The sequence below is a fragment of the Grimontia sp. SpTr1 genome, from assembly GCF_947387585.1.
GTDB classification, from domain to species: domain Bacteria; phylum Pseudomonadota; class Gammaproteobacteria; order Enterobacterales; family Vibrionaceae; genus Enterovibrio; species Enterovibrio indicus.
The window spans coordinates 1-115,343 of record NZ_CANDOD010000010.1 but is presented as its reverse complement, the minus strand read 5'-3'; the positions used below and the strand labels follow the sequence as shown (position 1 = coordinate 115,343).

Genomic DNA, 115,343 nt, shown 5'->3' with positions numbered 1-115,343 from the left:
GTGATTACCACCAGCGGGTTTACCATTCCAATCAGTCGTCGCTACCTGAAAACGCTGAAGGAAGTCATCGGACTTTCCGCAAGCTGAACCCCAACGCCTGCATTCACGCAGGCGTTTTCCTTCAGACAGTCACAGATTCGTTTCACTTGCTCGCATCCCGCTCAGCTAGCTTCTTAAAAACAAACAGAAAGCATGGAATAGAGCGGATTGAACTCGCTATCAAAGACACTTACCTCTCTCACTGTAGAAACCAAAGGCCGGGTTTATACCTTGCTAGGCGTGATGATCCTGAGTTTTGACAGTTTGTTGGTGAGGCTCATCGACAGTGATGAGTGGACACTGATTTTCTGGCGAGGATTGCTGCCTGCGACCATCTTCTTTCTCGCTCAATGGAAGATGGATAAGGCTGTGCTGGAAAAGCATTTCTATCGCCCAGCGATCAGCACAGTTCTGACTGCCGCGCTGTTCAGTGCTTCTACGATTTGCTTTGTGTTTTCTCTTGATCATACTGAAGTCACCAGCACCTTGGTGATCATTAATACCGCCCCACTCATCACCGCAGTTCTGGCTTTTATTTTCCTCAAAGAACGGCTAGATACCTCAACAGTGATAGCGATTTTGGTGGCAGTAGGCGGGATATGGCTAGTGTTTGGCTACTCACCTTCGTCCTCCGCACTGATGGGAGATGCGTTGGCATTAGTTACCGCTATCTCTATGTCTGTCTATCTCATCATGCTGCGAAAAACCAAAGCAGCTTACGCCACGGTATTTCTTATCTATTCGGGTTTGTTTACTGCGATGATTGCAATGTTGGCGGGGGCTAAGCCGTTTTCCTTCGATAGCCAGCAGGACATTTTTATGCTGTTGCTGGGCGGTGTCGTGCTACCAGGTTCCTTTCTTCTCATCAATGTTGGCCCCAAATACCTGCCTGCTGCTGAGGCGAGTTTAATTCTGCTTCTGGAAGTCTTGTTCGGGCCACTTTTGGTCTGGCTGATTTTAGGTGAAGCCCCAACACCAGCGGTGGCATTGGGCGCAGGCATTATTGTCGCAACATTGGCAGTTCACACCTTATGGGGCCAGCGAAGGCAAAGTCGTTAGCTTTCTTTGTCTTCGACCAGACCATCACCGGAGCGCAGCAGCATACCCAACAACTGTTCGTTGCTGATTGGTTCGCCCGACAACACACTGGCAAGGATTTCACTGCCAAACAACTGTGGTGACAGCAGCACATCAGCGTTCACCCGTTTTACTTTCTTCATGTTTTTGGCGTCATTCACCGCGGTGACTACTTTGATATCAGGTGAAATCGCCTTTACCGAAAGCACGATAAATGCGTTGGTGGCGTCATCTTCCGTTAAGGCCAACACGGCGCGACAATGCTCAACACCCGCTTCCAGCAGCACATCACTGTCGGTGCTGTCACCAGAGATAATATCGAGCTTGGTTCCGACTCTTTGTTCAATCTGGGCAAACTTGTCTTCATCTTCAATCGTCACCATGGTCACGGGTAATTCACGCTTGTGAAGTTGCCAAATGGTGCTGGATGCCAGCACTGAAGTGCCACACACAATAAAGTGATTTTTCCTGTTCATTGGCTTTTGTACTCCTTTCACAAGCTTGTTCAAACCGCCCCGAATAATCGGGCCAAATACGGTAGTCAAAGAGGTGGCGAATACGGTAATTCCCGCGATGATGACAGAAATGGTGAACAGCCTCGCCGCCTCAGTTTGAGGGATAATGTCGCCATAACCGACGGTGGTCATAGTCACCATGGAAAAGTAAAACGCCGTCATCAAATCATGGATAGCGGGATGGAAGCCTTCACCGAAATAGAGCGCACCGTAAGTGGAATAAAACAGCAAGACGGCAAAGCTTATAAAGGCTGCAATACCACCCGCTGTGGCACTTGAGTGGTTGAAGTCTTTGCTCAGCAAAATCAACAGTAATACGGCGCTGGCGCTCCAATACAAATGCGCGCCAAGATGCGGGAAAAAATGCCAGGTAAAGGTGAACACAATCATCAACAGAATGAGACTCACCGCCCAGGCAATCCGCGCTCTGAACAACAAACCAAAGGCGTTCAGCATCAAGAAGATACCGAGGAGTAACCAAGGCCCATTGACCGCATGTGTCCAGTTAATGTCGGTAAAGCTTTTGATGTGGAACAGCGCCACCAAATCGAGGTTTTGCCCCCACACAGACTGGAATATCAGAAAGCCATTGATAAATACCAATGCGGCGACTAGAGAGTGACGAACACGACGCCAGAAATCGAGAGCTTTTTGAAGAAGATGAATGTGCAATCTGGTCACCTGAGAGACTAATCCGAAGGGAGTATAGTTCTCAGCCCACTTGCACTATGTTTTGTTGCCAAGACAGTGGGATGCAAAAGAAAACCCGCGCTGGGCGGGTTTTCAAGACTGACTTTGATTCAATCTGCGCGGTTCATTTGGGCAAGGATTTCCTCAGCCGCCCGCTTTGGCGATTCCGCACGGCAAATCGCTGACACCAGCGCAACACCCGCAAGCCTTGTCGCCATCACCTCATTAAGGTTAGAGGTGTTAATGCCACCAATCGCAACAATCGGATAGCCGCTTTGCTCAACGGCTTTTCGTAGCCCTTCAACACCCCACTCTTTCTTGATATTGGTTTTTGTTGGCGTCGCGAATATCGCACTGAGACCAAGATAATCGACAGGTAAGTTATCGGCTTCTTCAAGCTGGGCTTCGGTTTCAATAGATAGCCCCAGCAGTTTGTTAGGACCAATCAAATCACGAGCAATCTCTGCTGGCATGTCCGATTGGCCAAGGTGCACGCCATCCGCATCAACCGCTAAAGCCACATCAACGCGGTCATTGATGATAAGTGGAACGCCGGTTCCTGCCAGAATCGCTTTCACCGCTTTTACCCGCTCGATAAACGCCCTGACATCACCGTGCTTCTCTCGCACCTGCACCATGGTGACACCACCTGCCACGGCTTCGGATACCACGTTTTTCAACGTATCCAAATCCTGTTGGTCATCAGTCACCAGATACAAGCGATATGGGTTTAACGTCTTTTCCGTGTTCATGAGATTTTCAGGCGTTTGAGAAGCGTCGCTTCATCCAGTTGGTAAAGTGCATCCAGGATCTCAACTTGCAAACTGCCCGGTCCCTTTGCCCTTTCAGCGGCAATTTCTCCTACCACGCCCATGACGGCTGCGGCTGCAAGTCCAGTGTTCTCCCCGACAGCTGCAAATGCGCCAGTAAGAGCAGATAGCGAGCACCCCATACCCGTGACGTAAGGCATCATTTCATGACCGTTGTTGAGCTGGACTTCACTTTGAGATGTCACGATGTAATCTGTCGCGCCAGAGACCACAACGTTACAGTTGTAAGCTTCAACCAAATACCGCGCTGCCCCAAGAGCGGCTTCGCTGCTGTCCAGCGCATCCACACCTTTGCTTTGCGCTCGCTCTCCGGCCAATGCAATGATTTCTGAGGCATTGCCCCGAATGATGAGGGATTCAGCCCAGGCTGCGATTTGTCTTGAAGTCTCGGTGCGAAGCGCGCTGGCTCCACAACCGACAGGATCCAGCACCACGGTTTTCTTATTCAGGTTGGCTTGCTCAACAGCATGAATCATGCGCGGCGTCCAAGCGCTGTCTAACGTACCGATATTGATCACCAAGGCACCGGCAAATGACATCATCTCTGCCATTTCATGCTGGGAGTGCGCCATGATTGGGGACGCACCGAGCGCCAGCAACGCGTTGGCAGAGTTATTCATCACCACATAGTTAGTAATGTTCACCACCAGCGGTTTGGACTCTCTAACCTGTTTAAGTGCCGCTACGATCGTTTCTGTGTTCATCGCCTGCTCCTTTTCAGCGCACCGCGCCGTGTCCTTGGTAAAAGTGATTTACCGGGCCCTGGCCCTGCCCTACGTCGAGTTCGTCTGCGTGAGAAATGGCCTCAGAGATATAGCGTTTGGCCAGCGCTACAGCCTGACTTAACTCATTGCCTTGCGCCAGATAAGACGCAATAGCCGAAGACAGCGTGCAACCAGTGCCGTGCGTATTTTTGGTCTGCGTGCGTTTGGCAGAGAAAGTTTCTACGTGGTCTTCGAAAATCAAAAGGTCATTGCTGTTTTCGTCGGACTCCAAATGCCCACCTTTCAAAAGCACCGACCCAGCACCCAGAGCGCGCAGGTCTGCAATCATCTCACTCATCTCTTGCTCTGTTTGGGGCACCTCCGCGCCTGTTAATGCTGAGCCTTCCGGCAAATTGGGTGTAATGATATTGGCCAACGGCAGCAGTTCACTTTTCAGCGTGCTGATGGCCTCTTGCTTCAACAGCAAATCGCCACTGGTTGCGACCATCACAGGGTCAACCACCAGATACTGAGGGCGATAATGGCGGATTTTGTCTGCGACAACTTTGATGATATTGGCATCTGCCAACATACCGACTTTCACCGCGACCACATTAAGATCGGAAAACACCGCATCCAACTGGTGGGCTACATGCTCGATAGGAATAGGAAAAATGGCAGACACGCCACGGGTGTTCTGTGCGGTAATTGCTGTGATCACCGAGCACGCATAACTGCCGGTCGCTGACATGGCTTTGATATCCGCTTGAATACCTGCGCCGCCACCGCTATCAGAACCAGCAATGGTCAACACAATAGGAGTGCATTTTGATGATATGGGATTGGAAGATGTGTTCATATGGGTTCCCTTTAAAGACTCAGGGAACAGAGGACGAGCGATAGAAGAAATCTGAAGGAATGCATATCGTTCGAAATCATAGTTCCCTACGTCAGTACTAACTGCCTCAGGTTCAACGGGTCACGCGATGCGTTCTCAGCCAAATGGCTCCCCGACTATTTCTCTGATAGTAACAAGTTCGGTATTTAGCGCAATCACTAAGTAAGATTCAACGTTTTGTTCTGTGGAAAGCCGCGCACTGGTGGGAAAAACCAGCAGTCAGTAGCGAGTGATAGGGAAAATCATTGACCTTACCGTAGGGGGAAGGTTTATTCTAAATCGAATGTTGTTTCGCTATTGAAGTCAGATGCGTATTTCTTCTCTCAGAAAATACTGGATATCCATCATCAGCCTGCTTGCCATGCTGGTGTCGGCTATTGCATCTGGCTCTCCAATGAATGCGATGGAAATGATGACCCAACATCATCAGCCTGTTGTCGCCTGCGAAATGAAAGAGCAAATGGCTAACCCACATGTCAGTCACACCATGATGACCGAAGCCTCTGCCCCTGACTGCGGTTCAACGTCCGGCATGGACCACAACTGTTGCCCAGCAACCTGCTTCTCTGCTTTTGCGCTTTTCACAGACCAACAAACATCCCCCCTCAATCAGGCCAAACTGGCACTGATGAATACCGACCTGTCAGCTCCGACGGTCTATCAGCCACAGTCTCTCTACAGACCTCCAATATCCTAAATCCATCATCTTGACCTTATTGCGCCCGAAATAAGGCGCTGAGTGTGTTTTCGCGTCGCTTTTCGACGCCAGAAATGGATTTAGTTATGAAATTCAAACCAAGCTTACTGGCTTTGTCGGTCTATGCTCTGGTCTCTGTCTCTGCACCTGTTTTTGCCCACAATATGGCAACAGCAGCTGAGATAACGGCCAAGCAAGACTCTCTGACACAGTTGATTGAACAAGCGCTGCGCTATGATGCCAGTCGCAAACAGTTTTATGCGCAATCTCAAGCCATGCGTGAAACCGGCATTGCCAGCGCAACACTGATGGATCCGAAACTAAAAGTCGGGTTCGGCGGGTTACCTGTCGACAGTTTTCAGTTCGACCAAGACCCAATGACCAATATCTCTTTGGGTCTGATGCAACAATTCGAACGTGGTGAAACCCTCTCGCTACAGCAGAAAAAAGCCAATCAGCAGGCTGACGGTATGTCCCTTCAGGTCGACGCCCGCGAGCGCGATATTGCCAATGGTATTACTCAACTTTGGCTGGAATTGGGGTATCAGCAACAAGCCGAAGATATTCTGAAAGAGAACCAACGCCTGATGCGTGAACTGGCCAACTTCATTCAAACCAATTACTCGATTGGTAAGAATGAAGCGCAGGACCTTCTGAATGCTCAACTACAAGTGAGCAAGCTGGATGAAAAGCTTCAGGCAAATGCACAAATGCAGCGACGCATTACCTCGCAGCTTTCCGAGTGGCTGGGTACAGAATGGCTGGCACAAAATGGCCAACTTCTCACGTCAAACCAACTCGATTGGCAACACCTGAACCAACGCATTGAACGCTCTGACGGCACAGAGCATTACGCGCTGTTGGTCGCTCACCCTATGGTCAAAATGACCGATGCCGCCATTTCAGCCAGCGAAACACAGGTGGAAATTGCAGAGCAAGCTTATGCGCCGCAATTTGGTGTAGAAGTCATGTACGCCTACCGACAGGCAAACGGCATGAACGGTCAACCAGCATCCGATTTGGTCAGTGCTTACCTGACCATGGATTTACCGCTGTTTACGGATAACCGTCAGGATAAAAACCATGCTGCTGCCCAGTACCAGGTAGGTGCAGCCAAATCCCAGAAAGATCTTCTCCTCGCACAGATGAACGCCAAGGTGAATGCCTTGCTCGTTGACAGGGAAAGCCTGGAACAGCGTTTGGAGCGCTACCGAAACACCCTGATTGAACAAGCAAAGGCGCGTACTCAAGCCGTTGAACGTGGATATCAGAACAACACCGCACAGTTCAGCGATGTGATTGCCGCTGCCAGCGATGAGCTGACACTCGCGCTGGAAAAACAGCGCCTTATCACTGACCTGAACTTAGTGAACAGCAACCTCGCTGCTTTGCTGGGTGGCTTTGACTATCGCGTCGATACGCCGGATATCGCACAACCAACAACAAGAAACGCTCATCAGTAACGGGGAAAGAACAATGAAAACAATGCAAATAGCCACATTGGCGTTACTGGTCGGTGGCGTGATTGGGTTTAGCGCGAATCAATTTATGGCAGAGCACCTCTCTTCGGCGCACAGCCATGATATGTCGGCCATGGCGGAAAGCACTTCATCTGCAGGCTCAGACGAGCCTCTGTACTGGGTCGCGCCAATGGACCCTAACTATCAGCGAGATAAGCCGGGTAAATCACCGATGGGGATGGATTTGATCCCGGTTTATGCCGAAGACCTGGCTGGGGGTAACGACAAACCCGGGACAGTGAAAATCGACCCTGCAGTTGAAAATAACCTTGGCGTGAAAACGGCGGCCGTTGAGTTATCCCAACTATCTCCACGCATCGAAACCGTCGGTTACATCGCCTTCGATGAGAGCCTGCTATGGCAAACCAACGTCCGTGTCGCGGGCTGGGTTGAGAAACTTTACATCAACGCAGTCGGAGAGAAAGTCAGTAAAGGCGATGTGCTTTTCACGCTCTACTCTCCTGAACTGGTCAAAGCGCAGGAAGAACTGCTCAACGCCTACCGCACTGGCCGAAATGGGCTGGTCAAAGGCGCGACTGAACGTCTGGTTTCACTTGGCGTCGACCGTGAACAGATCCAGCAAATCAAAAAGCGTGGCAAAGCTTCCCAAACCATTGAAGTAAAAGCACTGGCAGACGGTGTCATCGCAAGCCTGAACATTCGAGAAGGGGGTTATCTTTCCCCTGCTCAAGCGGTGATCAGTGCTGGCCCATTGGAAGAAGTCTGGGTTGATGCCGAAGTCTTCGAACGTCAGGCACATTGGGTGAAAGCAGGCAGCAAAGCCACCATGACGCTCGACGCGATTCCCGGTCAGGAATGGCAAGGTAAGGTTGACTATGTTTATCCGATTCTGGACCCGAAAACCCGGACCCTTCGCGTTCGCCTGAAATTCTCGAATCAGGATGGCGATCTCAAGCCTAACATGTTCGCCAATATTGCATTGCAACCAGTGACCGATGAGGCAGTGTTGACCATTCCTAAGTCGTCAGTGATCCGCTCTGGCGGCATGACCCGCATTGTATTAGCCGAAGGTGAAGGCAAATATCGCTCTGCCCGCATCGAGGTTGGTCGCGAAGCAGGCGATAAGATCGAGGTGCTGCAAGGGCTGACAGAGCAAGATCGTATTGTCACTTCTGCGCACTTCATGCTGGATTCTGAGTCTAGCCAATCTGCCGATTTAGCGCGCATCAATGGTGTAGAGCCGCCACCTGAAACCCAATGGGCAAAAGGCGAAATCACTAACGTGATGCCAGGCCACCGCATGCTGACCATCAACCATGAACCCGTTCCTGAATGGAACTGGCCGGGCATGGTGATGGATTTCACCTTTGCAGAAGGCATCGAAATGGGCGACTTCTTTGCAGGTCAGGCAATCGACTTCGAGATGCAGAAAGGCGCTTCCGGTCAATACGAAATCGTTGATTACAAAGTCAGTGAAAGCACAACACCAAATGAAGTGTGGGTCGTCGGCGATATCTCCATGTTAATGGCAGATTTCGGCATGATCACACTCAACCACCAGCCGGTAGATGAGTGGAACTGGGAAGCAGGAGAAATGAACTTCTCAGTGGATGGAGACGTTGACCTTGGCAGCTTTGCAGAAGGTCAGACGGTACGTTTTCAGGTTCAGAAAAACGGTTCTGACTTCACACTGAAAGCGCTGGAGCTGAATGGAGGTAATCAATGATTGGCGCAATTATTCGCTGGTCGATTGCCAACCGTTTTCTGGTGTTGGTCGCGACCTTATTCCTGACGTTGGGTGGTCTCTACAGCGTAAAAAATACGCCTGTTGATGCGATTCCTGATTTATCTGATGTTCAGGTGATCATCAAAACCACCTATCCCGGCCAAGCGCCACAGGTAGTGGAAGATCAGGTTACCTATCCGCTCACTACCGCGATGTTGGCGGTACCGGGCGCGGAAACCGTTCGCGGGTATTCCTTCTTTGGCGACTCGTACGTTTACATCATTTTCAATGATGATACCGACATGTATTGGGCTCGCTCCCGTGTGTTGGAATACCTAAGCCAGGTTGCACCCAAACTGCCTCCAAATGCTAAACCCACACTGGGTCCGGATGCTACCGGTGTGGGCTGGATTTACAGCTACGTGTTGCAGGACAAAACCGGGCAACACGATCTGGCTGAACTTCGCAGCTTACAAGACTGGTTCCTGAAGTATGAGCTTCAAACGGTCGAAGGTGTGTCAGAAGTGGCCACTGTCGGCGGCATGGTGAAGCAATATCAGGTGCAAATTGACCCTGCCAAACTGCGTGCTTACGACCTGACCTTGCAACAGGTCAATATGGCAATCCAGAACGGCAACCAAGAAGCGGGCGCGTCGGTGATCGAAATCGCCGAAGCTGAGCACATGGTACGCACTACCGGTTACCTTTCCAGCGTGGAAGATATTCAATCACTGCCTATCAAGGTAACCGACAAAGGCACACCTCTGTTACTGGGTGACATCGCGGATATCAACATCGGCCCGCAAATGCGCCGCGGTATTTCCGAGTTTAACGGTGAAGGTGAAGCAGTTGGCGGCGTGATTGTCATGCGCTTTGGCGAGAACGCCAGCGAGGTGATTGCCAACGTTAAAACGAAACTGGAAGACCTCAAACGCAGCTTGCCGGAAGGTGTGGAAATCGCCCCGACCTATGACCGCTCGACGCTGATTGATGCGGCCGTTGAGAACCTCTGGAAGAAGCTCGCGGAAGAGTTCATCGTGGTTGCGGTGGTCTGTGCCCTGTTCCTGTTCCATATCCGCTCGTCGCTGGTTATCGCCATCAGTTTACCCATCGGAATTCTGTCTGCTTTTATCGTGATGCACTGGCAAGGCATTAACGCCAACATCATGTCGTTAGGCGGTATTGCCATCGCCATCGGTGCCATGGTGGACGGCGCGATCGTGATGATAGAGAACGTCCATAAGCACATTGAACGAACGCCACTGACGGACAAAAATCGCTGGCAGGTGATCAGCAAAGCGGCAGAGGAAGTCGGTGCGCCGCTGTTCTTCTCGCTGCTGATCATTACGCTGAGTTTTGTCCCGGTGTTCGCACTGGAAGGTCAGGAAGGCAAGATGTTCTCGCCGCTGGCATTCACCAAAACCTACGCAATGGCTGCCGCTGCGGGCTTAGCGATCACGCTCGTGCCTGTGCTGATGGGTTATTTCATTCGCGGAAAGGTACTGCCAGAGAACAAGAACCCGGTAAACCGTGGTTTGGTGGCGCTGTATCGCCCACTGTTGAACCTCAGCCTGACGTTCCCGAAAACCATGATTGTGGTAGCAATCGCTCTGATGGCGTCGGCGTACTACCCCACCAGTAAGCTCGGCAGCGAATTCATCCCACCACTGGATGAAGGCGATCTGATGTACATGCCTACCACTTACCCTGGCATTTCCATCGGTAAAGCGCGCGAACTGCTGCAACAGACTAACAAGCTGATCAAAACCGTACCTGAAGTGGAATCTGTCTGGGGCAAGATTGGCCGTGCCGAGACCGCGACGGACCCTGCACCGCTGACCATGATTGAAACCGTGATCCAATTGAAACCACGTGAAGAATGGCGTGACGGCGTCACGACCGATTCATTGCGTAAAGAGTTCGATGATCTGGTGAAATTCCCGGGATTAACCAACGCATGGGTGATGCCGATTAAAACCCGTATCGACATGCTGGCGACAGGCATCAAGACACCGATTGGTATCAAGATCGCAGGCCCAGACTTGGCAGTAATTGAAACCATTGGTTCCCAACTTGAGCCAATCCTGAACGGCGTTGAAGGAACAGCCTCAGTTTACGCAGAACGCGTTGCTGGCGGGCGTTACGTCACCATCGACATCAAACGTCGTGCCGCCGCCCGTTACGGCCTCAGCATCAAAGATGTTCAGCAGGTGATTACTACTGCAGTGGGTGGCATGAATGTCGGCGAAACCATCGAAGGCTTGGAGCGCTACCCGATCAACGTGCGCTATCCGCAAGATTACCGCGACTCAGTGGTGAAGCTTCAGGAGCTGCCTTTGGTAACACCAAACGGTGCGCGTATTGCACTGGCGGATGTCGCAGATATTCGCTATGAAGATGGCCCTCCAATGATCAAAACGGAAAACGCGCGTCCTAACGGCTGGGTGTTTGTCGATATCGACGGCCGTGATCTGGGCTCTTATGTGGCAGAAGCACAGCAAACCGTCGCAGAACAGTTGGTACTGCCAGCAGGGTACTCACTCGCTTGGTCAGGGCAATACGAATACATGGAACGCGCCAAAGAACGCCTGAGCGTTGTGGTTCCTGTGACGATTGCCATCATCATGCTGCTGCTTTACATGAGCTTCCGCCGCGTCGGTGAAGTGCTGATCATCATGGCTACCCTGCCACTCTCTCTGGTCGGCGGCCTGTGGCTGATGCACTACCTTGGCTTCAACTTCTCCGTTGCTGTTGGTGTTGGTTTTATTGCTCTCGCTGGTGTTGCTGTGGAGATTGGGGTCATCATGCTGGTTTACCTCAATCAGGCTTGGCACTACCGCAAACTCCATGCGCAGGAAGAAAACCAACCACTGACAGGGAAAGATCTGACCGACGCGATTCGCGAAGGCGCTGGCTTGCGTGTGCGTCCGGTCATGATGACGGTGCTGACAGTCATCATCGGCCTTATCCCCATCATGTATGGCGAGGGCACTGGCTCTGAGGTTATGCAGCGTATCGCTGCACCAATGATTGGTGGCATGGCCTCTGCCCTGTTACTTACCCTGCTGGTTCTCCCAGCCATCTTCAAGCTTTGGAAAAACAAAGAAGTCACCCAAAACGCATAACAAATTCACTGGGCTGAAAAGCTCAGTGATAACCAATTTTAAAAGGAAAAATACGATGAAAAAGACACTGATTGCACTTTATCTGGCTCTGGTTACCACTGGTGTATTTGCACAAGCAATGGATCATTCGAAAATGGATCATGGCTCAATGGATCATGGTTCTATGGACCACAGCACGATGAATCATGGAGAAATGGATCACAGCGCCATGGGTCATGGTGATATGGACCACTCTAAAATGGACCATTCAAACATGATGAATATGGAAGGCATGTCAGCGGTAGGTATGCCAGCTAACGGTGCGAAGCCGGACAAAGTGGTTCACGTTATTCTGACTGATGACATGCGCATCAACTTCAAAAAAGACGTGACTATCGAGCCAAACGACGTGGTGCAGTTCGTTGTATTGAACGTAGGTAAAATCGACCACGAATTTTCTATCGGTTCTATGGAAGAGCAACTGAAACACCGTGAGATGATGAAAACCATGACAGGCCATCATGACCATGATTCAGGCAGTACTGTGACCGTGAAGCCGGGTAAAGCGAAGCAACTGCTGTGGCATTTCCATGGTGACAAGAATGTGGAATTTGCCTGTAACATCCCAGGCCACGCAGAAGCAGGTATGGTGAAGAGTGTGAAGCTCTAAAAGAGCGAGGAATGCGCCGCGCTTGAGCGGCGCATTTTATGACTAGAGACGAACACCGCCATCAACCGTCACCGATGTATTTCGCATTGCCAATGAAGCATCAGACAAGAGGAAAGCCACTGAACCACTGATATCACCAGCCTTCAATGCTCGTCCAATTGGTGTTGTTTCCATATCCTTAGCCAGCGCGTCTATCTGATCTTCCGACAAACCCGCTTTCGACTGGATCTCTGTCAGCGTCACGCCAGGTCGCACGGAGTTTACGCGAATTCCCCGAGGGGCAAGCTCAAGGTTCAATATCCCCGCCATCCCTTCAAGTGCCGCTTTGCTGGCGGTATATACCGCCGTGCCCGGAAACGCCTTTTCAACAACCACACTGGAAACAAACACGACGCTGGAAGGATTTTTCATCAATGGAAGCAACGCCTGAAGCGTCAGGTACGGGCCAAAGGTATTGATGGCAAATGTATGATTGAAATCATCCACATCTACTTCACCCATTGGCTTTGGAAAAAAGACACCCGCATTTAGCACCAAACCATCGAGAGTAACATCTTGCTTCTTCAGCGTTTCAGCCAGCGCCTGAATGTCTTCAGGCTTTCCACTATCACAATGGTATGCAGACACACCTAGCTCATTCGATACGTTATCCAACTTCGTATTGTTTCTTCCTGTAATGAAGACGTTCGCACCAAGCGCTTTCAATTCAGAAGCCACTTGATAGCCAATGCCTGCTGTGCCACCCGTTACTAAAATAGTTTTATTTTTCATCGTCATTCTCCTAGACATGCGCGTTATGGAGAATTCATAGTAGCGGCTGGATTGTTTCCAAATAAGTCACTAATATCGAATCACAATGTTTCCATAAAAGAACCAAACTGATGGAGCAACTTCACCTACAACTACCTAATGTGTACATTTTTCGATTAGTTAGCGAGCTAGGCAGTTTTCAGGCAGCTGCCACACAGTTAAACATTCCCCGCTCATCCGTGAGCAAAAAGGTTGCTCAACTTGAAGACTATTTGCAGCAAAGACTATTACAACGCAGCACTCGGAATTTGAAGTTGACCGAGGATGGGCTTCGCCTTCTCGAAGCCACTTCCGGCCTAGAGGGTTTACTTTCTGGCACCCGAGACATACTCATCGAAAAGCAGGCAGAGCCTGTTGGGCGCGTGACGTTAAGTACGTCTTCACTCATAGGGCAGCAATATCTGACACCTCACATCAAAATGATTCGTACTCAGTTTCCAAAGGTGACACTTCATATCAGTTATTCTGATGATGTCGAAGATCTGCTTGATGAAGGGATTGATATCGCCATCAGAACCGGGAAGCTTCCCGACTCTTCGTTGGTGGCAAAACTGATTGGATGGAAGGATTCTGGCTGCTTTGCCTCACCAGATTATCTTGCTTGTCATGGTGAGCCCAAAACCCCCGAAGCTTTGCGTGAACATGATTGTCTTGTCTTCAAAAACAACAAGAGCAAGATGAACCACTGGCAGTTTGAAAGTAAAGAGGGTGGCATTACCTCCATCGCCGTTGAGGAATCGATTGTCGCCAATAGCGGACGAGCACTGATCGACATGGCGGTTCACGGGCTGGGTATTGTTCACGTTGACCGACAAACAGTAGAAGCCGAATTACAATCGGGCCATCTGGTGCCTATCCTTGAGCATTTCCCAAGCCCAGCACGGCTACCGATACAGCTTGTGTGCCTCGGTAAACATACCCGAAGCAAAGCCGTTGATGCGGTATGGAACTACTTGAGTGAGGCCTTGCCCGCCCAGTTATCTTAGAGGCTGTCGCCCTTTGAGAATGAAAGGAGCCAGACAAAATAATAGCCGCTTATAGCGGCTATTTTTTCCAACCGAACATCATTTCACGCGACTCACCGCGATACCGTAAGCCTCGGGGATTCTCCCTAGTAGAACATTGGCCGCTGCTTCTGCACTTTCCGGTCTTGAAGAGTGCGCGCAGAGGTAGTGAATCACATCAGGGTAAACCAATAGGTCATAAGGACTTCGCAATGCAACCACAATCAAGTTGTCGAAATCCCGGCTGAGCTGTTGAACCGTTTCTTTCGCCTTCACCTGATCAAAGTCTTCTCCCGGCAGTGGGTAATTTTCTGTGACCACCACCAGATAGCCATCTTCACAGCGGTTCAGTGTTTCTAGTGTCACCTCACGGCTGTTGCCATGTTCCTGCAGAAGCACCTCTCTAAACGTGCCAAACGCAGATTCTGCCTGATTCGGACCTATGCCACGCGGATTCATCAGGTTGTGATAGCTTTCCGCAGGCGTAGCGTTCAGCAAGTAAACCGGTTTCTCAGCCACATCTTCCAAGCCACCACGCACCCAGGTAACGGCGTTTTCCGCCACTTCACTGGCAATCAGCCTGTTTTGCGCGAAGGAGACCTCGGCATAACGCGCCTGAGGCACCAGCTTGTCGAGTTTAAATGCCACGACGCGCTCCAGCGCAGCATCAATCACGGACTCGTCTAAATCACCAGATTCCACCGCATCTATCAGGCCATGGATCATTGCCAGCTGCTTGTCGAGATACGCATCAGAATGATCGTAATGCTCTTCTGAAAGCATAATCATGGTGATACCCGCTTTCATTGCCTTCACAGCCGCATCTACTGGGGTGTAATGGTTTTGGATCGCCCCCATGTTCATGCTGTCTGAAATAATGATGCCATCGAAGCCCATGTCTTGACGCAGCACCTGCTGCAAAATCGCCGGAGACAAGGTAGCCGGATATTCCCTGTCAATTTGTGGATAGAGAATATGACTGGTCATGATGAGATCAACACCTGCATCGATTGCGGCCTGGAATGGCGCTAAATCGTTGGATTTAAGTTCCTCATAGGATTTATCAACCCGTGGTATTTCACGGTGCGTGTCACCATGGGTATCACCATGTCCCGGAAAGTGTTTGGCACAGGCGACAATACTGCCTGCGTGAAGACCTTTAACCGCAGCGGCTGAGTGGTCACTGACTTTATCCGGCTGATCACCAAAAGATCGCGTGTCGATGATCGGAGAGGCTGGGTTCAGGTTCACATCACAGCAAGGGCCGAGAATACAGTTAAAGCCTGCGTTTCGCATTTCATCGCCGCAGACTTTGTACATCAACTCTGTCCCTTCAGTGCTGTTTTGCACGCCTAAAGCCAGATTGCCTGGGCCTGTTGTGGATTCACCCACCAACACGCCCCATGCACCTTCCTGATCAACACCAAGCAACAGCGGCAGTCGATGATTTCTTTCCAGCAACTCATCAAGCGCTTTGTTGAGGTTGTGGGCCTCTTCAAAAGTTTCCGCATTGTCTTGGCTCAGGTAACAGCCACCAAGGTTGTACTCGGTAATCATGCGCTCTGCTGTGGCAGCTGATTTCCCGGGAAACGCCAGAATGAACAATTGCCCGACTTTCTCTTTGAGACTCCATCCAGCAATCAGGTTCGCGACCTTTTCTCGGCTCATTTCTCTCTCCTTAACAGGGTGATGAATCAGTGTAGTTTCGAATGACAGTTATCTGGGTTGGCAGCAAAGAAATAGGCTTCAGCGGCATTCTGCGCATATTGATAGGCTTGCTGCTCGTTGGCAGCTTGTTGGATTTGTTTGATGTCGAGGGAAAGTAGAATAATCAACTCTCCAATGTTGCTCATTGGCGCCACTTTCCAATCTGATTCACGTTGCAGGAACTGAATACCAACCACCAGCCAGTGGCGTTTTGTCCCACGGTCAAAACGTTCCTGATAGATCCCAAGTGTCGCTAAATCATAGTGATAAGCAGATTTTGGCTGTTTCAGGTATTGGTGGCTGTATTCGTATCTCTCATCTGCACCAAAAGGCACCTGCTCCTTTTGAGGAAAAGAAGGTGCGGTGACCATGTTAGAAAAGTAGGCGCGCTTGGCCGGTAATTCATTGAGATAGCGATATTGACGAGCCGCAGCCTCACCTGCGACTTGCTTCAAAGCTTTCCTGAAAACCTGATCAGTGTCGAGTACGTTTAAAACGGCTTGACCAGATGGTGATATTTTCAGACAAACGAAGTAATCGTAGTAAGGGAAGCGTTCAAGAGAGTAAATTTGGCGGGAGTCGATGTCGATTTTGGGATAAGCATTAAACGGAACAGCCTGCGAAGCTAAAGCCACCAATGACAAAAAAGCCCCTGTCAAAATCGTCTTAATTTGCACCCAACCCACCTTCAATGAATCAAAGCTCAATGAATTCATCTTAATTTAAGAGTTTGAATTTAGGCGAGATAAAAACTTAGCACAAAGATAAAAAAGCAGGTGTCATCGCAAAACACAGCAAGTTGAGATCTGTCTTATTCTTCGAAAGTGCGCGGGACATTTTCAATTTGTTGTGACAGATGAGTGAGCATAACAAAAAAAGGGAATTGCTGTTCCATCTACCCACCTTATCGACACCATCCATTGATCGTTCTGACAACAATATGACCAAATAAACATACATCATCTTTTCAAGCCGAAATGACCACAAAACTGGATGAAGTGTAAAGTTTTCCGACAAAAGTACTAGATACAGGGGTAAACAAAGCGATGACTCACTACTCCCTGTAACACGCCTGTGAACATAATTAGATTCACCTCTCATATCAAACCCAAAAATTCGGACATGTATTGCAACACCGAGACAACAGAGGTCATATAATCTTTCCACTATTGAAACAGGACTCAATAATTAACCGATGTCACGATGCACTCCCTCTTATAAAAGCCTTGAAGTGTTCCTCGCTGTTGCCAGAACCCAATCCTATTTCCTCGCGGGAGAGGAAATGTGTATCGATGCAACAGGCGTCTACAAGCACATTAAGACTGTCGAGAATTACTTTGATCAGCGACTGGTGCTTGGCAGTAAGGGGAACGTAAAACTCAGTGAAGCCGGAAAGCAATTGGCAAAGCAGTTGAATGATGGCTTCGAGATCATCAACTCTGCTTGTTCAACCCTGAAAAAAGATGATTCGCTGAATGTAAAACTTCCTATTTCTTTCGGACTGCGCTGGCTGCTTCCCAATACTCACGATAACTTTTCATTAGTCTCCGAGTTCGGCCAATTTCACTTTCATGTTGCCTACAGCCATACCATCGACTTTGCCGATGAAGACTTTGATATGGCCGTGGTTTATACCGTTAACAGCAAAGACCAAAAGTTCTACGATGAGCAGCTTGTTGCCGTCGCTAAGCCTGAATATCTCGAAACGCTCATCGACGCCTCTTGGCCGGAGTTACTCAAACACGGACGTATCGTTCACCCTTCGTCAACAGAAGCTGACTGGGAGATCTTCCTGGACAAGCTAGATATGGATGTTCGCCAAAGTTGGTGTTCGCAAAGAATGATGACGGACTCAATTAGCAGCGCGATTTCTATCGTGAAAGAGATCGGTGGAATAGCAGTTGTCGATCCTCTCTTTATTCAAAATGAACTCGCCACTGGAGAGTTGATCATGGTGACACCGCAAGTTGTGCCGACAGGTTTTGGTTATAAGCTTGCTGGCTCACGCGTGATGCCGGACGAAGACGCTTACCGTTTTCTGGAAAAGTGGCTGACAGAAAATTGCCAGTTTACTCTCCCAGCGCCATCACAGGCTGACGTCGCATAAAAAAACTCGCCCTAGGGCGAGTTTTTAAAGTGTTTGGTGGGTCATCAAACTGAGCGCATCAAGAGTTTACTGGCACTTCCTCACCAGAATCTTCGCGCTGCTTGTCACCCGGTCTTCGCATGTTTGCCAACATACTTGCCCCTAAAATCAACGCACCACAAACCACATCAGACAATGTTGGAATTTCATTGAAGAACATCACGCCGATGAGAAATGCCATAGGTACTGACAGGTACAACAACACACTGCCTGTTGCAACATGCGCACGACGGAATCCCATAATAATGAAATAGTTGTAGGCATTACCCAACACTGCCGCGAGAAGTACGATACCCCATTGCATGGCAGATATTTCTACCCAGCCTTCCACAAACACTGTCATTGGCAGAGATACCGCGGCCAACGGTACCGCCAACCAGAACAGCATAAACTGAGGGTTTTCTTCTGAACCCAAACGCTTATTCAGCACGTGCTCAATCGCCAGCGTCAACGCCGCCACAATGGGCGCAATCACACTGAATCCGCTGCCTGCATCTTCAGGTCGATTGATGTAAAACACTGCACCAAAACCGACTAGACTCGCGATCACGTTCTTCAACGAAATCTTTTCACCGAGTAAAAAAACAGCCAGCGGGATAATGAAAATGGGTTCTGCAAACAGAATGGTAATCACGGTGGCAAACGGCAGGTTGGCCAGTGAGTAAAACAACGCGTAACAACCCACCAGATTGAGCGCAAAGCGCCAGTAGTAGATACGGCGATCTTTAATCTTCTCGCGTTTTTTCCAGTAGTAGGCCACCACAGGCAGGATGACTAAAGCGCCGATTATCCAGCGCATAAAGAGCAACTGCCAAGTGCCTATATCACCACCAGCGAGCTTGATGAATGCATCCATGGCTGTCGCGGAAACGACAGCCAGGAAAATCATCGCCAACCCAGTCCAATGTGTTTCTCTATGCAAAAGACGCCTCCTTGTCCTCTTGCTCAGCATCAAACCAAGGCGTTTCCATACGCTGTGGTTTAGCAACAACATCGTTTAAGTACTCATAAACAGAGCCATGGTAAAGTCCTTTACCATGTAACCAATCATCGTTGTAAACCGTGTTCAGGTACTTTTCTCCGCCATCGCAAATCAGGCAAACCATGTTGCCGCTGCCTTCGCGTTTCGCACAGCGTTTAATGGCTTCGTAAATCGCGCCACCTGCTGAACCACCCACCAACAATCCGTGCTCGCGGGCCAAATATCGGCAGGTAGTGAAAGCTTCAGCATCGCTGACACGAACGCCTTCGTCGAGAAGTTCAGGGTCATAAAATGGCCCCATCACATCCCCTTCTGGCATGCCTGTTCCAGATTGCCAGTAAGGACCACTTGGGAAGCCGAAAATGACTGAACCAACCGGTTCGACTCCAATAATTTCCAGCGTTGGATAACGCACGCGAAGCGCCTCGCCTACGCCGACGATGCTCCCGCCTGTGCCAACGCAACAAACCAGACTATCGAGGTTGTCGCCAAGCTGCTCCTGGAGCTCTACCGCCAGCGTGTTGGTGTAACCTGCAGGGTTCGCGGCGTTATTGCACTGGTCCATAAACAGACCGCCATCAATGGAAGCGGCAAGGTTTCGAGCAGTTTCAATGCGGGCAACCGTCGCCACTTCATCATCAGCAAAGTCGCCTTCCAACAGGTGTATTTTCCCGCCATAGGCTTTGACTGCTGCAAGCTTGTCAGGTGCCGCATGGTGATCGACAACTGCAATGAAGTTGATGCCAATCTCGGCGCACATATAAGCCAGTGCAGTGGCTGTGTTTCCGGAAGAAGATTCCACCACTGTTCCGCCACGCTTTAATCGGCCAGAGCGTAGAGCATCAAAAAGCATTTCACGCGCCATGCGATCTTTCATGCTTTGTCCGGGATTATTCTTTTCCACTTTTAGCCAAAGTGTCCAATCACTGTGGGCAAACCTCAGGGCAAGCATCGGTGTCTCACCAATCATCTGGTGCATCGCTGTGCAGAGTTTCATCCTCGTACCTCCTCGATTGAAAAAGAATCTTCCTTGTTATCCAGAACAACTTTGTTAGGAATAGGCAAACCATGAAAACGGGTTTCCAGCAGGTCCATCAGGTAACCGGCTGTATTGTTGAAAACCAGTAAGTCGCCAGCTTTGGGCATTTGAGAGAAAGGCACCTTGCGGTAAGTCAGCACATCTTCTTCAAGGCAGCTTTGACCGGCGATATAGGCGCGGACAGGATTTGTCGATTTAGTCGTTTCTTGAGAGGCAGGAAGATGGACAGGGTCAACGATAAATTCCGAATTGAACCAGGTTTCCGAGAAGCTGAAGCTGAGGCCTTTCACAACAACACAGTGATCCCCAGCATTGGTGGTTTTAGTGCCCAGCACTTCAAAAGCGGTGAAGCCAGCGCCATCCGTTAATGCTCGCCCCGGTTCAACACTGAGCTCAATGTTGTTGGCTTTCAAACGTTCTGCATTGCCACTTTCGATCAGCACTTTTTCTACGGCAGTCTCCAGCGTATCTGGGTGCCAGTAAGGGTAAAAACTTTTTGGCATTCGGCCCGCAACAAAGTCCTGCTTGTCGATGGCATTTTGGAAACGTCGCCAAGTGGCTTCTTCGACGTAGCGAAGCGGGTAGCCACCACCGATGTTTATTACTTTCCAACGAATGTCAGCGCCATACCGCAGCGCATCAGCCGCATCCAGTAAGTCAGAGAGTGCTTTACCACGTTCTAGTGGGCAGTAACCGGAAAGGTGAAAGCCTGCCCCTTCCAGCTCAATATTCGACAAGCTGTCAGCGACCAAAGAGGCGGCTTTCAACTTGACTGTATTCATCCCAAAACGAGTATGAGGCTGTTCTGCATTCCAGCGAAGTAGCACACGGGCAGTTTTTCCAATCGATACAGCAAGATTCTGGATTTGAAGCAACTCTTCATCGCTATCGACAACAATTCGAGCATTCTGCCTCAGTGCCAGTGTCAAAAACTCCACTGATTTAAATGGCCCAGATAAGCTGCAGTCTCGCCCGCACACTCCTTGCGTGAGTGCTAGTTGAAACTCTTCAAGCGATGACACATCAATGCCAATCCCTTCCTCAGCAGCGGCCTTTACCAACGCAGCAGAACGATTGGTTTTCATGGCATACAACACCTGAAAACGCTCTCCTAAATATCGGGAAAGTACATGCTTCAGACCCACAATATTTTGCTTAATTCGATGGGGTAACATGGCGTGAAATGGGGTGTTTGCTGCTTTGGTAATAAGGGGAAAGAGTTGGCGATAAGGAAGCGACAAATCCTCTTTTGCGGGGAAACGGGTGTCGAAGCCGTTATTCGCTTCCACCACCGTCATCGTGTCCATACTGATATTATTCATTGCGTCTCCAGCGTCCAGGCTACAAATCAGGACAGCCGCGTGAAAAATTCAAGCATCTTGGCTGTGTTCAAATATCCGAACAATCTGAGGCACTCGTTCCTGAGAGCGTCAGATTGTCGGTATCTATGATTAATTTTCAGGACATCCCACGCTATGGAAATAAGTGCACATTAGTTTGCAGTTTTTGCATCCCTTTGCTGTAAAAGCACTCTTTTTCTTTCGCGACAACTAACTAAATACTGGAGGTGGCGCTATCTCGCTCGCAGGAGCCTGTGGCGCATAATCCGCATGCTTAGGAACCGTTCTTCCTACGCCTGAGTTGGTCAGAAAAGGGATTATCCAAATCAGCCAAGGCGGTTGCGGACAGTCAAACGCTGAAGACGTGTCGGACAATACTGCTTCTGTAAACGGTGCACCAAGCTGATAGATGTCACCGGTGCTGAGTTCAAACTCAGTCAGAACATGCTGCCAGACAGATTTGCTCATCCATTTTTTGAGAAGCACTTCATAACTGACCCGCACCAGTTCTGCCTTCATTTGCTCATCATGGTTCAGTCTTTCTTCCAAACTAGCAAGTGGCGGTGGAAGGCGTTCGCCTATCATGAGTTGAACCATGTCTATGACAGTCAGACGCACAACGCCGTACCCCATGAGATCGAACACAACAGAAGGTAAATCAGCACGTTGGGTTCCAACCAAAGGACGGCTCATATCTTCTACATTTCGAAGTTTGACCCTAAACGAAGCTAACATTTGGTCTTTGCTATCGGTCGCAGCCGCCCGCCCCTGCTGTCCTGACATGATGGTCAGCGCACGGAGCCGATGGAGCGTGGAGAGAACAAGACTAAGTGCCATGTCCGCCTCTTTCTTGCTTTCAACTGTACGGCTGAAATTCCCTTGGGAGTACCCGCTTAACCTACATAATTGCAACGGGCTGAAATTCAGCTTCTCCAATTCTTTGCGTACGGCTTCTGAAGGTGGAGCATATAGTCTCAGCATATGGCAAGCCGTGGACTGCAGCTCACGCACCAGCATAGCTGTACTTTCTGCATCACCCCAACGGTTCAGCGGAAACAGAGCAGGTAAGAATTTTGATGTAGCGCGGACGGAGCCATCTTGCATACCGGCAAGGCAAAACATATCGCTCCAAGAAAGAACGACGGTGTCAGTGCGTTCCCGATAGCAGAGGTCTGCAGTAAAAGTGCCGTTGTCCTGAAATGACAACGGGCGAAGGCAATGGGCATAAGTTGGTTGTGTCATCACTCCCCCCTAAATCAACAGCGAGGTATATACAACGCTAACTTCTTGGGTCAGCTCGAATTGATGACAGCGTACAAGCTAAGGCTGAGGGATATTTGGAATTGTTTGCAACCGCAATTGCAGGAAATGCACCTCCATGATTTCCAAGCATTTTTGTTGCACATTGAGAGCACATAACAAAAGTCCGCCACATAGGCAGGCTTCTGTATCGATGAAAAACGCTTAGATATCAACGTCGTTATACGCATCTAACAATGTTTTTGCTGCCAGCTTACCCAACTCGTTGGCGGCAAGTGGACTCGCGCCAGTCAGCAACAAACGATCACGACAAACAGTGTTATCCGATTTGGTGTTCATCAGCGTCATACCCAGGCCTTCTAGCTTTCCGCTCACTCTACTTGGCATTTTTCCTGGCAAATACCCCACCTTGGGGGTCATCTCATCAACGGAATCAGGGAAAACGGCCAGCTTATAACCTTCATAGAGAAATGGCTGTTCATCAAGCGTGGTCGCCAACAAGGCTGCAGGGCCATGACATAGGGTAATCGTGAACAAATCATTGCTATCCGCCCATCGAAGTACTTTATCAACATTGTGATCGTCTGGAATGCCCAACATGGCTCCATGTCCACCTGGGATAAACACCGCGGCGTATTCATCATTGTTTTGCAATGATGTTTCCACAAAGTGCTGCAATGAACCCGGTGCTTCGAATTGCTGCTTATATTCCTCATAGAAAGCTTTCACGTATTCATCTTTCTCTGGGAACGCCCACATTTCTAAGACCACAGGCTTCCCTGTTGGTGTGACTATCTCAAATTCAAAGCCAGCATTTTTAAGATGAAGCATGGGTAAAATCGCTTCCACAGGATGATTACCTGTCGAAAACATTTTCCCATTTTGCATGGTCATGTTTTTTTGCTCAGTGAAGATCACCAATACTTTTTTACGGCTACCGTTGTACTTTTGATATGTGACATTATCGAAGTCAGTTTTATCAACTGTTGCTAACTTCAGAGCCAGTTTTGATGGCGAATAGGAACCATCAGCTTCCTGTTTAGGTGCAATTCCAAATAATTTCTTCAGCATATCCCTTTCCCTAATGAGTATTTCTGAAAAGGGATATCACCTGAAATCCCTTTATGGTCACTTCTTCAGTCCTTATCAGGCAGAAACATTGATGATGATTTTGCCTCGTGCGCGACCTGTTTCGCTGCGCTCATGCGCTTCAGCGACCTGCCCTAGCGTGAACTCACTGTCGATACTTACTTTCAATTTCCCTGCATCGGCCAGCTCAGCAAGTTGTTCTAATTGTGCACGGTTTGGCTGAACGAAGCAGAATTGCGCATTTACACCATATTTAGCGGCCATTTCTTCTTCAGGAGATGTCGCGATAGACACCAAGCGACCACCTTTTTTCAGTGTTTTGTAGCTCTGGTTTTGCGTTTCACCGCCAATGGTGTCGAAAACAACATCCATATCTGTCAGTTCAGAAAAGTCCTCATTGCGATAATCGATAACGTTGTCAGCGCCAAGGCCTTTTACAAGCTCAATGTTACGCGATGACGTTGTCGTATAAACATTCGCCCCCTTTTGCTTTGCAAATTGGATAGCGAACTGACCAACCGCTCCCGAACCACCGTGGATCAGCACTTTTTCGCCTTCCTTCAGATCGACATACTCAAAAAGTGCTTGCCATGCTGTTAGTGCCGCCAAAGGCACACCAGCAGCCTGTTGCCAACTGAACGACTTTGGCTTCAAAGCCACTTCGTCTGCAGCTGCCGTCATGTATTCCGCATAACTACCGTTCTTAGCAATGTCAGGTCGGCTATAAACTTCATCACCTATCGCCAAGCTGCTTACACCTTCGCCAATGGCAACCACTTCACCTGCGACATCCCACCCCAGTGTTAGTGGCAAAGGGTGATTCAGTAATGGCTGTAAGTAACCCTCTCGGATCTTCCAATCTACGGGATTTACTGCCGCTGCACGCACTTTAATCAGCACTTCGTTTGCAGCTGGTACCGGGATGTTAATATCATTCAGTGACAGCACTTCCCTGCCACCAAATTCACTAATTTGAACTGCCTTCATTGAACCAGTCATCACTTTCCTCTTTGAACGTTTGGTTTGAATATGAGCAAAGCGTACACGGATTGAACCGCCTTGATTAGACAGTTAATCGTCACTATATTGTTTCCATCACTTCAACAATTGATATTGAAATGGCTTTTAGAGACGAGAATTTTCAAGCATTGATTCTTTTTGCTCACATAAACCGACAAGGGAGTCTGTCTGCTGCTGCCGATCTTTTAGGTATCAGTCGCTCATCAGTCAGTAAACAGCTTGCGGCATTAGAGAAGAAGATTGGTTCAAGGCTGTTCAACCGGACAACAAGAAAAATCGTGCTAACCGATGTTGGCCGTAAAGTGTTGCAGGAAGCACATAGCGTTGAATCAGCACTTCAGCGAATCGAGCATATTAGTGAAGACTCTCGCTCAGTGGTCTCAGGGCATATCAATATCTCTGCCCCTATTGCTCAGGGGCGAATCCATATCGCCCCACTACTCACCGAATTTATCAATCTCCACCCCAACGTCACCGTCAATCTTCAACTTGAAGACAGGTTTATCGACATGATCGCGGAGAATGTCGATGTTTCTATTCGTGTCGGTTACTTGCCAGATTCTTCACTCATCGCACGAAAGCTCGGCGACGTGTCTTGGGTGCTTTGTGCTTCCCCCAAATACTTAGAAACAGCAACACCACTAAAAACGCCGAGTGATTTACTCAATCACCGTTGCCTTTACTATCGAAATTCGAAAGTCAGCATGAACACCTGGACGTTCTTTGGAGAACATGGCGAAGAAGAAGTCACCGTATCGGGACCTTTTTCAATTAATGACCCCGGCGTGTTGATTACTGCAGCTTTGGATGGTGCAGGGGTGTTACTGATTAACAGAGGATTACTTGGCAACGCCATCGAAGAAGGAAGACTGATTTCCTTGCTTGATAACTATCAAGTGGTCGGCGGATTGCCCACTTACGTGGTTTATCCGGAAAGAGAGTTTATTCCTGCAAAAACCAGAGCCTTGGTAGATTTTCTGGTTGAGAAAATGCCTTCGAAGATGAGTAGTGATTAAACTAAATTTTTGATTGCTCAAATATGAAAAATCCCGCTCAATGAGCGGGCTTAATCAAATGTGGCGGAGCCAGAAGCAAAGAATAGCGGGATTTATACGGTCGCTTCGCGCCCTTCCCTTCGGGCCGTTGCCTATTCGGCTTCGCCGGGCAACGTTGTCTCGCTTCGCTCGGCTGAACCTAGGGTCTAGGGCTTGCTAGGGTTAAAAATGCAAAAAGGCCGCTGATAATTCAGCGGCCTTTTCTAAGGTGGCGGAGAGATAGGGATTTGAACCCTAGATACGCTATTAACGTATGCCGGTTTTCAAGACCGGTGCTTTCAACCACTCAGCCATCTCTCCGTAAGTGCGGCGAATATTAACGGGGTCGTGGAATACTGTAAACCCCTTTTCTGCACATTCGCGTTTAAGTGCCTCTTTTTTAAACGCATCGGCGGTATAAGACGCAAAATCCCAAGACCACACAGCTAAAAGACGCAACTTCAACGCTGAAAGGCGCAATTAACCTTCTGATTTAGCCAGTTTCTCAAGGTTGTGACTACACTGATGAAAAAAGCCTTGCGTTATTGATAGGTGTATCACTTTGATAACCGAAGAGATGAAGACTCTCTCTGCTTAACATTGAACGTTGCAGACAAGTCTGGAAGTCGTCTCGTGGAGCACAAGGTCATTAGCCAACGAGAAGAGAGATAACGATGAAAACTTCAGATTTGTTTGTACGCGCGCTGGAAAATGAAGGTGTCGAATATATCTACGGCATTCCGGGTGAGGAAAACCTCGATTTTCTGAACTCGCTAAAAGACTCCAAAATTGAACTTATCCTGACGCGACATGAGCAGGCAGCCGGATTTATGGCAGCGACTTACGGCCGTTTAACCGGTAGACCTGGTGTTTGCCTCTCAACCCTTGGCCCCGGTGCAACAAACTTTGTGACTGCTGCTGCCTATGCACAACTTGGTGCGATGCCGATGATCATGCTGGGTGGCCAGAAGCCTATTCGTAAAAGTAAACAAGGCCGATTCCAGATTGTTGATGTCGTTAATTTGATGAAACCAATTACCAAATACTCCGAGCAAGTCGTCGATGGCAATAACGTCCCTGCGATGGTACGCGAATCATTCCGCGTATGTAAGGAAGAGCGCCCGGGAGCAGGTTATCTGGAACTGCCAGAGGACATTGCAGACGAAGACTCAGGTGCGACAGTATTCGATGTTGTTGAGCACCGCAGACCCGATGCCAACGAGAAATGCCTCGACCAAGCGGCGGAAATGATCAAAAAAGCCAAAATGCCGCTTCTGCTGATTGGTGCAGGCGCGAACCGTAAGCGCTCAAGTAAAGCCCTAAAAGAATTCATCGATAAAACGGGTATCTATTTCTTCAACACTCAGATGGGTAAAGGCGTGGTGGATGAACGTCATGAGCGCTTTATCGGTACTGCCGCTCTTTCAAGCCACGACTTCCTGCACTGTGCGATTGAAAAAGCCGATCTGATTATCAATGTAGGTCACGATGTGATTGAGAAACCGCCGTTCTTTATGGAGAAAGGTGGCACCAAAGTTATTCACATCAATTTCTTTGCCGCGCGCACTGATGAAGTCTACTTCCCGCAGCTTAACGTTGTTGGCGACATCTGTTCTTCAGTAGGTCGCTTAACAGAGAAAGTCGGTGAGCTGTCGCAAGACATGAGCTACTTCGGCCGTGTCAAAGCCCATGTTGATGAGCGTACGACCAAATACTTCGAAGATCGCCGCTTCCCTATTCTGCCCCAGCGTTTGGTGAAAATTCTCCGTGATCAGTTGGACGATGAAGACATCGTCACCCTCGATAACGGCGTATACAAAATCTGGTTTGCACGTAACTACCAATGCCACACGAATAACACTCTGCTGCTGGATAATGCGTTAGCAACCATGGGGGCAGGTTTGCCTTCAGCCATGGTGGCGAAGCAGCTTTATCCCAACAAGAAAGTAGTGTCGGTTAACGGCGACGGCGGTTTTATGATGAACTCGCAGGAAATCGAAACCGCGGTGCGCATGGGCCTTGATCTGGTGGTGATCATTCTGAATGACAGCGCCTACGGCATGATTAAGTGGAAGCAGGAAGGCATGGACTTCGATAATTTTGGTCTGGATTTCGGTAACCCTGATTTTGTGAAATATGCCAACAGCTTCGGAGCAATTGGTCACCGTCCCGATAGCCATGACGAGTTCCAGTCCATTCTCAAACATGCACTGAATTCCCCGGGCGTCCACCTTATCGATTTGCCAGTGGATTACTCACTGAACCACTCCATTTTGAATGTTCTTATCAAGGAAAGCCGTTCAATCGGATAAAGGGAGAGAATCATCATTATGTCTGAACTGAACGTCTATCGCCCCTATGATGGCGGTTTGATTCGGTCGCTGCCAATGCAGACAGCGGACGATGTAGAAACAGCGCTGGCCACTGCTCACGGGCTGTTTCTCGACAGAAGTGCTTGGATGCCACCGCATCAGCGCATTGAAATTCTGGAGAGAACCATTGAAATCATGTCATCACAGGTGGAATCTCTCACCCGTATGGCGGCGGAAGAAGGTGGCAAGCCATACATTGATTCTAAAGTGGAAGTGCTTCGCGCCATTAACGGCGTCAAACTGGCTATCGAGCATATATCGCAAATCAAAGGCGAGCAGATCCCAATGGGACAAACCGCGGCGTCCGTGAACCGTCTGGCCTTCACGATTCGTGAACCCATCGGCGTGGTCGCTTCTGTCAGTGCGTTCAACCACCCGCTCAACCTCATTGTGCATCAGGTGATTCCAGCACTGGCTGTCGGTTGTCCGGTGATTGTGAAACCCGCACTCACCACACCTCTTTCATGTCTGAGATTGGTTGAAATCCTGCACGAAGCTGGCTTGCCGAAAGGCTGGTGCCAGGCATTGGTTTGCGACAACGATGCGTCTAGCAAATTGGTGTCTGACCCTAGGATTAACTTCCTTTCATTTATTGGCTCAGCAAAAGTCGGCTGGATGCTACGCTCGCAACTCGCGCCGGGCACACGCTGTGCACTCGAGCATGGTGGAGCCGCCCCTGTGATTGTGGATGACAGCGCCAATATCGACGAAGTGGTGCCTATGCTTGCCAAAGGCGGTTTTTACCATGCTGGGCAAGTTTGTGTGTCTGTTCAGCGAGTGTATGCGCAGCAGGGATTCTGCCGTGAATTAGCAGTCAGACTGGCTCAGGCTGCCGAAAAAATGAAAGTAGGCGATCCCCTGGATCCGGGAACAGAGGTCGGCCCGCTGATTCTTCCTCGCGAAGTCGATCGTGTTGATGAATGGGTTCAGGAAGCAGTGCAAGGCGGTGCAGAGTTGCTTTGTGGTGGCAAGAAAATCTCGGACACCTGTTACGCCCCAACTGTATTGCTCAATCCGCCAGATGATGCGCGCGTATCTCAAATGGAGATCTTTGGCCCAGTGGTCTGTGTTTACTCATACGCCGACAAGCAAACTGCTATCGATCGTGCGAACGGATTACCTTATGCGTTCCAAGCTGCGGTTTTCACCAATGATTTGGAAGACGCCCTGAATGTCACTCAACAACTCAACGCAACGGCTGTTATGGTTAACGACCATACTGCATTTCGCGTCGACTGGATGCCATTTGGCGGCCGTGATGCTTCTGGCGTCGGGCTGGGAGGCATTCAGTATTCCATGCACGAGATGACACGCGACAAAATGCTGGTGTTTAAGAGTAAGCACCTATAGGGGCTGTTAAGCTATCCCTCTGACTCTCCCTTACCGGCTATCAACATTGTCGGTATTGGGAGTGTCACCTTCCGGGTGTGTTGACTTTCGCATGCTCCCTCCCTCATTGAAGCCCCACCGTGTCAGGTAGTTTGGGCAAAATGTCTTATAGTTAGATCAGACATAACAGTTTCAGAACAAGGGAGAAGGTGTGAATATCCGAGCCAGAGCGGTTCTTTTTACCGCGTTCTTTTTTACTGCTGTCATCCTCGCCTTTATCACACTGGCATTTGGTTATCTGGCCGATGCGCGCAAGGAAGAAATGAATTACCGCGCCAAAGAACTTGCCGAGCTCGTGTCTGTCACCTTTGAGATTCCCTTACTTGAAAAGAATCACACCATTATCCGAGATATGACAGACCGCTTTGTCGCCCACGAAGATTTAACCTACCTGACCATAGATCAGGGTGACACGCTGATTGCACACAGCCGCAGTTTGGAAACGCCGGAGGATGGCATCACTGTTGTGATTGAGGAAGTTGAAAACGATGAGGGAAAACTCGGTACTGTCATTGTCGGCTACCGCAATCATTACTCTGACAATATGGCCTCCCCTGTCGGTCAGGTGCTGATTTGGGGTACCAGCGGTATCGGTTTATTGGCCATTGTGGTGATTTACGTTTTGCTTTTTTCCATTACCCGTCCGCTTCGCAAACTTCATCAACTGAGTGATGGCGACGAGGGAAGCGCAAAATTCAGTCTCTTTAACGTGGACGAGATCGAGACGACGGTCAATGAAGTCAATCAACTCAGGCAAAAGATGGACCGAAGCTACAACAGGCTCCAGTCCTCATTACGGGACCATGAGTTTTCCTACCAGCAAACCCAGATAGTCGAAGAACGCAGCCAGGCAATATACAGCGCATCACTGGACGCTATCGTTGTTGTTGACGAGCAAGATACCATCATTGAATTCAACCCGACGGCAGAGCAGCTTTTTGGCTGGGCGAGAGAAGAAATTCTTGGACTGAGACTGGCAGAAACCATCATTCCCGAAAGGATGCGAAAGAACCACATCATGGGAATGCAACACTTACTGCAAACCGGTGAAGGTCAGGTGCTCGACCAGAGAATTGAGCTTTCTGCAATGCGCAAAAGTGGGCGCGAGTTCCCCGTTGAAATATCCATATCCTCGGCAAAAACCAAAGCAGGTTACATCTTCGTCTCTTACATACGCGATATTTCAAAGCAAAAAGCGCGGGAAGAAGAACGACGACAGAATGCGCAGGCATTTGAACTGGCGTTTCCAATGCTGATAGCCGACGCCAAAGGCCATGTTATCCGAGCGAATTCCGCGTTTTGCGAGATTTTGGGATATAAACCGGAAGACATCATTGGCGAGAAGCCCCGCTCTTTGACAGAAAACCCGTCAGACAAGTCCTTTCATACTCAGATCTGGTTGTCTTTGTTGGGGCGCGGTCGCTGGGAAGGCGAGTTGGGCCTCAGGCACAAATCCGGATACGGCGTTCGCGTGAAAGCAAGAATGAAAGCCCAGCATAGCGAAGGGGATGACCTGCAATTCTACGTTGCGCACTTTGAAAGAATCAGTGACAACAAAGAAGACGTTGAGCTGAAAACTTCTTTCGAGGACGAAAAACAAAGCCCGCTACAAACGGGCTAAGTCACTAGGCACTAGGGTCTGTAGACCTGTTATAACGCGATAAACACACCGGCCAATGCTGCACTCATCAGGTTAGCAAGAGTTGCAGCGACAACGGCGCGAAAACCTAACTTCGCCACATCCTGACGACGCTCTGGTGCCATCGCACCAATTGAACCTAGGTTAATCGCAATCGAACCGATGTTCGCAAAACCACAAAGCGCAAAGGTCACGATAATCTGGCTATGTTCAGACAGGGTATCCTTCACGTTCACAAAGTCCATAAATGCCACGAACTCGTTCAGAATGGTTTTTTGACCAATCAGTGCACCCGCACTCAGTGCTTCGCTCCATGGAATACCGGCTGCAAATGCCAGTGGCGAGAACAGGTAACCAAAAATCAGTTGCAAGGTTAGGCCTTCAAAGCCAAACCAGGTACCGACAATCTCAAAGCCAGCATTCACCATGGCAATAACGCTGACGAACGCAATCAGCATGGTACCGACAGCTACTGCCACTTTTACGCCGTTCATCGCACCGGAAGCCAGTGCATCAACCGCGTTAACGTCTGCGCTTTTTTCCAATTCGATGTTTTCCTGCTCAATCGCGACTTCACGTTCTGGCACCAACATCTTCGCCATCAGCAATCCACCTGGTGCGGCCATAAAGCTTGCTGCAATCAAATATTTCAGTTCGATGCCCAGCGCCGCATATCCACCAAGCACGGAACCTGCCACAGACGCCATGCCACCTACCATGATGGCGAACAGCTCTGAACGGGTCATGTTCTTCAAGAATGGGCGGATAACCAGTGAAGACTCACTCTGGGAGAGAAAAATGTTGCTGGTTGCAGCCAAAGACTCGACCTGAGAAGTACCCAGAAGACGTCGAATTGCACCGCCAATCACTTTGATTAGCCATTGCATGATACCGAGGTAGTAGAGAAGAGAAATGATGGCAGAAAGGAAGATGATGAGAGGAAGAACGCGGATAGCAAAAATGAAATTACCACTTGCCAGATCACCGAAAACAAAACCGATTCCTTCGTCCGCAAAAGCTAATAATCCTGAAACGCCGTTGCTGATTGAACCGAGAAGAGATTGACCAAGAGGGAAATAGAGAACCAACGCGGCAAAACCGGCTTGAAGGGAGAAAGCGCCAAGAACAGTTCGCCAATTAATGTCACGACGACTGTCTGAAAGTGCGTAAGCACACGCTAACAGGGCCAATACGCCGGCCAAGCTGTAGATGATTTGCATTATGTTACCTTGCTTATGTATCTGGATTTTGGCGGGTTTTGATTAGACGCGCGCAGGCAGAGGCAACATGGCAGGAGGCTGCAGATGTTGTCTTACCCAAAGGCGAATATCAAAGGCCCATATACCCAAACGACCTGCAGAGGCAGGATGTAGTTTGTTTGGGTACTAATGCTCACAGTTACGCTGGGCCCAGTTCCTTGGGGCAAGTTTCCATTTTGCAGCCGATTGAAAGCTTGGTTATTCACGCCATTCGTTAACGAAAAGCGCTCGCTTTAACCGGGCGGGGAATATAGCAAAGCCAAACCGTACGTGACAATGATCACTTTTGTTAAATTTCACGGTCTGATGGCAAAACAGGCTCAAGAGGCTGATTTGAATAAAACTAAAACGAGAAAGCCCGGCTAAAATGCCGGGCTTGTCGATGTTTCTTTGAGCTGAACTCACTTCAAGTGGAAGATTTGTTCTGTTTCCAGTGACGTCATCGCTCGCACCTGACGCCACACGTAGTAGAAAATACCCAGCATCATCAATGTGCTTGGAATCGCAATCATCGGATAGCTGTAGAGCGTCATCTTACCCAACTCTTCATTGAACGCCACCGTGCCTGCTGGGCTGGTCACAATCCAGGTTGCGAGGAAATAATTCATCACGGAAGAGAACACAAACGTGCTGGCGAACAGATAGTTTGAGATGGTCAGACAGCGGTCAAACGCATCCGTGTTGTTGGTTTGTGCGAGACGTTCTTTAATAAGTTCGAGATTCAGGAGGGTATCGTTAAAAACCAGCTTCTTCACAATCGGATAAGGCGTGAAAGTGGAAATCAACACCGCCAGACCAATCACACCAGGAATCAAGGCTTCTTTAATCGCCAGCCATTGCGTATCCAGCTCTAGCAACCCAATCCCGCCAGTCAGCAACACACTCACAAAGCCCAGCGCGGCAATCAGATTCAGTTTCTTGCTACGAACAAGTTCCAATCCACCGTAAGCTACCGGAAAGGCCAGCGCCACCACCAGCGCCATCACGGTGCCTAGGTGTTCTTCGCCACTGAACTTCATCAAAATGAACGAAGGCAAAAATACGTTAAAGACAATTTCGAACAGTGCGTTCGGCTTTTTGGTTTCGGTATTACTCATAATCTTCCAGTTTAAAGCGCCATGTTATTTTTCAGGCTTTGTTGAATTGTTCCCTGACAGCCGCGAGATGTAAAGGTTGGATAACTCATCCTGTGTAACGACATGTGTCGCTTCCCTTGTTACTCAGGCAGCTATTTGACGTAAAAAGTTCCGACAAAGCTCAAGTGAGTGGGATTTTAAGATACGAAAAAGCCCCGACATTTCTGTCGAGGCTTCATTGTGTTGGCGGAGCGGACGGACTAGAGCGCGCCGGGCTCCCGGACGCGGCCCAAAGTGCGCAGCACTTTCTGGGGCGCGTATAAGAAAAAAGCCTGACGCTTTCGCATCAGGCTTAAATCGTTGGCGGAACGGCCGGGCTGGCGCTCCAGCGGGACTCAAGCCGTATGGCTCGTGAGAGTCCCCCCATTGGAATCTGATAAATACAAAAAAGCCCCGCAGTTTCCTGCAGGGCTTTGTTGTGTTGGCGGAGCGGACGGGACTCGAACCCGCGACCCCCGGCGTGACAGGCCGGTATTCTAACCAACTGAACTACCGCTCCAATTCTTGTGAAATCCAGCTTTTCAGCCCAACTTCCAGAATGTGGCGGAGAGATAGGGATTTGAACCCTAGATACGCTATTAACGTATGCCGGTTTTCAAGACCGGTGCTTTCAACCACTCAGCCATCTCTCCGTAAGTGCGGCGAATATTAGCGAGGTCTAGGAAGGCTGTAAACCCCCTTTTTGCATGTTTTAACTCAAATGCTCAAAAAGCCACCAGGAACTATGCATTTTCTTGCTGCACATCAGAAAACCCAACATCTTAAAAATGGGAAATTAACCTTCAAAACGAATTTTAAACTTTCTCGCACCCTGAATGTCAGTGACTGCTAGAATGCCCATTAACTAAAACAATTCGAATATGACGATGACAAGAAAACTGCTCACCTTCTTTCTTTGCTTTTTTGCCCTTTCACCCGCATTTGCTACCGAACAACCGGAAACCATCAGAGGCGCAGCCTGTTTAGTCTCAGATGATCAAGGCCGTGTGTTAGTCACCCGGGATATTCTGAATAACCGAATTTCAATACCTGGCGGCTTTGTGGATAGCGACAACCCCGCTGATGCTGCGATCCGCGAGACACTCGAAGAGACGGGTATTGCGGTTGAAGTGGTCAAGGAGTTTGCGCGGTTAGATAGAGCCGTTTTGTTTGATTGTCGCGCCCTATCCCCTATTGCTATCCATAATCAGGAAGATGGCAATGCTATGGTGGCCAGTTGGCAAGCAGAACATTTTGGCCGTGAGGTGAGAAATGTTGCCATGATGACGCCAAGCTCTGTAGACATTAAAGAAGTCCGATTCCCCAATCAGGTAATGATGATCCCAACCTGGCTGGAGACAGCCACCCCCAGTGAAACCGCGCATTTTGATGATTTCAGCCACATGAGTGCTGAATTCAATGTGTGGAATGCGTCGATTAACCAAGCATTCCAAGACGCCATCAAAGCGATGCCTTCTATTTTTGGTGGACTGCTTACAGCGTCCTCGGCAATGGGAGGCGGCGTGTTGTTCTTCTTGCTTATCCCAATTGCAATGGCATCTGGCGGCGTAAAACGGGTTTCTCAATTGATGTTTACAACCGTCGCTGTCACCTTGATTGTCAGCTTCGCAAAGCTGCATTTTGCTGTTCCAAGACCCTTTTATCTGTTCCCAGATCTTCAGCTTACAGGCGCTTCAGGCTTTGCTTTCCCGAGTGGCCATACAGCCACAGCCTTCGCAGTGTGGGGACTGGTTTATCTGTGGTTGAAACAAGCAGGTAAGGGATATCTCGCTATTTGGTTAATACCGTCGGTATTGGTGGCATTAAGCCGTGTTTATCTTGGTGTCCATTATATCACCGACGTGCTGGCCGGAGCCGTGATTGGTACGTTGGTGGTGTCAGTTTCACACGCTTTGACTCAACGCCAGAGCAAAGTTGTTTCGCCAGTATTGTGGGCACTGATTGGCGTTGTCTCTCTTCCGCTTGCCGCCACCCAGATCCAGCCAACTTTTCTCTACTGTGCGGCTTTTTCACTGACTTTCGCTGTGATGCTGTTCCTGACCAAAAAGCGAACCCCGGCTATTGAAACACCTTTGGGTAAGAAGGGATTTATCTGGTCATTGGTCAGTGTCGCGGGAGTCGCCGGGCTGATTGGCGGCGTTGGGCAAGTGTCCAACTCAAGTATCGAAATTCTTGCTGCAACCACACTGGGGTTTGCCTTGTTGGCTGTGCTGTTATCTTGGTTGGTTCCGAAACTCAGCAGATAACTCGCCAACAGCCCGCCACAAAAAAGAGCGCCCTGAGGCGCTCTTTTCATTTAGAAGACCAAATTAGCCTTTCGCGATATCTGCCAGTTCTTTTTCCGCATCGTGGTCAATTTCCACATGCGTAATCACACCAGCGTTTGGATCGTTGAAGACTGACTCATCCAGCTTGCCTTCGCTCTTCGCAACGATACAGCTAACTGCCGCATCACCAGTAACGTTAACCGCGGTACGAACCATATCCAGCAGACGGTCAACACCCAGGATAAGGCCGATACCTTCCAGTGGCAGACCAACCTGTGCGAATACCATCGACAGCATGATCAGGCCAACACCCGGTACACCAGCAGTACCGATAGAAGCTAGTACAGCCATCAGAATCACAGTCAGGAAGCCACCTACACCCAGATCAATACCGTAGATGTTAGCGATAAATACCGTCGCGACACCCTGCATAATCGCCGTACCATCCATGTTGATGGTTGCACCAAACGGAACGGTGAAAGAACCGACAGAGTTCTTAACGCCCATACGCTCAGTCACGGTACGCAGCGTAACAGGAATGGTTGCGTTCGAGCTTGCAGTACTGAAAGCGAATACCTGCATGTTGCGGGCTTTCTTCATGAAAGTGACGATGTTCAGGCCTGAGAACACTTTCAGGATGGTTGGGATAACCACAAAGAGGTGAACCAGCAGGATACCAATCAGAACAACCACATAGCCAATCAACTCAACAAAGAGCCCCAAGCCGAGGTTGGCCATGGCTTTGGCGATCAAACAGAACACAGCGTAAGGTGCGATTTCCATGATGAGGGTAACCATCTTCATCATGATTTCGTTCAGCACTTCCACCAGCTCAACGACTTTCTTCGCTTCTTTACCCACCATCAAAATACACACACCCATCAGGATGGCGAAGAAGATGATTTGCAGCATCTCGCCTTCGGAAAGCGCATTCACTGGGTTGTTAGGGATGATGTCGATAAGCACTTGAGAAAGTGGCGGCGCTTCACGGCCCGAGAACGCAGTATCCGCCGCCATTTGCATGCCGGTACCGATACCGCTGATTGATGCGATGGTGATTGCTACAGCAATCGCAACAGCGGTCGTCAGAATATAAAGCGCGAAAGATTTCGAACCCACTCTGCCGAGCGTTTTAATGTCACCAATCCCGCATACCCCGCAAATCAGCGAGAAGAGTACAAGCGGGACAACCATCATTTTCAACGCGTTAACAAACATTTTGCCCACAACGTGGAACAAGCCGTTTGTGATGTAGGTGTCAACAAATCCACCTGCTGGGTTTAAACCCAGAATGTTAATAGCAAGTCCAAGAATAATACCGGCTACCAAACCGACAATAACCTTGGCGGTTAGGCTCATCTTGCCATCACCGTTTGATGCTGCGTCTACCATATTGCCTCCATGACTTTAGTTATGCAGTCGTGAAAACCCTTTCTTTTGTCTTGCTTACTGGCAATTGGCAAAATTTGCACGAGCTAATTATGCATAATTAGTCACAAAGAGAGATATTCCATTCACTCAATGAGAAAGTGGTTGAATTAGCTTAAAAATTAACCAGTAGCGAGCGACTTATTTCGGGTATCCTCACAACTGGCAATAGATATATCGTGAATTGAAATTCCGCTTTGTCTCGAATTTGAGTGATTTTGAAGTTTTTGTTAACGAGCCATTAACGAAATATGCTGCATGGGAATAAAGACAGATAATTGGCGAGTCTTGCAGCAGGTTCTATCCTGCTGCGACTTCCTGGGAAAGGTTTAAGTGATTCTGTGCGGTCATGAAACTCACGTGGGCTTCAATTAAGGTTTTGGCTTCGCTTTGCCAGTACTCGCCGTCCTGACACTGGCAGTACTCAAGCAGTACCACGACTAAAGCATCCATCCGTTGCAGGCACCATTTCTTCACTTTCAAATCGTGCCCAATGTTGCTGCCCATTTCCTGCATCTTGCTGTAGGCGAATTGGAGGAAAGCGTAAGCGCCTTCGAAACTGTCCTGAGCATTAAGGTGATGATGAATGCGCATACACGCATCCAACCAGTAACCAATCGCCTGACTCTTAGACTCATCAATGTATGGAAGAAACAGTGACGGCGGCGCCTGCTTCACCATTTCTTCAAGACAGCAGATTTCATTGATGTTTTGATTACAGTACCAGTTTTGAACCTCACCCAACCAGACATCCACGGTCAGTTCATTGGACCGATTCATGCCGCCGACTCCCAATTGCGCACAAAGTGATTGTCCGAAACTTTCTGGATTTCAGGCTGCAGTTTCGCACTGAGAATACGAACCTCATCGGCGTTCTGGGAGTAGTTTTCGGTTTGATGGATAAGATCCGCAAATGGCAGATCCGGATCTGGCACGGCAGAAATCAGAAGCTTGGTGTAAGGGTGTTGTGGATTGGAGAGAATCTCCTGTGTATCGCCCCACTCTACGATTTGTCCGCGATACATCACCGCCGTTTCTTCCGCAATGTAGTGCGCTGTGGCTAGGTCATGAGTGATGTAGAGAAAACCAATTCCCATCTCTTTCTTCATGCGCTGCATGAGGTTCAACACGCCCAAACGGATTGAAACATCCAGCATTGAGGTTGGTTCATCCGCCAGAATCACTTCTGCACCCACACCCAACGCTCTTGCCAGATTGATGCGCTGACGCTGACCACCACTAAGCTGGTGAGGAAACTTGGAGAGACAATCCGGATCCAGTTCGACCAGTTCCATCAGTTCGCGTTGGCGTTGTTTCACTTCCTCTTCGGTCGTGGCCTGGTTGTGGATTTTCAGCGGTCGAGCGATATGGTGATCGATAGTGTGAGCCGGATTGAGCGAACCAAACGGGTCTTGAAAGACCATCTGCACATTACTCCGGTATTCGCGCAGTGCTTTGCCCGAATTGATGCTATTGATGTTCTGCCCTTTAAACAGAATGTCTCCCGACGTAATACCATGCACCTTGGTGATAAGACGTGCCACGGTACTTTTTCCGCAACCGGATTCTCCGACCAACGCTAATGCGCGCCCTTTGTGAAGATCAAAGCTGATGCCGCGCAGTGCTTCAAAGGGTTCTTTTTTGGAGAAACCGCCGCCTGCAAGGAAGGTTTTTGAAACGTTCTTAACTTCAATGATTGGCTGGCTCATGCGGTTGCCCCCTCTTCAAACTTGGCTTTGCTGCCTTCACGGTCGTGAATATTCGGGAAAGAAGCCCAGAGCTTCTTGGTATATTCGTGCTGCGGGTTCTGTCGGATTTCTTTTGAGCTATTCACTTCCACTATTTCACCGTGGCGCATGATGGCAATGCGGTCGCTCAGTTGAGTCATCAAAGCCAGATCATGGGTAATGAAAAGCACAGAGAAGCCAAACTCTTCTTTGAGGGTGAAAATCTGCTGAAGGATTTCGCGTTGCACCACCACATCCAACGCCGTTGTGGGTTCATCCATGATGATAAGTTTCGGACTCAAGCTCAGTGCAATCGCAATCACCAAACGCTGACGCATGCCGCCACTGAACTGGTGCGGGTAGTCTCCCAACCTATCACGGGGAATATTCACCAAGTCCAACATCTTGTAAGCGCGATCAATTGCCTCAGCGCGCGTCCAACCTTTGTGGTGGCAAATCACATCCACGAATTGCTCTTCGACCGTGAGCACTGGGTTCAGGGAATTCATGGCACTTTGGAATACCATGGCGATCTCGCTCCAACGAACCGCTGCCAGCTCTTTTTTGGACAGCGTGCGTAGGTTTCTCGCTTCCAGCCAGATTTCGCCGCCGGAAATGTACGCAGGTGGCTTGTGCAGATTGTTCACCGAAAATGCGATGGTACTTTTTCCGCAGCCGGATTCCCCTGCCAAGCCGAAGACTTCACCTCGGCCAATATCAAAACTGACCGATTTCACCGCACGGAAATGACCATCATCCGTGATGTAGTCAACGCAAAGATCTCGAACCCTTAACAAAGGGTCACTATGAAAGGCGTGTTCACTTGCCATGTAGATTCACTCCCAAAACAATATTGAATGCAAATTATTATCATTTCTTTTTGCAGTAAAATAAGTTCTCAAAAAGAGTGAATTAGATCGCAGAGTATTGGGGAAGGATCGCAAGCGTCCTTTCAGGTACAATTCCCGCTCATTTCTCTAACCCGTGGTAAGCATGAGTCAATGTCCTGAGTGCGGAAACGCGCTTGAATGCACTGCTGAGTCTGGTCAATGCTGGTGCATGCAGTATCCCAATATTCTTCCTCCCGCAGCAGAGGACAACCTCTCGTGTCTGTGTAAAACCTGTCTGGCTAAACGCATTAACGAGAAGCTGAAAACCCTCTATCAGGAATACAGCACCAATGACTTGATTCGTCTGGCAAAGCCCTATCGCGAGCATAAAGAGTTAGTAGAAGGACTGGATTACACCATCGAACGTGGACTTTATGTATTCTCAGCTTGGTACCATTTACGCCGTGGCACCTGTTGTGGCAATGGCTGTCGCCACTGCCCATACGGCAAAGCAGAACCATCAGGCTACAACAACGTGGGCTAAATCACGGACTGATTGAAGTTCTTAGCTGAAAATACACCGCTTTTTTTCACTCAAACAAGACAATCCAGAAAAATGAAAATCGTTGCTGTCACAGCCTGCCCTACAGGTATCGCCCACACTTATATGGCTGCTGCTGAACTCAAAAAAGCTGCGCAACAAATCGGTATTCAAATCGCAGTAGAAACCCAGGGCGCGATGGGTATTGAGAACCCACTCAGCATTCAGGATATCGCCCGCGCGAATGTGGTATTGATTGCCTCAGACATTGAAGTAGAAGACCGCGCCCGTTTCACTGGCAGTAAAATCCACTGTGTGACCATTGAAGAAGTCTTGACGGATCCCGTGAAAGTATTGGAGCGCTGCAAAACATTATGATCACCCGGAGGATCACCTTCTTTGTTGATGAAGAAGGCTTGGCAGCATGGAGGCTGAACCGTCTGAAAACGCTGGCGGGCTATTTCCGATCCGTCACGATGTTCTGCAATATCTCCCAGCGCAAACAAGCCAGTGTCGAACACCCTATAAGGATGATGAGCCTGAGTATCAAGCCGGGCGATCTCTGCCAGTTATTGATTGAAGGGTCTGATGCCGAGCTTGCTTCCATGGTGCTCACCGATTTTCTGGATGAACATGCTCACGTACTTTCCGGTGGCAAAAATAGTGCGCCATTTGAGCCTTCAGATCATGTCACCCTACCCTTCACGGGCTGCATCCACCGCATTGATAGATCTCCACTAGATAAACACGCGTTATTGGCAGAGTTCGCCCTGAAAGTTTCAATGACTGAACCTGCCAGTCAGGAAGACTTGTTCAACGCGCTGTATAAACGGGAGAGTGTTTCAGCGACCTTTATGGGCAATGGCATTGCACTGCCCCATATCATTTCGCCGAATGTCACCAAGGCGCATCTGATGATAGCGACCACATCCTTACCATTGGATTGGGGCTCTCAGCGAGGTGAAGTGACGCGGGTGATAGGAATGATGCTCCCTGCGCCACCGGTTCGCGCGCACGTGGTCGCCTTTTCTGGCTTTTCTCAATTGCTATTGGAAGAACATTTCTGCCGATATCTCACCGATAACCAGGATACGGATATTCTGGAAACCATCATCATCCATTCCCTTTCCAATGCGTCAGTCTGAGCCCCGATATTCAGACGGTGTCATGCCAGTTTTGGACTTAAACACGCGGTAGAAGTAATTGACATCCTGAAAGCCACAACGGGTTGCCACTTCCCCCAACCGAAAATCATAACGTTTCAACATGAACTTGGCTCGGTCTATCCGCACCCAGGTAATGTAATCCGCCATCCGCATATGGCCTTGCTGTCGGAAAAGCCGCGACAGGTGATTCGGCGTGATATTGAAGCGGTGCGCTATCGACTCACGAGTGATGTGGCGGTGAAAGTTCTCCTGAATGTAGATACAAATCCCCTGATACAAATCTTCCACCCGGTTACGTGTACCAGCAGCGGGCGCGGTAAGCGTCTGCTGGCAATAGCTCAACAGCGCATGGAGCAGGTATCCATCCATCGGCGTTTGCACGGGCTCTTTGGCAAGTGTATTCAGCGCAGCGAGAATATGGTCAATCGCATGGCCGGTTCGGGTTTGGAGACTGTACTTTTGCACGTCATAAAAACCCGGTTGATTTTTAGCCTTACTCACCAAACTGAAGCCCAGTTGGCGCTTGCCGAACAAAAGGCTCAGGACGGAGCAGTCTGTGTCCCAGTTGGGTTTGTTCCAGCTGTTTGGCGGCACATACAAAGCATCCCCTGCCAATAGTTTCGATTCAGTGATCGACTTGTCGGGGTTTTCCAAAAGGTTGGGATATTCACCGCTGATCACCAGTTCAACGCGGGGAAAGTTGACCTGATAACTGAATTGAGGTGGCGTCACTTGATCGCTCGCAAACCAGATGCGATTGAAGTGTTCGCGCTCTGCCAGAAGATTCTCCAGCAGCAGTTGAAAGACCTGACTCATGGTTATTTTTTCTAGTACTCAATAACGCGCCGATTATGCGCTCGCGTAATTTAACCAACCACATATTCTCCACGGCACGTACTCATTGCGTGACAAGGCTCACCAAAAATGCGGTCTCTGCTACCACTTATAGGTTACTAATCTCTAGCACCATTGAAAATACTCCAAATCTCGCGCACTAACAGATGATAAATGAACAAATATAAGTACATGAATATTATATATTTAAAGTTACCTCCTTACTAAATCATAACTCTTCTCTTAATGAGAACAAGATCACACCTCACTTTTAATGTTACAAATATCCAGTAAAAGCCTTATCTCTCCTCTTCAAACAGTACGCGCGAAAACGGGAAAATATATCTATTGGTGAGAACCGTTAAAAACAAAAACTTTTGAGGGATAGACATCATGATTACATCGCTAATCAATGAAGATCTGATTTGCCTGAACCTGAAAGCAACGTCCAAAGAAGACGTTTTTGCCGAGATGATTGAACTTCTGCATGCTCAGGGCAGAGTCAACGACAAAGCACAGTTCCTGGCTGATATTTACGCCCGTGAAGAACTGGGTAACACCGGCTTCGAAGATGGCGTTGCCCTGCCGCACGCAAAAAGTGCTGCAGTGATTGAGCCTGCTGTTGCTATCGGTATCAGCCGCGAAGGCATCGAATACGGTGCTGAAGATGGCCTGCCTTCAAAACTCTTTTTCATGATTGCTTCGCCAGACGGCGGCGCAAACCACCATATTGAAGTGCTGGCTGAACTGTCTTCAAAACTGATTGAAGATGGCTTTATCGAAAGCTTCATGAAAGCCGAAAGCGCTAGAGAGGCGCTCGCTCTGCTACTCGAGAAAAAACAAGAACTGGAAACACCAGAAGCCAATAAAGGTTTGCTGATTGGTGTGACTGGTTGCCCTGCAGGTGTTGCACACACTTATCTGGCGGCAGAAGCACTGGAGAAAGGTGCAGCAGAACTGGGCTATGAAATGAAGGTAGAAACCAACGGTTCTATCGGCGTGAAAAACAGCCCGACTGCAGAAGAAATTGCCCGCGCAGAAGCGATTATCGTTTCCTGTGACAAGCAAGTGGACATGACCCGTTTTGCTGGCAAACGTCTGATCAAAACCGGAGTTAAAGCGCCAATCAAAGATGCAAAAGGCTTGATCAATCAAGCGCTGGAAGCTCCAGCATACGTTGCTTCTGCTGATGACAAAGCATCTGAGTCGTCTGAAAGCAAAGCTTCTCAGGCACGCTCTGATTTGTATCGTTACCTGATGAATGGCGTATCTCACATGATCCCATTCGTAGTAACCGGTGGCCTTTTGATCGCACTGGCACTGGCAATTGGTGGTCAGCCTACCGAAGCAGGCATGGCGATCCCTCCTGGCAGCATGTGGAACAAAGTGTTGGATGTGGGCGTGGTTGCCTTCACCCTGATGATCCCAATCCTTGCCGGTTACATTGCTTACGCGATTGCTGACCGTCCAGGTCTGGCTCCTGGCCTGATTGGTGGCTGGATTGCCAACAACGGTTCGTTCTATGGCGCAGAAGCAGGTACAGGCTTCATCGGTGCTATCGTTGCAGGTCTGCTGGTGGGTTACTTCGTGAAATGGGTAGCTACCCGTAACTATCACAAGTTTATCCAGCCATTGGTGCCAATCATGATTGCACCAATCACAGGTTCTCTGTTCATTGCTGGTCTGTTCATCTTCGTGATCGGCGCGCCAATCGCGGGACTGATGGAAGGCCTGAATACTATGCTGACCAACATGAGCACAGGTAACGTTATCCTGCTGGGTATTGTGCTGGGTGGTATGGCTGGCTTCGACATGGGCGGTCCATTCAACAAAGTGGCATTCCTGTTCTCTGTCGGCATGATTGCAAGCGGTCAAACACAGTTCATGGGTGCGATGGCATGTGCGATTCCTGTTGCTCCTCTAGGTATGGCGCTGGCTACGGTTATTGGCCGCAAGTTCAACATCTTCGAACAGTCTGAAATAGAAGCGGGTAAAGCTTCCGGTGCCATGGGTCTGGTGGGTATCTCTGAAGGTGCGATTCCTTTCGCAGCACAAGACCCAATGTCAGTGATTCCTGCGAACGTTATCGGCTCAATGGTTGCTGCGGTAATGGCCTTCTCCTTCGGTATCACTAACAGCGTGGCTCACGGTGGTCCAGTAGTTGCCCTTCTGGGTGCAATGAACAAACCTGTACTGGCTCTGGCATGTATGGCAGCGGGTGCAGTGGTGACCGCGCTGGTTGCAGTATCCCTGAAGAAAATGCGTCAGGCGAAAGCGCAAAACGAAGTAGCAACAGCTTAATCTTGCGAAGAACGCTCCCTAAGGGGAGCGTTTTATTTGCGTGAAATCAGCTACGCACAGTCATAATTTGATAGACTCCTTGCCAGATTTCGAAGGCTTAAAGAAGAACAATGACAACTCAATTTTTTCCTCTGAAAAACGTTATCCAGGACTATGCCTGGGGCAGTCACACTTCGCTGACTGAACTGTTTGATATGCCAAACCCAGAGAACAAACCGCAAGCGGAAATCTGGATGGGTGCTCACCCAAATGGCTGTTCAAAAATTGCTGTCGATAAAAAAGAAACCCTGCTGTCAGATTTCATCAGCTCAGACATGGAAAACATTCTGGGCGCATCCACTACCCAACAATTTGGTGAACTGCCTTACCTGTTCAAAGTGCTGTGTGCTGAAAAAGCGCTGTCGGTACAGGTTCACCCTAGCAAAGCGCAGGCGGAAGCCGGTTTTGCAAAAGAAGAAGCGGCAGGTATTCCCCTGTCAGCGAGCTTTAGAAACTACAAAGACCCTAACCACAAACCGGAGTTGGTTTTCGCGCTGACTGATTACACGGCGATGAACGGCTTCCGCGACTACAGCGATATTCTGGGCTTTTTCCACCAACTCAACATTGAAGAGTTGGCATCACTGGTAAGTGCATTGCAAGACAACCAAAGCGAACAAGGTCTGAGTGATTTCTTCGGTGCGCTGCTTTCTCTGGAAGGCGAAGCCAAAGACGCAGCGGTATCTAAACTACTGACCTATGCAGATGCAAACCAAACTGATGAATTGTTTGCATTGCTGTTGACGCTGTCTGAGCAATACCCTGGCGATATTGGCCTGTTCTCGCCACTGATCCTGAATACGCTGACTCTTCAGCCGGGCGAAGCGATGTTCCTTGATGCCTGCACGCCGCATGCATATATCAAAGGGACGGGCTTGGAAATCATGGCGAACTCAGACAACGTGCTTCGCGCAGGTCTGACACCAAAACACATGGATGTACCGGAACTGATTTCCTGCACCCGATGCTTGCCAATGCCAGAAGATACTATCCTGCTGGCGCCACGCGTTGAGGGCAATGCGCAGCACTACCCAATTCCAGTTCCGGATTTCAAATTCAGTGTTTACCGCAACACCTTGAATGAAGTGCTGAGCACTCATAGCGCTGAAATCCTGATTGCTGTAGATGCACCACTGACTCTTACCCACTCGAATGGTGACAGTGTCACTTTGAGTAAGGGCGAATCCGTATTTATCCCGGCGTACGTTGGCGACTATCAGGCGAGCTGCGAAGGCTTATTTGCCCGCGCCTATAACTAGGGGCTGTTGACCCTAATCACACCTAAGAAAATCCCCCTAAGTAAGATCGCCCGGCATTTGCTGGGCTTCTTTTTTGCTTCTACCCGATTCCAACTTTTTCATATGCGTCAACGAGATGCGTAACAGTCAATTTAACAACGTTTTTCCACCATCTGAGAAAGTGTTGCTAAAGCCAAATGCGTTAAGATATTTGTTTATTTGCTATGTTTAACATTAGAAAAAGCCCCTACCATGCCTAGCTTCCTGAACACTCAATGTCTCAGGAGTTAGTGTGCTCGAGGGAGTTATCTTGCATTCAAAGAAAGCGCTTTCATATGCCAGCAAGATAGTGAGCACGCAGTCTAAATAGAACTGACTACCCTCGGAGGGGCTCTATGCTCAAAGGAAAAATCATAGTGTCAGGAGTAACGTCACTGGCCATTCTGTCGGGGTGCTTTCTTGAATCGAAAGTCCCTTACTACCCGGATTGGCCTCAGATCAACAGCGCAATCAAAAAAGACCCGGAAATAGAAAGCCGAGTCGCGGAAATTCTCGCGCAAATGACGCTGGAAGAAAAAGTCGGACAGATGATCCAACCCGACCTTCGCAGTGTTACCCCTGAAGAAGCGAAAGAATACAAACTGGGTTCTCTTCTCAATGGCGGTGGCGGCTGGCCTGACGGCAACAAATACGCCACAGCCCAAGATTGGGCAAACGAATCAGATAAGTACTACCTCGCGCTTGAAGAAGCTTACGCAGACCGTGGTTTCCGTATTCCTTTCATGTGGGCAACCGATGCTGTCCACGGCCATAACAATGTTTTCAAAGCCACCGTCTTCCCACACAACATCGGTTTAGGTGCGGCCAACAACCCAAAACTGATCAAACAAATCGGTAAAGCCACGGCTCGTGAAGTCGCCGCAACCGGCCTTGACTGGACATTCGCTCCCACCGTCGCCACGCCTCGCGATTATCGCTGGGGGCGTGTTTATGAAGGCTATTCAGAAGACCCTGAAATCGTCTACCAATACGCAGGAAAAATGGTTGAAGGTCTTCAAGGTGGAGAGAAAGGATTGAAAAGCCAGCGCCACGTGATTTCTAACGTGAAACACTGGCTGGGCGATGGCGGCACCACGGACGGAGTTGACCGTGGCAAGAATGAATATAGCGAAGAGTACCTTCGTAATATTCATGCAACGGGCTACTTCTCGGGCCTGGATGCTGGTGCGCAAGTGGTCATGACGTCGTTTAACTCTTGGCACAACGAAGCCAACTACGACGTGATGGGCACCGACAACTACAATAAAAAGCTCCACGGCAGTAAGTACATCGTTAACGACGTGCTGAAAGACAAAATGGGCTTTGACGGCCTGGTTGTCACCGACTGGAATGGTCACAGTGAAATCAACGGCTGTACCGCAGGCAACTGTCCTCAGGCAGTGCTCGCCGGTAACGACATCTTTATGGTGACAGCCCGTAAGGATTGGCAGGCCTTCTACCGCAATGTGATCGATCAGGTGAATGACGGCACCATTCCAATGAGCCGCATTGATGATGCAGTCACCCGTATTCTTCGCGTGAAAATGCGCGCAGGCCTTTGGGAGAAGCCTCAGCCAACCAAACGTCGTCTTGCAGGTAAACAGGACATTCTGGGCTCGGACTCGCACCGTGAACTGGCGCGAAAAGCCGTTAGCCAATCTTTGGTTCTGCTAAAGAACAAAGACAATGCCCTGCCTCTGTCTACCCAAAAACAATATCTGGTGGTCGGCAGTGCAGCCAGCGATATACAGAAACAAACCGGCGGTTGGTCTCTCACCTGGCAAGGCACAGAGAATACGCTTGAGCGTGACTTCCCTGGCGCAACCACCATGCTAATGGCGATGCAGGCGCAGGTCGGTGAAGAGAACATTTTCACCGATGTTGATGCTGCACCTCAGGATGCCACCGCTGTCGTAGTGATCGGGGAAGATGCCTACGCAGAGATGTTTGGTGACATCAACAAAACCAAAACGCTGGAATACGCGACCTTGAAATCGTCCTATGGGGCAGATCTCCGTCTGATCAAATCCCTTAAAGAGAAAGGTTTCAACGTCGTCACTGTGTTCTTCTCAGGTCGTCCGCTTTATGTGAATGAAGAGATCAATCACTCCGATGCCTTTGTTGCAGCATGGCTGCCTGGCACAGAAGCAGGTGGTATTACTGACGTTCTCTTTGGTGTTGATGACAAAGACTTCCGCGGTCGTCTTTCTTTCTCATGGCCAAACACCAAATGCTCCACCACCATCAATCGCAAAGCACCCAATCTGGTGAATTATGAAACACCGGAGATGGAACAAAATATCGATGGCGACCACGCACCGCTGTTCGCGTACGGCTATGGCCTTTCTTACAACAAGAAGAAAAGCAGCAAGCTGAATATCGACTTGGATAATCTGCCACTTGATCCGCGGGAATACGGTTGTGGTCTGGATGCACCAGATGACGGTATTGCGACCACCAATCTGGAAATCTTTGGTCGTTCAGCCGATGACGAGTTTACTCCTCGCATTGCAGGCTCATCGAATGGCTGGGTCGGCGTGACAGTGTCTAACGGTACACCAACCACGATTGGCTCAATCACCACCACGCCGATTGATCACCTCCACCAGCAGGATGCGATCAATGTGAAGTTCACGGGTGAAGCACCAGCGCAGGTTTACATGCAGACTGCGGATGAGCAGGTTGTCGATAAGCAAAGCTATCTGAATGCGGATGCGACGCTTCAATTTGATATCGACATGAAATCCACCGCGCCGCAAAGCATGATTCTCGCAACTCACTGTGAGTGGCCGTGTCTGGGTCAAGTACCTATCCACAAAGTATTGCCAGCGCCAAGTGGCCAGGACGAAACCAAGTGGACGACCATAAAGATCCCGCTGCAATGTTTTGCTGACGAAGGCATGGCCTTCCAGATCCTCAATACCCCATTCCTGATTTATGCAGACGAGGAAGTTGAGTTCAATCTGGGTGAGGTTCGCTATGTGCCACGTAGTCTGGATGCAGCAGAAGACGCCATTACCTGTGAAGAGCTGAAAGTGCCGGTAGAACCGCCGCTTGAAGGCGATAGCGTCGATGTATGGGAAACGTGGGAACCAAATATCACAACCTGGCAAGCACGCACAGACACATGGGAAAACCTCACTGACCACCTTGTGGTGACAGGCAATGATCCGTCTGATGAGTTCACAGTCACTTACGATGCAAGCAGTCCAGAGTTCTACAAAGGTTTGGTATTGGTGAAAGGTAAAACACTGAACCTTTCCAACTTCCTGTCGGGCAACCTGACGTTCGATATTTACATCGAAACCTATGGTGAGCCTGCGAATTCAGGTGAAACGCAAACCGAAGAGGTTGTTGTGAAAATGGAGTCAACGGCAGGGTCTGGTAACGATTACCCACTGGGCAGTCTGGCTACTGGTCAATGGCACTCAGTGATGGTTCCGGTTGCTGAACTAAACACGGGCGCGCTAGACATCACCAAGGTCAACACGCCGTTTGCAACGCTGTCTGACTGGAATGCATCGCAAGCTGGTGTGGTTTACCGCATCAGGAACATCAAACTGGAACAATAAGCTGACTCAGAAATTGCTCTCAAAGCCCGCTTCTGCGGGCTTTTCATTTCCTGCAGATTGGAGAAAGCATTCGAATTGTGGCGATATCCTAACCCAGCTCCCCTTTCCCGGTTGGTCTGGCTACTACAATCTCAAACGACGATTCGATACCTTTGTCAGCCTTTCCGAACTGATTTAAACGAGATCCCTAGAAGGCAGGCAAGCCTTGCTGAAGGCAAAGATGAGTGCTTTTTCGTAAAACTTCGAAAACGAGGTCAAACGTTAGGATCGCTGGAACTGAGAATCTTTAATAGTCATTTTAAATTTAATTTAATTTAACAATGAATAACAGAATTACATTATTAAATAAGAGCATTAAGTTAGAATGAAAATTACTTTCTCACATCCAAAGCATTCATTTCAATTTATCAAAAACTCGTCAAACAAATACCACACCACCTTGCCATAACTCTTTTTTACCTTATTAATTATTATAGTTATCCATCCCATTATATAGTGGTGAATTTAGCCTCTATGATAGAAACTCATAAGCAAGATAGGAGTGCAGTATGTCTTGGTATATTTATGCTATAAGAAACTTTGCTGATTTTTCAGGGAGAGCGCGTAGAAAAGAGTATTGGATGTTCCTTCTAATCAACATCATCATTTTTATCTTAATTTCTATTCTACAGAAGGCGGTCCACATACCACATGTCGATATACATATGATTTACTCACTGTTTATTGCAATACCTGCATTTGCAGTTTCAGTTAGAAGACTTCACGACATAGGAAAGAATGGATGGTGGGCATTGCTTGCATTGATACCAATCGTTGGCTCGCTCGTCTTGCTGTATTTTCACACCAGAGACAGCGAGGAGGGCGACAACCTTTATGGGCCGAATCCCAAACAAAAAAACAGCATATTATCCAATTGATAGAGTTTAAGGACTTGCCAATCCAGCAAGTCCTTTAAACAATACTATTTACAAAAAACTCTGGCATCACGAGGGGTATAAATACCAAAAGTGACAAAGCCCAAAGCACCATCTAAGAAGGTTTGTTGAACTTCCACTTTAGCTACATTTTCTGCACCACCGCATACGGAAGCTGCATCAACTGTTTTCTTTTGGCCAATACCAGATACAAAAAAGCTTTGCATCTGTTCATCTTCCAAAGTTCCATCATTCCCATTGACAACAAACGTTTGTTGAGCACAACCTGACATAGCAACTACTAGAGATACTGCTAGAAGTTCCTTTTTCATATTTATTCTCCTAATAATAAACCTAACTGACGAAATGCGGCAGTAGCCGAATAACCCTCTACAATGTGTATGATTTTCAATGGGTTGATATGTAATATAAATAAGACTCACCATCCAAAAACATCACCCTTTATATATAAGCACTTTTCAATCAAAAAAAATTCTGAACCAAATCACACTTCACAGAGAGCATAGGCATTGCCAATGCATAATCGAAGCATATGAATCATCATTGAGATACCTAAGGTTCTCAACGAAATCGCAGATGAAATCTATGATGCAGAAAATAAAGAAAAGCCAAAGATGATTGGGGAGTATCGTGACTTTGTAGATAAATTAGATTTGGTTTTTGAGGAAGAGCTACAAAACTTAATTTAGCTCAAAGAAGTCGGCATTGATATATCATCAGAGCTTAACAGATTTAAAGATATTATAGAAAAAAGACTCATTCAAATTGAAGAAACAATCCACTATCTCATAAAGAATCAAACTTTAAATCGTTATTTTGAATCTGCATCGTCGGGTTCGGACCGAACCGCTGCAGAAATAGATAGGCTTACCATCGAAAAGCGAATCGAATTTAATGCCAATAGCCTACTCAACATGATCAAGTTAGCCAACCAACTTAATATTGACACTTCAGAGTTCCAAGTACTTCATTTCGAGACCACAGGTATTCTTGATAGTGGATTGTTCTCGAAAGCCGCCATCTACAAACTTTCAGTGTTATGGAAAGACAAGTTGGTCGTTCTCATATCGAAAAGCCTCCCCCGCTATTTTATTCAGTTCATGATGCTGATTGTTATTGGCCTAGTAACGATTCAGCTATATCGCTCTGCAAGATACTTCTCCAGAAAATTAGTGACTTCCGAAGCGTTTGACATGCCAAAACTCATGCAGGATTTCATTACCCTTCTTGCTGGAAGATTGGTTATTACTTTAGGCATCATTTTTGCGATATCTCAGTTGGGATTCGATGTAATGCCCATACTTACCGGTTTTGGTATAGCCAGTATTATCATCGGCTTTGCTCTGCAGGACGTTCTAGCCAATTTTGCTGCTGGGATTATGCTGCTTATTTATAGGCCTTTTGACGTCAGTGATTATGTGATGGCCGGCGGTGTGGAGGGAAAAGTCAGCCACATGAGTTTGGTCAACGCTACAATTCGAACATTCGACAACCAAATCATTATCATTCCTAATCAAAAGATTTGGAGTAACGTCATTAAAAATATGACTCATGAAAAAATACGGCGTATTGATATGGTTTTTAGCGCTAGTTATGGTGATTCAATCTCTCTTATTGAGAGAACATTAAGAGAAATCGTCGACGGCCATCCTGCTGTCCTCCGTTCGCCAGAAACAATTATTAAATTGGAAAAATTGAGCGATTCTTCAGTAGATTTCATCGTGCGCCCTTGGGTAAGAACCGAAAACTATTGGGATGTCATGTGGGATGTCACCAGAGAAGTGAAGGTAAAATTTGATGAGAAAGGCATTACAATTCCTTTCCCTCAACGCGTTGTTCATGTCCCCAAAGAGTCATGATTAGCAGATTGAGAAGAGGATGCATGACATGCATCGTTAGAATGGACAACAAGTTGAGTCTTGAGAAGCTCACTTTTACACCTCTGTTTAGCAGAATAGGAGATAGTTGGGTTAACATCTCGATGACTTTGAGGCTTTTCAGGAAAGGAATCCATGCCGTTCAAATCTATGTCGTTTTGCTACCCCTGGCGTCCCTATCAATCCCGCGTGCTCGATACCATTCATGAGCATCTCAACGATCAACGACTGCACATCGTCGCTGCGCCTGGCGCTGGCAAAACCACCTTGGGGTTGGAGGTGTTCCGCCTATTGGGGAAACCGACTTTGGTGCTCTCCCCAACCCGCGTGATACGCGACCAATGGATTGACCGTCTTAAAGATTTTTGCGACACCGATTCGGTACAGGCATTACCTTGGGTCAGCAATTCTATTACAGAGCCAAAGACGCTCACTTCCATCACCTATCAGGCTTTGCATACCAAGCTCTCTGACGTGTTGGACAGTGAAGATGACGAAGCCGCGACGCTTGAAGATGACGATGGACTTGAAGGCGAAGAAGTTGACTGCTTTATTCAGCTTCTGCAAACCCACAAGATTAAAGTCCTGATCCTCGACGAAGCCCATCACCTTCGCAATGAGTGGTGGCGAGCACTCGAAAAAGTGTGTCAGGAAATCCCCGACATTACGCTGGTCTCCCTGACTGCAACGCCTCCTTATGATGCACAAGGTCATGAATGGACGCGATACGAACAGCTATGCGGCCCGATTGATGAGGAAATCTCAGTCCCCGAATTGGTGAAAGCCGGCACACTCTGCGCCCATCAGGATTATGTCTGGGCCTGCAATGCGACCCAAAAAGAAAGCAAACAGATCGAAGAATATGATCAGCAGGTGTCTACTCTTTGCCAATCACTTTTCGGCAACCCAACCTTCGAAGCCGTCGTGCTTGCCCACCCCTGGTTGGGTGAAGGCGAGTTTGAGCTGGCAGTGATCAAGCAACCCGAAATCGCCATCGCATTGCTGAGTTTTCTGAAAGCCAAAAATCTGCCCCTCGACGCGCAGTTGAAAACACTGTTGGACCTTACAGCCACTGATATTCCAGAGCTTGGCCGACATTGGTGGCAGGTATTAATTGAAACGGTGCTCTTCTCCAATACCTTCCAGCATGGCGAAGAGCATCTGTCATTTATCGATGATTTAAAGAAACAGCTCAGAGCCAACGAGCTCCTCTACAAACGCGAATTATCACTTGAGCGTTCACGTCGCAATGAGCGATCGCTTGCGTTAAGCAGCGCCAAGGTAGAGGCCTGCAGCAAGATTCATCACCTTGAACTTAAAAAACGTGGAGAATCCTTGCGGCAGGTCTTTTTGACTGACTATATCCGCGACGAAAACCTGACATCAGAAATCGATGCTGGAGAGACCAATCTCGGCGCTTGGCCCGTGTTTAAAACCATCACCTCAGACTCACCCATTCGTGAGGAGGTGGGCTTGCTGACAGGTCGCCTGAGTATTGTCCCCACTCCACTATTGCCCGACCTCATCGCGCATATTGGTCATGACAAAGTCAAAACCCAAGCCATGGGTAATGAGGGGCAATATCTGAAGGTGACTGCACCACTAAACCAACTGACCATCGCTTTTACCGCGCTGCTGATGGAAGGCAAGCTCAAGGTGCTTGTCGGCACACGTTCGCTGTTGGGCGAAGGTTGGGATGCACCTGCAATCAATTCGTTGATCCTCGCCAGTTCAGTCGGTTCGTTTATGCTCACCAATCAAATGCGCGGGCGGGCTATCCGTATCGACAAGAGCGCGCCGGATAAAATCAGTTCGATTTGGCATCTTGCCGCCATCAACGTAAAGGCTTTTTCCGGTTGGTCAGACTATGACAGTCTCAAACGACGTTTCGATACCTTTGTCGGGTTATCTGAGAAAGACGATTCCATTGAAAGTGGCTTTGATCGTATGGCAGCCAGATGGCTGGAGCATGATTATGTCCAAAAAGGGACCTAGCCGATTTTTGCCAACAACTCGCAAATGACCCAGCGCTTTAACGATATTGAACGCGCGGGTGAGCGCTGGAAGAAGGCGCTAACTGTTGAAGGCTCTGCGCGGGTATTACCATCAGTCAAAACACCACAAATTCAGGCGCTCCGTGGATACATGCTAAAAAACAGCTGGCGCTATTTATTTTCACAGCTGTTGATCGCCTTGTCCGGCACCTTTTTTTGGACGGTGCACTTATTCCAAAGCTCTAGCAACGTATTGTTACTGCTGGCTATGGCACTCACTGCCACCCTTATATACAAATTTCCGCAAACCGTCGCGACCACCAAAACCTTGCTACGTTTCTTGCCCGTAGATGGAGCACTCAAACAAATGGGTGTGGCACTGGCAGAAGCGCTTTTTCAGGCAGGATTTGTAGAAACCTCTATCCGCAGAATGAAAGTCAATGTCTATGAAACAGCAGATGGGCAATTTTATCTCTCCCTGTCTGGCTGCAGTTTCTATGAGTCTTCGATATTCGCCGATTGCATGCATGAGATTCTTTCGCCGATCGATAACCCAAGGTATTTGGTGATTCGGGAAGGCAAATTTCTTGGCACCAAGCGCGACGATTACCATGCTGTTCCTCTTCGGTTTGGTGCAAAGAAAGAGACTGCAATGATCTTCTATAAGGCGTGGTGTCAGCACGTCAGCCTTTCCGAACTGATTTACACAAGAACCCTAGATGGAAGGCAAGCCTTGCTTCAGGCAAAGATGAAGGCTTTTTCATCCAATTTCGAAAATGAAGTGAAACGTCAGGATCGATGGAACTGATAAGCGCGGGATCGAATATGCATCTTGCGGCTATCAACTGTCTTCATATCAATACAAACAGGTATACAAAATTCAACACCAATTAACCAAAAAAGAACCAAATCCTGACACAAAATCATTAGCTTTTGTTCTCTGGATGCGCCAATTTTGTCTGACTTTAGTAACAATTCATTGTATTCAGTCAGTTAGCCGCTCACTATCATAGACGTACAGCTTGCTGTGCACTCTGCTTAGATATCTATCCACGCAGAGTTCGCAACAGGCCACCTATCCCTTGCCATGCAGGTGGCTTGTTGCACCCACACAAAAAAACGCCCGCGATAGTCGCGGGCGTTTCTCATTCTGATCAATCACATTAAATCAGCGATTCAATACCGTAGTCTTTACCGTAGTTTTCCACCACAAAGTCGATGTCTTTGTCGCCCCGGCCAGAAAGGTTAATCAGGATTGAGCCTTTCTCTCCCTGTTTCGCCAGCTTCAACGCATAGGCCACGGCATGGGAGGATTCGATGGCAGGGATGATCCCTTCCAAACGCGACAATTCAAAGAAAGCGTCAATTGCTTCATCGTCGCTCACCGTGCCGTAATTTACACGCCCCAAGTCTTTCAGGTAGCTGTGCTGCGGACCTACCGATGGGTAATCCAATCCGCTCGCTACGGAATACACTTCCTGCGGTTCGCCATCTTTGTCTTTCAACATATATGACTTGAACCCGTGCATGATGCCAGATTCACCAAGGGTCAAGGTTGCCGCATGCTCTCCTTCCACATTCAGCGAACGACCTGCCGGCTCTGCGCCATGAATGGCCACTTCTTCATCTTCCAGAAAAGCGGTAAACAGGCCCATCGCATTGGAACCCCCGCCTACACAGGCGACGAGATTATCGGGTAAGCCACCTGTCATCTCTTTGAACTGCACTTTGGCTTCATTGCCGATGATGGATTGAAAGTCGCGCACCATCATCGGGAATGGATGAGGCCCCACTACAGAGCCAATGGCGTAAATCTGGCTGATTGGATCTTTCATGTACGCTTCAAACGCAGCATCTACCGCCTCTTTCAGAGTCTTGCGGCCATGGGTAGCGGGAATCACGTTCGCGCCAAGGATGCGCATACGGACGACATTCGGATGCTCTTTGCGAATATCGACTTCACCCATGTAGATGTCACATTCCAACCCTACCAATGCGGCAGCCGTTGCCAGCGCTACGCCGTGTTGACCCGCGCCTGTTTCGGCAATCAACTTCTTCTTACCCAATTTTTTGGCCAGTAAAGCTTCACCCAAACAGTGGTTAATTTTGTGTGCGCCAGTATGGTTGAGATCTTCACGCTTCAAATAGATGTTGGTGCCGTATTTGGCGGAAAGGTTCTCAGCGTGAAAAATAGGGCTTGGACGACCGACAAAATGCTTATAAAGCCGAGCCAGTTCGGTTTTAAAGGCAGGATCCTTGCGACATTCTTCATAGGCAGCTGCAATTTCAATCATGATGGATTCCAACTTAGGCGGGATAAAACTGCCGCCATACTCCCCAAAATATCCCTGCGCATCTGGCTGCGCGTGTTCAAAGGTATTCTGCATGGGTTACTCCTGATCTCTGTCCTTGGATGATCCCTCTATGCCTTCTTAAAAGTTGGCGTAAAGGCTGATGAATAGTCCACACAAAATATATTGATTAAAGAAGAAGCAATACGGTAAATCGACAGTTTTGTGACAACCAATAGCGGTGTGCATCACATTTCACAGCTGTTTGTGGTACTTTGAACTAGAAATGCATGAATTTGTTAATAAAAACATTGCGTTAGTAAGACTGCTGTGTCACCCCACACTTTATATGTGTCTACTCCCCACAAATGACTGTAAAGCTAGACAACTCTAAGCCTGCCGACAAGTGACAACCCAGCCCTGAGAATCTCATATTGCCTTTTTATTCAGCAGGATAATTCTTATCTCCGACACACACCAATGCCCATTAAGCCAGTCATATTGGTATGGCCTTTCATGCATTTGGGCACAAACAACGTCAATAATGTAAATAGAAGGATATAGATAATGACAGCCATATATGGATCTACCTGTGCTGACACCATCATCAGCAACTGCAACGTAGACTGGATTTACGGCAAGGGCGGCAATGACTACATCGTTGCTTATGGTAATGAATGTCTTATCGACGGTGGCGACGGTCATGACAAAATCATTGGCAGCGGCAGTAGTGATCACATCAAAGGTGGTAACGGAAACGACTGGATTGAGGGTGGTTGTGGTGATGACAAACTAGAGGGCGGCAATGGTTGCGACACCATTCAGGGTGGCGATGGACACGACCTGATTTACGGAGGTTGTGATGATGATGCGCTTTATGGCGGAAATGGTAACGATACCTTAAAGGGCGAATGGGGTAACGATTTCCTCCAGGGCGGTTGTGGCGACGATAAACTTTGGGGGGGCGATGGACACGATACTCTCTTCGGTGGCGACGGTCATGACTATCTTGATGGTGGTTGCGGCAATGATGTCATGAAAGGCGGCAACGGTAATGACAAGTTGGTCGGTTACTATGGCGATGATCAGTTATTCGGTGGCGCTGGATGTGACGAACTGTTCGGTGGTTGCGATAACGACTATCTACACGGTGGCGACCACAACGACTACCTGAATGGCGGCTGGGGACACGATAAGCTGGTTGGCGGAAATGGTGACGATAAGTTGGACGGAGACTGTGGCAATGACATCCTTGACGGTGGCTGCGGTAACGACAAACTCGATGGCGGTTGGGGTAATGACCTGATCGCCGGTGGTCAGGGCAATGATATTCTCACAGGTAATTGCGGTAAAGATACCTTCTACTTTGATGCCCATGACGGCTGCGACAAAATCACCGACTTCAATTGCTGGGATGACAAAATCCAGGTTGATGATTCACTCGCTACCTCTATTCACCAAATCAACATCACTAAATCCGGCGGTTGCATCACCCTGGATTTCTGCGACGGTACGTCTGTTCAGGTGAACAATGTTTGGGGCTGTTTCGACGCAAACTGCATCGACTTCGTGACAGGTTGCGAGCTGGTTTAAGCGCTCCGTTTAACTCACGTTTAAGGCGGCTCTGGCCGCCTTATTTGTATTGCGTCCACCTTTTGGATTTCAAATGGATGGTTTGCGGCGCATTGGTTTTTGTCTTACTGTCGGTGTCATCGCAACGCATTTTCCCGCTCAAGGATGACACGGAAATCATGGAGAACAGCCTCAGCATTCGCGCCTATACCCGCCAGCGACAAGGTCACGCACATGACTATCATCAACTGGTATTGCCTCTTCAAGGCACCATCCAAATTGAGCTTGATAACTATTCCGGTGGGGTCAGCGTTGGTGAGTGCGTGGTGATTCAAGCTGGTACTTTTCATCACTTCCGCGCCAATGAAGCTGCTCGGTTTATCGTGGCGGACATGGCTGAGCTGCCGAAAAACATCACAACACCCGACTTCGCGGTGTTTTCCATCAGCGCTCCCTTATTGAGCTACCTCTATTTCGTGGAAAAACAGTTGGAACATGAGGTAGATGATTTGCTGGAAGGCGCGGTATTTGATGTTTTCTCTCGATTACTCGCACAGCAGGAGAACAACGAAGTGCCCGATCCCCGAATCCGCGATGTCCAGTCACACATTGTCGAGCACCTGGATTCAGAGCTTTCAATAGAATCTCTGGCTGCGATTGCCTGCTTGAGCCCTACCCAATTTAAAAAGCGATTCAAGGAGATGTTAGGCATGAGCGCTTTTCAATACATCACCTTACAACGCATGGAAAAAGCCAAAGCCTTGCTGACACATACAGACTTGCCCGTACAATTAGTCGCTGAGCGGGTCGGCTATGGGGATCTTTCTGCATTCAGCCGCCGCTTTTCCGCGCACTTCAGCATGTCACCCAGAGTCTTCGCCGGCAACAGGGAATAAAGCGCCCTTTTAGCGGCAAGAAACGTCCTTTCAGCAAAGTTAATTAGCCAAACCAACACTATCCTTGTTTTCATTCGAACAATTTGCAGTGGATGATTGAACAATGAAAGGCATCTTCCTGAATATGGACCGCTCACTTCAAGGCAGTCTGGCCATTCTGTTTTCCTCGATTCTCTGGGGTACGACCGGGACCGCAGCAGCGTTTGCGCCAGACATTAGCCCTTTGGGTATTGGGGCTTTTTCTATGGGGGTAAGTGGTTTATTGCTGGCGTTCTTGGCAAGAAAACCTCTTAAGGCAGACTTGCCTCAGATTCTCCAGTCTCGCTCTCCATTGATCATTGGCGTTGTCGCACTGGCGATCTATCCCCTCGCCTTTTACTCTTCTATGCGCATGGCTGGTGTCGCTGTGGGTACTGTGGTGTCGATTGCCAGCGCCCCTTTTATGACGGTCGTCATCAACCGTCTTTTCGGCAAAGCCAATATAGTAAGTCTCCGTTGGGTGATGAGCTTTTTACTTGGTACTGTCGGTATCGTCATGCTGACGTTTGCGGAATCAGGTCACGCTGCCGTTTCTTCTGACGACAGCCAGAAATTGCTCGGTGTGTTACTGGGTCTAGTGGCGGGTCTTTCCTACGCAACCTATGCGTGGGTAGCAAAACAACTGATCGATACTGGCGTAAAATCTGATTCAGCCATGGCGGCGATTTTTGGCTTGGGTGCATTACTGCTACTGCCGACCTTGCTCTTCACTGGTGACAACCTTTTCTCTAGTTGGAACAATGCCAACGTCTCACTCTATATGGCGTTGGTCCCCATGTTTATTGGCTACCTCGCTTTCGGGTTTGGACTTCGTCACGTTGACGCCAGCAAAGCCACCTTGTTGACGCTGTTTGAACCTGTCGTCGCAGCCTGTTTCGCGGTGTTGATCGTCGGTGAGGTCATCGCGCCTATTGGCTGGGTGGGCATGGCACTTATCATGATTTGCTTGGTGTTGCAGGCAACGGAAAGGAAACCCACAGAATTACCATTTCCTGAGGCAATCTAATCGAGCATAAAGCTATGTTCGAGACAACCCGATAACTTGCGCTGTGCAGCCGCCCATTTCATTGTCATCCAACGAAATTTGCCAGTGATGTTTGCGGGCAATTTCGTTGGCAATCACAAGCCCAAGACCATAGCCTTGTGGCACCTGACCAGAACTTTGCAGGCCAATCCCACTATCTGCCACCTGAACACTGTCTTCCGTCAGCGTAATGGTGACTTTCCCTTCAGTGGTATATGTGAAGGCATTTTTTATCAGGTTGCCGATGAGGATGCCGACAAGCTTACGTGACACCATCAGCGTCGGCGCTTTTTCTTCTACAACCTCAACAGTCACTTTGTTTCCTTCCAGCAAGGTCGTGAAGTGTTCAGCCAACTTTTCAATTTCGGCTTTGGTGAGTTCCCATGGCTCCACCTCATCGTGACTGTCCCGCGTCAACGAAAGCAGCGTCTCCACATATTCCTGCATGGCTTCTACAGCGTTCGACATGCGAACCCGCTGTTTGGCAACAAAATCGGGATCGTTGGAATGCTCAAGTAATGTCAGACTGCCTTGCATCACCATCAAAGGGGTTCTCAATTCGTGGCTCGCGAATCGGTTAAAAGCTCGCTCGCGTTCCAGCATTTCAGAAATCTGTGCCTGATAGGTGTTAATGCTGTCCGTCAAGGTCACCAGCTCCACGGTTTTTCCCGTTTCCGGCAGCGATAACGGCGAAACATCGCCTTTGGTTTTATCGCGAAGCTGTTGCACCAGTGAAGATAATGGCGAAGTCAGGCGTTCAGAGATCCTGAGGACCACCAGCAAGCTCAGGATGAGCAACCCAAAAGAAAGCAGCAACTGATTCGTTTGCGACTTCATCGCCTTATCTTCACTGAGCTCAAAGATAGGGTCTGAATTGACGATGTACACATCTTTCCAAATACCTTGATGCTCAACGTTGACCTTCATGATGAAAAAGTCCGTTGCTTGCGCTAAGCCACGTTTGTAGATTTCGGTTGCTACATTCAGCGGCAAGTCGCGCGTAACCGTTAAACTCTCCGGAACGTTATCGAATCCAACATAAGCTGTGGTAAACGCATTGAGTGGCACAGTGTCGGAGTCGAGCATTTCAGGGGATAAGCCCTGCGCTATCTGCTCCATTCGGTATTGAGCGGTAAAATGCTCGAGGTTCTCGACCGTGGTTTCAAAAACAGTGAAGTGGATAGTGATAATGGCAAAAGCGACAACGGAGAAATAGGTGAAAGTAAGTTGCTTGGCTGATTTAATCTTGCTCACGCTGCATCCTCTTCACTTTTCACCATCTGGTATCCCACTTTCGGCACGGTACGGATGTAGCCATACTCGAACGGTTTGTCGATAAGGTTTCGCAGCTGGTAAACATGGCTACGAAGCACATTTCCTTCCGGTTCGTCATCGCCCCAAAGCGCAGTAATGAGTTCTTCTTTAGTCACCACTTTGGGGGCACGGCTCATCAAAAGACGCAATAAGGTGAACATCGAGGGGTTAAGCACGAATTGGCAGCCACGACGACTTGCCGTGAAGGAAGACAAATCCAGTGACAGTTCATCAAAGGTTAAGCGTTTGGCGGAAACGTCCCCAGAATGCCGACGATGCAGAGCATTCACACGGGCTTCGAGAACTTTCAAGTCAAAGGGCTTCACTAAATAGTCGTCCGCCCCATGATCAAAGCCAGACACAATATCGTCGTTCTCACCCATGGCGGTAAGCATCAAGACCGGTGTATCAACGCCCGCCTCCCTCAGCTTCTTGCACACCGTCATTCCATCCATTTTTGGCAGCATCACATCGAGGATAATGATGTCGTAATGCTGCTCACAACTCAGCGACAATCCCTGAGAGCCTGTCAACGCATGATCCATGGTATGCCCCAGAATCTCAAAGTAATCAAAAATCACACCCGCAATATCTGCATGATCTTCAACGAGTAAAATCTTCATTCTTCACCATCATGTCGCTGATTTACACCGCCATTCTCACATAAAAAATGTAGAAAAAAAGTCGATAACGCTTTTTTCACTGCTCGCCGTTTACCTTGCTTTCAACATAGCAAGGAGTGACGACGATGACAGTAATTCACTACATTTCACCGGCTTCAGACAAACGGATAGCACCACTCATTTCAGTCGTGATCCCGTTTTACAACGAAGAATCGGTGATTCAGGCATGCCATGACCGCGTGGTAGCCGCCCTCGACAATCTGAGAGCTCACTGCGAAATCATTTATATCGATGACGGAAGCAGTGATGACAGCGCGAAAATGGTGTCGGAACTGTCATCTGAATTGCACGACATAAGCCTGATCCGCCTTAGCCGCAATTTTGGTAAAGAAGCTGCTATGTCTGCTGGCATCAAAGCCACACGGGGTGAAGCCGTTGTGCTGCTGGATGCTGATTTACAAGACCCACCGGAACTCATCTCTGACATGGTCGAACAATGGCAACAAGGCTATGACGTTGTCGATATGCAGCGCCGTGAAAGGTTGGGAGAAAGCGCATTTAAGCGTTACACCGCGGCCATATTCTATAAGGTGCTGAACCGCCTTTGTGACGTGCCAATCCCCGAAAACGTCGGTGATTTCAGACTACTGGATCGCCGTGTCGTCGACACCATCAACGATCTGCCAGAGCGTACCCGCTTTATGAAAGGACTTTTTGCCTGGCCAGGTTTCCGTCGCACTGTGTTGCAGTTTGACCGCGACCCTCGTCTTGCAGGCCAAACCAAATGGAATACTTCCAAGCTGGTTAATCTCGCCGTGGAAGGCATTACCTCTTTCAGCACCAAACCTCTGCGCCTTGCGACTTTTGCAGGCGTTGCCACTGCTTTGGGCGCTGCTGCCATGGCGGGAGTGGTTCTCTTGAAAACCCTTATCTGGGGCGACCCTGTGGCAGGGTATCCAAGCATGATCTTAGTCGTGCTCATTCTTGGCAGCATTCAACTGCTCTCCATTGGCCTGATGGGTGAATACATCGGCCGGTTGTTTATCGAATCCAAACAGCGCCCCCTGTATTTGGTTGATACCCATTTCACCGCACCCGCGACACATTCATCAAAAGCTGTTACTGAGAAAACACAATGAAAACCCTCTTCAACAAACTTTCGTCTTTAAGCCTTTGGCAATTGGCGATCGCCATGATCGCTGTATCTTTGATTGTCCGTTTCGCTTCCCTTGCTATGTACCCTCTGATGGACACCACAGAAGCAAGATATGGTGAAATGGCGCGCATCATGTTCGAAACCCAAAACTGGGTGACCCCGATGTTCGACTATGACGTGCCTTTTTGGGGTAAGCCGCCACTATTCACATGGCTTAGTGCAGGCGGCATTGCCCTTTTTGGCAACAACGAATTTGCAGTGAGACTCCCTCATCTCATAGTCGGTATGGGGATCATTGGGTTGGTTTACCTTTTCGCCATAAAAGCAGGAAAATCACGCTCTGAAGCTGCGCTGGCGGCCGCTGTTTTGGCGAGCTGTGCAATATTCATCGTCATTTCTGGCGCTGTAATGACAGACACGGCCTTAACATTAGGTATTACCACCTCCATGACCAGTTATTGGCTAGCGCTGGAACGTCAATCCAAAACTGCCGGTTATCTGTTCTTCGTTGGTTTGGCCATTGGCTTACTGGCAAAAGGTCCACTGACGCTGGTATTGGTTGGTATCAGTCTGGGGCTTTGGATATGTATTGGCGGTCGGTGGCTGCAACCATTTCGAATGCTACCTTGGAGAAGCGGACTCCCGCTGATGTTAGCCATTGCGCTGCCTTGGTACCTGATTGCCGAATGGCAAACGCCGGGCTTTTTGAATTACTTCCTGATTGGCGAGCATTTTATGCGGTTCGTGGTTTCCGGTTGGGAAGGCGATCTCTACGGCACTGCCCACAACGAAGCTCGTGGCACTATCTGGCTGTTCGCCATTCTTGCAGCGCTTCCCTGGACACCCGTTTTCTTCTACCAGCTTTTCCGTCGCTTTCGCGCCGGCTCAGAAAGTATCTCTAACAACTATATCCAGTTCCTGTGGTGCTGGATGCTCGCCCCATTGCTACTGTTCACTTTCGCGGGGAACATACTTTCAAGTTATGTCATGCCAGGCATTCCTGCCTTTGCGCTTCTGATTGCTGCCTATCAGAGCGAAAAACCGCTGACGTCAAAGGTCTATCTAACAGGCTTTATCACGCCAGCACTTATCATGGGAGCAGCCACGGCACTATCACTCGGCGTAACCGGAAAAACTGGCGAGAATTCGCTGATGTCGCTTTGGCAAAAGCAGCCAGAAGCGCAATTTTCAGACCTATATTACGTCGGGCACAGACCTTTTTCTGCTCAGTATTATTCGGATGGAAAAGCGCGCAAGGCACAGGGAGAGCTCGCCGTTACCATTGAAGGGTTAAACCAACCGGCCTTTATTGTTCACTCCACCAAAGAAGTGAATGTCTTCGATAACTGCGAAAAGCGAGGAAACAGTGAAAAGCGGGTGTTGATTTACTGCACGCCGGATAATGGTTAAGGAAAAGGCGACATTAAGTCGCCTTTGTTTACTTATATTGGTTACAAGCTGCCGCTTTTTGTGTTCCTACGGATAAGGTTACGAAGCGGCTGCGCCCCACGATAAATCAGCAAGGATGCCAAAATCAGCGAACAGCCCGCAATCTTGTGGGCAGGCATGGCTTCGTGATACCACACCACACTCAGAATCACGGTCCAAACGGGTTCCAGAATCATAATGATTGCCGCATTTGCTGCACTCGCGCCTTTCTGCCCCAAGGTTTGCATTAGATAACGTAGGCTGGTCGCGACAAGCACGCTGAGCCCAAACCACACCCAGATATTTGATGGCACATGTTCTGGCCAGGTTTCCGTGAGCAGTGACGCAATCGTTGCCACCACACCTGTCACAAACAGTTGCACGCAGGTCAGTACTAACGCAGGAATACGCTGGGCGTAACGGCTGTTGGCATTGAAATGAATCGCCAGACAGATAGCTGCCAGCAGGAACCAGATTTGGCTTGCAGATAACTGCCAACCCACACCACCAAGTGACAGCAGTGCCAGACCACACACTGCGATAGGCATCGACACCCAGAAGATGCGCGGCGGTGCTTGCTTAAACAGCAACCAAGCAATCGGTGGTACAAACAGCATGGAAAGGCTCATGATGAATGCACCCTCACCGATTGAGGTGCTAACGGACATGGCATAAATCCATGAGAGCAGAGCACAAGAGAGGATGCTTCCAACCCCACCCGCACGGATAAGATCAGCCTTTTCTGAGCGTTTGAATGCCTTTAGGCAGAAAGGAACTAAAAACAGGGATGCAGCAATAAAGCGAAGGCCAACAAAACCAAATGGGGGCAGTCCTTGAATCGCCTCTTTAGAGAAAATCCAGCCCCAGGCCGCCAACACGGTAGCAAACAACAAAATCAAAGAAGCGCGTCTTTCAGACAACATTCCACACCAAAAATGAAAAGAACAAAGCGGCGAGCATTATCCCACTCCGTTTCGGTGGTGAACATTGAAATTGCGAGAAATAACAAAAAAAGCGGTGCCGAAGCACCGCAAGAGTCAGAAGGAGCTCGCCAGCCCCTATATGAGCGACACTCTACCCTCCTGGGGGAATTAGGAAGAACCGAGCACCGCAGTCATATCCGTTTTTATGTTGTCAGATTGAGTTCCAAAGATAGCCTGCAAATTGTCACCAACCACCACCACATCGACAGCACCCAGCGCTTTAATCGAGTCGATATTGGCTTGCTTGATGTCCTTCAGGTTCACACGCAGTCGGGTGATACAGGCATCCACATTTTGGATATTGCTCTTGCCGCCCATAGCAAACACCAAGTTGTGAGCCAGTTCTTCTCCAACAACATTGGATGTCGCAGCTTCTGCTTCGGTTTCCCCTTCGCGACCCGGCGTTTTCAAATCGAACGCTGTAATCGCGAAACGGAACAGGAAGTAGTAAAGCGCCGCCCAAAGAGGACCAATGATGGCGTAAAGCGCAGCATTCTCTGACAGCCCCCAGTAGAGGAAGAACTGCAGCGCGCCGTGGGCAAAATCGGTGCTGTGGAGGATTTCAAAGTAGTTCGTGATAGCAAAGCCAATGCCTGTCAGTACACAGTGCACAAAGTACAGAACCGGTGCGACAAACAGGAAGGTGAATTCGACAGGTTCAGTAATACCTGTTAACCAAGAGGTGAACGCGGCGGATGCCATCAAACCACCCACCATGACTTTTTTCTCTGGTGCAGCGCAGTGATACATCGCCAATGCAGCCGCTGGCAAAGCCCACATGGTGTACATAAAGCCGCCCCCAAGACCAGTTGCTGTTTTGTCACCTGCAAAGAAGCGTTGCAGCTCACCGCGCACCACATCGCCGTTTTCGTTCACGAAGCTACCTACTTCAAAGAACCACACCGCATTCCACACATGGTGCAATCCCAGTGGGATCAGCGCGCGCTCTACAAAGCCATAGATACCGAATGCCGCTGGCTGACCAAGCCCACTGACTGCATCAATACCACCGTAAATACCGGCACTCACCAGCGGCCAGACAAAGGCACAGGCAATACCGAGGAACAGCGACACAAAGGCAGTAATGATCGGCACAAAACGCTTACCGGCAAAAAAGGCGAGATAGTCTGGCAGCTTGATAGTGTGGAATCGGTTAAAGAAGTAAGCCGCAAACGAACCAATCAGGAGCGAACCGAATATCCCGGTGTTCAGGCTGTTTATTCCTATCATCTGGGTCAAATACCCCTGATGCTCCTCTATGCCACGAAGTACAACGGTTTGTCCCATGGCGGCGTTAAACACAATCCAGCCTGCCACAGCAGCCAATGCGGCGGTACCATCATTGTTTTTCGCCAAACCAATCGCGACACCAATGACAAATAGCAGCGTGATGTTGCCGAAAATCATATCCGCGGATTGCATCATGATTGACCAGAACGCATCTGGGAAGAACAGTTGTTGCGTTAAACCAAAGTTACCGACACCGAGCATCAAACCCGCCGCTGGTAACACAGCGACAGGCAGCATCAGCGAACGCCCGACTTTTTGTGCTTGTCCAAAGAATGAGCTGAACATAACAGATCCCTCTTAAATGAAGTGTGTGTTTCCCGGCCTCAATGTGTCGGGATGCTTTCATCTTATTTCGCTGAGATCCGCCTTAGGTATCATTTGGAAATCGGTTTGTATCAACACGGTTACATAGTTGAATTGCCCTAGAAAAAGCTGTGAAATCGTTCGCATAATCGCCGCCCATCCCCCGTCCAAATTTTCCCCAATGCCATGATTGTCCTGAGGAAAACAAGGAGATGAATCATGGCATTTCAGAAAAGGATTTTGATTGTCGATGACAGCGAGGAACTGAGAGATGCGCTCAGTGCTTACCTGACCAAATCAGGCTTCGACGTTGTGACCGCCGTCGATGGTGAGCAGATGCACAAGGTGCTGGATCAGGGAGAGCCGAGCCTGATTATCCTCGACGTGATGCTACCGGGAGACGATGGCTTCACGCTCTGTAGCCAAATCCGTAAAACCTCCAACGTCCCTATCATCATGCTTACTGCCGTGACCGATGAAATCGACCGTGTCACCGGATTAGAGCTGGGCGCGGATGATTACATCACCAAAACCTTCAGCCCACGTGAATTGTTGGCGCGTATTAAAGCACTGCTGCGTCGTTCTCAGTTCAATCAGGGTTTAGAAGGCGCGCGTTATATTTGTTTTCTCGATTGGAAGCTCGATACTCTTGCAAGGGTTCTAGTGACGCCGAGCGGTGATGAAACCACCCTGTCAGGCGCTGATTTCTCTTTGCTTAGTCTTTTCCTTCGCCACCCTAACAAACCCCTTAGCCGCAACATTATTTCTGAAACCATTCGCGGCCGTGAAGCCATGCCACTCGAACGCGGTATAGATATTCAGGTCAGTCGTCTTCGCGCCAAACTGGAAGATCAGGACCATTCGCTGATCCGCACCCTTCGCAATGAAGGTTATATGCTGAGTGCGGATGTGATTCATGAAGCCTGAGCCTCAACCAAAAGAAGACGATAAGTACGAAACGAAAGGTAAGCTGCTCAATCGAATCTGGCCGTTGGGTCTCGCCAGCCGTTTTATTCTGATGCTTTCTCTGGTCATTCTGACATCGCAGGCACTGACCAGCGCGGTCTGGTATCGATACAGCTATATGCAGGAAAAAGAAGGCTTGGAAAACGCGCTGGAAAGCATTGCCTCCAATGCGGCATTCACTGTCTCTTATTATCGCAAACTGCCTAAATCGAGCCGCCATTTGGTGCTAGAGCAAAATCGCAGTATGGGCGGAACCCGTTTTTTTATCTCGCTCAACAGCAAGAGAATTGACGCTAGGGGATTAGCGGCATCGGAGAGAAAGCAGGAGCTGGAACAAACCGTCAGCGAAGTGCTGAAAAGAACGCTTGGCCAGCAAATCCCCATCGACATTAACTTCAGCAAACGCGACGATTTGCGGGTTTACGATGCCGAAGTGCCACTTGACGATATTCCACGCGCCTTTGCCCGCTACACTATCGAAAAAGTGAAAGACGACCCACCCGTGCTGGTGATGCAGTTCAAGCTCCCCAATGAGCAAAGCGCGCCCGATGCACCGGAGCAATGGTTGTATCTGGCCACGAACCTTCCTGCACCTTATGTCTCGCTGGAATCACGCTTTCTCGATGCTCGCCAGCTTAATTTCATCCTGCTGACCTCGGTGTTTGTTTTACTTTGTACCTGGCTGATCGTGCGCCGGGAGATCAAGCCAATTAAGAATCTAGCCCGCGCAGCCAAATTGATGGGAAGCAAGATGGATGCGCCCATTATTAAAGAAGAAGGCAGCGGCGAACTCATTGCCGCCGTCCATGCATTCAACACCATGAACCGTCGCATCCGCGCTTATATACGTGACCGGGACTTGCTGTTCGGCGCGATATCCCATGATCTCAAAACCCCTATTGCTTGCCTGAAACTTCGCACGGAAATGCTGGATGATGAAGAAACCAAAATCCGTTTTGAACGTTCACTCAACGAGCTCGAGTTTATGGTGCAAGGTGCCCTGCACTACATCAAAGACACAGATATCCGCGAACAGGTCGAATGGGTCAATATCAACGCTGTCCTTGAGGAAATAAGCGCCTTCTATGGCTCTGGAGAAAGTCAGGTCAGCGTTTTGGGCTCTGCTTCCCAATCGTTTCTGTGTAAACCCGTTGCCATAAAACGAATGCTGCACAACCTGATAGAAAACGGCGTGAAATATGGAGGACACGTGGATGTCAGCGTGCTGGATACTCCCCGTAATCTGGTGATTAAAATCCGCGACCAAGGCCCCGGTATTCCGGATGAGCTTCGCGAGCGCGTGTTCGAGCCCTACTTCCGCATCCATCAGGAAAAGGAAGAAGGCACAGGGCTTGGGTTGAGTATCGTGCGCAATATTGTTCGTGGTCATGCCGGCAAGTTGGTTTTGCAAAATCACGCAGATGGTGGCCTCGTTGTCACTCTGTCGCTACCAAGAGAGGAATAACAATGAAAAGAACCCTTCTCGCCACCGCTTTGCTGGCAGCCAGTTTCCCCTCAATGGGTAATGCCGTCGAGTTACTTCACTGGTGGACGTCGAACGGCGAACGTGAGGCATTGGCAGAGCTGGAATCTGCGCTCGAACAACAAGGTATTGCCTTAAAAAGTTCGCCCGTTCATGGCGGTGGTGGCGATACTGCGATGACCGTTTTACAAGCCAGAGCCATTGCCGGAAACCCGCCGGAAATGGCGCTGATTGAAGGACCGGGTATTCAGTCGTGGGCAACATTAGGGTTTGTTTCTGATTTACACTCTGTCGCCACCGAGCAAAAGTGGGATGAAAGACTCCCTGATATTGCCACCAGCATCAACACCTACAAAAATCACTTTGTTGCCGCCCCAGTCAACATTCACCGCGTTAACTGGCTATGGGTAAACAAGGCTGTTTTTGACGAAAATAAGCTCACTCCACCAACGGATTGGGATGAGTTTTTCAGCGTAGCTGACGCGCTGAAAGCACAGGGAATCCCCGCCCTTTCTATTGGCAATGAGCCTTGGCAACTGGCGATTCTGTTTGAAGTGCTCGCACTGGGTCTTTATGGCAGCGATTACTATCGTGAACTCCTGATTGAGTTTGATGATGCCTTGGTAACAAATCAAAAAACCGTTGAGCTATTTAAGACATTCCGTCGCCTCAAGCCTTATATGACTGACCCATCAATACCCGTTTCATGGGACGCCGCGACGTTAAATATGGCAGAGGGGAAAGCCGCCATGCAGCTTCAGGGAGACTGGGTGAAGGGCGAGCTCAGTTATATGAAACTCACCCCTAATCAAGATTATGACTGCCTGCCCGCACCGGGAACCGCCAATACCTTTATCTACAATGTCGATAGTTTTGTGTTATTCCGGCTGAGAACAGAAGCGTCTGAAAACATGGCGAATCAACTGGCAAACACCTTGGTTTCCTCTGATTTTCAGTCCCGCTTTAACCAGAAGAAAGGCTCAATTCCCATTCTCAAAGATGTCGACATGACGCCATTTGATCTCTGCGCCAAAGCATCCAAACAGGCATTTGTTCAAGCCGAAGCAAACAACACCCTACTCCCCAGCATGTCCGATTCCATGGCTGTCGCCCCCCAACTTCAGGAAGCCATGCTTGAGCTGATTAACCACTATTTCAACGACGATACCTTTACCGAAGAAGAAGCTATCAGCCAGTTAATGAAAATTGCTGCCAGCGTGCACTTCAATGGCTAACGTTAATCGCTAACCATAAGAAATTTCGATAAAGCTCTACAGCCTTTACTGCGTTTGTTATAAATAGAATATACCCAAGAGATCTCATGCAGTAAGGACAAAGAATGAGTGCAGGACAAAGGGAAATGACATTACGTTTTCTGGCAGAGCCCGGAGACGTTAACTTTGGCGGAAAGGTACACGGTGGTGCCGTGATGAAATGGATTGACCTTGCAGCCTACGCAAATGCAGCAGCATGGAGTGGTAAATATTGCATAACGGCATACGCTGGCGGTATTCGCTTCGTGCAACCGATTCACGTTGGCAACCTTGTCGAAGTCAGTGCCAAAGTCATCTATACGGGCACATCTTCCATGCATATTGCAATTGATGTGCAGGCCAGTGATCCGAAAGAGATGAAGAATCGTCTAACTACCCATTGTATCGTCATCATGGTGGCCGTGGACGAAAACGGTAAGCCTACACCTATTCCGAAATGGGTGCCGGAAACTGACGAAGACAAAGAGCTTGAACAATCTGCCATTCGCCTGATGAACATGCGTAAACAAATCGGCGAAGAGATGGAAGCGCATGTGAAACTTCTTAAGTAGCGAGAGAGTAATGCCCAAAATTGTTCAATTATATTGTTGAAGTCAAGAGCATTGAAATATTCTGAAGTAAGAGGCTTCCCAGCCTCTTATTTTCTATATATCAAACAGATAAACCCCAAACCGAAAGAATAATCAATAGAATTACATATATATTCAAACGCTCCATATCAACAACTAATTCGAATGAGTCACACGAAATACCCAGAAAAATGGTAAAAATTCCCATTTTTTTTCTCTTCCAACAGCATTTCATTCTAATTCCATACTTTCTTATTTTCTCATGTCGAATATTTTTAGAATCTTCTTAGTGACAGCATCAAAACTGTAAACAACCAAGCAATTCATCCCTATGATTTTTAAAGAGTTACTTATTTTATTTAGCGAAAACTAAAAAATATCGCGTTTTTCCCACCACACTCCCCCTTTAAGCAGTCCGGCAATTAATTCGACAGAAACTATCTCATTTCTGAGACCTTTCAGTATAGAAACTCATCCGCTGATACGTCAGATTCCGCTGGCAAGAAAGCGCTTACATCGCGATCGATTTTTCTCAATCAGACAAACGGAGCATCAAATGGCCAACATCATTAATGGAACAGAAAATGATGACCACATCATCGGCACAAATGGCGTCGATTTTATCTATGGCAACGGCGGAAATGACTACATCGAAGGGTGGGACGGCACAGACTTTATCTATGGCGGTGATGGTGATGACACTGTTATCGGCGGTAAAGGCACAGATGAAGTGCATGGTGACGCGGGGAACGACTGGGTACGTGGTGGTCTGTCGAATGACAACCTTTACGGTGATTCGGGCGATGACCGGGTTGAGGGCTTTGATGGTGACGATAACCTGTATGGCGGAACCGGCGCTGACGATCTTTATGGCGGTGAAGGCCAAGATAACCTTTATGGTGGTGATGGCGACGACAAAGCACGAGGCAACGAAGGAGATGACTTTGTTAGCGGCGGCTTGGGTAACGATGTCCTCTTCGGTAATGAAGGCAACGACGAGATAAATGGCGATGAAGGCAACGACGTACTGTGGGGCAATGAAGGCGAAGACTTTATCCGCGGTGGCGAAGGCCAGGATTCACTCTGGGGTGGTAGCGAAAACGACCAGCTTTATGGTGGCGCCGACAACGATCAGCTGAGAGGCGAAGACGGCGCTGACAAATTGGGTGGTGGCTTAGGCGATGACAAGCTTTACGGCGGCAGCGGTGGTGATGAACTTTACGGTGATGTCGGTAACGATGAACTTTATGGCGGCGGTGGCAACGACTACCTGGTCGGTGGCGACGGCGACGACATCATGCACGGCGAAGGCAATGATGACCGCATGCTAGGTGGTGCAGGAAACGACACCATGTACGGCGGCAATATGTTGGATTACATGCATGGCGGTACGGGCAATGACACCCTGTATGGCGGCAACAACAATGATGAACTCCGCGGTTCCGATGGCCATGACACTCTGTATGGTGAAGCCGGTGAAGACTACCTGAATGGTGGTAAAGGCAATGACTACCTGGACGGTGGTTATCATGCTGACATTCTCGAAGGTCACATGGGTAACGACATCCTTAAAGGCGGTGCCAACAGTGACAAACTGTATGGTGGCGGCGAAGATGACTGTCTGTACGGCGAGAATGGTGATGACCTGCTCGTTGGTGGCAACGGCGATGACTATTTGGTGGGTGGTTTCGGCGCAGATACCTTCTTTTTCGAATATCGTGATCATAACGACACCATCGCTGATTTCAGCAAAGGCCAAGGCGACAAAATACAAATCGACAGCTCTCTGCTGACGAAATTCAACCAAATTAGTATTACCCAAGTTGGTGCCGATACCGTGCTTGATCTGGGCAACCACACAACAGTGACGTTGGAAGACTTCAACGCCAACAAAGTGACCAGCGATATGTTTGATTTCGTTTAATTCACTATTTGAATGCTGGGGTTCAACACTTCCCCAGCATTCTTAATGGTTCATGGAGGAACCAATGAAAAGCCTTATAAAGTCTGTCTTAGCACTGTTACTGATTTTGAATGCAAACCCTGCCCTTGCAGAGCCTAAAGAACGTATTACAGGCTTCGTGCTGCGTGGCGATGTAGATGGCTCAGTCAACAACTTTACCTCTGATCGAAATGGCTACGACGACCCTTATCAACTCGTTTCTGTTGAAACAAGTGATGGGCAAATAGAGCAAAAGCCTATCGGCGAATATATTGATGGACTCGTCGTTCAGGTTGAATGGCGTCACCTTCAGAAAGAAGAAGCGGGGCCAATCACCGAGAATAATGTCATTGATCAGGCGATTGCACGCGTCAATGAGTGGAACAATGACCCTGAAACAACTAACACCCTAGGCATTAAATTACGCGTCTTTTCAGGTGTTTTTTCTCCTAAATGGCTCACTTACCATTGGCACAAAGGGAAATACAAGCTGAAAAATTGTGAGAAAGGGCAGAACGCTACAGCAGAAGAAATGTGCGGCGTAAGAGCCTATTTCAAAAATAACAAACAAGGCATCATCCCCTCCCATTGGAAGCCATCTTTCAGAACACACTGGAGAGACCTGCAAGAGAAACTTGCCGATAGATACGACAGTGTTCCAGTGATCAGAGAGCTCGCTGTTTCTGGCTGCATGACACACCATGCTGAAACAATGTGGCGCAACAAAGGCGATTACAACCGACCAGACGGAAAACACAACGTGCAGGCCTTGCTAAATGGAGGTATGACCCTGGAAAGCGACAAATCATGCCTTCGCTGGCAAATAAAAGTTGCTGCGAAGAAATGGGACAACACCCCAATCGCCATGGCGTACAACATGTGGAATGACTACGAGGTTGTTAATGACGAATTGATTTGGACAACAAAGCCGCAGTTCACAAAAGAGTTAATGGATAAATGTATTGAAGAGGCAGACACAAACTGCATCCTCGGCAACAACTCGTTGGGATTGAATGATATTGGAGATGAGAACAACACTGATGATGTCACCTATTACCTGAAAGAATTTGGTGACGCCGGGCATCATATTTATGTGCAAACCGAAACGACAATAGACCATCAATGGGTTGCACTCAATCATGCTGCCGACGTACTCAATGCACAGATGGGAGAACTTCCCAAAATTAAAGCGATGAACAAAGAGAGTCCAACTTTTCTAACGGGCAGTAACATGCAAAATGCCCGAAATAATTTAAAGTTCTAACCAAAACTTTTTGCCGGGCTATCCGGCAATTTTTTTGGATATAGGGTCTTTTCGCGGGGGTCTATTACCCCCTTTTCTTTTCCCGGTTCCAAACCCATTCAATGCTCACTATTCCTGTTGAACATCCATTCTCTATGCTCCTTTTTGCACTAATTTGTGAACAGGCACCATTCAATGCTCATCTGTCCAAATACTAATACAGACTTGTTAACGCGCTTTGTTTTGTAATCAGTTTTGATGGCCAAAAACAATTATCAGCCCCGATTCAAAAATTTCTCATTCCGTCTTGAACGTTAAATATTATCGCCGACGGAAAGCATTCCATGGAGATAGGTATGTCTATTCAAGAACTCAGTCTTTCTAACGAAGGAACGTATTCACTCACGCTCAGTTCAGCCCCCCTTGAACTTACAGATTTCGTTTATACAACCACTACCTATAACGAGATTACCGGTACAGAAAACGACGACGTCCTCTACGGTGTCGAAGGTAACAACCGTATTTACGGGCTCGGTGGAAAAGACACCCTTTATGGTCACGAGAGCACCGACGAGCTATATGGTGGCAGTCTTGACGATAAGCTCTATGGCTATGGCGGAAATGACTTCCTCTATGGCGATGGTGGCAAAGATACCTTATATGGTGGCCTGGGAGAGGATGAGTTATATGGCGGCATAGGTGACGACAAGCTTTATGGTGAGGAAGGCAACGACAAATTATACGGTGGCACCCTAAACGATACTCTCCATGGGGGCGAAGGTAATGATGAGCTTTTCGGCGAGCAAGACAACGACAAATTATACGGTGGTGCCGACCAGGATAAGCTCTATGGTGGCGATGGCAGAGACACTCTCTATGGTGATGAAGGTGATGACTCTCTGAGTGGAGATGCCGGTAACGATAGGCTTTATGGCGGTGACGGAAACGACATCCTGAATGGAGGTGCAGATCATGACACACTCTATGGGGGGCAAGGTAACGATTTACTTCATGGTAATCAGGGCTGGGATTCCCTCTACGGAGAGGCTGGAGACGACATTCTGATAGACGAAGATGGAGGCTCTCTCTCAGGTGGTGATGGGAACGATACTCTGACTGTTTATGGGAATGATAGATCTACGCTGGATGGAGATAACGATAATGACACCCTCAATGGCGGTGGCGGTAACGATACACTCAGTGGCGGCGGTGATCATGATGTCCTGAATGGCGGTGACGGCGACGATACCTTGTATGGCGGCGAATCGTTTAGGGCCGATTGGCGCCCCGCCAACGACGATGGTGATGACACTCTGAACGGCGGAACAGGTAACGATACCCTATACGGTGACTATCGAACCGTCTCACATAGTAGTGTCACCGGCAATGATACGCTTAATGGTGGAGATGGCGACGATATTCTTTATGGTGACTACGAGATTAATGGTATCAACAGCATTGGGGGCAACGATACACTTTCTGGTGGTGTAGGGAACGACTACCTAAATGGTGGTGACGGACAGGACCTTGCCATGGGTGGTACTGGCAACGATGTTATTTTTGAGTCTGAACTGGCGATTGGTGGCAGCGGAAATGACAGAGTTCATGGAGATTCAAGCTCATCCGATACTCTTATAGGGGGTGCGGGTGATGACTGGGTGGAAGGCTATGGAAATGATGTTGCAAGGGGTGGCAGTGGCAATGACGTATTAACGAGCCTTGGCAACAAAGACACGCTATTGGGGGGCGAGGGAAATGATGTCCTCCACGTTGTCGGCAGTCTAGGAAATGGAGCTGTCCTGTTCGCTGGGTCAGGGGATGATATCCTGTCCGGCAATGCCAATAATCAATGGTTTCATGGCGGTGCAGGCTCGGACACTTTCCATTTTGGCACTTCCTTGTATTTTGACCTCGCCAAAAGTGCAAATTCGATACCCTCCTATTTCACTGGGCATGACAAAATAGCCGACTTCGAAATTGGCATTGATACCATCGCCATCGATACAGCGATTGCCTCTGACTTTGATGATCTGGTTATCGAGCAAGTGGGCTCAAAAGCTGTGATTACTCTGTCTAATGGCTCCACCATTACCCTGAACAATACCAACGCTTCCTTGTTATCCGCCGACGATTTTTCGTTTACAAGCACATCGACCTTCAATGATTCCCTGAGTACTTGGGGAGCGCACATTGGAGAGTCTTGGCACTATGGCGGTAGCTTTCAATCAAACCAATGGGTTTTCGGTGATAAACGGCACGACGTCATCACCGCGACTCACTATGCGGATGGTGGAGCAGGAAATGACACGCTAATCAGTTACGGTAAAAAAGAGATTTTGGCGGGTGGTGAAGGTGCCGATACGTTCGATCTCCAGTTTGGGTCCAGTGGTATCACGACGATTAAGGACTTTGACGTTAACGAAGACCAATTGATATTTAAAGCGACTATCAGTTACTACGGTTTTGATTATTCAGATAGACCGAGTCTGACTTTCTCACCATCAAGCTTGGCACCTACCGCCTACGAAAATGGCACGGTCCTCAAAGCTGACCTAGGCTTTGAAATCTATCTAGAAGGCGTTGACCCAGACTCAATAGCATTAGATGACATCACACTTCTCCTACGCGCTGCATCAGACGGTATTGGGAATACACTTATCGGTGGCAACCGCGATGACTCTCTTGATGGCAACTCCGGCAGCGACACTCTCGAAGGCCGCGGCGGGAACGATACCCTAATTGGAGGCGGAGGTCATGACACACTCCTCGGCGGTGAAGGCGATGATGAGCTGTCTGGTGATGGTGGTAACGATAGCCTTGACGGTGGTCAAGGGAACGACAGACTCCATGCTGGAGAGGGAGAGAACCAACTCTCCGGAGGCGAAGGCGCTGACACCTTTGTGATTGGTCATTTCAGCACCGAGTTGGCTGGCTTTAACAGCTATGATTGGAACTCGTTCAATAACTACAGATATGAAGATACCATCACGGACTTTGAAGTGGCCGTTGATTCGCTGAATATTACCCACTTGCTGGATGACAACACAATCCGATTCCTAGCTAACGAAGACAATATATTCAGAGCAAGTGATTTGATTAAGCAAGTAGGCAATGATGTCGTAATTCAAGGCTCATCAACAGCCATCTCCACTCTTCAAAATGTTCAGCTTGATGACTTTTCAGATGAGCAGATTTCCTTCACTTTGATTGGCAGAAACTCCGCCAACCACATCGTCGGTGGCGCCAGTGATGACTCACTGTTTGGGCGTAAGGGCAACGATATATTGGAAGGAGGCGACGGAGATGACTGGCTGCAAGGCGACGAAGGTTACGATACCCTCACTGGCGGACAAGGTGCAGACACTTTTGTCTTAAGCGACGCTCGACAGACTTACAGCAGCAGCGTTGAAACAGATACCATCACTGATTTTGAAATTGGTATCGATAAGATCGCATTCAACAACATCCACTACGCCGAGATTAACTTTGATGATTTCATCATCACACAGCAAGGCGATGACACCTTGATTCAGATGATCCGTAAATTCGACTTCGGCGGAGAGACGGAATATGTTGATGACAACGTCAATGTGCTGCTGAAAAACATCAACGCGGAAGACATCAGCGCTGATGATTTTGATTTCTTCTATCTATCTTGATGTTCCACATCATCGTTCTGAAAACAGCGCCGATTGGCGCTGTTTTTCCACCTTAGACTTCAAAAGATCTTACACCGCGTATCAAAACTAAGTCATTCAAGCTGATGGGCATTTAGTAGCATCCAATTAGACAAGGGAATTCTAATAAAAGCTCATTGGTTAGCAAGAAAGTCTCACCAGAATCATGGAAGTTGGCAGTCATGAAAAATCTAGTTTTAACTCTATTCTCTGTTTTGCTGGTTGTTAGTTGCGGTGGAGGTTCTGGTTCAGGAGGGGGAGCAGATAATAACGGTTCAAGTTCAGGTATTTTACCTCTTCAATCAGAAATTGATCTATATGTAACAGCTGAGAACCGATATGCCTCCTTCAATCTACCAATAGAAGTATCAATACCTGAATCTACAAGTGAAGTTTATTTGTACGTGGGAAGTAACTTTGGTTCTTCATCAGGAATTAGCAACTTATCACTATCAATTGTCCTTGGAGGAGAGTCTAACGTTAGCTTTGACTACTACTTGCCTGAGTCAAATCCTGGAGGTGACTACAAGGAAGTGCTCACACTGTACTTTTGTTATGATGAGAACTGTAACAGCACGATAGAAGGTTCTCCTTTCGACATTACTCTCAATGTGAACACGACGCTCCCTACCATCTCAAGTAGTACAATACGCTCGTATACCGTGAAACGGAGAATCGATGACCCAACTGAGATGGTATTTGATATAAAAATACCGATAGAAAATTCTCACAGAAGCTCAAACTCCTATGTGGAATTTTCTGGAGATGCTTCATTTTCAGTGATCCAGTGTCCTTTCAACTCTGACAGGACTGAAGCAACATGTCCTGTTACTATCGAAAGCCTAAATACAATGTCTTACTATACGATGGATCAGGGGTATACTTTATCAGTTAACCTATGTTATGCCGATTACTGCTTTGGCTCAAATTCGGACAATATATTAATTTCGGTGATGTTCGAGAGTGAACAGCTTTCAACAATTAGCTCAGAACTCCCAAAAGCGTTGGTTGGCCGATATGATGAAGACAACCATTTAACATACAGTCGATTTTACAACGCCTTTATATATTATGGCTCTAGTTCTGAAACTAATAGAAACCTAATGATAAAGCCAGTTAATGGTGGTGAGACAGTAATAATACCGTTACGAACCTCTATTTTCGAAAAACTCGGAAAGATTCATGTCGATGATGGCTCAGGTCAAATATTTTACCTGAGATCATCTGACGACCGAAGCGCACTTTATAAGCTGACTCCTAATCTAAATTCACCACAAGAATCTATTACAATAGAGTATATCAACAGTGTTCCTTCACCAAGTGATGCGTTATTTAAAAATGACAGCTTGTTTTTATCTTACACCAATCAATCGTATAGCGATTCACATCTGACAGAAATAAAAATATCAACTGGTAATGAGATAAAAAGGAACTCTGAGATATCGACATCGGAAGTTAGAAGGATTAGTTTGACGAGCCTTGATGGAGATATATTTTCAGGTATAACCGAGTCACGTAAGAACACCATAGTCAGGTTCCGAGAGGGAAATATAGAGGAACAAGACATCAACAGTATAGAATATCCTTACTCCTATGAATGCAATGAGATTTTGTCTACTGAAGATATCATACTAAATAGATGCGGAAGAAGATTTGAAAAAGACTCTAGTAACAATGATATCATGGTCGAAATAGAACCAATCCCACGCCCAAGTTGGTTTGATCACGAAAATGAAGAAGAAAATCGATTCTTGGTGTCAGCCTTAAAAATGGATTCAGGTAACTATATCTATGTCGAGCGGAGCAAGAAAGACTGTGTAGATAACTGCGTAAATTATCTAACTATAGCGAATAAGGACAATTCTGAAGTTCAAGAGTTTTTTCTTCCTAGCAGTCTATCAATTGCTTCAGGGCTTCATGTTGACAATGATGGGAACCTATGGATATCAGGAAAGTCAAACTTAGGATTTCTCGTTGCTCAAAAGTTAATGCTATCTCAGTAAATCGAAACCTTAAGGCTAATAACCAATTACGCCACTATTAGCTTTTTCTTTGAGGCTCGAGATGAGCCTCAATCTTCGATATTTTTTTACATAACCCTTGTCAATTAACAAAACCAAACGAGCTTCCATCCATAATACTGCAGTAGTTAATAGTTTTTTGGAGTACTAATTATCGCAATGGAATAAAGGCTTATTCCCAAGCTAGATTCACGTATATTTTCCAAATCAGCCCAATTAAAAGTTTCGTTTCTTCCGCCGACTACCAGTATTACAGAGCACCTATTTGGCAAAATTTTTTTTGTATTAGCACTGATCCGAAGGGTATTTCTCCTTCAGAAATTTCTACTCTAGAAGCAAGAAGCCCTGTGTATGCAGTAGGGTTAGGAAGAAGGATCAGTGAAAAAGCCAAGATGTAGAGTAGAACAAAGCGGTGCTTCAGCACCGCTTTGTCTAGGTACCCCCCGAGAAAAGCTAAGGTTCGATCTGCCCCCTGATCTCACCACTTCCAACCGCAGGTGTATGCACATTCACGTAGTGCCCGACTGATTGAAACATCGCTTTTTGTTCGTCGGTCAAGGTGGTGTCTACCGGCGTTTGCCATACGCTAACGCCATCAACGCTTTGCTCCAAACCAACCACAACGCCACCGTTGGTGCCAGTGATACCTTGGTGGATATGTGCCGCCACTGCATCTTCGACACCTCGGGTAACCACTCTTAAATCCAGGTGACCGTTTACATCATTCAGCAAGGCATAACCATCACCGCTCGCGTCTGTCGTAACAGGCGGAACTTCCTGATCACCCGACAGTGGGAAAGTGTAAATGGAATAGTCAGGCGAGAAAATCTGCCCACGGATTTCGCCGGGTGGGTTCGCTGGCGTGTGGAAATTGGTGTAAAAGGCGCCTGAAAGCATGTCTTCAAACGTTTCTGCGCTTAGTGACGTGTCTTCAGGCGCCGTCCACACATTGGGATCCTCCGCGTTTTGATCCAACACCACCAGCACGCCGCCATTGCTGCCAACGCGACCAGTATGGATATGGGCTGCGACTGCATCTTCAATGCCCTGCGAATTCACCCTTAGATTCAGCGTTTCTTCGACGCTGTTATAAGCCAGATACCCTTGTCCACTGGCATCAGTCGCTACAGACGGCACCTGTTGGCTGCCATCCGCTTTGAAGGAGAGAATAGTGATAGTCTTCGGCACAATTTGCGCGCGCACTTCGCCGGAAGGCACCGCTTCGGTGTGAACATTGATGTACCAATCGCCGTTCTTCAGCGCTTCCATTTCGGCATAGCTTAAGCCGTTCTCACGAACCACTAAATAGCGCTTTTCACCGTGTTTCCATTTGTGCTTTTTAGGCGCTTCAAAGGTGTATTCCACACCGCCAGTTTCCCCTATTCCGCCGTTGTGAATATGGGCAAACTTGAATCCTTCGATATCATCGATATACAGTCTGGCCCGAAGCTTTTTACGTTTTTCATCAAGCTGAACACGCGCCTTTGTAGAAAGCTCTGAATCATTGAGCGGCACTGCCTGACTGCCACTCAAGGTTAAGTGATACGTTTGCGTCGCCTCAAATCCACACGCTGACAACAGAAACACTGCCATCAACACCACTAGCTTTTTCATCCTAAAATCCTCTTTTGTCCTAAATGATCAGGTTTCTTCTTTCACCTGTTTTCTGAAGACGAAGATGGGATTCGGGTAGATGCAGCGATTTGCACCATGACCCTCAAAGCATTAGTGAATAGTCAGGAGTGAAATGTAAAACGCGTTATCGAGACAATAGTCTGTAAAGGTTTATTGCAGAGGAGAGCGCTAAAATCATGTCTGGTCAGTCTCCCCCGCCACCACAGCCACCACCATCTCCTGAGCAACCCATTCCACCCCCGCAGCCAGAAGAACAGCCAATGTGACTGGCACAGTAGGTATTTGAGTTGCTCTTCTGGCAGTCGAGCGAGTACTTAAAGCCATCGTCAATATTTAGCCTTGAGTCTATGTCGAAAAGGAGCGGAAGCTTTGATGGGTTCGCGGAATTGATACCTTCACGAGCGCAAGATAATCGCCATGCCCGTTTAATACCGTCCAAAGCCATCGTTGGTGTCACCATCGCTTCGGTGGGCGTATGGTGCAGAAACCGGTCAAATGCTTTGTCACAAAATCCTTTGTATTCTCTAGTGAACAAAATGAACTCATGCCAAGCGACATCCACAACCTGTGAAGGCATCGCGACCATGCGTTTATTACCCTCATGACAAAGAAAGAAATATTCTTTCAAACCATCGATAACTAGGGATAGATTTTCATCAGTCAGGTGGGGATAACGCTGGTGAACCTTTGTTTTGATCGCTTTGTTGAAACGGTATGTGCCAATGAATACCCGCTGTGCCTTTCGCTTTTGGTACCGTGAAACGTAGAAAAATACCACAACTAAAAAAACGCACCCTATGTACCAGATTTCCATATCACACTCCAATCCCTTTTGTTGGCTACGCTAACGGAATACAAAGGCAGTTAAAATGGGCGAATTCTCAAAACTAAGTGAAAATCATAACTATCAACGAGAATAATGAACGTGGAAGTAGAGAGGTTTCAGCCTAAAGTTCAAGCCGACGACTTGGGAACCAAGCTCACAAGATATGAACGTAAACTCATACACATTCCCCCAAGTTCGTACACAAATGAAGCGTTAAAGGCACTGCCTATTAAAAAGATAGGAAGAAACAATCATATTTTGGGGAAAATGCTGGTATTTTATTGGCCTCACGACCTTGGGCACGTTTCTCCATTCGAGACTGATTAATCGCCCATCGCAGGGAAATCCAAATGGCGAAAGAAAACAACAATATTGTGATTTTTGGTGCTTCCGGTGATCTTGCTAAGCGCAAGCTGATCCCAGCCCTCTATCACCTTTATGCAAATGGCATGATGCCAGAGAACTTTACGATTCTTGGCGTTAGCCGCACCGACTACTCCGACGACGCTTTCCGCGACAAACTCGCCGCGTTTTTAAGAGAAAATGAGAAGGTGGATGAAGCCGTTCTCGCGCGTTTTAGCCAACACCTATACTACCTTCCTATCAATCCTGCTGAGTCCAGCGAATACAGCAAACTGGTTACCCGCCTGGACGAACTGAGCGATAAGCACCACACCGGCAACAACAATCTCTACTATCTGGCGACGCCGCCAAGCCTTTATGGCGTCATTCCAGAGTGTCTGGCAGACCACAATTTGCACGACCAATCCAACGGCTGGAAACGCCTGATTGTTGAAAAGCCTTTCGGCTATGACACTGCATCTGCAGAAGAGCTGGATAAGAAACTCCACCGTAATTTCAACGAAAAGCAGCTGTACCACATCGACCACTATCTGGGTAAAGAGACGGTTCAGAACCTGCTGGTATTCCGCTTCTCTAACGGCATGTTTGAGCCGCTGTGGAACCGCAACTTCATTGATTACGTTGAAATCACGGGCGCTGAGTTCTTAGGTGTAGAAGGTCGTGGCGGTTACTACGACGGCTCAGGCGCAGTGCGCGACATGCTGCAAAACCACCTGCTTCAGGTGCTTGGCATGGTTGCGATGGAGCCACCAGCGGCCATTCGCTCCGACTCCATTCGAGATGAAGTCACCAAGGTTATGCAGAGCTTCCGTCCACTGAGTGACGATGACCTGAAGAACAATCTGGTGCTTGGTCAGTACACAGGCTCCAACGTTCGCGGCGAGAAGCTACTAGGCTATCGCGAAGAGCCGGGCGTGGCCGAAGATTCACGTACCGAGACTTACATCGGCTTGAAGATGTTTGTCGACACCTGGCGCTGGAACGGCGTGCCTTTCTATGTACGTACAGGAAAGCGCTTGCCAACACGTGTGACCGAAGTGGTTATTCACTTCAAGAAAACCCCTCACCCAGTGTTTGGTGCCAATGCACCTGAGAACAAACTCATCATCCGCATTCAGCCAGATGAAGGCATTCTGATGAGCTTCGGCCTGAAAAAACCAGGCGCTGGCTTCGAGGCCAAAGAAGTCTCAATGGAATTCCACTACCAGAACCTGCAAGAAGCACAGCTTCTGACCGCCTACGAGCGCTTACTGTTGGATGCCGTAAAAGGCGACTCGACGCTGTTTGCGCGCTCTGACGCAGTGAAAGCATGTTGGGAGTTTGTTGAACCCATTCTGCGCTACAAGGAAGATCCAGATGTGCTGTTCGGTTATGCCGCAGGCACCTGGGGCCCAGAAAAAGCGGATGCGCTGCTAAAACGCGATGGACGCGAGTGGCGCTATCCATGTAAGAACCTAACCAATACAGAATATTGCGAGCTGTGAAATGAAGGAATTCCGCATTTTAGATAATGCAGACGCCGTGGTGCTAGAACTTGCGTCGTCGATGAAAAGCCTGAGTGAACAAGGACGTCCCGTTCATATCTCACTCTCTGGTGGCAGCACACCGAAGCTACTGTTCAAACTGCTGGCACAGCCAGAATGGGCGAACAGCATTCAATGGCAAAACCTCCACTTCTGGTGGGGTGATGAGCGCTGCGTGGCACCGGATGATGCTGAAAGCAACTACGGCGAAGCCAACACCCTGCTGTTCAGCCACATCGAGATCCCTGCTGAGAACATTCATCGCATTCGTGGTGAAGACAATGCAGAGCAAGAAGCTAAGCGATTGGCTGACGAAATCAAAGCAGAAGTGCCAGAGAAAAACGGCTTGCCTGCATTTGACTGGATCTTGCTTGGTATGGGCGACGACGGCCACACTGCGTCCCTTTTCCCAGGTCAAACTGACTACGATGAACCTGCACTGACTGTGATTGCGGCGCACCCGCAATCAGGACAGCTGCGCGTATCGAAAAGTGCATGTCTGCTAAACAATGCTGATCGCATCAGCTACCTGGTACTGGGTGCGGGCAAAGCAGAAATGATTGATGCGATTCACGGTGAAAACGCCGACGCAAACCTGCCTTATCCGGCAGCGCATATTCAATCAACACATGGCACAACTGAATGGTATTTAGATGCTGCTGCCGCGAAGGCATTGGCGTAAGGAGTTTATAGAAATGAAAGGCGATATCGGCGTAATTGGTCTGGCGGTAATGGGCCAGAACCTTATCCTGAACATGAACGACAACGGTTTCAAAGTGGTTGCTTACAACCGCACGACGTCAAAAGTTGACGAGTTCCTTGAAGGCGCAGCAAAAGGTACCAACATCATTGGCGCATACTCACTGGAAGATCTGGTTGAGAAGCTGGAAAAACCACGCAAGGTGATGCTGATGGTACGTGCGGGTGATGTTGTTGATCAGTTTATCGACGCCCTGACTCCTTTACTGGACGAAGGCGACATCATTATCGATGGCGGTAACTCTAACTACCCAGACAGCACACGCCGCATGAAAGATCTGGAAGAAAAAGGTCTGGTATTCATCGGCGCTGGCGTTTCAGGCGGCGAAGAAGGTGCACGTTTCGGACCTTCAATCATGCCCGGTGGTAACCCAGCGGGTTGGCCAGCAGTGAAGCCTATCTTCCAAGCTATTTCAGCGAAGACCGACAGCGGCGAAGCATGCTGTGACTGGGTTGGCCGTGAAGGTGCAGGCCACTTCGTGAAAATGGTTCACAACGGTATCGAATACGGCGACATGCAGCTTATCAGTGAAGCTTACCACTTCATGAAAGAAGGTCTGGGCATGAACCACGATGAAATGCAGGCGACCATGACTGCATGGAACAAGACCGAGCTGGACAGCTACCTGATGGAAATCAGCTCTGAAATCGTGGGCTACCGCGACGAAGACGGTGACATCGTACTGGAGAAAATCCTTGATACCGCAGGCCAGAAAGGCACTGGTAAGTGGACAGGCATCAATGCACTGGACTTCGGTATTCCACTGACGCTGATCACTGAATCTGTATTTGCACGCGCTCTGTCTGCACGTAAAGAAGAGCGTGAAGAAGCCGCTGCTCTGTTCCAACACAAGATTGGCCCAGTAGAAGGCGACCGCGAAGTTTGGCTGGAAGCACTGCGTAAAGCACTGCTGGCGGCGAAAATCATCTCTTACGCACAAGGCTTTATGCTGATCCGCGAAGCGTCAGAGCAATATAACTGGGATCTGAACTACGGAAACGTTGCCCTGTTGTGGCGTGGTGGCTGTATTATCCGCAGTGCGTTCCTGGGTAACATCCGTGATGCATACGAAGCGAACCCAGAGCTGAAATTCCTGGGCTCTGACGAGTACTTCAAGAACATCCTGGAAGATTGCATGGGCTCATGGCGTAAAGTCGTGGCGAAGACCTTCGAAATCGGTCTGCCATCACCAGGCCTGTCTTCTGCGTTGACCTTCCTTGATGGTTACACAACTGCTCGCCTGCCAGCGAACATGCTGCAAGCACAGCGCGACTACTTCGGTGCGCACACTTATGAGCGTACTGACCGTCCACGTGGTGAATTCTTCCACACCAATTGGACAGGTAAAGGCGGCGACACTGTATCGACCACCTACAACAGCTAATCCCTGTTGCTGGAACAAAAAAAGGAGCCGAATGGCTCCTTTTTCTTTTCTGGCGGTTACTCCGCCAATACGCTGGTTAACATCGCGAGTTGCTGAAAACCCAATTGTTCATAAAGTGGCAGTCCCGCTTTAGATGCCTGAAGGGCGACATATTCGCAGCCGAGTTCTTTAGCCAGTGCCAGACTATGTTGCATCAGCGAAGAGGCCACACCCATCTTCCTGAACTCTCTCAGTGTCCCCAGTTGATGAATACCCAAGGTGTTTCCCGTTTTGTAGAGAATCACAGTGCCCGCGACTTCACCTTCTTTGTACAGCGCAAAAATATGGCTGTTGTTGTCGGCGTTAAGGTGCTGAATCACCGCTTCATCAATCACATAGTTGAAAGCCTTTGAACAGGCGACAGTCCAGTCAGTGACTTGCTTTGGCGTCGATACCCGCTCAATCTCTTTTCCGAACTCGAACTCTGCGTCTTGCGGTAATTCGTAAGTCATCACCACCAATTGCATCGCCACTGACAACTTGAGGCCGTGCTGAGCGCTAAGCAGTTGAAGACATTTTGCATCCAACTCATCTACCGTTGATGCTCTTTGCCCAGAAGAGAAACTCACACCATGGAGACTCAAGCCGGGACTCCAGCGCTTATTGGGCCAGCTGGGATGAACAAACAGTTCTCCCTCCTGCTTAGCACCCAGCGCCTGCCAGTAGAGATTCAAATTATCGAGGTTGGCTTGCAACGCAGCGTTCATGAAAAGTCCTTATTGATTAATACAATACCCAGCACCAGCAATGCAGCACCGAATAGTTTTATCGCTGAGATCGACTTGATTGGGCTGTCGAATGCGCCAAAGTGACTCAGCAACATGGCAATAATGATTTGCCCTGCCAGCGAGTAACTCATCAGGTTCCCTACCCCCATTTTAGGGATAAGAAAATACAAGCTACCCACACCTATCACACTGAATACACAGGACAACCAGAGATACCAAGGGATCTGGGTCAGCTTTTCCCAATCCAGACCTGTGTTTGAGGCCGAAATCCCACCCGCGTTGTAAAGCACCGCAACAGCGAGGCTCACGAGAACAAAACTGGTCAGGAAGGCATAGCTGGTTGCGAGCCAGCTGTTACCAAGCATTTGACCCAATTGCGCATTCATCGCCGCCTGAATGGCAATGCAGCCACCGGCGGTAAGTGCCATTAGCGTTAAGCTGCTCATAACGTTTCTACCAGTTGGTCACGGGACAAACGAAACTTGGGGCGATTCGCTGTGCGGTCAGTGCCCGAACGCACGCCAACAGGACAAATAATCACAGCGTTCAGCCCTTGCTTATCCAGCTCCAACACTTCGTTGAGCCCTGCTGAATCAAATCCTGTCATCGGGCAAGCATCAATCTGTTCAACGGCAGCGTGGCTGACCAATGTTCCCAATGCGATAAAGCATTGCTGCGCCGCCCACGCTGCCTGTTGTGGTTGGCTAAGTCCCAGCAAGCTGCTGGCAATTTGATCTTGATAAGCGCGTAAGTCTGACGCTGGACGGTTCTGGTTGGCAGCTAGCTGTTCAATGAAGTCTTCAATGTCTGCCTCATTGAGCGAGGTCTTGTGTGCCAGAACCAGAAGGTGAGAATTATCAGCGACTTTCTGCTGGCCATAACTGTGCGCTAAGCAAGCTTGTTTCAACGCCGGGTTTTCAACCACCAGCAATTTAAACGGTTGAACGCCGTATGAAGAAGGGGCTAAACGAACACTTTCGATAAGGCCATCGATAGCTTCCTGGCTGAGTGTTTGTTCTGAAAACTGGTTGACGGCGTAGCGCCAATTCAATGCTTCTAATACGTTCATCTCTGTCTCTCCTTGCGTTGATGGATAGAGATTACGCAATGCCGAAACCAGACGCCTTTACATATGTTGATTTATACCCAAACAACCTGAAAGCGAGCATCAGACCTTTGTGAAGAAAAGCAAAATGCGTGGGAGTTTGCGCGATATCGTAAAGCGTCCTTTACCAATGCTTGTCACCTTGCAGCAGGCCATGAGCGCCTGCATTGATGCTTCGAATCGCATAATAGCAGCGCACCGTCTCTTGTAAGTGTTCGAGCGAAGGGGGCATAAGAATATCCTTATTCATTTTCTTTTGATTGCATGAACTGAGGGCGTACTAAATTTTCAGTGTTTTAAAATGTATGGAAATTCATACCTTACAATTCATTAGTAGAAGCACTGAGTCTCCGCTTACACTTCTCCGTCTTGCCTGAGCGAAATATTTTGACCCCTCTGTCAGGTTGTAGCAAAGACCAAAAAGTCAGACTAGATTTGCGGCTCGCCGATGATCCAAATCGCAACAGAGCGTCGGGTACATCTTCGCTAAGTCTTTTTTGAGGTATTCTACAAATGCGCGGGCTGTGGGAGATAGGCTAACTGTTCTGCGGTGTACCAACATAACGAAACGATAAACGGTGACATCTTCGATAGAAAAAGAAAGCAGTCTCCCAGAAGACACTTCATCCTGAACCAGAAAGTGAGAGGCAATAGCAATACCGGCATTCAGTTCTACTGATTTTTTCACGGCCTCCATGCTACCCAGCGCCACCACTTGCTTAAAGTCCATGCTTTTGCCGCTGGTTGTCTCCAGATTTTTGACCGTAGAGCTCTTTCGATTAGAAGTCAGCAGTGTCTGACCTTGAAGATCATCTAAAGAAATGGAATGTTTACCCACCCATTTGGCTCTCACCATAGGGTGCTGAGGTGACACAATGACCGCAAGACCATCTCTTAGAATAGGCTCAAACTTCAATTTCTTATCATCAACGCCCACATCAGCAGGCTGAGAGACAAACCCCAACTCACACTCTGATCCAAAGGAGATCTCACTGATCACATCCTTTGCGTACTTTATCTGGGACTCCAGTTCAATGCCTGGGAACCTGAGATGAAAGCTGGATAAGACCTGAGGAAGAATATAGGTTCCGGGAGTATTGGAACTGCAGATTTTTAACTCACCAATAGAGAGTTGGTCAATGTTTAACAACTCGTTCTTTGAGTCACGAAGAGCAACTATTATGGCTTCACAATAAGGCAGAATTTGCTGTCCCGCCAAAGTCAGTTCAACGCCTCTACCATCCCGGTGAAGCAATTGGACTTTATAATAATCTTCTAACTTCTTAATCCTTTGGGACATCGTCGCTTGAGTACAAAAACACTCTTCAGCCGCCTGAGTAAAACTTCCCAAACGAGCAATGTTAACAAACGCCTCAAAATTCTCGATTCTCACCGTAGATCCCTCTCGAAGATGAGAAACAGCATGACAGTCACATTGTCACCGTCATGCTGCTTTTATTATGCGCCGAGTTTTCTAACAGCCTCCAAGTGATCCATCTGAATATGGAAAAAATCTATCGCTGTGAGGTTGTTCAACGCGCCATGAACAAGAAATTTCTCGCCAAAGTCTTCAACGGGCAAACTTCTCACATTCCCGCCTGCGAAGAATGTGGGTACCGGATCTCCAGAGTGGTCACGCCTATCGCAAGGCGTTGAATGATCACTGGTATATCCAATGTAGCACTGTTCCAAATCTATCTGCTGAAGAATATGGCCAACCATCATATCGAGCTTAATTGCTGTGGAGACCTTTGTCATAGGCTGACAGTCGTGACCAGCCAAATCAGGAGCCTTCACATGCAGTACAACCCAGTCGTATCCCTCTTTCAGTTTACTGACAGCCAGTTCGGCTTTGCCAATGTAATCAGTATCATAGCCTGCTGTAAAACCTTCCTGATGGAATACATCTAGACCTGCCATTCTCGCAATACCCAGCACCGTTCTGTCACCCGCCACACAAGCACCACGAATGCCAAAAGACTCTGCCATTTTGGGGGCCTGAATTTCACGGCCAATACCTCTCAACAAAATCATATTGGCAGGTGGCAGTCCGTCTAGAATACGCTGCTGATTCACAGGATGAAGACTCAAGACTGAGTACATTTTCTCTGTCAGCTCATTGATAATCCTGGCTGTTTCGAGCGCATTTTTATCTTCAACTAACGCAACGCTTTGCTGGACCCGCTCACCTTCTTTTGCAGTACCAGGATCCGTGGTAGTGATATGCTCTGAAAGATTTTGACCACGAATAACAACCGCCACTCTATGTGCGCTTAGAGCACGGGCAATCACTCTGGCACCATTGGAAAGTACAATGCCGTCGATTGCATTGGCCAGTTCATCCGTATTTTGATTAATGCGGCCAGCACGCCGATCGATCACGGTCAGTTCATCATCAACCGTCGCGAAATTGCCACGAAACGCAATATCACTCGGAAGTAAGTCAATACCCGCACCATAAGCTTCTATCGGTCCTCTACCCGTATACACCTCGTAAGGGTCATAGCCAAAAATAGCCAGGTGACCAACATCCGTACCAACTGGAACGCCGGGCTTTACTGGATAGACGTTGCCAAAAAGACCTTTGGATGCGAGCTCCTTTAAATTAGGTGTCCTCGCATATTCGAGCGGTGTCAGCCCATTTAGTAATGAGATAGGATTATCTCCCATACCATCGGCGATGATTAGTAGTGCTTGCTTGCTCATTTTTGCCCCTCTGGCAGTGAAGATTCTGACTCATTGTTTTCTGAAAGTACGTCTCTACGTTTCCATAACAAAGCAGCCGAAAGCAGGATAACGATGCTCCAAAGTACCCATTTAATCACTGGAGATGGTCGATAAAGTCTCACTTTGAGTTCAACTTCCTCCCCTGCGGATAAACCAGAACGCTCAACGGTCACCTCTTTCCAGCCGTCATTTTCACCAATCTCAAAAGTCTTCTTTTTCTTTGACCATTTAGGTGTCACCACGCCATAGAGCTCTGTGCCTTTTGGTACTGAAAACTGGGTAGAAAACTTCTCAATGGTTGACGGTGATGTATTTACAAAGGTGTAGGAGACACGGGTAACGCCCCCCGGATGACTGTACTTAAGCTTCGCCTTCTTCTCTTTGTAAACCTTCTCTATGTTGAAAGTTTGTGTGAGCGCGATAGGGCGACCATCTGCTTCGAAACGGTACAAAATAGCCTCTCTGCCGTGAATTGCCTGCTTGATCGGCTTTTCAAGCAAGGTCCCGCCTAACACTTCGTAATTCGTCAAAGCCCCCTTCTTATATGCGGGCAGATAAACCCATCCTTCATTGTTAGGCATCGCGATGACATCAGTGATTATCTTTCCATCAGTACCGGTGGGATAAATGACTTCATGATACTGCTCAATGCTTCCGAAGCTTTCAGCAAGTGCCATTGTCGAGAAAGCCAACGTAGCGCCTACCAGACTTAAACGGGATAGATTCTTTAAACTCAGTTTCAATAAATGCTTTAACATGACCAACCCTCCTATGGTGTGATGCCGAGATATGCGAACCAGGTAAACGATGCTCCAAACATCAAGCACCATTTGGCCAACAAGGTTAAAACACCATAAGTAAGCTGGTTATTGACTGAGAAATAGCCCGTACTGTAGTAAATCAGGTTGGCTTTGCTGTGTGGCGGAAGTGTAATGGTGTCCGCGATGGTAAACGCCGCAGGCAGCGCCAGCATAAGAGGTGGGACACCCGCACTTTCTGCTAACCCAATCAGCGTTGGGATCAGAATAATGGTCCGGACGGTTTTACTGGTAAAGACAAAGTGACTGAAACTCGATATCGCTATTACAACCGCGTACAGCATGGTGAAGCTCATATCTTTCACACCAAAGTGGCTGAAAATACTGCCCAATGCCCATGAAGCCACACCCGTTTCACTAAGAGAGACGCCCACAGCATAAGCACCAGCAGCAAACACCATCAAGTTCCATGGAATCTTCGCTTCTTTCCATGTCAGTATGCCAACATAAGGCATGAAAAAAATTGATGCCGAGATAACAGCAACCATGACGAGACTGATCTGAAAACCGAATAAGTCCATGTGCCATTTATCTGTCGCCCATAAGAAAATGGTAACGAAAAAAATAGAAGCGGCTTTCTTTTCATCCAGTGATACTGGGCCCAATTCAAGATACTGTCTGTTAATTTCTTTTATTTCTTCCCCCCCTGCCTTAGCAACGCCATTTGGTTTAAAGAGGAAAATACCGATAAAGAAAGAAGCGATAAGCGTTAGGACCGCGATAGGCGCAGAGGCAATAAACCATTCACCCCATGACACAGAAGAACCCGTAAGTTCCTTCATCAAACCGATCGCAAGAATTTGAGGAGCTGTGGCTGTGACAATCGCAGAAGTCGAAATATTATTAGCTTGTAAACCTTGAATGGAGAGGAGTTTACCTAAGTTCTTATTTCCACTTTCTACATTGAAGGCTTTTGCAATTAACAGCACAATCGGTAAAAGCATTGCTGCACGTGCAGTTGTAGAAGGAACGATAAACGCGATAGTGAAGTTTGCTGCCATTAATGAGAGCAGCATAGATTTCCAGGTTTTACCAAAACGCGTGATGATAGCTAGCGCTATGCGCTTAGCAAGCCCACTCTTCTCCATACCAGATGTAATGATGAACGCTGATATCATCAACCAAATGACACCGTACCCCATCGTACCTAGCGCATTTTTTTCTGCCCACCCGCCCAATATCGACAACAGTGCGATAGATATCATAGAAACTGCGTAATTGGGCAGGGATTCAGTAACCCATAAGATGAGTGCGAATAAGAAAATACCCAGAGACATCTTACCTTCAAAACTAATGCCTTCCGGGGTTGGAATAGAATAAAAGATCGCCAGGACTACCATCGCTAAAGGTAGCCCAACGTAATACATTATTTTCTCCGTTTTACTTTTTGATTTTAGATCTCTCACAATGCTTACCACTAGCATTCTCCTTTGCTTAGAGTTTGTGAAACAGTCTTATAGATATTATAAATCTTGATATTCACCAAGATGAAAAAAGAGACTACATTCCGCTAATTATCTAATCCAATTAAAATAGCAAATAACATGAATAACCTTCTTAAATACCTGTAGCCTAACTCAAAAAAATAGAGCATAAAGCATTGATATTAATAAAATTAAACATGGTTAATCATGAGAGTCATTGAAACATCATAGCCGGAGACCAAAGATCCATAAACGCATATAAAAAATACAAAGACTAGCTATCCATACATCGTGGCAAATAATTCATATAAATTAATTGTAAATATTATAATGAACATTTAATACTGGAGAATTAAGATAGGAGACAAGAAATAAGGGAATACATCCCATCCAATAATAAGTAAAGTATTCACCAATGGGGATTGGGAATTTTAAATGAGAAAAAGTTAGGAAAAGCAAATCTTGGTTTGCAGGTAATATTGACTATACAAAATTTGCCGGCGGGCGCTTAAACACTGGAGTTTGATTGAACACACAGTCTCACCTTAAAACTGTAACCTTCCGCATCCAACGTCCGATGATCTCTCGTCTCTTAACTGGCTATCTATACCCAAACGACCTGACATCGCCAAATGACAAATCAGTGATTATTAGGAGGCTATAATGCGAAATATCTTGCTCATACTCAGTGTCAGCTTTTTCTTAGTAACCCTCTCTTCTTTCAGCGAGATTGACTGGCGTTGTGATCGCGGCGTTCCTTTGCGGGTGTAGTCATCTCCATCAAAAAGGGACAACAAACAGCACGGCGTCAGTCAACTCGCCTGAAGGGGGGCCCTCAATGCGAGCATCTTCAGGTCGCTTGGGTATAGTAAATTTGTTTTCTAATTCTGCTCAGCTGAGTGGGGGTAATGCCGAGGTAACTAGCGATGTGGTATTGCGGCAATCTGGGGGCGATTACAGGAAAGTCGGTCAGAAACGCCTGATATCTGTCTTTGGCTTCATGCTCAAGATAACTGATTTCCTTCGGCTCCTTTTCCAAAAGCCAGTGCTTCTCCAAATAGTGAATATGAAAACGCATTAAATCCGGATGCGTAAACAACGCGGCACGAAAATGTTGGAAGTCGATTTCGACCAGTTCACAAGGCTCTAAAGCCTGAATGGCAATCCGGCTTGGCGCTTGCTGAAGCAGCGCACTCATGCAACCGGGAAACCTGCCTTCATCAAAGAAGTTCTTGTTGTATTCGTTGCCCTCTTCATCCAGCAAAAATGCGCGCATCAGACCTTTGTGAAGAAAAGCAAAATGCGTGGGAGTTTGCGCGATATCGTAAAGCGCCTCCCCTTTGCCGATGCTTTTGACCTTGCAGCAGGCCATGAACGCCTGCATTGATGCTTCATCAATCGCATAATAGCGGCGCACGGTCTCTTGTAAGTGTTCGAGTGCGAGAGACATAGTGGCTTCCTTATCCATTTTTCCTGCAACACACGCTAACTAATGAGGGCAGCGAGTGAAACCAACGCTGATGGATAGACCGTCGTTCTGCGGATGGGTTAACAATGAAAGTGGAAAAACAAAGGCTCTGAGATCCACTCTCAGAGCCTTTAACGATAGATTAACTGAGTGGTTGTTCAGTCAACAGAGCCTAAAAAGTGCATTAAACGTCATACAGGCCAGTGACGAACTCCACATTGACGTAGTTCAAGCCGTAACACCAGCCTTTAAGAACCACTTCGGTACCGTCTGCAAAGCCAAGGTGCGTGCCATCCCAGCCGACAGAAACGCTAATGTCAGAGGTCGACGTCGCCAGGCTGTTGTCAATCTGGATGGTGTCTTGCCAGTAGCAGAAGTCCCAAACGTTGTTGGTATCATCATTGGCATCGAAGAAGAACAAATCGCAGCCCGAACCGCCCCACAGCTCATCATTACCTGCAGAAGCCGCGAGGATGTCATTACCACAACCGCCGATCAGCCAATCGTCACCATTGCCTGCCCAAATGTCATCGTTGCCCCACTCACCCCAGAGTTTGTCGCAACCATCACCACCTTCGAGTTTGTCGTTACCGCAACCACCGATAAGTTGGTCATTACCATCTTGGCCAAACAACATATCATGGCCGTAACCACCCCAGATTTTATCGTCACCACCCTGGCCGAACGCGATGTCATCGCCACAACCACCTAGGATGATATCGTTATCTTCCAGCCCCCAGATGTAATCATTACCTGCGCCGCCATCAATGTAATCAGTGCCGCCGCCGCCCTGGATATGGTCATCACCATTACCACCCAGTAATGTGTCGCAACCTTCACCGCCGTACATGTTGTCATTGCCGTCGCCGCCAACCATGTAGTCATTGCCGTTATCCCCAAACAGGATATCGTCACCGGAGCCACCATCTATGCAGTCGTTACCATCACCGCCTTTGATTTGGTCGTTACCACATTCACCATATAGGTAGTCATTACCACCAAAGCCATAGATGTTGTCGTTACCCCAGCCGCCGTATACCACATCACAATCCGCGCCACCGAAAACGGAATCATTGCCGTTTCCTGCGTAGATGTAATCGACGCCATTGCCGCTGTAGATGATGTCATCGCCATCGTATGCATAGATACAGTCATGCGAGTCAGTGCCGTTCAACGTTTCATCGTTGTTCGTACCTACTATTGTTGCCATTGTCCTAACCTCTGTCCTGTTTATTGGGATCTCTTCGTTCGACATGAATGCTCATGTCGACAGTTCCACTCTAATCAAACGACATCATCCATTAGTTCTCACTAATGAAGCAGTCCATATGAAACTCACAGCGACTTAATGAGTATTTGAGGAAAGTACCAATCCGGCTTGTCGATTTTTCTTAACGCTTTTTTGGTCACGTCCTCTATTGCCAAACTGGAAAACATAACCTCATCCAGCTATTTTCCAATACCTTGTGGCATCAGCAACAAATAAGACAAGCCAGACCAAATAGGCACGCAAAATTCAATCATAAATAAGCATTATTTTTTTAGGGAAATTCGGGGGTTAGCCCCTCATACTGCTTACAAAAGAAGGACTAGTGTTCAACGGTTTCTTACAATCCCATGTCTAAGGCATAAGAAGACAGGCAGACTTTTTGGGAGGGAAATCAACAAAACGGGTAACCCCAGCATCCTAAAGACCTTTTCAAGGTTAGGGATGATGGGGCTATTGGGGTATTCCGATATAGACTGTAAAAAAGGCAAAGCCTGTTAGAAAGCTAAGAGTTGGTTTTTCGTTACAAGGACATGCTCTGCATTCTTTAATGCCCTCACTAAAAACACCTGCATCCGATCCCGACACATTTCCCGTCACTATGCTTGCTATCCACGATTTTAAACAAAGATGGGGTTCATTCAGGCGTCAGTTTTCACATTCACTATCAACGACGCCCACCTCTATATCATCAAAAGTAAGGAAACCAATATGCGAAACATCTTCATCCTATTTACCCTCTGTTTCAGTATTCTCGCCACGCAACCCTCATTCGCAAAGCGTCACAAAGGCATTGAATTTCTAAACTCTGGCACCGTGCTTCCCACACATCTGCCCTTTTCTGAGGCGGTGCGAGTTGGTAACACCATTTATTTGTCTGGGCAGATCGGCATTTTGCCCGGCACGTTAACCTTGGCTCCCGGTGGCATAGAAGCTGAGTCACGACAAACGATGGAGAACATCAAAACGTCGCTTAACGCTAACGGCTATAACATGAGCAATCTTGTCAAATGTACCGTATTGCTCGCCGACATGTCTGAGTGGAATACTTTCAACGATATCTACAGAACCTACTTTTCAGACAAATATCCAGCAAGAAGCGCAATTGGTGCAAACGGATTGGCACTGGGTGCGAAAGTAGAGGTGGAATGCATCGCAGCGATTGAGTGATGAATTCCGGGCCATATACAACAAGAAAGGCTGCCAAATTGGCAGCCCTTCTTTTGGGCTCATTTCTAATATATCCAAATCTACTCGCCCGAGCGGCTGATGGCCTCTTTGCCGTTGTAAACCAAGCGCGTCGACCAAGGGATGGGATTTCTCAGGGCAAAGTGCGCCATGCAGCCGTTTTCTGCTTCATCCAGCAGATCTTTAATTCTCTCTTCCGGCTCAGGGCTTTCGATAATCACGTGCGTTTCGACAATATCGCAGCCGCCGTCCGTCATGTAACCATGATCACGCATATGACCAAGATTGGTTCTGAACACAATGCGTTGTTCAAGCTTTAAGGAATCCACCTGAATTTTGCGGGCAGTGAGAATATCCGTCAGGTGAGTCATCAAACAAAAGCCGATGCCCGCTGAAAAGAATGCCAACGGTGGCGGAGCCGTGTCATTACCAACAGGCGGCTGTTCATCGCAATAGAGCTTTACCGGACTAAAACCCGGAATATTGACGGAAACCACCCCCGTCTTTTTCTGCATGTCTCCTGCCTCAGCGCTTAAGTTCACTTCAAAGCGATACGGTTCCGGATGACGGGCTTTCGAAAAAGTAGATTGTTGGTATTGCGTGGTGGCCGGCTGTTCACTGCTCAGTTCGCCAACATGAAAGAACTTTTCGTTCGACATTGCATTCTCCTTATACGCGCAAGAGGCTGATTAAATCTTACCCAAGAACAGGTGGAGAATGCCGTCAAAGTCATCCTTGAGACGAAGTTTTATGGTGTTATCATTCAATTAAGAACGTCATAGTGAAGGAAATCGTCATGCTCACCAATCAGGACAAAAAGATACTCTCACAGCTTCAAGAAAACGGACGCATGACGATTGTGGAACTCGCCAAAGCTACTGATATGTCAGAATCAACCTGCCTACGACGTACAAAGAGCCTTGAAGATTCCGGTGTGATTAAAGGTTATGGCGCAATGCTTGATGCCGAAGAGGCAGGGTTTGGTGTAACTGCTTTTGTTCAGGCCAGCATCGACCAGAAAAGCGAAGCGGCGTTTGATTTGTTTAAATCAGCCGTCAAAGATCACCCGCTGATCCTGGAGTGCTATTCCCTTTCTGGTCCCTACGACCACCTGATGAAAGTTGTCGCCAGAACCAACAAAGAACTCTCGCACTTTGTGTTAAAGACACTGAGAAGCTTTCCTGAAGTGAGAGAAGCGCAAACCCTGTTTGTGCTGGATGAAGTGAAACACACTACGGCCCTGCCGATTAATCTGGCGGAGCCGGTTAAGAAACGGTAACCCCAACGCAGCGCACGCTCTATCTTGGAGCTTTTTAGGAATTATCTTTCGCCAGTTGAGCCCAAATATTTAAAGCAGGGCTCAAGCCAATTCTAATCTAATCCCAACAAGCGGTGATTCTTCTAGCAATGTTTCAAATTAATAAAGTTCCATCAATTTAGAAGCAATCCTTTAAATTCTCATATTTGGAGTCATTTTATTTAAAAAAAGACAAATTTATCTGACAACCTAAACACAAACGTTAGAAAAGCGATTTCAACAACGGGCTGTTACGGAAAGTCGCTAAACGTCTTGTTGGCAGAAACTATATATTCAAGGATTGATAATGAGAGATTTTTTCGCTGGAATAAAAACACCCTTCTTAGTGCTTGGCTTACTCTTGCTAACGGGTTGTGCGGCGACACCACAACCCACTGTGACACTTGACGCTAATAGTCCAATAACAAGCAATAGTTCAGTATCTTTCTTTTATGCCGGTCCAAACCCTGACAAAGCAACCACGCATATTTTTGGTGCTAGCTGTTTATTATGTTATGGCGTTGCCGCTGGTCTAACACAAACATTAGACTCTCACTTAGAAGCAACCATATCCACCGATGAACTTAGCGATATTAAAGAAACCGTATTAGCTAATCTTAATGGTCTTGCTGGAGACGTCGTTGAAGTGAGTCAAATTGACTTCGATAGCCTCAAATCATTCGATGGTGGTCTTGGCTTCGCCAAGAAAGACTTTACAAGCCTGAAAGAACAATTAGGTACTGATTTCCTCTCTGTACTCTCAATTTACCGACACGGCGCATACCGAGGCTTTAATAGTTACTTCCCAACAACAGATCCTCAGGGTCACGTAGCTGGCATTCTCTATACTGTCGATCTGACTAACAATCGCTTGGTACAGTTCCTAGAGTTTGACGAGAGAGTTCAGCCACAAGGTGAATGGGATGAGCCACCAGCATTCCCCAGCGTTACTACTTCCTACTACCAAGCCACGCAGAATGTCAAAACGACATTAAACAATCATCTAGTTAAGTAGGTAAAGAGATGCTATTGAGGATAGTCGCCCTCATTTTCTTGTCGTTGGTGTTGCTTGGATGTCAGTCTTCATCCAAGCAGGTCACAGACACACAGCACCTTAACGAGATTGAAGGGAATTACTTACCAGAAAACCGCATAATTTTTGCAGTTCCTGGCGAAGATAAAGTTACTTTCCTGGGGCTACATGATGGTAATGATGCAATTGAGGCAGGTTCAATGCTGTATATGGCGGATGCAGGGCTGGTTGGCTTGATTGCTCAAGTAGCGACTCATGCTGCAGTGATAGATTCGGCACGAGATAGTAAACTCGCCGAGGCTCAATCGTCTGCGAATAAAAGCATCCAAAGCCTGATATCTGCTACTGAAAAATGGAAACTGAGCACACTTGTTGGCGATAGTGACATTTTTGCAGCCGAGATCGACAATTCGATTCAATTTAAGCCCACTTTTTTCAGTGACCCACAGAAAAAAGTACTCTCCATGAAGTCAGTCATCGCAGTGCCAAGCAGTTTGAGTGAAGCAAAAACAAGCAAAGACGTCATTGTCTATCAAAACTTGATTAGTGTTTTTGATCATCAATTACTGCCAGATGACTTTCATCTCGATACCGACATCGAAAGGCTCGAACTGCAAATGAAGCGCCTCCTCTCGCTTTCTTTGCACATCGCTAAGCAGGAGTTAACGGGGGAGTATCGACAAGAAACGCAACCCAAACACTACACCTATATCGTCAATAATGGCTTGCAGCAGTCCGTCTATCGGGGATATCCCGTTGATGAAAAGTGCGGCTACACAGTGATACGAGATCTTCGTTCTTGGTTGATTGCAGTGCCAATTGATAAGGAGAAATCCACATCGGAGTGTTTTGGTTCGACCGCAGCCTTTGCGCAATAAAACCACTCTTAGAGCCCTCTTCCTAATAGAGGGCCGCTTATTGCTCCTCATAATTCTTGGACCTCTTTTCGTTTCAGCAAAGAACTCTCACACTTTGTGTTAAAAACACTTAGAAGCTTCCCTGAGGTGAGAGAAGCACAAACCCTGTTTGTGTTGGATGAAGTGAAGCACACCACCGCGTTGCCGATCAATTTGGCTGAGCCTGTTAAGAAAGACTGATCGAGCATAGGAATAGCAAATTAGTGACGCGAATCATCGGGCCCAGAGAAGGCATCAGAGCCCTTCATCTTGTCACGTTTCTTCCACTCATCTTCAACATGCAATTCAGCTCTTTCAGTTAGAACTTCAATATGTACTGAGGTATCGCAGTCTTCGACCTCTGTAGATCTGTTGTAGAAAAAATAGAAAATCAGACCGATCAAAAACAAAAAAATAGAGATACCCATCAGCACAGAATCCGCCAAAAAGGCACTGATAAAGAATGCTCCCATCGCAACCAACATCATAACTAAACCAATGGTACTTTTCATTTATGAAGTCCTTTTCCTAATACTCATACTCATACTCAAGGTATCAAATAAAACAACTCACAAGCGTTTCATCTTTAGACCAAGTCGTTAACAATAAAAATCGAGAAATAGCTCTCAATGAGTATTAAACCTCCAGCCTTTTCCCGGCCCTGAGCGCCGGCGGACGATGTTCTACCTCGTGTTCTATCGCAGCACACTCTGCTTCCAGTGCGGCTTGTTCCCGCTGGCAGTGCTTGAGCATTTTTTCTGCAATTGGCTGACACGGGAGAGAATCGGGTTCGCTTTGCTTTTGAATTGTTGACGCTTTGTTGATGGATGAGAGGCTAGTGATTTCAAAAAGCAAAAAGCGTTGCATACTCATTAGTTAGACTCTATCGTTTTGAAGGGATTGCTAGATTAGAACGTCCAATAACCAAAAAAAGACGTATCACTATGAAAGCATTTCACCTTATCGCGTCAGTGGCTCTAACCCTTTCCAGCTTTGCAGTTGCAGATCAACTGGACGATATTCTCGAAGCTGGCGTTATTCGCGTCGGCACCACCGGCGATTACAAGCCTTTCTCTTTCTATGATGGCCAAAACTACTCAGGCTATGACATCGATGTTGCACAATATCTGGGCGAACAACTCGGCGTAAAAGTGGAGTTTGTGCCCACCACCTGGAAAGCCCTACTTGATGGCTTGAAAGAAGATAAGTACGACATTGCCATGGGCGGCATTACCCGCCGAATGCAGCGCCAACTCAACGCCGAACAAACTCAGGGTTATATGGTTTTTGGTAAGTGTTTCCTCGTCGCGAAAGGCAATGCTGGCAAGTACAACTCTCTTGAGACAGTAAATCTGCCTTCGGTTCGAGTGGGCGTAAACATCGGCGGGACCAACGAAAAATTTGCGGATGCAAACCTCCCGAACGCCAGCTTCACCAAGTTTGAAAACAATCTGGATGTGCCAAAAGCTGTCGCGGCAGGTGAAGTGGATGTGATGGTAACGGAAACGCCAGAAGGCCTTTTCTACGAAGTCACCAACGACAAACTGGAAGCTGCTCGGTGTGAAGAGCCTTTCACCCGCAGTCAGTTTGGCTACCTGATTCCCAAAGGCGAACAAGGCCTGCTGAATGCCGTCAACTTCGCTATTGATGAAATGAAGCTCAAGGGCATCGACAAACAACTGATGCAGAAAAACCAGCTAATTGCAGAGCAGAAGTTCAACGTGGTGCTAACCGCTGCAGATGGAAAGAAAGTTGATATCATTCAGGCAGTCAAAGACGCGACAGGCCTGAGCCTGATTGAATCCAAATCCGTGGTAGAAAGCCTTCCGGCTGTGCTCAGAGAGAAGCTGTCGAAAAGCGAGGCCGAGAAATTAGAAAAAGCGCTGGAAGCGGCAGGCGCCACTATCGACATAAAACCGGTTCAATAAAACGCAAACCAATCAGTAAGGCTGGCAGCTCCGCCAGCCTTAAAGTTACCTCAGTATCACCCGATTCAAACTGTCTTCCTACTGTGACGTATACGCCAATACCCACGCCCAACCTTGAATGTCAGCACCATCTGAACACAGAATTAAAACACAGCCCTGCACTTTTTTCTTATTTGCCGCATTGCTAAGGGGTCATTATGCTACGTTTGTTTACGATTGAATCTGGCGCGATAACGGAAATTCCTGTTGGGGAAAACGCTGACCTCAAACAGTTGGTGGAACAAGCCAAATGGATAGATGCACACGATCCTACTGATACGGAACGCGAACTTGTCAGCTCTTTACTTCGCATCGACTTACCTGAATCTGATGATGTTGAGGAAATTGAAACCTCTGCCAGATACTTCGCTGACAAGAGTGGCCTTCATGTTCACTCTCTATTCCTATCAAAAAGTGAAGGACGGCACACCACAGTCACCGTCGCCTGTATTTTGCAGAGCGAACGTCTGATAACCATTCGTGATGGCGACGTTGCCGATTTTCGCTTACTCAGGCTTCGCGCAAGACGTCGACAAGTTCGATGCAAAGATGTAGAAACCCTTTTAGTGACTTTACTGGAGCAGAAAGTCGAAAACCATGCGGATACGCTGGAAGACTTGCACCGCGAGTTGGAAAAAGTCAGCCATGCTGTGCTTGAAGATGACGATTCCGATTTGGAAGAAAGCATTGAGCAATTGGCAAAGCTTGAGGACAGTAACGGAAAAGTGCGCCTTTGTTTGATGGATAACCAACGTGCGATTTCCTTCCTGCTTCGCCATTTGCAAAGCAGAAACGAGCACAGAGAAACGTTACACGAAATCGGCCGGGATATTGATGCTTTGATGTCCCACACCACCTTCCTATTCGACAAAATCAACTTCCTGATGGACTCGACTCAGGGCTTTATCAACATCGAACAAAACCAGATCATCAAGATCTTCTCAATTGCAGCGGTTGTTTTCCTGCCACCGACGGTGGTCGCCAGTATCTATGGTATGAATTTCCACTTTATGCCGGAGCTGGAATGGAAATACGGCTTCCCCTTTGCGATCGGATTGATGATCGCCTCCGGCGTTGCGCCTTTGGTTTATTTCAAGAAGAAGGGATGGCTGTGAGCATTCTAACAGCGCCCATAAATCACCAATAAGCTCAATATGCCTATCTAATTTTCAAACATTGAGCTTTAATGTAAATAAATTCCTATCTAGGATCCGCATCATGGTTCGACTTATTGACAAGGAGAATCATGATGAAACTGACACTTATCGCTCCACTTTTGGTCGCCGCTGCGTTTAATAGCCACGCATTTACCCTGAGCAGTAGCGGCATTCAAGAAGGCTCAAGAATGGCAGATACTTTTGTATTCCAAGGTTTCGGCTGTTCAGGCGATAACCTCTCACCACAATTAAGTTGGAAAGATGCACCGGAGGGGACCAAAAGCTTTGCGATAACGGCATACGATCCAGATGCACCTACTGGCAGCGGATGGTGGCACTGGCTGGCACTCGATATTCCCGCTTCAACCACCCAGCTAAATCAAGGTGCATCAGGCAAGTTGAAACAAGCACGCGAGATGGAAAATGACTACGGGGCTGTCGGCTTTGGTGGTGCCTGCCCACCAAAAGGTCATGGAATGCATCGCTATCAATTTACGGTTTGGGCGTTACCTTCTGAAGAGCTGGCGTTGCCAAAGAATCCATCTAACGCGCTGATTGGATACATGTTGAATGCTTCCGCATTGGGTAAAGCAACGCTAACCGCTACCTATGTGAACGAATAAGGAATCGAGATGACGAGAGCACTGGTGAAGACTGGACAATTTCGTGGCGTAACAAAACAGGCTCTTCGAAACGTACTTGTCTATGCCCCTACCGTTATCTGGGTAAACCGAGGATTGAAGCAGCTTTGGTGGCAAGATTGCTCTCGTCAGTATTCCTCACATGACTGGTTGGTTGTTCCGGCCAGTCATTCCCTTACGTTCGTCAACGAACCTTCACAAACCGATTTCTTTTCCAGAACGCTAACCTTTCTAGAGCCTCCGCCTTACGAGTGGCTTGAAGATAGTGGTCCGGTAACACCAATAGCCGAAGAACCGCGTCTTTCTGTCACGCCACAATTGGCGTACTGTTTTGATGTTTTGTATGAAATGGCGGGAAAATCACTGTCTGAAGAAACCCAAAAACAGTTTCTGTTGGCATTTTACGCTGAGATTCGGAAAGCCAATGCTTTGCACCTTCTCTTCCCCGGAAGTGATAAATCTTTGAGCGAAAAACTTGCGAGCTATCTGAGCCTAAACCCGGGCAATGCGCATAGTGTTGAATCCGTTGCAGCCGACTTTTCTATGAGCTCGGCGACATTGAAGAGAAAGCTGGCTGCAGAAAACACGTCGTTTCGCCATATCCTGACCAACGTCCGGATGGTTTACGCCCTTTCACTCATGCAGAATTCCCGCTCACAGCTTAATATTGCGCTTGCCTGTGGCTATCAATCTGAAGCGCGATTTTCGCAGAGGTTTAAGGAAGTCTTCGGGCTAACACCCAAAGAGTATGTTCAGACGTTGTAGAAAACCCACGTGCGAAGCACTTTCTGGGGCGCGTAAAAGAAAAAGCCTGACGCTTTCGCATCAGGCTTTAATCAGTGGCGGAACGGCCAGGCTGGCGCTCCAGCGGTACTCAAGCCGAATGGCTCATGAGAGTCCCCTCTCTTGGAATCTGACAAATACAAAAAAAACCCGACATTTCTGTCGAGGCTTCATTGTGTTGGCGGAGCGGACGGACTAGAACGCGCCGGGCTCCCGGACGCGACCCAAAGTGCGAAGCACTTTCTGGGGCGCGTATAAGAAAAAAGCCTGACGCTTTCGCATCAGGCTTTAATCAGTGGCGGAACGGCCGGGCTGGCGCTCCAGCGGGACTCGAGCCGCATGGCTCGTGAGAGTCCCTTCTCTTGGAATCTGATAAATACAAAAAGCCCCGCAGTTTCCTGCAGGGCTTTGTTGTGTTGGCGGAGCGGACGGGACTCGAACCCGCGACCCCCGGCGTGACAGGCCGGTATTCTAACCAACTGAACTACCGCTCCAATTCTTGATGAAATCCGACTTTACAGCCCAACTTCCAGAATGTGGCGGAGAAATAGGGATTTACTCGGTCGCTTCGCGCTCGGCTGAACCCTGTCTAGGCTTCTTCACCCTATCTCTCGGAGGAATGTTTCATCCTCTGAGTCAAACACCTAGTTAAAGCTGTTTGATTTAAAAGTGGCGGAGAGATAGGGATTTGAACCCTAGATACGCTATTAACGTATGCCGGTTTTCAAGACCGGTGCTTTCAACCACTCAGCCATCTCTCCGTAAGTGCGGCGAATATTAGCTACAGTTCCGAAAGCTGTAAATACCTTTTTTCGCTGAGAAAGTCCGTTTGACGATTTTGAAATCAATCTGCTTTAAATCTATGCCATAGCAAGCGCAATCTTACAAAGCAACAGTGAAACAGATTCACTTTTGCCTTACTTTAAAGACAACCCGCCATAAGTTTTCGAACATAATAAGGAAACAACATTGATACTTCACTTTAATGTATCATCCTGTTAAAACACTTCGTTATGGAAATGCTTTAACGAGGTTTTTACGCGAATAATCTGATACCTAGCTGAATAGGTTCGCAGTAGAAGCCAGTTCATTAAGCAATCAGCAGTTAGGACTATCATGCAACTCAGTAATTTCTTACTCAAGCTATCTAACACCCCTGAACTTGTTGAATTTGAAGACACCATCTCGGTGATCGATCGGTTTTACCATTACTCACCAGCCGAATTCATAAATGGTGACTTGACCAACAAGGCAGGTCAAAACGCAGGTTCATGCAAGATATTTGCCTTTGGTAAGCTTCATGGCCTGGATGAGCGCGCAGTATTAGCGTGCTTTGGCAGGTATTACAGAGAGGATGTTCTCGCGCACCCAAGCGGTAAAGATCATCTCAACATTCGCAACTTCATCCATTCCGGTTGGAAAGGCGTGTCTTTCGACAGGTTACCACTATCCCCGAAAGAGCCAAGCGACGGCTAAAGAGAAAGCCCCTCTTTTGAGGGGCTTCACCGTTCATCTATCGCTACCCATCTTTGTTGATTTGGACGATGAGTTCATCTTCAATCTGTGCGGCCATTTCATTTGGCACCTGACAGGTACCGGCATTTTCGTGGCCACCACCGCCATACTTCAGCATCAACTCGCCAATATTTGTCTGTGATGACTTATCAAAGATAGATTTGCCACAGGCAAACACGGTGTTTTGCTTCTGGAAGCCCCACAACACATGCACGGAGATATTGCACTGTGGGTAAAGGGCATAGATTTCGAAGCGATTCCCTGCCCATATTGTGTCTTCACGTCGTAAGTCCAACACAACCAGATTGCCGCACACAGATGCACAGCGCCTGATTTGCTCCTGAAATTTTTCGCGATGATTGAAATAAAGATCCACGCGCTCCTTCACATCCGGAAGTGCCATGATTTCCGCAATAGGTTTATCTTTGCAGTAATCAATCAAGTCCATCATCAATTCGTAGTTAGAAATTCGAAACTCTCTGAACCGCCCAAGGCCTGTTCGGGAGTCCATGATGAAGTTCAGTAACCCCCACCCATCCGGATAGAGCACTTCATCTTTTGTATATTGCGCAGAGTCACCCTTATCAACCTCCTCCATCATTTCTTCCCAGGCGTCCGGGAAAGTGTTTTCGCCGCCAAAGTGTTTCCACACAACGCGGGCTGCTGAAGGTGCATCTGGGTCAATGATGTGGTTGGCGCTAAGCTCCTGGTTACGAATCATCTCAGAAGCATGGTGGTCGATACAGAGGTGTGCTTTCGCGTTGTAAGGTAAGTTGGTCGTGATGTCATACTCGGTGATCTCAACGACCCCGTCCTGCATGTCTTTTGGATGTACGAATTTGATCTCATCAATCAAATCGATGTGTTTTAACAACACCGCACATACCAATCCGTCGAAGTCACTTCGTGTGATAAGACGATATCGTCTTTCCGGCATTTGCTTCACTCCCATAGGCGAGGGCTAGCCCCCGATGTGTATCTTGTTATAGATGTTGCGACATACCTTAAGAATAAGACGAATGCCCGGTTCTGCAACTTGAGGGGAGTGTTAATTCAATGCAGCACTTTGTCAGATAAGAAAAAAGCCGCTTTTAAGCGGCCTTACTGTAGGAAACTCTATTCATTATGCTGGCAAGAAATTCTCGCCCAACATGCACCTTACACTGCCGCCACCAATGGTTTCGATGGTTGAAACATCGATTGGAACCAGTTTGCCATGTTTACGTAACACGCGTTTTTGCTCCAAGGTAAACGCATTATAGGCTGACAGTGACATCGCAATCAGTCGCTCGCCTTTGTCGTTTTGAAGTTGGAGGATGTTGCCGCAAAACTGACCCATTTGCTCTTCGGTAATTGAAACGACATCTTTCGTCTTTTGCAACGAGTTCAACACTCTGCGACGCTCGAATTCTTCAATGATTTCATCGCATATCACTGCGAATCCCTCTCCTACAGCCATCATCACATTAGTGTGATAGACAGGCGAGCCAGAAGACATTCGCGTGTCAAAGTAAATCACCTCTTTGAATCCAGCACGATTGACATATTGCTGAAGCAAATTGCGGTCACAACGCACTGATAAAGCGGCATACACAGTGGAATTGATATGATCCATGATCATCACCCCTGTGCTTTCTAAGAAAGCCTCTGGAGATTCCAGATTCCCGAGTTGAAGAACCTGTGTAGGGTTGAAACCAGACTCACGAAGTGCATCTACCAGGGTTTCAGGACGAATTTCCCGGCGGCGGTTCTCACACGCCATTGGAAAGAGGTAAACATCACCATCAGCAGTGGTAGAAAACCAGTTATTAGGAAAGACGGCGTCGGGCGTCTCGCCCTGAGTCGGTGAATAATCCATTACCGTGACATCCACACCATGTGAACGCAACAGCTCGACCATCCCGTAAAACTCTTTTAGCGCTTTAGTACGGATTTCAGCGTCAGTCAGAGCCAGAGATTTTTGGAACTCGTTATCTGCGCTGGTTTCCACATTAAATTTGAAATCAATAGGTGGCACCATCACTACAGCTTTCGCTGCATGGATAGTGGCCTGAGAGTTGATCGTATCTCTCTGGATGGGTGCGACCATCTAAACACCTCAACATTTTATTAACATTATTGTTATGAGGTTAATTTTAGACAGGGTCTCGAGGGAAAGTTACCTAAATGAGGCGAGAATATATAGCTCTAGTTAAGTCATTACCCTTTGAAAGCGATTTCTTTAGGTTATTTACCCATGAAGCACAATTTTAGCCCTTCACTTTGCCTTAACGTTTCGCTCTCAAGACAAAGCGATAAGGTCAGGATTGATCCCAGCACTTCGCTTGTATTCAGCAATAACAATTTCACTACGAGTTTGAATAACACCTGGAAGTTGAATAATGCGGGTCGACATGAACTTCTGATAAGCCTTGATGTTCTTCACACGCACTTTCACCATGGCATCGAAGTCACCGGACAGCGAGTAACACTCTTCAATCTCGGGGATCAACATGGCAGATTTGGCGAACTTATCGAAGATGGAAAGATTGGTTTGATCAAGGCGCATATGAATAAACACAACCACGTCTAAACCCAGTTTCTCGGCGGAAATATCTGCGTGATACCCAGAGATGTACCCTTCCCTTTCGAGGCGTTTTACCCGTTCAGAGCAAGGTGTGGTAGTGAGGTTTACCCGCTTAGCGAGTTCAACAACCGGCAGGCGGCCATTGGATTGGAGAATGCGGAGGATTTCGATATCTGTGCGGTCGAGTATCGAAGTAGAGTTTCCTGACATAAATCGCCTGTTCAATGCTTGGGTAGTATTTTGACATTGTAATTATTTCTATCTTTGAACAGTACACTAAAAAGTAAAAAAGCGTTGGGCTTGGCACCCAACGCTTTTGAATTAATGTATACGAAACTTAGGTTTAGTTAATAGCGTTCTTCACTAAGTAATCCCAAACACTGTCGAAGACAGGAAGATTTTCAAGAGAAGCCAGCTGGTACTGATATTGGTGGCTCAATTTAGCAAAGCTCTCTGGATCATTGAACTCTTCTAGTGTGAATGTCGTTACTTCGACCGTCGCCAGATCTGTTCCAGCACTTTTAGCTGCAAGCATCGCTTTAAACTCGTTGGTAAACTGAATCATGTTCCAAGCGTAGGTGTTTGAAGCATCTGCAAAATAAGTTAGCCCGTTCGATCTTACGAAAGTACGAACCTCATCACTTGTTGGACGCTCACTTCGCATAGAAATTGAGCGAGCAAAAGCAGTGTCTCTTGCATCAACATTTTCCACTACCGCTCTCATCACCATCGCATTCAGGATCGCTCGGTTAAGAGGAGTTTCCTCAAAGTGAGGTAAACCGTAGTATTTACGGACAGAGAAGCTTCCGTAAAGCGGCATACGCTCAAGAGTTTCATCCCAACTAAATGCTTTGAAGTCTCCTTTAGCTTTGTGATAAGCACCATTCTCGTCTTTGAAGTTCAGGTATAGTGTTTCAGTACCCAAAATAATGGAATCCAACAGGAGAGTGCCCTTCGGATAAAATTGGTAGAATCCTTGATCCAATCCATATACTTCAGGCAATTCTAACAACGTTTTCGTTGATCGATCTGTAGAGCGACGATCGCCAATTCGTTTAGTCAAAGTCGCTGCCGCTGCCAGCTTGTCTGGCCAATGACCGATGTAATCAATGTAGTTTGAGTAATTATTTACAGGTGCAGGGCGAGGTGCCTTGCCGCTGTTGAGATATTTACCAACTTCACCAACAACTGTGAGGCCTGATCCCAAGGTTGTTGTTACGGTCTCGTCATAACATGACGTAGGAACGTAGTTCACTGGGAAATTCATTCTGTCAGAGTAGTTTCCGATGATATCTGCCAGCTTACGATATGAAATATTGCCCGTGGCATCTTCCAATTCACACGTATGATCCGGAGTCAAAAGAATATCAACTAACTGATCTCGCGCTTTATCTACCGCTAGAGGGACACCACAGTAAGCTGCGAATGGCCACTGAGTCGCATTCGCGTCATCTTCACAGAACGCTGTGAAAGACACAGGAAACCCTAGCATCTGAATATCAGATGGTGGGTTGATAAAGACATTGTTCTGGTACAGATCATACATGTGGAGCGAATTACGCCAATCGTTGAACTGTGTAATACGGCGAAGCGCATATGACATCGCAGTACTTTCAGAGAAGTTATCTGACATTCCACGAACGGTACGTGCGTAGTAACGGTCATCATAGCTCTCGAGTTTAAAGTCCATGATTTCCGAACGGTTACGACCTTCATCGTGTCTGTTACAGTTATCATTCAAACTAACGTTACCATCAGTACAATACTCGTAACTACGCAATGGTGTTGATGGGTTGTCAGCTGCTATCCCTTTAATAACACCGTCGCTAACCAAGTCAGCTGGCTGCGTGTATGGGTCAAGGACAGCATTACGCAACTCTCGGTCATAAGATGACGTGTTTAGGAATACGCTTTCGCTAGTTTGGACGCCATTATCAACAGAAACTTTTTCTGCTTCGACCTCTCGCTTATAGCCAAATCGAAGGGCTGCAAGATCATACGGTCCAAATACTGGCAGCGCGTTCAGCAAAGATGGATTGTAATCCATGATCGATGAATAACCAGGAACCGTCTTCAGGCCGTGCTCTGCTAATTCCGAACTATCGAAATAGTTTGGAGCATCATTACTGCCTTTGAAGTTGTGGCGCAGGCCAAAGTTGTGACCAAATTCGTGGACAAGGGTCTTGGCGTAGAAAACACCTACTAAGAAAAGGCTAAGCTCTTCTTGCTGTGCTTCATCAAGCTCTGCCCATTTTTTCAAGTTACCTGCTTCGCCGACAGTGCCGTTCCACAATTCGTTAGACTTCCAATTGAAGGTCATGCCGCCAATCGTTGTCGGAAGTGCCTTGAAGGTTGCACCTGAACGCAGTGAAGACACAGGGTACATATTGTTTTCCTGCCACAAGCGTGTTTCTAGCGCTTGCAGAGCCGCCATATCTTCATATGTCGCTTCATCTTCAGCAACCAAAAGTTCTTCCTGCACTGCAAGGATTAACTCTTGGAAAGACTCAGTTTTTAATGCTGGCTCCTCATAGTTGCTTGTCAGGTCAAATTGATTAATTTCTTCGGCATCAATGCTTTTTTCGCTGACAATTGAAACCGCAACATCAGACTGATTAGCAGAAGCGATAACCGGTGCTTGAACTGGGCTAGTAGTAGTCGCAACAATCTGCTCTACTCGGCCAGCGTTGTAATCATCAACGATACGATCCCAAAGCCAGTAAGAAATAGAGCGAAGTACACCAGAGTACTGGTTCACATGCGCATGGACAATTTCACCAGTAACAGGGTTCACTGCTGAAGGACCATAGCCCGCCAGACCGTTGTCTAAAGGCTCATCGATCAAGTTAACCACGTTGTATCGAAGGTCACCGGACTGCTTGCCTGAAGGTTCATGCAAACGGATCTGTGGCGCACCCACTTTTTCAAGCTGTGGATTAATGCGATCAACGACATCTTGTGTCACGCGCTTGAAGAACAAAGTTTCTTCGTTTTGGTCAAAGCTATCAGACAGGTGATAGTCAACATATTCAAGATCAGGGTTGAAGCGATGCAGGTATTCAAACCCTTGGTCAAACTCACCACCAACGTATGAAGGATCCGGGCGTCCAACTTCACTAGCGAAGAAACCAAATGTATCTTCGTCACCCTTCATATAAACGATTGGTTCGTAAGTTTTTGAGCGAACCAAATCAAGAGGAACGAGAGAGTAGAAGCTCGAAACCGTAAATGACAGATCACTCATATCAAAGCCAGATTGAACCAGCCCGTTGATCATACAGCGCCAGTTGTTAGCAACTTTATAAGTTGTTTCAACTTCAAAGTTGATAACGCCATCCTCAGTGACTTCGTAACCTTTCCAGCCACTCAAACTATCTGTGGCAAGTTTTGACGAACCTGTTTTGGAGTAACATCCGCTGGCGAAGGAGAACAAGTCGTTCCAAGAGTTTTCTTGAACTACCACTTTTTCAAATTCAGGAACGATGAAGCGACGATCTCCGATTGGAACTTCATCATTGTTCACTTTCTCTTCGACGTTGGTACAGTCGCCGTAGCTATCTTCTCTACATTGATAATCAACGAATTTAACTGGTATCTCTAGAACCGGACGCTCAGATGATTGCGTATCGAACCATCGGCCCAATTCACCCTGATCGATTTCACCCTGGCTGATAACATCTGGGCTGAGCATGCGAACTTGTAGATCGCCTTTGTCATCGGTTTGGTTGCTGTATTCAAATGACAAGGTGACCAATTTTTCTTGGCCTTGCATGAAAGGAGCCATTGATACTGCATATTGGGGAGCTTTCGCCATTGAAGGCATATACAGGTACACCTGATCGGTTTTGATCGATGATTTAGAGGTCAAGCTTTCCGGTTTTGCCAGCGTGTCATACGCTTGGTCATCCGCTCCACACCCTGCTAAAGCAGCAGTGATGGAAACAGACAAAAATAGTCTATTAAACTTCATGCCAAAGTCCTTTTAGAATGAATAAGTTAAAGTGGCTGTGTAAGTGGCCGACTTCTCGTCGAATAGGTCAATGTTACCGAGCGTGCCTTGCTCTGCATCGAAGTAAACCCCCGAGTTAGATGCGGACAATGCCCCTGAGAACGAGTCGGTAAACTTGTAACTAGCGCTCAGTTGACCGACGTACGTCCAATCACGACGATTGCCTGAATACGTCCACGAAGTGCCACCGATGATTGAGCCTGATAAATAGGCGTCACCTATGCCATAGCCAACACTGGAAACAACAGAAACCAAGTGCTCTACGAGCACCTTTCCATTGACCGTTGTTTTGTATTGATGAAAATTTTTGCGATATCGCGGCGCGATCGAGAGGTTAAATCCTGCTGCCTGACCGGAAACAGATAGACCCAGCCTAGCGGCTGTTTTGAGGTCATCATTTTTGGATGTTTCCGAAGTGGGGATCGTAAATTGTAAAGATGCGCCAATGTTACCTGTCTCACCAAATGAATAGAGTGATGATCGAGATACACCCAGAACGCTATCAGTGAAAAAGTCTCCTGTTTTGTCTTCGTACGCTCGGTAACCACCGCCGGTTAAGTATCCGGAGTAGTTATCGCTAATTTTGTATTTTGCCGTCGCTGTCCAGTTGATAGAGCGGATAGAACGATAGTCATCTTTACCATAGCCATTTTGGCTATAGTAAATGCTCGTTGAGCCTCCCCACGGACTTGGAGCGTCAGTATCTGCCATCGCTGTTGTTGGAATAGAAGCCAACAACAGCAAAGTAGTGCCGCATCCTAGCTGCAATTTTTGCATACTTATCTTCCCTGTACTGCAATCCAAATTTATTGTCTAAATACCAATCAAATGCTGATTTTTTATTTATTGGACTTCTATAAAAGTTATTAGGCTCACCCAAAGTGGAACCAATACACACTTTTGTACTGTTGAAGTAGTACATCAATTGATAGCTAGAGATCATGCGCCATATAGACACCATTCGAAGCATGTCTCATATTTAACAAATCCGTAATAAACAATGTTTCAATATATTTCTGGTGATCTCGTAAAGCGCAAGAAATAAGAAAGTAAACTTAATTAGGCGTAATGAATGAAAAAATAGACTGACTAGACTGTAAAGTAATTGCGGATTGTAACACCATGATTTCTGATTGAAGCAGTGCAACTCTCTAACTGCACACCACTAAGCAGGGTTACTTTCAGGAGAAATTATCAAGAAAAATCGTAGAAAAAGTGAGTAACACTGAATAAGCCCACTAAATAATCTCTATATCAACAGATAAACTAAACATGGTTTTATTCAAGATCTCATCACTTGAAACTTAGAACCAGATTTGCTCAGTTATTAATCAAATATATTTCTATATTTTTTCGTATTGAATATAAATATATAATTTGCGAATTAATATTCGCCATACGATTAGACGATAATAACGGAGAGAAACATAGAATTGGGAAATGAAAAAGCCCAGACCTAGGTCTGGGCTTTCGAATGTGGTTGCGGGAGCCGGATTTGAACCGACGACCTTCGGGTTATGAGCCCGACGAGCTACCAGGCTGCTCCATCCCGCGTCCGTATTTCACCGTTCAAGTACGATGACAACTCCCACCTCTTCTAAGAGAAAGTGGAGCGACACACGAGGTTCGAACTCGTGACCTCAACCTTGGCAAGGTTGCGCTCTACCAGCTGAGCTAGTGTCGCA

95 protein-coding genes, 7 tRNA genes, 1 pseudogene and 1 riboswitch (1 of these 104 running past the window's edge) are annotated in these 115,343 nt (G+C 47.9%); of the genes and pseudogenes, 51 read left to right on the top strand and 52 right to left on the bottom strand.

Annotated features, from left to right (window positions below):
- Window positions 1-87 carry the final stretch of a two-component system response regulator BtsR gene (gene btsR / locus QL223_RS15160; RefSeq protein WP_281545204.1) on the top strand. It extends 645 nt beyond the left edge of the window, so the window shows 87 of its 732 coding nt (coding positions 646-732); the start codon falls outside the window, past its left edge; its stop codon occupies window positions 85-87.
- Window positions 88-207: 120 nt separating this feature from the next.
- On the top strand, window positions 208-1,098 hold the full coding sequence (locus tag QL223_RS15155) for a DMT family transporter (RefSeq protein WP_281545203.1): 891 nt from the start codon (window positions 208-210) through the stop codon (window positions 1,096-1,098).
- Here QL223_RS15155 and kch read toward each other — a convergent pair.
- The 4 genes from kch to thiD form a co-directional block, all read right to left on the bottom strand.
- Entirely contained in the window at window positions 1,095-2,303 is a 1,209-nt protein-coding gene (kch, locus tag QL223_RS15150; protein WP_281545202.1) for a voltage-gated potassium channel protein, read from the bottom strand. The genes QL223_RS15155 and kch overlap by 4 nt on opposite strands.
- A gap of 128 nt (window positions 2,304-2,431) precedes the next feature.
- Entirely contained in the window at window positions 2,432-3,073 is a 642-nt protein-coding gene (thiE, locus tag QL223_RS15145) for a thiamine phosphate synthase (protein WP_281545201.1), read from the bottom strand.
- The gene (gene thiM / locus QL223_RS15140) at window positions 3,070-3,855 is read right to left on the bottom strand and encodes a hydroxyethylthiazole kinase (protein ID WP_281545200.1); all 786 of its coding nucleotides are present in this window, start codon (window positions 3,853-3,855) and stop codon (window positions 3,070-3,072) included. Before thiM ends, thiE begins: the two co-directional genes overlap by 4 nt.
- Window positions 3,856-3,868: 13 nt before the next feature.
- Window positions 3,869-4,714: a bifunctional hydroxymethylpyrimidine kinase/phosphomethylpyrimidine kinase gene (gene thiD / locus QL223_RS15135; protein WP_281545199.1), complete on the bottom strand. Its 846-nt coding sequence runs from the start codon at window positions 4,712-4,714 to the stop codon at window positions 3,869-3,871.
- Between the two features lie 66 nt (window positions 4,715-4,780).
- Window positions 4,781-4,878, bottom strand: a riboswitch (TPP riboswitch).
- 182 nt (window positions 4,879-5,060) lie between these two features.
- Between thiD and QL223_RS15130 the strand changes: the two genes are divergently transcribed.
- The 5 genes from QL223_RS15130 (at window position 5,061) to QL223_RS15110 (ending at window position 12,431) form a co-directional block, all read left to right on the top strand.
- The gene (locus QL223_RS15130) at window positions 5,061-5,450 is read left to right on the top strand and encodes a hypothetical protein (RefSeq protein WP_281545198.1); all 390 of its coding nucleotides are present in this window, start codon (window positions 5,061-5,063) and stop codon (window positions 5,448-5,450) included.
- A gap of 86 nt (window positions 5,451-5,536) precedes the next feature.
- A complete protein-coding gene (locus tag QL223_RS15125; protein ID WP_281545197.1) occupies window positions 5,537-6,913 on the top strand; it encodes a TolC family protein in 1,377 nt (458 codons plus the stop codon).
- 13 nt (window positions 6,914-6,926) lie between these two features.
- Window positions 6,927-8,657 (top strand): efflux RND transporter periplasmic adaptor subunit, encoded by a 1,731-nt coding sequence (locus QL223_RS15120; RefSeq protein WP_281545196.1) that lies wholly within the window; start codon window positions 6,927-6,929, stop codon window positions 8,655-8,657.
- Window positions 8,654-11,782: an efflux RND transporter permease subunit gene (locus QL223_RS15115; protein WP_281545195.1), complete on the top strand. Its 3,129-nt coding sequence runs from the start codon at window positions 8,654-8,656 to the stop codon at window positions 11,780-11,782. Before QL223_RS15120 ends, QL223_RS15115 begins: the two co-directional genes overlap by 4 nt.
- A gap of 55 nt (window positions 11,783-11,837) precedes the next feature.
- A complete protein-coding gene (locus QL223_RS15110) occupies window positions 11,838-12,431 on the top strand; it encodes a copper-binding protein (protein ID WP_281545194.1) in 594 nt (197 codons plus the stop codon).
- 42 nt (window positions 12,432-12,473) lie between these two features.
- Here the strand turns inward: QL223_RS15110 and QL223_RS15105 are convergent, their stop codons facing one another.
- Entirely contained in the window at window positions 12,474-13,202 is a 729-nt protein-coding gene (locus tag QL223_RS15105) for an SDR family oxidoreductase (protein ID WP_281545193.1), read from the bottom strand.
- A gap of 110 nt (window positions 13,203-13,312) precedes the next feature.
- On the opposite strand from QL223_RS15105, the gene QL223_RS15100 reads away from it, so the two are divergent.
- Window positions 13,313-14,227 carry a LysR family transcriptional regulator gene (locus QL223_RS15100; protein ID WP_281545192.1) on the top strand — a complete coding sequence of 305 codons (915 nt, stop codon included), beginning with the start codon at window positions 13,313-13,315 and terminating at the stop codon, window positions 14,225-14,227.
- 78 nt (window positions 14,228-14,305) lie between these two features.
- On the opposite strand, the gene QL223_RS15095 is transcribed toward QL223_RS15100, so the two are convergent.
- Together QL223_RS15095 and QL223_RS15090 are read right to left on the bottom strand one after the other, a co-directional pair.
- Window positions 14,306-15,913: a glycoside hydrolase family 3 N-terminal domain-containing protein gene (locus QL223_RS15095; RefSeq protein ID WP_281545191.1), complete on the bottom strand. Its 1,608-nt coding sequence runs from the start codon at window positions 15,911-15,913 to the stop codon at window positions 14,306-14,308.
- 26 nt (window positions 15,914-15,939) lie between these two features.
- Window positions 15,940-16,629 (bottom strand): hypothetical protein, encoded by a 690-nt coding sequence (locus tag QL223_RS15090; RefSeq protein ID WP_281545190.1) that lies wholly within the window; start codon window positions 16,627-16,629, stop codon window positions 15,940-15,942.
- 518 nt (window positions 16,630-17,147) lie between these two features.
- Between QL223_RS15090 and QL223_RS15085 the strand changes: the two genes are divergently transcribed.
- On the top strand, window positions 17,148-18,059 hold the full coding sequence (locus QL223_RS15085) for a LysR substrate-binding domain-containing protein (protein ID WP_281545189.1): 912 nt from the start codon (window positions 17,148-17,150) through the stop codon (window positions 18,057-18,059).
- Window positions 18,060-18,117: 58 nt separating this feature from the next.
- Here QL223_RS15085 and QL223_RS15080 read toward each other — a convergent pair whose 3' ends face one another.
- The 6 genes from QL223_RS15080 to QL223_RS15055 all read right to left on the bottom strand — a co-directional run bounded on the left by QL223_RS15080 (window position 18,118) and on the right by QL223_RS15055 (window position 24,807).
- Complete coding sequence (locus QL223_RS15080; protein ID WP_281545188.1) at window positions 18,118-19,020, bottom strand: DMT family transporter; 903 nt, start codon at window positions 19,018-19,020, stop codon at window positions 18,118-18,120.
- Window positions 19,013-20,077, bottom strand: coding sequence for a cysteine synthase family protein (locus QL223_RS15075; RefSeq protein ID WP_281545187.1), 1,065 nt, complete (start codon window positions 20,075-20,077; stop codon window positions 19,013-19,015). The genes QL223_RS15080 and QL223_RS15075 overlap by 8 nt, the downstream gene beginning before the upstream one ends.
- Entirely contained in the window at window positions 20,074-21,441 is a 1,368-nt protein-coding gene (locus QL223_RS15070; RefSeq protein ID WP_281545186.1) for an alanine racemase, read from the bottom strand. The genes QL223_RS15075 and QL223_RS15070 overlap by 4 nt, the downstream gene beginning before the upstream one ends.
- A 228-nt stretch (window positions 21,442-21,669) precedes the next feature.
- On the bottom strand, window positions 21,670-22,701 hold the full coding sequence (locus tag QL223_RS15065; RefSeq protein WP_281545185.1) for a hypothetical protein: 1,032 nt from the start codon (window positions 22,699-22,701) through the stop codon (window positions 21,670-21,672).
- 222 nt (window positions 22,702-22,923) lie between these two features.
- Window positions 22,924-23,790 (bottom strand): glyoxalase III HchA, encoded by an 867-nt coding sequence (gene hchA / locus QL223_RS15060; protein WP_281545184.1) that lies wholly within the window; start codon window positions 23,788-23,790, stop codon window positions 22,924-22,926.
- A 75-nt stretch (window positions 23,791-23,865) separates the two neighbouring features.
- Entirely contained in the window at window positions 23,866-24,807 is a 942-nt protein-coding gene (locus QL223_RS15055) for an NADP-dependent oxidoreductase (RefSeq protein ID WP_281545183.1), read from the bottom strand.
- 119 nt (window positions 24,808-24,926) lie between these two features.
- Between QL223_RS15055 and QL223_RS15050 the strand changes: the two genes are divergently transcribed.
- Window positions 24,927-25,844, top strand: a complete 918-nt coding sequence (locus QL223_RS15050; protein ID WP_281545182.1) for a LysR family transcriptional regulator — start codon at window positions 24,927-24,929, stop codon at window positions 25,842-25,844.
- 248 nt (window positions 25,845-26,092) lie between these two features.
- Here QL223_RS15050 and QL223_RS15045 read toward each other — a convergent pair.
- Window positions 26,093-26,183: transfer RNA gene (locus QL223_RS15045), tRNA-Ser, on the bottom strand.
- Between the two features lie 353 nt (window positions 26,184-26,536).
- On the opposite strand from QL223_RS15045, the gene QL223_RS15040 reads away from it, so the two are divergent.
- The 3 genes from QL223_RS15040 (at window position 26,537) to QL223_RS15030 (ending at window position 31,244) form a co-directional block, all read left to right on the top strand.
- A complete protein-coding gene (locus QL223_RS15040; protein WP_281545181.1) occupies window positions 26,537-28,174 on the top strand; it encodes an acetolactate synthase large subunit in 1,638 nt (545 codons plus the stop codon).
- An 18-nt stretch (window positions 28,175-28,192) separates the two neighbouring features.
- Complete coding sequence (locus tag QL223_RS15035) at window positions 28,193-29,584, top strand: aldehyde dehydrogenase family protein (protein ID WP_002539117.1); 1,392 nt, start codon at window positions 28,193-28,195, stop codon at window positions 29,582-29,584.
- Window positions 29,585-29,774: 190 nt separating this feature from the next.
- On the top strand, window positions 29,775-31,244 hold the full coding sequence (locus QL223_RS15030) for a PAS domain S-box protein (RefSeq protein ID WP_281545180.1): 1,470 nt from the start codon (window positions 29,775-29,777) through the stop codon (window positions 31,242-31,244).
- A 29-nt stretch (window positions 31,245-31,273) separates the two neighbouring features.
- On the opposite strand, the gene QL223_RS15025 is transcribed toward QL223_RS15030, so the two are convergent.
- The 4 genes from QL223_RS15025 to QL223_RS15010 form a co-directional block, all read right to left on the bottom strand.
- A complete protein-coding gene (locus QL223_RS15025; RefSeq protein ID WP_281545179.1) occupies window positions 31,274-32,482 on the bottom strand; it encodes a NupC/NupG family nucleoside CNT transporter in 1,209 nt (402 codons plus the stop codon).
- Window positions 32,483-32,922: 440 nt separating this feature from the next.
- Window positions 32,923-33,618: a VC0807 family protein gene (locus tag QL223_RS15020; protein WP_002539120.1), complete on the bottom strand. Its 696-nt coding sequence runs from the start codon at window positions 33,616-33,618 to the stop codon at window positions 32,923-32,925.
- A gap of 461 nt (window positions 33,619-34,079) precedes the next feature.
- Window positions 34,080-34,156, bottom strand: a tRNA-Asp gene (locus QL223_RS15015).
- A 42-nt stretch (window positions 34,157-34,198) separates the two neighbouring features.
- Window positions 34,199-34,289: transfer RNA gene (locus tag QL223_RS15010), tRNA-Ser, on the bottom strand.
- A 234-nt stretch (window positions 34,290-34,523) separates the two neighbouring features.
- Here QL223_RS15010 and QL223_RS15005 point away from each other — a divergent pair.
- Window positions 34,524-35,903: a phosphatase PAP2 family protein gene (locus tag QL223_RS15005; protein ID WP_281545178.1), complete on the top strand. Its 1,380-nt coding sequence runs from the start codon at window positions 34,524-34,526 to the stop codon at window positions 35,901-35,903.
- A gap of 63 nt (window positions 35,904-35,966) precedes the next feature.
- Here the strand turns inward: QL223_RS15005 and QL223_RS15000 are convergent, their stop codons facing one another.
- The 4 genes from QL223_RS15000 to QL223_RS14985 form a co-directional block, all read right to left on the bottom strand.
- On the bottom strand, window positions 35,967-37,316 hold the full coding sequence (locus tag QL223_RS15000; protein ID WP_002541690.1) for a dicarboxylate/amino acid:cation symporter: 1,350 nt from the start codon (window positions 37,314-37,316) through the stop codon (window positions 35,967-35,969).
- Between the two features lie 336 nt (window positions 37,317-37,652).
- Window positions 37,653-38,132: a hypothetical protein gene (locus QL223_RS14995; protein WP_039850483.1), complete on the bottom strand. Its 480-nt coding sequence runs from the start codon at window positions 38,130-38,132 to the stop codon at window positions 37,653-37,655.
- Complete coding sequence (locus QL223_RS14990) at window positions 38,129-39,061, bottom strand: ATP-binding cassette domain-containing protein (protein WP_002541688.1); 933 nt, start codon at window positions 39,059-39,061, stop codon at window positions 38,129-38,131. Before QL223_RS14990 ends, QL223_RS14995 begins: the two co-directional genes overlap by 4 nt.
- Window positions 39,058-39,909: an ABC transporter ATP-binding protein gene (locus QL223_RS14985; RefSeq protein WP_002541687.1), complete on the bottom strand. Its 852-nt coding sequence runs from the start codon at window positions 39,907-39,909 to the stop codon at window positions 39,058-39,060. The genes QL223_RS14990 and QL223_RS14985 overlap by 4 nt, the downstream gene beginning before the upstream one ends.
- Window positions 39,910-40,072: 163 nt before the next feature.
- Here QL223_RS14985 and QL223_RS14980 point away from each other — a divergent pair, with 163 nt between their 5' ends.
- The 3 genes from QL223_RS14980 to QL223_RS14970 all read left to right on the top strand — a co-directional run bounded on the left by QL223_RS14980 (window position 40,073) and on the right by QL223_RS14970 (window position 41,595).
- Window positions 40,073-40,453, top strand: a complete 381-nt coding sequence (locus QL223_RS14980; RefSeq protein WP_152442417.1) for a cysteine-rich CWC family protein — start codon at window positions 40,073-40,075, stop codon at window positions 40,451-40,453.
- Window positions 40,454-40,525: 72 nt separating this feature from the next.
- Window positions 40,526-40,828: a PTS fructose transporter subunit IIB gene (locus QL223_RS14975; protein ID WP_002541683.1), complete on the top strand. Its 303-nt coding sequence runs from the start codon at window positions 40,526-40,528 to the stop codon at window positions 40,826-40,828.
- On the top strand, window positions 40,825-41,595 hold the full coding sequence (locus QL223_RS14970; RefSeq protein WP_002541682.1) for a PTS sugar transporter subunit IIA: 771 nt from the start codon (window positions 40,825-40,827) through the stop codon (window positions 41,593-41,595). The genes QL223_RS14975 and QL223_RS14970 overlap by 4 nt, the downstream gene beginning before the upstream one ends.
- Here the strand turns inward: QL223_RS14970 and QL223_RS14965 are convergent.
- Window positions 41,587-42,432 (bottom strand): AraC family transcriptional regulator, encoded by an 846-nt coding sequence (locus QL223_RS14965; protein WP_002541680.1) that lies wholly within the window; start codon window positions 42,430-42,432, stop codon window positions 41,587-41,589. The genes QL223_RS14970 and QL223_RS14965 overlap by 9 nt on opposite strands.
- Window positions 42,433-42,843: 411 nt before the next feature.
- Here QL223_RS14965 and QL223_RS14960 point away from each other — a divergent pair, with 411 nt between their 5' ends.
- The 4 genes from QL223_RS14960 to QL223_RS14945 all read left to right on the top strand — a co-directional run bounded on the left by QL223_RS14960 (window position 42,844) and on the right by QL223_RS14945 (window position 50,556).
- Complete coding sequence (locus QL223_RS14960) at window positions 42,844-44,751, top strand: fructose-specific PTS transporter subunit EIIC (protein WP_002541678.1); 1,908 nt, start codon at window positions 42,844-42,846, stop codon at window positions 44,749-44,751.
- Window positions 44,752-44,861: 110 nt separating this feature from the next.
- A complete protein-coding gene (gene manA, locus QL223_RS14955; RefSeq protein WP_281545177.1) occupies window positions 44,862-46,049 on the top strand; it encodes a mannose-6-phosphate isomerase, class I in 1,188 nt (395 codons plus the stop codon).
- A 374-nt stretch (window positions 46,050-46,423) separates the two neighbouring features.
- A complete protein-coding gene (locus tag QL223_RS14950) occupies window positions 46,424-49,639 on the top strand; it encodes a glycoside hydrolase family 3 protein (protein WP_002541675.1) in 3,216 nt (1,071 codons plus the stop codon).
- Between the two features lie 548 nt (window positions 49,640-50,187).
- A complete protein-coding gene (locus tag QL223_RS14945; protein ID WP_039850482.1) occupies window positions 50,188-50,556 on the top strand; it encodes a DUF805 domain-containing protein in 369 nt (122 codons plus the stop codon).
- 44 nt (window positions 50,557-50,600) lie between these two features.
- On the opposite strand, the gene QL223_RS14940 is transcribed toward QL223_RS14945, so the two are convergent.
- Window positions 50,601-50,885: a Bor family protein gene (locus QL223_RS14940; RefSeq protein ID WP_039850481.1), complete on the bottom strand. Its 285-nt coding sequence runs from the start codon at window positions 50,883-50,885 to the stop codon at window positions 50,601-50,603.
- Window positions 50,886-51,488: 603 nt separating this feature from the next.
- Here QL223_RS14940 and QL223_RS14935 point away from each other — a divergent pair.
- The 3 genes from QL223_RS14935 (at window position 51,489) to QL223_RS14925 (ending at window position 55,253) form a co-directional block, all read left to right on the top strand.
- Window positions 51,489-52,433 carry a mechanosensitive ion channel family protein gene (locus QL223_RS14935; protein ID WP_281545176.1) on the top strand — a complete coding sequence of 315 codons (945 nt, stop codon included), beginning with the start codon at window positions 51,489-51,491 and terminating at the stop codon, window positions 52,431-52,433.
- A 153-nt stretch (window positions 52,434-52,586) separates the two neighbouring features.
- Window positions 52,587-54,446, top strand: a complete 1,860-nt coding sequence (locus QL223_RS14930; RefSeq protein WP_281545175.1) for a DEAD/DEAH box helicase family protein — start codon at window positions 52,587-52,589, stop codon at window positions 54,444-54,446.
- A gap of 24 nt (window positions 54,447-54,470) precedes the next feature.
- Window positions 54,471-55,253: a hypothetical protein gene (locus tag QL223_RS14925; protein ID WP_281545174.1), complete on the top strand. Its 783-nt coding sequence runs from the start codon at window positions 54,471-54,473 to the stop codon at window positions 55,251-55,253.
- A gap of 355 nt (window positions 55,254-55,608) precedes the next feature.
- Here QL223_RS14925 and trpB read toward each other — a convergent pair whose 3' ends face one another.
- Complete coding sequence (trpB, locus tag QL223_RS14920; RefSeq protein WP_281545173.1) at window positions 55,609-56,832, bottom strand: tryptophan synthase subunit beta; 1,224 nt, start codon at window positions 56,830-56,832, stop codon at window positions 55,609-55,611.
- Between the two features lie 471 nt (window positions 56,833-57,303).
- Here trpB and QL223_RS14915 point away from each other — a divergent pair, with 471 nt between their 5' ends.
- From QL223_RS14915 to QL223_RS14905, 3 genes are all read left to right on the top strand, one after another.
- Window positions 57,304-58,329, top strand: a complete 1,026-nt coding sequence (locus tag QL223_RS14915) for a calcium-binding protein (protein WP_002541668.1) — start codon at window positions 57,304-57,306, stop codon at window positions 58,327-58,329.
- A 158-nt stretch (window positions 58,330-58,487) separates the two neighbouring features.
- Window positions 58,488-59,204, top strand: a complete 717-nt coding sequence (locus QL223_RS14910) for an AraC family transcriptional regulator (RefSeq protein ID WP_039850491.1) — start codon at window positions 58,488-58,490, stop codon at window positions 59,202-59,204.
- A gap of 103 nt (window positions 59,205-59,307) precedes the next feature.
- A complete protein-coding gene (locus QL223_RS14905) occupies window positions 59,308-60,249 on the top strand; it encodes a DMT family transporter (RefSeq protein ID WP_002541665.1) in 942 nt (313 codons plus the stop codon).
- 12 nt (window positions 60,250-60,261) lie between these two features.
- Here the strand turns inward: QL223_RS14905 and QL223_RS14900 are convergent, their stop codons facing one another.
- Both QL223_RS14900 and QL223_RS14895 read right to left on the bottom strand, forming a co-directional pair.
- On the bottom strand, window positions 60,262-61,521 hold the full coding sequence (locus tag QL223_RS14900) for a HAMP domain-containing sensor histidine kinase (protein ID WP_002541664.1): 1,260 nt from the start codon (window positions 61,519-61,521) through the stop codon (window positions 60,262-60,264).
- Entirely contained in the window at window positions 61,518-62,204 is a 687-nt protein-coding gene (locus tag QL223_RS14895; RefSeq protein ID WP_281545172.1) for a response regulator transcription factor, read from the bottom strand. Before QL223_RS14895 ends, QL223_RS14900 begins: the two co-directional genes overlap by 4 nt.
- Window positions 62,205-62,329: 125 nt before the next feature.
- Here QL223_RS14895 and QL223_RS14890 point away from each other — a divergent pair, with 125 nt between their 5' ends.
- Together QL223_RS14890 and QL223_RS14885 are read left to right on the top strand one after the other, a co-directional pair.
- Window positions 62,330-63,343: a glycosyltransferase family 2 protein gene (locus tag QL223_RS14890; RefSeq protein WP_002541658.1), complete on the top strand. Its 1,014-nt coding sequence runs from the start codon at window positions 62,330-62,332 to the stop codon at window positions 63,341-63,343.
- Window positions 63,340-64,770 (top strand): glycosyltransferase family 39 protein, encoded by a 1,431-nt coding sequence (locus tag QL223_RS14885; protein ID WP_281545171.1) that lies wholly within the window; start codon window positions 63,340-63,342, stop codon window positions 64,768-64,770. The genes QL223_RS14890 and QL223_RS14885 overlap by 4 nt, the downstream gene beginning before the upstream one ends.
- Before the next feature lie 41 nt (window positions 64,771-64,811).
- Here QL223_RS14885 and QL223_RS14880 read toward each other — a convergent pair whose 3' ends face one another.
- Window positions 64,812-65,711 carry a DMT family transporter gene (locus QL223_RS14880; protein ID WP_002541656.1) on the bottom strand — a complete coding sequence of 300 codons (900 nt, stop codon included), beginning with the start codon at window positions 65,709-65,711 and terminating at the stop codon, window positions 64,812-64,814.
- A gap of 168 nt (window positions 65,712-65,879) precedes the next feature.
- Window positions 65,880-67,346 (bottom strand): glucose-specific PTS transporter subunit IIBC, encoded by a 1,467-nt coding sequence (gene ptsG, locus QL223_RS14875; RefSeq protein WP_281545170.1) that lies wholly within the window; start codon window positions 67,344-67,346, stop codon window positions 65,880-65,882.
- Window positions 67,347-67,583: 237 nt separating this feature from the next.
- Here ptsG and QL223_RS14870 point away from each other — a divergent pair, with 237 nt between their 5' ends.
- The 8 genes from QL223_RS14870 to QL223_RS14835 all read left to right on the top strand — a co-directional run bounded on the left by QL223_RS14870 (window position 67,584) and on the right by QL223_RS14835 (window position 80,521).
- The gene (locus QL223_RS14870) at window positions 67,584-68,291 is read left to right on the top strand and encodes a response regulator transcription factor (protein ID WP_281545169.1); all 708 of its coding nucleotides are present in this window, start codon (window positions 67,584-67,586) and stop codon (window positions 68,289-68,291) included.
- Complete coding sequence (locus QL223_RS14865; RefSeq protein WP_281545168.1) at window positions 68,281-69,795, top strand: ATP-binding protein; 1,515 nt, start codon at window positions 68,281-68,283, stop codon at window positions 69,793-69,795. The genes QL223_RS14870 and QL223_RS14865 overlap by 11 nt, the downstream gene beginning before the upstream one ends.
- 2 nt (window positions 69,796-69,797) lie before the next feature.
- Window positions 69,798-71,048, top strand: a complete 1,251-nt coding sequence (locus QL223_RS14860) for an ABC transporter substrate-binding protein (protein ID WP_281545167.1) — start codon at window positions 69,798-69,800, stop codon at window positions 71,046-71,048.
- Between the two features lie 104 nt (window positions 71,049-71,152).
- Window positions 71,153-71,638 carry an acyl-CoA thioesterase gene (locus tag QL223_RS14855; RefSeq protein ID WP_002541650.1) on the top strand — a complete coding sequence of 162 codons (486 nt, stop codon included), beginning with the start codon at window positions 71,153-71,155 and terminating at the stop codon, window positions 71,636-71,638.
- A 574-nt stretch (window positions 71,639-72,212) separates the two neighbouring features.
- Window positions 72,213-73,580: a calcium-binding protein gene (locus QL223_RS14850; protein WP_002541648.1), complete on the top strand. Its 1,368-nt coding sequence runs from the start codon at window positions 72,213-72,215 to the stop codon at window positions 73,578-73,580.
- A gap of 64 nt (window positions 73,581-73,644) precedes the next feature.
- A complete protein-coding gene (locus QL223_RS14845; protein WP_281545166.1) occupies window positions 73,645-74,862 on the top strand; it encodes a hypothetical protein in 1,218 nt (405 codons plus the stop codon).
- A gap of 335 nt (window positions 74,863-75,197) precedes the next feature.
- Window positions 75,198-78,500 carry a calcium-binding protein gene (locus QL223_RS14840; RefSeq protein WP_281545165.1) on the top strand — a complete coding sequence of 1,101 codons (3,303 nt, stop codon included), beginning with the start codon at window positions 75,198-75,200 and terminating at the stop codon, window positions 78,498-78,500.
- A 200-nt stretch (window positions 78,501-78,700) separates the two neighbouring features.
- On the top strand, window positions 78,701-80,521 hold the full coding sequence (locus QL223_RS14835) for a hypothetical protein (RefSeq protein WP_002541645.1): 1,821 nt from the start codon (window positions 78,701-78,703) through the stop codon (window positions 80,519-80,521).
- Window positions 80,522-80,992: 471 nt separating this feature from the next.
- On the opposite strand, the gene QL223_RS14830 is transcribed toward QL223_RS14835, so the two are convergent.
- Together QL223_RS14830 and QL223_RS14825 are read right to left on the bottom strand one after the other, a co-directional pair.
- Window positions 80,993-82,153: a CHRD domain-containing protein gene (locus QL223_RS14830; RefSeq protein WP_281545164.1), complete on the bottom strand. Its 1,161-nt coding sequence runs from the start codon at window positions 82,151-82,153 to the stop codon at window positions 80,993-80,995.
- Between the two features lie 205 nt (window positions 82,154-82,358).
- Complete coding sequence (locus QL223_RS14825) at window positions 82,359-82,988, bottom strand: hypothetical protein (protein WP_281545163.1); 630 nt, start codon at window positions 82,986-82,988, stop codon at window positions 82,359-82,361.
- A gap of 362 nt (window positions 82,989-83,350) precedes the next feature.
- On the opposite strand from QL223_RS14825, the gene zwf reads away from it, so the two are divergent.
- The 3 genes from zwf to gnd are packed head-to-tail and all read left to right on the top strand — an operon-like array spanning window position 83,351 to window position 87,030.
- Window positions 83,351-84,847, top strand: a complete 1,497-nt coding sequence (zwf, locus tag QL223_RS14820; RefSeq protein ID WP_002541639.1) for a glucose-6-phosphate dehydrogenase — start codon at window positions 83,351-83,353, stop codon at window positions 84,845-84,847.
- A 1-nt stretch (window position 84,848) separates the two neighbouring features.
- Window positions 84,849-85,568, top strand: coding sequence for a 6-phosphogluconolactonase (gene pgl, locus QL223_RS14815; protein ID WP_281545162.1), 720 nt, complete (start codon window positions 84,849-84,851; stop codon window positions 85,566-85,568).
- Window positions 85,569-85,581: 13 nt separating this feature from the next.
- Window positions 85,582-87,030, top strand: coding sequence for a decarboxylating NADP(+)-dependent phosphogluconate dehydrogenase (gnd, locus tag QL223_RS14810; RefSeq protein ID WP_281545161.1), 1,449 nt, complete (start codon window positions 85,582-85,584; stop codon window positions 87,028-87,030).
- 56 nt (window positions 87,031-87,086) lie between these two features.
- On the opposite strand, the gene QL223_RS14805 is transcribed toward gnd, so the two are convergent.
- The 9 genes from QL223_RS14805 to QL223_RS14765 form a co-directional block, all read right to left on the bottom strand.
- Complete coding sequence (locus tag QL223_RS14805; RefSeq protein ID WP_281545160.1) at window positions 87,087-87,776, bottom strand: GNAT family N-acetyltransferase; 690 nt, start codon at window positions 87,774-87,776, stop codon at window positions 87,087-87,089.
- Window positions 87,773-88,243, bottom strand: coding sequence for a DMT family transporter (locus tag QL223_RS14800; protein WP_281545159.1), 471 nt, complete (start codon window positions 88,241-88,243; stop codon window positions 87,773-87,775). The genes QL223_RS14805 and QL223_RS14800 overlap by 4 nt, the downstream gene beginning before the upstream one ends.
- The gene (locus QL223_RS14795; RefSeq protein WP_281545158.1) at window positions 88,240-88,866 is read right to left on the bottom strand and encodes a nitroreductase family protein; all 627 of its coding nucleotides are present in this window, start codon (window positions 88,864-88,866) and stop codon (window positions 88,240-88,242) included. Before QL223_RS14795 ends, QL223_RS14800 begins: the two co-directional genes overlap by 4 nt.
- 460 nt (window positions 88,867-89,326) lie before the next feature.
- Complete coding sequence (locus QL223_RS14790) at window positions 89,327-90,295, bottom strand: LysR family transcriptional regulator (RefSeq protein WP_281545157.1); 969 nt, start codon at window positions 90,293-90,295, stop codon at window positions 89,327-89,329.
- 65 nt (window positions 90,296-90,360) lie between these two features.
- Complete coding sequence (gene apgM / locus QL223_RS14785) at window positions 90,361-91,608, bottom strand: 2,3-bisphosphoglycerate-independent phosphoglycerate mutase (protein ID WP_281545156.1); 1,248 nt, start codon at window positions 91,606-91,608, stop codon at window positions 90,361-90,363.
- On the bottom strand, window positions 91,605-92,387 hold the full coding sequence (locus tag QL223_RS14780; RefSeq protein ID WP_281545155.1) for a hypothetical protein: 783 nt from the start codon (window positions 92,385-92,387) through the stop codon (window positions 91,605-91,607). The genes apgM and QL223_RS14780 overlap by 4 nt, the downstream gene beginning before the upstream one ends.
- 11 nt (window positions 92,388-92,398) lie before the next feature.
- Window positions 92,399-93,814 (bottom strand): DASS family sodium-coupled anion symporter, encoded by a 1,416-nt coding sequence (locus QL223_RS14775; RefSeq protein WP_239644010.1) that lies wholly within the window; start codon window positions 93,812-93,814, stop codon window positions 92,399-92,401.
- Window positions 93,815-94,721: 907 nt separating this feature from the next.
- The gene (locus QL223_RS14770; RefSeq protein ID WP_281545154.1) at window positions 94,722-95,321 is read right to left on the bottom strand and encodes a Crp/Fnr family transcriptional regulator; all 600 of its coding nucleotides are present in this window, start codon (window positions 95,319-95,321) and stop codon (window positions 94,722-94,724) included.
- Window positions 95,322-95,523: 202 nt separating this feature from the next.
- Window positions 95,524-96,549: a calcium-binding protein gene (locus tag QL223_RS14765; RefSeq protein WP_002541627.1), complete on the bottom strand. Its 1,026-nt coding sequence runs from the start codon at window positions 96,547-96,549 to the stop codon at window positions 95,524-95,526.
- Window positions 96,550-97,317: 768 nt separating this feature from the next.
- Between QL223_RS14765 and QL223_RS14760 the strand changes: the two genes are divergently transcribed.
- Window positions 97,318-97,776 carry a RidA family protein gene (locus QL223_RS14760; protein ID WP_281545153.1) on the top strand — a complete coding sequence of 153 codons (459 nt, stop codon included), beginning with the start codon at window positions 97,318-97,320 and terminating at the stop codon, window positions 97,774-97,776.
- 80 nt (window positions 97,777-97,856) lie between these two features.
- Here the strand turns inward: QL223_RS14760 and QL223_RS14755 are convergent, their stop codons facing one another.
- Window positions 97,857-98,453, bottom strand: coding sequence for an OsmC family protein (locus QL223_RS14755; RefSeq protein WP_281545152.1), 597 nt, complete (start codon window positions 98,451-98,453; stop codon window positions 97,857-97,859).
- A gap of 137 nt (window positions 98,454-98,590) precedes the next feature.
- On the opposite strand from QL223_RS14755, the gene QL223_RS14750 reads away from it, so the two are divergent.
- The 4 genes from QL223_RS14750 to QL223_RS14735 all read left to right on the top strand — a co-directional run bounded on the left by QL223_RS14750 (window position 98,591) and on the right by QL223_RS14735 (window position 101,221).
- Window positions 98,591-99,073, top strand: a complete 483-nt coding sequence (locus QL223_RS14750) for an Lrp/AsnC family transcriptional regulator (protein WP_281545151.1) — start codon at window positions 98,591-98,593, stop codon at window positions 99,071-99,073.
- A gap of 325 nt (window positions 99,074-99,398) precedes the next feature.
- Window positions 99,399-100,106, top strand: coding sequence for a hypothetical protein (locus tag QL223_RS14745; protein ID WP_281545150.1), 708 nt, complete (start codon window positions 99,399-99,401; stop codon window positions 100,104-100,106).
- A 14-nt stretch (window positions 100,107-100,120) separates the two neighbouring features.
- Window positions 100,121-101,002, top strand: coding sequence for a hypothetical protein (locus tag QL223_RS14740; RefSeq protein WP_002541622.1), 882 nt, complete (start codon window positions 100,121-100,123; stop codon window positions 101,000-101,002).
- 96 nt (window positions 101,003-101,098) lie between these two features.
- A complete protein-coding gene (locus QL223_RS14735; protein WP_002541621.1) occupies window positions 101,099-101,221 on the top strand; it encodes a hypothetical protein in 123 nt (40 codons plus the stop codon).
- Between the two features lie 20 nt (window positions 101,222-101,241).
- On the opposite strand, the gene QL223_RS14730 is transcribed toward QL223_RS14735, so the two are convergent.
- Together QL223_RS14730 and QL223_RS14725 are read right to left on the bottom strand one after the other, a co-directional pair.
- Window positions 101,242-101,532, bottom strand: coding sequence for a hypothetical protein (locus QL223_RS14730; protein WP_002541620.1), 291 nt, complete (start codon window positions 101,530-101,532; stop codon window positions 101,242-101,244).
- A 124-nt stretch (window positions 101,533-101,656) separates the two neighbouring features.
- Window positions 101,657-101,893: a hypothetical protein gene (locus tag QL223_RS14725; RefSeq protein ID WP_281545149.1), complete on the bottom strand. Its 237-nt coding sequence runs from the start codon at window positions 101,891-101,893 to the stop codon at window positions 101,657-101,659.
- A gap of 71 nt (window positions 101,894-101,964) precedes the next feature.
- Here QL223_RS14725 and QL223_RS14720 point away from each other — a divergent pair.
- The 5 genes and pseudogenes from QL223_RS14720 to QL223_RS14700 all read left to right on the top strand — a co-directional run.
- Window positions 101,965-102,699, top strand: a pseudogene (locus tag QL223_RS14720) (transporter substrate-binding domain-containing protein); the annotation flags it as partial.
- The gene (locus QL223_RS14715) at window positions 102,673-102,948 is read left to right on the top strand and encodes a ribosomal protein L7/L12 (protein ID WP_338035040.1); all 276 of its coding nucleotides are present in this window, start codon (window positions 102,673-102,675) and stop codon (window positions 102,946-102,948) included. The pseudogene QL223_RS14720 and the gene QL223_RS14715, both read left to right, overlap by 27 nt.
- Window positions 102,949-103,145: 197 nt before the next feature.
- The gene (gene corA, locus QL223_RS14710) at window positions 103,146-104,102 is read left to right on the top strand and encodes a magnesium/cobalt transporter CorA (protein ID WP_002541617.1); all 957 of its coding nucleotides are present in this window, start codon (window positions 103,146-103,148) and stop codon (window positions 104,100-104,102) included.
- A 134-nt stretch (window positions 104,103-104,236) separates the two neighbouring features.
- Window positions 104,237-104,767, top strand: a complete 531-nt coding sequence (locus QL223_RS14705) for a YbhB/YbcL family Raf kinase inhibitor-like protein (protein WP_281545231.1) — start codon at window positions 104,237-104,239, stop codon at window positions 104,765-104,767.
- A 9-nt stretch (window positions 104,768-104,776) separates the two neighbouring features.
- The gene (locus tag QL223_RS14700; protein ID WP_281545148.1) at window positions 104,777-105,550 is read left to right on the top strand and encodes an AraC family transcriptional regulator; all 774 of its coding nucleotides are present in this window, start codon (window positions 104,777-104,779) and stop codon (window positions 105,548-105,550) included.
- A gap of 435 nt (window positions 105,551-105,985) precedes the next feature.
- On the opposite strand, the gene QL223_RS14695 is transcribed toward QL223_RS14700, so the two are convergent.
- Together QL223_RS14695 and QL223_RS14690 are read right to left on the bottom strand one after the other, a co-directional pair.
- Window positions 105,986-106,062: transfer RNA gene (locus QL223_RS14695), tRNA-Asp, on the bottom strand.
- A gap of 176 nt (window positions 106,063-106,238) precedes the next feature.
- Window positions 106,239-106,329, bottom strand: a tRNA-Ser gene (locus QL223_RS14690).
- 355 nt (window positions 106,330-106,684) lie between these two features.
- Here QL223_RS14690 and QL223_RS14685 point away from each other — a divergent pair.
- Entirely contained in the window at window positions 106,685-107,044 is a 360-nt protein-coding gene (locus QL223_RS14685; protein ID WP_002542957.1) for a HopJ type III effector protein, read from the top strand.
- 43 nt (window positions 107,045-107,087) lie between these two features.
- On the opposite strand, the gene QL223_RS14680 is transcribed toward QL223_RS14685, so the two are convergent.
- The 7 genes from QL223_RS14680 to QL223_RS14650 form a co-directional block, all read right to left on the bottom strand.
- Window positions 107,088-108,020 carry an exopolyphosphatase-related protein gene (locus QL223_RS14680; protein ID WP_002542956.1) on the bottom strand — a complete coding sequence of 311 codons (933 nt, stop codon included), beginning with the start codon at window positions 108,018-108,020 and terminating at the stop codon, window positions 107,088-107,090.
- A 186-nt stretch (window positions 108,021-108,206) separates the two neighbouring features.
- The gene (locus QL223_RS14675) at window positions 108,207-109,172 is read right to left on the bottom strand and encodes an arginine deiminase-related protein (protein WP_281545147.1); all 966 of its coding nucleotides are present in this window, start codon (window positions 109,170-109,172) and stop codon (window positions 108,207-108,209) included.
- A 192-nt stretch (window positions 109,173-109,364) separates the two neighbouring features.
- A complete protein-coding gene (locus QL223_RS14670; RefSeq protein WP_281545146.1) occupies window positions 109,365-109,859 on the bottom strand; it encodes an Lrp/AsnC ligand binding domain-containing protein in 495 nt (164 codons plus the stop codon).
- Window positions 109,860-109,992: 133 nt separating this feature from the next.
- Window positions 109,993-113,619, bottom strand: coding sequence for a zinc-dependent metalloprotease (locus QL223_RS14665; protein ID WP_281545145.1), 3,627 nt, complete (start codon window positions 113,617-113,619; stop codon window positions 109,993-109,995).
- Window positions 113,620-113,631: 12 nt separating this feature from the next.
- Complete coding sequence (locus QL223_RS14660; RefSeq protein ID WP_281545144.1) at window positions 113,632-114,435, bottom strand: hypothetical protein; 804 nt, start codon at window positions 114,433-114,435, stop codon at window positions 113,632-113,634.
- Between the two features lie 700 nt (window positions 114,436-115,135).
- Window positions 115,136-115,212, bottom strand: a tRNA-Met gene (locus QL223_RS14655).
- Window positions 115,213-115,266: 54 nt separating this feature from the next.
- Window positions 115,267-115,342 (bottom strand) — tRNA-Gly (locus QL223_RS14650).
- Between the last annotated feature and the right edge of the window lies 1 nt (window position 115,343).

Coding starts and splice junctions, on each gene's coding strand:
- QL223_RS14730 (WP_002541620.1), bottom strand. CDS start 101,532: ATGAAAAGTACCATTGGTTTAGTTATGATGTTGGTTGCGATGGGAGCA.
- QL223_RS14795 (WP_281545158.1), bottom strand. CDS start 88,866: ATGAACGTATTAGAAGCATTGAATTGGCGCTACGCCGTCAACCAGTTT.
- QL223_RS14700 (WP_281545148.1), top strand. CDS start 104,777: ATGACGAGAGCACTGGTGAAGACTGGACAATTTCGTGGCGTAACAAAA.
- QL223_RS14865 (WP_281545168.1), top strand. CDS start 68,281: ATGAAGCCTGAGCCTCAACCAAAAGAAGACGATAAGTACGAAACGAAA.
- QL223_RS15005 (WP_281545178.1), top strand. CDS start 34,524: ATGACAAGAAAACTGCTCACCTTCTTTCTTTGCTTTTTTGCCCTTTCA.
- QL223_RS14660 (WP_281545144.1), bottom strand. CDS start 114,435: ATGCAAAAATTGCAGCTAGGATGCGGCACTACTTTGCTGTTGTTGGCT.
- QL223_RS15000 (WP_002541690.1), bottom strand. CDS start 37,316: ATGGTAGACGCAGCATCAAACGGTGATGGCAAGATGAGCCTAACCGCC.
- QL223_RS14960 (WP_002541678.1), top strand. CDS start 42,844: ATGATTACATCGCTAATCAATGAAGATCTGATTTGCCTGAACCTGAAA.
- QL223_RS14830 (WP_281545164.1), bottom strand. CDS start 82,153: ATGAAAAAGCTAGTGGTGTTGATGGCAGTGTTTCTGTTGTCAGCGTGT.
- QL223_RS15055 (WP_281545183.1), bottom strand. CDS start 24,807: ATGACTGGTTCAATGAAGGCAGTTCAAATTAGTGAATTTGGTGGCAGG.
- QL223_RS14860 (WP_281545167.1), top strand. CDS start 69,798: ATGAAAAGAACCCTTCTCGCCACCGCTTTGCTGGCAGCCAGTTTCCCC.
- QL223_RS15095 (WP_281545191.1), bottom strand. CDS start 15,913: ATGAGCCGAGAAAAGGTCGCGAACCTGATTGCTGGATGGAGTCTCAAA.
- QL223_RS15100 (WP_281545192.1), top strand. CDS start 13,313: ATGGAGCAACTTCACCTACAACTACCTAATGTGTACATTTTTCGATTA.
- QL223_RS15065 (WP_281545185.1), bottom strand. CDS start 22,701: ATGACACAACCAACTTATGCCCATTGCCTTCGCCCGTTGTCATTTCAG.
- QL223_RS14685 (WP_002542957.1), top strand. CDS start 106,685: ATGCAACTCAGTAATTTCTTACTCAAGCTATCTAACACCCCTGAACTT.
- QL223_RS14850 (WP_002541648.1), top strand. CDS start 72,213: ATGGCCAACATCATTAATGGAACAGAAAATGATGACCACATCATCGGC.
- QL223_RS15105 (WP_281545193.1), bottom strand. CDS start 13,202: ATGAAAAATAAAACTATTTTAGTAACGGGTGGCACAGCAGGCATTGGC.
- QL223_RS14835 (WP_002541645.1), top strand. CDS start 78,701: ATGAAAAATCTAGTTTTAACTCTATTCTCTGTTTTGCTGGTTGTTAGT.
- QL223_RS14880 (WP_002541656.1), bottom strand. CDS start 65,711: ATGTTGTCTGAAAGACGCGCTTCTTTGATTTTGTTGTTTGCTACCGTG.
- QL223_RS14805 (WP_281545160.1), bottom strand. CDS start 87,776: ATGAACGCTGCGTTGCAAGCCAACCTCGATAATTTGAATCTCTACTGG.
- QL223_RS15110 (WP_281545194.1), top strand. CDS start 11,838: ATGAAAAAGACACTGATTGCACTTTATCTGGCTCTGGTTACCACTGGT.
- QL223_RS15120 (WP_281545196.1), top strand. CDS start 6,927: ATGAAAACAATGCAAATAGCCACATTGGCGTTACTGGTCGGTGGCGTG.
- corA (WP_002541617.1), top strand. CDS start 103,146: ATGCTACGTTTGTTTACGATTGAATCTGGCGCGATAACGGAAATTCCT.
- QL223_RS14760 (WP_281545153.1), top strand. CDS start 97,318: ATGCGAAACATCTTCATCCTATTTACCCTCTGTTTCAGTATTCTCGCC.
- QL223_RS15035 (WP_002539117.1), top strand. CDS start 28,193: ATGTCTGAACTGAACGTCTATCGCCCCTATGATGGCGGTTTGATTCGG.
- QL223_RS14965 (WP_002541680.1), bottom strand. CDS start 42,432: ATGAGTCAGGTCTTTCAACTGCTGCTGGAGAATCTTCTGGCAGAGCGC.
- QL223_RS14910 (WP_039850491.1), top strand. CDS start 58,488: ATGGAGAACAGCCTCAGCATTCGCGCCTATACCCGCCAGCGACAAGGT.
- QL223_RS15025 (WP_281545179.1), bottom strand. CDS start 32,482: ATGCAAATCATCTACAGCTTGGCCGGCGTATTGGCCCTGTTAGCGTGT.
- QL223_RS14980 (WP_152442417.1), top strand. CDS start 40,073: ATGAGTCAATGTCCTGAGTGCGGAAACGCGCTTGAATGCACTGCTGAG.
- QL223_RS15125 (WP_281545197.1), top strand. CDS start 5,537: ATGAAATTCAAACCAAGCTTACTGGCTTTGTCGGTCTATGCTCTGGTC.
- trpB (WP_281545173.1), bottom strand. CDS start 56,832: ATGCAGAATACCTTTGAACACGCGCAGCCAGATGCGCAGGGATATTTT.
- QL223_RS14930 (WP_281545175.1), top strand. CDS start 52,587: ATGCCGTTCAAATCTATGTCGTTTTGCTACCCCTGGCGTCCCTATCAA.
- QL223_RS14925 (WP_281545174.1), top strand. CDS start 54,471: ATGACCCAGCGCTTTAACGATATTGAACGCGCGGGTGAGCGCTGGAAG.
- QL223_RS15085 (WP_281545189.1), top strand. CDS start 17,148: ATGTCACGATGCACTCCCTCTTATAAAAGCCTTGAAGTGTTCCTCGCT.
- QL223_RS14825 (WP_281545163.1), bottom strand. CDS start 82,988: ATGGAAATCTGGTACATAGGGTGCGTTTTTTTAGTTGTGGTATTTTTC.
- thiD (WP_281545199.1), bottom strand. CDS start 4,714: ATGAACACATCTTCCAATCCCATATCATCAAAATGCACTCCTATTGTG.
- QL223_RS14750 (WP_281545151.1), top strand. CDS start 98,591: ATGCTCACCAATCAGGACAAAAAGATACTCTCACAGCTTCAAGAAAAC.
- hchA (WP_281545184.1), bottom strand. CDS start 23,790: ATGCTGAAGAAATTATTTGGAATTGCACCTAAACAGGAAGCTGATGGT.
- QL223_RS14705 (WP_281545231.1), top strand. CDS start 104,237: ATGAAACTGACACTTATCGCTCCACTTTTGGTCGCCGCTGCGTTTAAT.
- QL223_RS15050 (WP_281545182.1), top strand. CDS start 24,927: ATGGCTTTTAGAGACGAGAATTTTCAAGCATTGATTCTTTTTGCTCAC.
- QL223_RS14800 (WP_281545159.1), bottom strand. CDS start 88,243: ATGAGCAGCTTAACGCTAATGGCACTTACCGCCGGTGGCTGCATTGCC.
- QL223_RS14680 (WP_002542956.1), bottom strand. CDS start 108,020: ATGCCGGAAAGACGATATCGTCTTATCACACGAAGTGACTTCGACGGA.
- QL223_RS14945 (WP_039850482.1), top strand. CDS start 50,188: ATGTCTTGGTATATTTATGCTATAAGAAACTTTGCTGATTTTTCAGGG.
- QL223_RS14885 (WP_281545171.1), top strand. CDS start 63,340: ATGAAAACCCTCTTCAACAAACTTTCGTCTTTAAGCCTTTGGCAATTG.
- QL223_RS15070 (WP_281545186.1), bottom strand. CDS start 21,441: ATGAATAATATCAGTATGGACACGATGACGGTGGTGGAAGCGAATAAC.
- QL223_RS14670 (WP_281545146.1), bottom strand. CDS start 109,859: ATGTCAGGAAACTCTACTTCGATACTCGACCGCACAGATATCGAAATC.
- gnd (WP_281545161.1), top strand. CDS start 85,582: ATGAAAGGCGATATCGGCGTAATTGGTCTGGCGGTAATGGGCCAGAAC.
- ptsG (WP_281545170.1), bottom strand. CDS start 67,346: ATGTTCAGCTCATTCTTTGGACAAGCACAAAAAGTCGGGCGTTCGCTG.
- QL223_RS14940 (WP_039850481.1), bottom strand. CDS start 50,885: ATGAAAAAGGAACTTCTAGCAGTATCTCTAGTAGTTGCTATGTCAGGT.
- QL223_RS14990 (WP_002541688.1), bottom strand. CDS start 39,061: ATGAGCCAGCCAATCATTGAAGTTAAGAACGTTTCAAAAACCTTCCTT.
- QL223_RS14845 (WP_281545166.1), top strand. CDS start 73,645: ATGAAAAGCCTTATAAAGTCTGTCTTAGCACTGTTACTGATTTTGAAT.
- thiE (WP_281545201.1), bottom strand. CDS start 3,073: ATGAACACGGAAAAGACGTTAAACCCATATCGCTTGTATCTGGTGACT.
- QL223_RS14755 (WP_281545152.1), bottom strand. CDS start 98,453: ATGTCGAACGAAAAGTTCTTTCATGTTGGCGAACTGAGCAGTGAACAG.
- manA (WP_281545177.1), top strand. CDS start 44,862: ATGACAACTCAATTTTTTCCTCTGAAAAACGTTATCCAGGACTATGCC.
- QL223_RS14950 (WP_002541675.1), top strand. CDS start 46,424: ATGCTCAAAGGAAAAATCATAGTGTCAGGAGTAACGTCACTGGCCATT.
- QL223_RS14775 (WP_239644010.1), bottom strand. CDS start 93,814: ATGTATTACGTTGGGCTACCTTTAGCGATGGTAGTCCTGGCGATCTTT.
- QL223_RS14970 (WP_002541682.1), top strand. CDS start 40,825: ATGATCACCCGGAGGATCACCTTCTTTGTTGATGAAGAAGGCTTGGCA.
- QL223_RS14765 (WP_002541627.1), bottom strand. CDS start 96,549: ATGGCAACAATAGTAGGTACGAACAACGATGAAACGTTGAACGGCACT.
- zwf (WP_002541639.1), top strand. CDS start 83,351: ATGGCGAAAGAAAACAACAATATTGTGATTTTTGGTGCTTCCGGTGAT.
- QL223_RS14665 (WP_281545145.1), bottom strand. CDS start 113,619: ATGAAGTTTAATAGACTATTTTTGTCTGTTTCCATCACTGCTGCTTTA.
- QL223_RS14725 (WP_281545149.1), bottom strand. CDS start 101,893: ATGAGTATGCAACGCTTTTTGCTTTTTGAAATCACTAGCCTCTCATCC.
- QL223_RS14935 (WP_281545176.1), top strand. CDS start 51,489: ATGATCAAGTTAGCCAACCAACTTAATATTGACACTTCAGAGTTCCAA.
- QL223_RS14890 (WP_002541658.1), top strand. CDS start 62,330: ATGACAGTAATTCACTACATTTCACCGGCTTCAGACAAACGGATAGCA.
- QL223_RS15075 (WP_281545187.1), bottom strand. CDS start 20,077: ATGAAACTCTGCACAGCGATGCACCAGATGATTGGTGAGACACCGATG.
- QL223_RS14855 (WP_002541650.1), top strand. CDS start 71,153: ATGAGTGCAGGACAAAGGGAAATGACATTACGTTTTCTGGCAGAGCCC.
- QL223_RS14995 (WP_039850483.1), bottom strand. CDS start 38,132: ATGAATCGGTCCAATGAACTGACCGTGGATGTCTGGTTGGGTGAGGTT.
- QL223_RS15020 (WP_002539120.1), bottom strand. CDS start 33,618: ATGAGTAATACCGAAACCAAAAAGCCGAACGCACTGTTCGAAATTGTC.
- QL223_RS14895 (WP_281545172.1), bottom strand. CDS start 62,204: ATGAAGATTTTACTCGTTGAAGATCATGCAGATATTGCGGGTGTGATT.
- QL223_RS14915 (WP_002541668.1), top strand. CDS start 57,304: ATGACAGCCATATATGGATCTACCTGTGCTGACACCATCATCAGCAAC.
- QL223_RS14715 (WP_338035040.1), top strand. CDS start 102,673: ATGAAGCTCAAGGGCATCGACAAACAACTGATGCAGAAAAACCAGCTA.
- pgl (WP_281545162.1), top strand. CDS start 84,849: ATGAAGGAATTCCGCATTTTAGATAATGCAGACGCCGTGGTGCTAGAA.
- QL223_RS15130 (WP_281545198.1), top strand. CDS start 5,061: ATGCGTATTTCTTCTCTCAGAAAATACTGGATATCCATCATCAGCCTG.
- QL223_RS14975 (WP_002541683.1), top strand. CDS start 40,526: ATGAAAATCGTTGCTGTCACAGCCTGCCCTACAGGTATCGCCCACACT.
- QL223_RS14745 (WP_281545150.1), top strand. CDS start 99,399: ATGAGAGATTTTTTCGCTGGAATAAAAACACCCTTCTTAGTGCTTGGC.
- QL223_RS14840 (WP_281545165.1), top strand. CDS start 75,198: ATGTCTATTCAAGAACTCAGTCTTTCTAACGAAGGAACGTATTCACTC.
- QL223_RS14770 (WP_281545154.1), bottom strand. CDS start 95,321: ATGTCTCTCGCACTCGAACACTTACAAGAGACCGTGCGCCGCTATTAT.
- QL223_RS14870 (WP_281545169.1), top strand. CDS start 67,584: ATGGCATTTCAGAAAAGGATTTTGATTGTCGATGACAGCGAGGAACTG.
- apgM (WP_281545156.1), bottom strand. CDS start 91,608: ATGAGCAAGCAAGCACTACTAATCATCGCCGATGGTATGGGAGATAAT.
- QL223_RS15115 (WP_281545195.1), top strand. CDS start 8,654: ATGATTGGCGCAATTATTCGCTGGTCGATTGCCAACCGTTTTCTGGTG.
- QL223_RS14675 (WP_281545147.1), bottom strand. CDS start 109,172: ATGGTCGCACCCATCCAGAGAGATACGATCAACTCTCAGGCCACTATC.
- QL223_RS14905 (WP_002541665.1), top strand. CDS start 59,308: ATGAAAGGCATCTTCCTGAATATGGACCGCTCACTTCAAGGCAGTCTG.
- QL223_RS15040 (WP_281545181.1), top strand. CDS start 26,537: ATGAAAACTTCAGATTTGTTTGTACGCGCGCTGGAAAATGAAGGTGTC.
- QL223_RS14985 (WP_002541687.1), bottom strand. CDS start 39,909: ATGGCAAGTGAACACGCCTTTCATAGTGACCCTTTGTTAAGGGTTCGA.
- QL223_RS14780 (WP_281545155.1), bottom strand. CDS start 92,387: ATGTTAAAGCATTTATTGAAACTGAGTTTAAAGAATCTATCCCGTTTA.
- thiM (WP_281545200.1), bottom strand. CDS start 3,855: ATGAACACAGAAACGATCGTAGCGGCACTTAAACAGGTTAGAGAGTCC.